The organism is Lactobacillus sp. ESL0230 (assembly GCF_003692805.1).
Lineage (GTDB): Bacteria > Bacillota > Bacilli > Lactobacillales > Lactobacillaceae > Lactobacillus > Lactobacillus bombicola.
In genome coordinates, this window is record NZ_REHI01000008.1 from 115,344 (window position 1) to 230,686 (window position 115,343).

General features: G+C 35.2%; 100 protein-coding genes, 2 tRNA genes, 4 pseudogenes and 1 riboswitch (2 of these 107 cut by a window edge). Of the genes and pseudogenes, 17 read left to right on the forward strand and 89 right to left on the reverse strand.

Features of this window, described 5'->3' with window-relative positions:
• Positions 1-493: the final stretch of a C69 family dipeptidase gene (locus F5ESL0230_RS07090; RefSeq protein WP_122022178.1), read on the forward strand. The gene continues 923 nt to the left of window position 1, outside the view; 493 of the gene's 1,416 nt are visible here — the last part of the coding sequence; its start codon lies beyond the left edge, outside the window; its stop codon occupies positions 491-493.
• 603 nt (positions 494-1,096) lie between these two features.
• Here F5ESL0230_RS07090 and F5ESL0230_RS07095 read toward each other — a convergent pair.
• The 4 genes from F5ESL0230_RS07095 to F5ESL0230_RS07110 all read right to left on the reverse strand — a co-directional run bounded on the left by F5ESL0230_RS07095 (position 1,097) and on the right by F5ESL0230_RS07110 (position 5,236).
• On the reverse strand, positions 1,097-2,371 hold the full coding sequence (locus F5ESL0230_RS07095; protein WP_122022179.1) for a UDP-N-acetylglucosamine 1-carboxyvinyltransferase: 1,275 nt from the start codon (positions 2,369-2,371) through the stop codon (positions 1,097-1,099).
• Positions 2,372-2,481: 110 nt separating this feature from the next.
• Complete coding sequence (locus F5ESL0230_RS07100; protein ID WP_122022180.1) at positions 2,482-4,101, reverse strand: CTP synthase; 1,620 nt, start codon at positions 4,099-4,101, stop codon at positions 2,482-2,484.
• Positions 4,102-4,228: 127 nt separating this feature from the next.
• Positions 4,229-4,786, reverse strand: a complete 558-nt coding sequence (rpoE, locus tag F5ESL0230_RS07105; protein ID WP_118907028.1) for a DNA-directed RNA polymerase subunit delta — start codon at positions 4,784-4,786, stop codon at positions 4,229-4,231.
• A 45-nt stretch (positions 4,787-4,831) separates the two neighbouring features.
• A complete protein-coding gene (locus tag F5ESL0230_RS07110; RefSeq protein WP_122022181.1) occupies positions 4,832-5,236 on the reverse strand; it encodes a DUF1934 domain-containing protein in 405 nt (134 codons plus the stop codon).
• A gap of 268 nt (positions 5,237-5,504) precedes the next feature.
• Between F5ESL0230_RS07110 and F5ESL0230_RS07115 the strand changes: the two genes are divergently transcribed.
• Positions 5,505-6,863: an HD domain-containing protein gene (locus F5ESL0230_RS07115; RefSeq protein WP_118897737.1), complete on the forward strand. Its 1,359-nt coding sequence runs from the start codon at positions 5,505-5,507 to the stop codon at positions 6,861-6,863.
• A 92-nt stretch (positions 6,864-6,955) separates the two neighbouring features.
• Here F5ESL0230_RS07115 and F5ESL0230_RS07120 read toward each other — a convergent pair whose 3' ends face one another.
• From F5ESL0230_RS07120 to trpS, 21 genes and pseudogenes are all read right to left on the reverse strand, one after another.
• The gene (locus tag F5ESL0230_RS07120) at positions 6,956-7,732 is read right to left on the reverse strand and encodes an ABC transporter permease (RefSeq protein WP_122022182.1); all 777 of its coding nucleotides are present in this window, start codon (positions 7,730-7,732) and stop codon (positions 6,956-6,958) included.
• Between the two features lie 2 nt (positions 7,733-7,734).
• Entirely contained in the window at positions 7,735-8,505 is a 771-nt protein-coding gene (locus F5ESL0230_RS07125) for an ABC-2 family transporter protein (RefSeq protein ID WP_122022183.1), read from the reverse strand.
• The gene (locus F5ESL0230_RS07130; protein WP_122022184.1) at positions 8,502-9,449 is read right to left on the reverse strand and encodes an ATP-binding cassette domain-containing protein; all 948 of its coding nucleotides are present in this window, start codon (positions 9,447-9,449) and stop codon (positions 8,502-8,504) included. Before F5ESL0230_RS07130 ends, F5ESL0230_RS07125 begins: the two co-directional genes overlap by 4 nt.
• A 302-nt stretch (positions 9,450-9,751) precedes the next feature.
• The gene (locus tag F5ESL0230_RS07135) at positions 9,752-10,723 is read right to left on the reverse strand and encodes a ribose-phosphate diphosphokinase (protein ID WP_090092432.1); all 972 of its coding nucleotides are present in this window, start codon (positions 10,721-10,723) and stop codon (positions 9,752-9,754) included.
• A 194-nt stretch (positions 10,724-10,917) separates the two neighbouring features.
• Positions 10,918-11,789, reverse strand: a pseudogene (gene murQ, locus F5ESL0230_RS07140) (N-acetylmuramic acid 6-phosphate etherase).
• A 256-nt stretch (positions 11,790-12,045) separates the two neighbouring features.
• Positions 12,046-12,519, reverse strand: a complete 474-nt coding sequence (locus F5ESL0230_RS07145) for a cysteine hydrolase family protein (RefSeq protein WP_122022185.1) — start codon at positions 12,517-12,519, stop codon at positions 12,046-12,048.
• 257 nt (positions 12,520-12,776) lie between these two features.
• Complete coding sequence (locus F5ESL0230_RS07150) at positions 12,777-13,877, reverse strand: DUF871 domain-containing protein (protein ID WP_122022186.1); 1,101 nt, start codon at positions 13,875-13,877, stop codon at positions 12,777-12,779.
• 15 nt (positions 13,878-13,892) lie between these two features.
• The gene (locus F5ESL0230_RS07155) at positions 13,893-15,251 is read right to left on the reverse strand and encodes a PTS sugar transporter subunit IIC (RefSeq protein ID WP_090092436.1); all 1,359 of its coding nucleotides are present in this window, start codon (positions 15,249-15,251) and stop codon (positions 13,893-13,895) included.
• Between the two features lie 303 nt (positions 15,252-15,554).
• A complete protein-coding gene (locus tag F5ESL0230_RS07160) occupies positions 15,555-17,207 on the reverse strand; it encodes an SLAP domain-containing protein (RefSeq protein WP_122022187.1) in 1,653 nt (550 codons plus the stop codon).
• 148 nt (positions 17,208-17,355) lie between these two features.
• Positions 17,356-18,698: pseudogene (locus F5ESL0230_RS07165) on the reverse strand (MFS transporter).
• A gap of 104 nt (positions 18,699-18,802) precedes the next feature.
• On the reverse strand, positions 18,803-20,188 hold the full coding sequence (glmU, locus tag F5ESL0230_RS07170; RefSeq protein WP_122022188.1) for a bifunctional UDP-N-acetylglucosamine diphosphorylase/glucosamine-1-phosphate N-acetyltransferase GlmU: 1,386 nt from the start codon (positions 20,186-20,188) through the stop codon (positions 18,803-18,805).
• A 61-nt stretch (positions 20,189-20,249) separates the two neighbouring features.
• Positions 20,250-21,080 (reverse strand): pur operon repressor, encoded by an 831-nt coding sequence (gene purR / locus F5ESL0230_RS07175; protein WP_090092441.1) that lies wholly within the window; start codon positions 21,078-21,080, stop codon positions 20,250-20,252.
• A 111-nt stretch (positions 21,081-21,191) separates the two neighbouring features.
• Positions 21,192-21,437: a Veg family protein gene (locus F5ESL0230_RS07180; protein WP_090092443.1), complete on the reverse strand. Its 246-nt coding sequence runs from the start codon at positions 21,435-21,437 to the stop codon at positions 21,192-21,194.
• Between the two features lie 82 nt (positions 21,438-21,519).
• A complete protein-coding gene (gene rsmA, locus F5ESL0230_RS07185) occupies positions 21,520-22,407 on the reverse strand; it encodes a 16S rRNA (adenine(1518)-N(6)/adenine(1519)-N(6))-dimethyltransferase RsmA (RefSeq protein WP_122022189.1) in 888 nt (295 codons plus the stop codon).
• Positions 22,400-22,966: a ribonuclease M5 gene (gene rnmV / locus F5ESL0230_RS07190; RefSeq protein WP_122022190.1), complete on the reverse strand. Its 567-nt coding sequence runs from the start codon at positions 22,964-22,966 to the stop codon at positions 22,400-22,402. The genes rsmA and rnmV overlap by 8 nt, the downstream gene beginning before the upstream one ends.
• Complete coding sequence (locus F5ESL0230_RS07195; protein ID WP_122022191.1) at positions 22,953-23,720, reverse strand: TatD family hydrolase; 768 nt, start codon at positions 23,718-23,720, stop codon at positions 22,953-22,955. The genes rnmV and F5ESL0230_RS07195 overlap by 14 nt, the downstream gene beginning before the upstream one ends.
• Positions 23,720-25,693, reverse strand: coding sequence for a methionine--tRNA ligase (metG, locus tag F5ESL0230_RS07200; RefSeq protein WP_122022192.1), 1,974 nt, complete (start codon positions 25,691-25,693; stop codon positions 23,720-23,722). The genes F5ESL0230_RS07195 and metG overlap by 1 nt, the downstream gene beginning before the upstream one ends.
• Before the next feature lie 109 nt (positions 25,694-25,802).
• Entirely contained in the window at positions 25,803-28,493 is a 2,691-nt protein-coding gene (gene mgtA, locus F5ESL0230_RS07205) for a magnesium-translocating P-type ATPase (protein WP_122022193.1), read from the reverse strand.
• 96 nt (positions 28,494-28,589) lie between these two features.
• Positions 28,590-28,754: riboswitch (M-box (ykoK) riboswitch) on the reverse strand.
• Positions 28,755-28,809: 55 nt separating this feature from the next.
• A complete protein-coding gene (locus F5ESL0230_RS07210) occupies positions 28,810-29,412 on the reverse strand; it encodes a TPM domain-containing protein (RefSeq protein WP_122022194.1) in 603 nt (200 codons plus the stop codon).
• Entirely contained in the window at positions 29,399-29,878 is a 480-nt protein-coding gene (locus F5ESL0230_RS07215) for a deaminase (RefSeq protein WP_122022195.1), read from the reverse strand. Before F5ESL0230_RS07215 ends, F5ESL0230_RS07210 begins: the two co-directional genes overlap by 14 nt.
• Before the next feature lie 3 nt (positions 29,879-29,881).
• Positions 29,882-30,901 (reverse strand): tryptophan--tRNA ligase, encoded by a 1,020-nt coding sequence (gene trpS / locus F5ESL0230_RS07220; protein WP_122022196.1) that lies wholly within the window; start codon positions 30,899-30,901, stop codon positions 29,882-29,884.
• Positions 30,902-31,008: 107 nt separating this feature from the next.
• Here trpS and F5ESL0230_RS07225 point away from each other — a divergent pair, with 107 nt between their 5' ends.
• Both F5ESL0230_RS07225 and F5ESL0230_RS07230 read left to right on the forward strand, forming a co-directional pair.
• The gene (locus tag F5ESL0230_RS07225; RefSeq protein WP_122022197.1) at positions 31,009-31,605 is read left to right on the forward strand and encodes an SOS response-associated peptidase family protein; all 597 of its coding nucleotides are present in this window, start codon (positions 31,009-31,011) and stop codon (positions 31,603-31,605) included.
• Positions 31,606-31,664: 59 nt separating this feature from the next.
• A tRNA-Gly gene (locus F5ESL0230_RS07230) sits at positions 31,665-31,735 on the forward strand.
• A gap of 130 nt (positions 31,736-31,865) precedes the next feature.
• On the opposite strand, the gene F5ESL0230_RS07235 is transcribed toward F5ESL0230_RS07230, so the two are convergent.
• Positions 31,866-32,528 carry a CPBP family intramembrane glutamic endopeptidase gene (locus F5ESL0230_RS07235; RefSeq protein WP_122022198.1) on the reverse strand — a complete coding sequence of 221 codons (663 nt, stop codon included), beginning with the start codon at positions 32,526-32,528 and terminating at the stop codon, positions 31,866-31,868.
• 236 nt (positions 32,529-32,764) lie between these two features.
• Positions 32,765-33,226: a transcription elongation factor GreA gene (greA, locus tag F5ESL0230_RS07240; RefSeq protein ID WP_122022199.1), complete on the reverse strand. Its 462-nt coding sequence runs from the start codon at positions 33,224-33,226 to the stop codon at positions 32,765-32,767.
• A gap of 199 nt (positions 33,227-33,425) precedes the next feature.
• Between greA and F5ESL0230_RS07245 the strand changes: the two genes are divergently transcribed.
• Complete coding sequence (locus F5ESL0230_RS07245) at positions 33,426-33,848, forward strand: Hsp20/alpha crystallin family protein (protein ID WP_122022200.1); 423 nt, start codon at positions 33,426-33,428, stop codon at positions 33,846-33,848.
• A gap of 130 nt (positions 33,849-33,978) precedes the next feature.
• Positions 33,979-35,295, forward strand: a complete 1,317-nt coding sequence (locus F5ESL0230_RS07250; RefSeq protein ID WP_122022201.1) for a C1 family peptidase — start codon at positions 33,979-33,981, stop codon at positions 35,293-35,295.
• A 279-nt stretch (positions 35,296-35,574) separates the two neighbouring features.
• On the opposite strand, the gene F5ESL0230_RS07255 is transcribed toward F5ESL0230_RS07250, so the two are convergent.
• The 20 genes from F5ESL0230_RS07255 to F5ESL0230_RS07345 form a co-directional block, all read right to left on the reverse strand.
• Positions 35,575-36,513 carry a nucleoside hydrolase gene (locus tag F5ESL0230_RS07255; RefSeq protein WP_122022202.1) on the reverse strand — a complete coding sequence of 313 codons (939 nt, stop codon included), beginning with the start codon at positions 36,511-36,513 and terminating at the stop codon, positions 35,575-35,577.
• A 10-nt stretch (positions 36,514-36,523) separates the two neighbouring features.
• A complete protein-coding gene (locus F5ESL0230_RS07260; protein ID WP_122022203.1) occupies positions 36,524-37,480 on the reverse strand; it encodes an ABC transporter permease in 957 nt (318 codons plus the stop codon).
• A complete protein-coding gene (locus F5ESL0230_RS07265) occupies positions 37,480-38,583 on the reverse strand; it encodes an ABC transporter permease (protein WP_122022204.1) in 1,104 nt (367 codons plus the stop codon). The genes F5ESL0230_RS07260 and F5ESL0230_RS07265 overlap by 1 nt, the downstream gene beginning before the upstream one ends.
• Positions 38,576-40,111 (reverse strand): ABC transporter ATP-binding protein, encoded by a 1,536-nt coding sequence (locus F5ESL0230_RS07270; protein WP_122022205.1) that lies wholly within the window; start codon positions 40,109-40,111, stop codon positions 38,576-38,578. The genes F5ESL0230_RS07265 and F5ESL0230_RS07270 overlap by 8 nt, the downstream gene beginning before the upstream one ends.
• A gap of 72 nt (positions 40,112-40,183) precedes the next feature.
• On the reverse strand, positions 40,184-40,306 hold the full coding sequence (locus tag F5ESL0230_RS08645) for a hypothetical protein (RefSeq protein WP_255409284.1): 123 nt from the start codon (positions 40,304-40,306) through the stop codon (positions 40,184-40,186).
• Positions 40,307-40,389: 83 nt separating this feature from the next.
• Entirely contained in the window at positions 40,390-41,190 is an 801-nt protein-coding gene (locus tag F5ESL0230_RS07275) for a BMP family protein (protein WP_158592406.1), read from the reverse strand.
• A 158-nt stretch (positions 41,191-41,348) separates the two neighbouring features.
• On the reverse strand, positions 41,349-42,434 hold the full coding sequence (locus F5ESL0230_RS07280; protein ID WP_122022207.1) for a BMP family protein: 1,086 nt from the start codon (positions 42,432-42,434) through the stop codon (positions 41,349-41,351).
• Positions 42,435-42,670: 236 nt separating this feature from the next.
• Positions 42,671-43,324, reverse strand: coding sequence for an HD domain-containing protein (locus tag F5ESL0230_RS07285; protein WP_122022208.1), 654 nt, complete (start codon positions 43,322-43,324; stop codon positions 42,671-42,673).
• Between the two features lie 22 nt (positions 43,325-43,346).
• Positions 43,347-43,420, reverse strand: a tRNA-Thr gene (locus tag F5ESL0230_RS07290).
• 56 nt (positions 43,421-43,476) lie between these two features.
• Positions 43,477-43,815 (reverse strand): heavy metal-binding domain-containing protein, encoded by a 339-nt coding sequence (locus F5ESL0230_RS07295; RefSeq protein ID WP_199688777.1) that lies wholly within the window; start codon positions 43,813-43,815, stop codon positions 43,477-43,479.
• Positions 43,816-43,915: 100 nt separating this feature from the next.
• A complete protein-coding gene (locus F5ESL0230_RS07300; RefSeq protein WP_122022209.1) occupies positions 43,916-44,311 on the reverse strand; it encodes an NUDIX domain-containing protein in 396 nt (131 codons plus the stop codon).
• A 54-nt stretch (positions 44,312-44,365) separates the two neighbouring features.
• Positions 44,366-45,631, reverse strand: a complete 1,266-nt coding sequence (gene tyrS / locus F5ESL0230_RS07305) for a tyrosine--tRNA ligase (protein WP_122022210.1) — start codon at positions 45,629-45,631, stop codon at positions 44,366-44,368.
• 269 nt (positions 45,632-45,900) lie between these two features.
• The gene (locus F5ESL0230_RS07310) at positions 45,901-48,873 is read right to left on the reverse strand and encodes an alkaline phosphatase family protein (protein ID WP_122022211.1); all 2,973 of its coding nucleotides are present in this window, start codon (positions 48,871-48,873) and stop codon (positions 45,901-45,903) included.
• 270 nt (positions 48,874-49,143) lie between these two features.
• Positions 49,144-50,253: an LCP family protein gene (locus F5ESL0230_RS07315; RefSeq protein WP_122022212.1), complete on the reverse strand. Its 1,110-nt coding sequence runs from the start codon at positions 50,251-50,253 to the stop codon at positions 49,144-49,146.
• A 104-nt stretch (positions 50,254-50,357) separates the two neighbouring features.
• Positions 50,358-50,924 carry an aldose epimerase gene (locus F5ESL0230_RS07320; RefSeq protein ID WP_122022213.1) on the reverse strand — a complete coding sequence of 189 codons (567 nt, stop codon included), beginning with the start codon at positions 50,922-50,924 and terminating at the stop codon, positions 50,358-50,360.
• Between the two features lie 486 nt (positions 50,925-51,410).
• Complete coding sequence (locus F5ESL0230_RS07325; RefSeq protein ID WP_122022214.1) at positions 51,411-52,841, reverse strand: MFS transporter; 1,431 nt, start codon at positions 52,839-52,841, stop codon at positions 51,411-51,413.
• A gap of 184 nt (positions 52,842-53,025) precedes the next feature.
• The gene (locus F5ESL0230_RS07330; protein ID WP_122022215.1) at positions 53,026-55,134 is read right to left on the reverse strand and encodes a BglG family transcription antiterminator; all 2,109 of its coding nucleotides are present in this window, start codon (positions 55,132-55,134) and stop codon (positions 53,026-53,028) included.
• A gap of 49 nt (positions 55,135-55,183) precedes the next feature.
• On the reverse strand, positions 55,184-55,474 hold the full coding sequence (locus F5ESL0230_RS07335; protein WP_122022216.1) for a PTS sugar transporter subunit IIB: 291 nt from the start codon (positions 55,472-55,474) through the stop codon (positions 55,184-55,186).
• 18 nt (positions 55,475-55,492) lie between these two features.
• On the reverse strand, positions 55,493-56,893 hold the full coding sequence (locus tag F5ESL0230_RS07340; RefSeq protein ID WP_122022217.1) for a PTS galactitol transporter subunit IIC: 1,401 nt from the start codon (positions 56,891-56,893) through the stop codon (positions 55,493-55,495).
• A 27-nt stretch (positions 56,894-56,920) separates the two neighbouring features.
• Entirely contained in the window at positions 56,921-57,373 is a 453-nt protein-coding gene (locus F5ESL0230_RS07345; RefSeq protein WP_122022218.1) for a PTS sugar transporter subunit IIA, read from the reverse strand.
• 403 nt (positions 57,374-57,776) lie between these two features.
• On the opposite strand from F5ESL0230_RS07345, the gene hflX reads away from it, so the two are divergent.
• Entirely contained in the window at positions 57,777-59,042 is a 1,266-nt protein-coding gene (gene hflX, locus F5ESL0230_RS07350; protein WP_122022219.1) for a GTPase HflX, read from the forward strand.
• Positions 59,043-59,191: 149 nt separating this feature from the next.
• On the opposite strand, the gene F5ESL0230_RS07355 is transcribed toward hflX, so the two are convergent.
• The 4 genes from F5ESL0230_RS07355 to F5ESL0230_RS07370 all read right to left on the reverse strand — a co-directional run bounded on the left by F5ESL0230_RS07355 (position 59,192) and on the right by F5ESL0230_RS07370 (position 62,357).
• Positions 59,192-60,040 carry a C40 family peptidase gene (locus F5ESL0230_RS07355; RefSeq protein ID WP_122022220.1) on the reverse strand — a complete coding sequence of 283 codons (849 nt, stop codon included), beginning with the start codon at positions 60,038-60,040 and terminating at the stop codon, positions 59,192-59,194.
• Between the two features lie 199 nt (positions 60,041-60,239).
• A complete protein-coding gene (locus tag F5ESL0230_RS07360) occupies positions 60,240-60,965 on the reverse strand; it encodes a C40 family peptidase (protein ID WP_122022221.1) in 726 nt (241 codons plus the stop codon).
• A 211-nt stretch (positions 60,966-61,176) separates the two neighbouring features.
• Positions 61,177-61,662, reverse strand: a complete 486-nt coding sequence (locus F5ESL0230_RS07365; RefSeq protein WP_122022222.1) for a C40 family peptidase — start codon at positions 61,660-61,662, stop codon at positions 61,177-61,179.
• A 149-nt stretch (positions 61,663-61,811) separates the two neighbouring features.
• Positions 61,812-62,357: a guanylate kinase gene (locus F5ESL0230_RS07370; RefSeq protein WP_122022223.1), complete on the reverse strand. Its 546-nt coding sequence runs from the start codon at positions 62,355-62,357 to the stop codon at positions 61,812-61,814.
• 94 nt (positions 62,358-62,451) lie between these two features.
• On the opposite strand from F5ESL0230_RS07370, the gene F5ESL0230_RS07375 reads away from it, so the two are divergent.
• On the forward strand, positions 62,452-62,769 hold the full coding sequence (locus tag F5ESL0230_RS07375) for a DUF2187 domain-containing protein (protein WP_122022224.1): 318 nt from the start codon (positions 62,452-62,454) through the stop codon (positions 62,767-62,769).
• 86 nt (positions 62,770-62,855) lie between these two features.
• Positions 62,856-64,355 (forward strand): O-antigen ligase family protein, encoded by a 1,500-nt coding sequence (locus F5ESL0230_RS07380; protein ID WP_122022225.1) that lies wholly within the window; start codon positions 62,856-62,858, stop codon positions 64,353-64,355.
• 43 nt (positions 64,356-64,398) lie between these two features.
• On the opposite strand, the gene F5ESL0230_RS07385 is transcribed toward F5ESL0230_RS07380, so the two are convergent.
• Both F5ESL0230_RS07385 and F5ESL0230_RS07390 read right to left on the reverse strand, forming a co-directional pair.
• A complete protein-coding gene (locus F5ESL0230_RS07385; RefSeq protein WP_122022226.1) occupies positions 64,399-65,019 on the reverse strand; it encodes an LVIS_2131 family protein in 621 nt (206 codons plus the stop codon).
• 78 nt (positions 65,020-65,097) lie between these two features.
• On the reverse strand, positions 65,098-65,634 hold the full coding sequence (locus F5ESL0230_RS07390) for a hypothetical protein (RefSeq protein ID WP_122022227.1): 537 nt from the start codon (positions 65,632-65,634) through the stop codon (positions 65,098-65,100).
• Between the two features lie 347 nt (positions 65,635-65,981).
• On the opposite strand from F5ESL0230_RS07390, the gene F5ESL0230_RS07395 reads away from it, so the two are divergent.
• Complete coding sequence (locus F5ESL0230_RS07395) at positions 65,982-67,559, forward strand: multicopper oxidase family protein (RefSeq protein WP_122022228.1); 1,578 nt, start codon at positions 65,982-65,984, stop codon at positions 67,557-67,559.
• A 147-nt stretch (positions 67,560-67,706) separates the two neighbouring features.
• Positions 67,707-68,417 (forward strand): C39 family peptidase, encoded by a 711-nt coding sequence (locus tag F5ESL0230_RS07400; protein ID WP_122022229.1) that lies wholly within the window; start codon positions 67,707-67,709, stop codon positions 68,415-68,417.
• Positions 68,418-68,612: 195 nt separating this feature from the next.
• Here the strand turns inward: F5ESL0230_RS07400 and F5ESL0230_RS07405 are convergent, their stop codons facing one another.
• The 7 genes from F5ESL0230_RS07405 to F5ESL0230_RS07435 form a co-directional block, all read right to left on the reverse strand.
• Entirely contained in the window at positions 68,613-69,065 is a 453-nt protein-coding gene (locus F5ESL0230_RS07405) for a threonine/serine exporter family protein (RefSeq protein WP_122022230.1), read from the reverse strand.
• Position 69,066: 1 nt separating this feature from the next.
• Positions 69,067-69,843 carry a threonine/serine exporter family protein gene (locus tag F5ESL0230_RS07410; RefSeq protein WP_122022231.1) on the reverse strand — a complete coding sequence of 259 codons (777 nt, stop codon included), beginning with the start codon at positions 69,841-69,843 and terminating at the stop codon, positions 69,067-69,069.
• Between the two features lie 7 nt (positions 69,844-69,850).
• Positions 69,851-71,398 (reverse strand): ABC-F family ATP-binding cassette domain-containing protein, encoded by a 1,548-nt coding sequence (locus F5ESL0230_RS07415; RefSeq protein WP_122022232.1) that lies wholly within the window; start codon positions 71,396-71,398, stop codon positions 69,851-69,853.
• Positions 71,399-71,502: 104 nt separating this feature from the next.
• Positions 71,503-72,897 (reverse strand): MDR family MFS transporter, encoded by a 1,395-nt coding sequence (locus tag F5ESL0230_RS07420; RefSeq protein WP_122022233.1) that lies wholly within the window; start codon positions 72,895-72,897, stop codon positions 71,503-71,505.
• A 42-nt stretch (positions 72,898-72,939) separates the two neighbouring features.
• A complete protein-coding gene (locus F5ESL0230_RS07425; protein WP_158592407.1) occupies positions 72,940-73,383 on the reverse strand; it encodes a MarR family winged helix-turn-helix transcriptional regulator in 444 nt (147 codons plus the stop codon).
• An 89-nt stretch (positions 73,384-73,472) separates the two neighbouring features.
• A complete protein-coding gene (locus tag F5ESL0230_RS07430) occupies positions 73,473-73,838 on the reverse strand; it encodes a hypothetical protein (RefSeq protein WP_122022235.1) in 366 nt (121 codons plus the stop codon).
• Between the two features lie 32 nt (positions 73,839-73,870).
• The gene (locus tag F5ESL0230_RS07435; protein WP_122022236.1) at positions 73,871-75,061 is read right to left on the reverse strand and encodes an LCP family protein; all 1,191 of its coding nucleotides are present in this window, start codon (positions 75,059-75,061) and stop codon (positions 73,871-73,873) included.
• A gap of 149 nt (positions 75,062-75,210) precedes the next feature.
• Between F5ESL0230_RS07435 and pepF the strand changes: the two genes are divergently transcribed.
• Positions 75,211-77,016: an oligoendopeptidase F gene (gene pepF / locus F5ESL0230_RS07440; protein WP_122022237.1), complete on the forward strand. Its 1,806-nt coding sequence runs from the start codon at positions 75,211-75,213 to the stop codon at positions 77,014-77,016.
• 58 nt (positions 77,017-77,074) lie between these two features.
• Here pepF and F5ESL0230_RS07445 read toward each other — a convergent pair whose 3' ends face one another.
• The 15 genes and pseudogenes from F5ESL0230_RS07445 to F5ESL0230_RS07515 form a co-directional block, all read right to left on the reverse strand.
• Positions 77,075-78,220, reverse strand: a complete 1,146-nt coding sequence (locus tag F5ESL0230_RS07445; RefSeq protein WP_233551664.1) for an ArgE/DapE family deacylase — start codon at positions 78,218-78,220, stop codon at positions 77,075-77,077.
• 10 nt (positions 78,221-78,230) lie between these two features.
• Positions 78,231-78,977 carry an amino acid ABC transporter ATP-binding protein gene (locus F5ESL0230_RS07450; RefSeq protein WP_122022238.1) on the reverse strand — a complete coding sequence of 249 codons (747 nt, stop codon included), beginning with the start codon at positions 78,975-78,977 and terminating at the stop codon, positions 78,231-78,233.
• On the reverse strand, positions 78,970-80,463 hold the full coding sequence (locus F5ESL0230_RS07455) for an ABC transporter substrate-binding protein/permease (protein ID WP_122022239.1): 1,494 nt from the start codon (positions 80,461-80,463) through the stop codon (positions 78,970-78,972). Before F5ESL0230_RS07455 ends, F5ESL0230_RS07450 begins: the two co-directional genes overlap by 8 nt.
• A 350-nt stretch (positions 80,464-80,813) precedes the next feature.
• Positions 80,814-82,043, reverse strand: a complete 1,230-nt coding sequence (locus F5ESL0230_RS07460) for a lactate oxidase (protein ID WP_122022240.1) — start codon at positions 82,041-82,043, stop codon at positions 80,814-80,816.
• A gap of 159 nt (positions 82,044-82,202) precedes the next feature.
• Positions 82,203-83,000: a metal ABC transporter permease gene (locus F5ESL0230_RS07465; protein ID WP_122022241.1), complete on the reverse strand. Its 798-nt coding sequence runs from the start codon at positions 82,998-83,000 to the stop codon at positions 82,203-82,205.
• On the reverse strand, positions 83,000-83,620 hold the full coding sequence (locus F5ESL0230_RS07470) for a metal ABC transporter ATP-binding protein (RefSeq protein ID WP_122022391.1): 621 nt from the start codon (positions 83,618-83,620) through the stop codon (positions 83,000-83,002). The genes F5ESL0230_RS07465 and F5ESL0230_RS07470 overlap by 1 nt, the downstream gene beginning before the upstream one ends.
• A 51-nt stretch (positions 83,621-83,671) precedes the next feature.
• The gene (locus tag F5ESL0230_RS07475; protein WP_122022242.1) at positions 83,672-84,865 is read right to left on the reverse strand and encodes an SLAP domain-containing protein; all 1,194 of its coding nucleotides are present in this window, start codon (positions 84,863-84,865) and stop codon (positions 83,672-83,674) included.
• Between the two features lie 19 nt (positions 84,866-84,884).
• Positions 84,885-85,772, reverse strand: coding sequence for a metal ABC transporter solute-binding protein, Zn/Mn family (locus tag F5ESL0230_RS07480; protein ID WP_122022243.1), 888 nt, complete (start codon positions 85,770-85,772; stop codon positions 84,885-84,887).
• 275 nt (positions 85,773-86,047) lie between these two features.
• Entirely contained in the window at positions 86,048-86,773 is a 726-nt protein-coding gene (locus tag F5ESL0230_RS07485; RefSeq protein ID WP_122022244.1) for an LrgB family protein, read from the reverse strand.
• Positions 86,773-87,207, reverse strand: coding sequence for a CidA/LrgA family protein (locus F5ESL0230_RS07490; RefSeq protein WP_122024968.1), 435 nt, complete (start codon positions 87,205-87,207; stop codon positions 86,773-86,775). Before F5ESL0230_RS07490 ends, F5ESL0230_RS07485 begins: the two co-directional genes overlap by 1 nt.
• A gap of 153 nt (positions 87,208-87,360) precedes the next feature.
• The gene (locus tag F5ESL0230_RS07495) at positions 87,361-88,089 is read right to left on the reverse strand and encodes a LytTR family transcriptional regulator DNA-binding domain-containing protein (protein ID WP_122022246.1); all 729 of its coding nucleotides are present in this window, start codon (positions 88,087-88,089) and stop codon (positions 87,361-87,363) included.
• 1 nt (position 88,090) lies between these two features.
• Positions 88,091-89,798 (reverse strand): annotated as a pseudogene (locus tag F5ESL0230_RS07500) (LytS/YhcK type 5TM receptor domain-containing protein).
• Positions 89,799-90,014: 216 nt separating this feature from the next.
• Positions 90,015-91,961 carry a fructose-specific PTS transporter subunit EIIC gene (locus F5ESL0230_RS07505; RefSeq protein ID WP_122022247.1) on the reverse strand — a complete coding sequence of 649 codons (1,947 nt, stop codon included), beginning with the start codon at positions 91,959-91,961 and terminating at the stop codon, positions 90,015-90,017.
• Between the two features lie 15 nt (positions 91,962-91,976).
• On the reverse strand, positions 91,977-92,891 hold the full coding sequence (gene pfkB / locus F5ESL0230_RS07510) for a 1-phosphofructokinase (RefSeq protein ID WP_122022248.1): 915 nt from the start codon (positions 92,889-92,891) through the stop codon (positions 91,977-91,979).
• Entirely contained in the window at positions 92,891-93,646 is a 756-nt protein-coding gene (locus F5ESL0230_RS07515; RefSeq protein ID WP_122022249.1) for a DeoR/GlpR family DNA-binding transcription regulator, read from the reverse strand. Before F5ESL0230_RS07515 ends, pfkB begins: the two co-directional genes overlap by 1 nt.
• A 158-nt stretch (positions 93,647-93,804) precedes the next feature.
• Between F5ESL0230_RS07515 and F5ESL0230_RS07520 the strand changes: the two genes are divergently transcribed.
• Positions 93,805-95,151 carry a threonine/serine exporter ThrE family protein gene (locus F5ESL0230_RS07520; protein ID WP_122022250.1) on the forward strand — a complete coding sequence of 449 codons (1,347 nt, stop codon included), beginning with the start codon at positions 93,805-93,807 and terminating at the stop codon, positions 95,149-95,151.
• Positions 95,152-95,271: 120 nt separating this feature from the next.
• Positions 95,272-96,285 (forward strand): annotated as a pseudogene (gene add / locus F5ESL0230_RS07525) (adenosine deaminase).
• Positions 96,286-96,387: 102 nt separating this feature from the next.
• Here the strand turns inward: add and bglX are convergent.
• Entirely contained in the window at positions 96,388-98,607 is a 2,220-nt protein-coding gene (gene bglX / locus F5ESL0230_RS07530) for a beta-glucosidase BglX (RefSeq protein WP_122022251.1), read from the reverse strand.
• Between the two features lie 52 nt (positions 98,608-98,659).
• Positions 98,660-99,916: a PTS sugar transporter subunit IIC gene (locus tag F5ESL0230_RS07535; RefSeq protein WP_122022252.1), complete on the reverse strand. Its 1,257-nt coding sequence runs from the start codon at positions 99,914-99,916 to the stop codon at positions 98,660-98,662.
• A 134-nt stretch (positions 99,917-100,050) separates the two neighbouring features.
• Between F5ESL0230_RS07535 and F5ESL0230_RS07540 the strand changes: the two genes are divergently transcribed.
• On the forward strand, positions 100,051-100,887 hold the full coding sequence (locus F5ESL0230_RS07540) for an AraC family transcriptional regulator (protein ID WP_158593075.1): 837 nt from the start codon (positions 100,051-100,053) through the stop codon (positions 100,885-100,887).
• Positions 100,888-100,951: 64 nt separating this feature from the next.
• On the opposite strand, the gene F5ESL0230_RS07545 is transcribed toward F5ESL0230_RS07540, so the two are convergent.
• The 12 genes from F5ESL0230_RS07545 to F5ESL0230_RS07600 form a co-directional block, all read right to left on the reverse strand.
• Positions 100,952-102,391, reverse strand: coding sequence for an FAD-dependent oxidoreductase (locus F5ESL0230_RS07545; RefSeq protein ID WP_122022254.1), 1,440 nt, complete (start codon positions 102,389-102,391; stop codon positions 100,952-100,954).
• A gap of 63 nt (positions 102,392-102,454) precedes the next feature.
• The gene (locus F5ESL0230_RS07550; RefSeq protein ID WP_122022255.1) at positions 102,455-104,320 is read right to left on the reverse strand and encodes an FAD-dependent oxidoreductase; all 1,866 of its coding nucleotides are present in this window, start codon (positions 104,318-104,320) and stop codon (positions 102,455-102,457) included.
• A gap of 30 nt (positions 104,321-104,350) precedes the next feature.
• Positions 104,351-105,571: a nitrate/nitrite transporter gene (locus F5ESL0230_RS07555; protein WP_122022256.1), complete on the reverse strand. Its 1,221-nt coding sequence runs from the start codon at positions 105,569-105,571 to the stop codon at positions 104,351-104,353.
• A 26-nt stretch (positions 105,572-105,597) separates the two neighbouring features.
• Complete coding sequence (locus tag F5ESL0230_RS07560) at positions 105,598-107,082, reverse strand: FAD-dependent oxidoreductase (protein ID WP_122022257.1); 1,485 nt, start codon at positions 107,080-107,082, stop codon at positions 105,598-105,600.
• Between the two features lie 200 nt (positions 107,083-107,282).
• Positions 107,283-108,191 carry a LysR family transcriptional regulator gene (locus tag F5ESL0230_RS07565; protein WP_122022258.1) on the reverse strand — a complete coding sequence of 303 codons (909 nt, stop codon included), beginning with the start codon at positions 108,189-108,191 and terminating at the stop codon, positions 107,283-107,285.
• A gap of 123 nt (positions 108,192-108,314) precedes the next feature.
• The gene (locus F5ESL0230_RS07570) at positions 108,315-110,117 is read right to left on the reverse strand and encodes an FAD-binding protein (protein ID WP_122022259.1); all 1,803 of its coding nucleotides are present in this window, start codon (positions 110,115-110,117) and stop codon (positions 108,315-108,317) included.
• A gap of 145 nt (positions 110,118-110,262) precedes the next feature.
• Positions 110,263-111,231 carry an asparaginase gene (locus F5ESL0230_RS07575; protein WP_090092543.1) on the reverse strand — a complete coding sequence of 323 codons (969 nt, stop codon included), beginning with the start codon at positions 111,229-111,231 and terminating at the stop codon, positions 110,263-110,265.
• Positions 111,232-111,337: 106 nt separating this feature from the next.
• Positions 111,338-111,658 (reverse strand): carboxymuconolactone decarboxylase family protein, encoded by a 321-nt coding sequence (locus tag F5ESL0230_RS07580; protein WP_090092544.1) that lies wholly within the window; start codon positions 111,656-111,658, stop codon positions 111,338-111,340.
• On the reverse strand, positions 111,658-112,071 hold the full coding sequence (locus F5ESL0230_RS07585) for a cupin domain-containing protein (protein ID WP_090092545.1): 414 nt from the start codon (positions 112,069-112,071) through the stop codon (positions 111,658-111,660). Before F5ESL0230_RS07585 ends, F5ESL0230_RS07580 begins: the two co-directional genes overlap by 1 nt.
• Positions 112,064-112,501, reverse strand: coding sequence for a MerR family transcriptional regulator (locus F5ESL0230_RS07590; RefSeq protein ID WP_122022260.1), 438 nt, complete (start codon positions 112,499-112,501; stop codon positions 112,064-112,066). Before F5ESL0230_RS07590 ends, F5ESL0230_RS07585 begins: the two co-directional genes overlap by 8 nt.
• A 245-nt stretch (positions 112,502-112,746) precedes the next feature.
• A complete protein-coding gene (locus tag F5ESL0230_RS07595) occupies positions 112,747-113,319 on the reverse strand; it encodes a MucBP domain-containing protein (protein ID WP_147440878.1) in 573 nt (190 codons plus the stop codon).
• A gap of 156 nt (positions 113,320-113,475) precedes the next feature.
• Positions 113,476-114,168, reverse strand: a complete 693-nt coding sequence (locus tag F5ESL0230_RS07600; RefSeq protein ID WP_090092548.1) for a 2,3-diphosphoglycerate-dependent phosphoglycerate mutase — start codon at positions 114,166-114,168, stop codon at positions 113,476-113,478.
• 156 nt (positions 114,169-114,324) lie between these two features.
• Here F5ESL0230_RS07600 and F5ESL0230_RS07605 point away from each other — a divergent pair, with 156 nt between their 5' ends.
• Together F5ESL0230_RS07605 and F5ESL0230_RS07610 are read left to right on the forward strand one after the other, a co-directional pair.
• Positions 114,325-115,113, forward strand: a complete 789-nt coding sequence (locus F5ESL0230_RS07605) for a hypothetical protein (RefSeq protein WP_233551665.1) — start codon at positions 114,325-114,327, stop codon at positions 115,111-115,113.
• A 138-nt stretch (positions 115,114-115,251) separates the two neighbouring features.
• Positions 115,252-115,343, forward strand: the beginning of a protein-coding gene (locus tag F5ESL0230_RS07610; protein WP_122022262.1) for a Gfo/Idh/MocA family protein. Its footprint extends 877 nt past the window's final position; only the first 92 of its 969 coding nucleotides appear in the window; its start codon is at positions 115,252-115,254; its stop codon lies beyond the right edge, outside the window.

Here is a 115,343-nt window from a genome sequence, read left to right on the forward strand (position 1 = left end):
AAAGAAAGCTTTTCGGCCAATTGCTTTGAACCGTAACTTTGAAACACATATTTTACAAGTTAGAAACGATGTACCAGAAGAAATCGCTGGTGTTCAATGGCTTTGCTTTGGTCCAAATACCTTTAACAGTTTTGTCCCATTCTACACCAACGTTAATGACACACCAGCTAGCTTCCAAACCGGTCCTAAGTTTGACTTGAACAAGATTTTCTGGCTAAACAAGCTAACTGCTCAACTTGGTGACACTAACTTTAAAGTTTACGGTGAATTAGAAAATGATTTTGAGCAAAAATCGTTAGCTGAGTGCCACTTCATTCAACATGAAACTGATAAAAAAGTCGCTGGACTTTCAGGTAAAGCAGTTGAAGATGCCCTAACAGAAGCTAATCAAAAGATGGCCGACCAAGTTTACAACAATACAATTGAGTTGCTCGGCAACATGGTTAACGAAGGACACAACTTAGCCACATTGAAGTTCGATTTATTAGATTAAGATATAAGTAAAAAGTAATTTGTGAATTACCGCTTAAACTTAAATTTTAACTATAAATCATTTATCTTAAGGCTTTATCCCGATGAAAATCGGGATAAAGCCTTTTTTATGCCACATTCTTTTTTTGCCCATTCAATCTATATTTTTTAATCATTTGATTGACTTCAATCTTTACTAAAAAAGATACAGATGAAAATAAATAAAAAAAGTTATATATTAAAAGTAAACTTTATTTTTGCTTATCAACAGCCCTCACCTTATTTGATAAAATTATATTGTATCTTGATTGATTGTAAATATTCCCGTTTCATAAATGCAAAAAAGCAAAACTTTGAAAATAAAGTTGTGCTTTTTGGGATTGCTTTTCACCATTTGTAAATAACCACAAGGCGGAACTATCGTAAAACTATTTTCTTTAAGTTTAAAATCTTAAATTCAAGCTTAACCATAAAACCGCTTAGTTAATTAAAACTAAACGGTTTTACTTACTGTATTTTCTTTTTGTGTATTTAATACTTACTGCAACAAAATTATTAACTAGCTCATACTTAAATTATATCCAAAGAATTGCCAATAAAAGTACCACTTTTTTATTGATTAAGCTCATTTATCTGCCACATCTTGAATAGTGACATCAGCACCAAGTAATCGCAATTTTTCTTGTACTCGGTCGTAACCCCGCAAAATATTACCAGCATTATTAATAACTGTCTCACCATTAGCCATTAACCCAGCTAACATTAGACAAGCACCAGCGCGAATCTCGCCTGCTGAAACTGTTGCACCATGAAGTTCATCAGTAGGGTGAACTAAAATAACATTATCTTCCGCACTAATATTGGCACCCATTTTACGTAACTGTTCAATGTGACCTATCCTTTTAGGATATATGCGATCAATAATTACGCCTTCACCAGTTTTAGCAGAAAGAAGAAGCGGCGTGATCGGCTGCTGCAAATCAGTTGCAAAACCTGGGTAGGCATCGGTTTTAATCTGGGTCATTTTCAATTCTCCTGCCGGATAAATAAACAGTGAGTCTTCATCTGCATCAATGACGAGTCCCATTTCTTCAACCTTAGCAAGGTAAGAATCTAAATGCTCTTCAATAATATTATGTATGCAAATACCATTACCAATACATCCTGCTAATGAAATATAAGTACCTGCTTCAATGCGATCAGGAATAATAGTATGGGGCGTTCTGGCTTTGAGGAGCTCAACCCCTTCAATTCTTATTGAATCAGTACCAGCCCCCCGAATAATTGCACCCATATTATTTAAAAAAGTAGCTAAATCAATTATTTCTGGTTCTTTGGCAGCATTATTAATAATAGTTTGACCATGGGCCGTAACTGAGGCCATGATAATATTCATAGTTGCTCCAACCGATGGCATTTCCAGGTGAATTGGAGCACCTTCCAAGCCACCAGACGGAGCTGTGATTATTATTTGATCATTTTCATTTTTTACACACGCACCAAGTGCTTCAAAACCCTTAATATGTTGGTCAATTGGGCGGGGACCAATATCATCCCCGCCAGGGAAGCCCACAACAGCCTTACCAAAGCGTCCAAGAAGTGCACCCATAAAATAATACGACGCACGCAAACTCTTAATTTTACCACTTGGTAATGGACTCATCTTAATGTTTTCTGGGTTAATGTGCAAAGTTGTTTGGTGAAATTCACTTTCAACATCCATTTCACTCAGCAAATCCATTAAGTTGTCAACATCTGCAATCCTTGGAACGCCTTCCAAAGTAACTGGTGTACGCGACAAAATAGATGCCGGAATTAAGGCTACCGTTGAGTTCTTAGCACCACCAATCCAGACATCACCCTGTAGGGGCTTTCCACCATGAATTATCATTTGCTTCATTGGCGAAAAAATCCTTTTCTATTTCATTTAATCATAATAATGTTAAAGGAATTTACCAGAAAAAACAAGAGAAGACCTTTGTCTTCTCCATTAAAAATAAAAAAATTTTATTAAAGTTCTTTTTCTGGCAAACCACTGGCTGCACCAATAAATGCCTTATATAATCCTTCAGGTCTTTGGGGTCTACTCAAGAATTCAGGGTGATATTGTGCTGCAACAAAAAACTTATTTTTTGATAGTTCAATTACTTCAACCAAATGATTGTCAGGTGAAACGCCAGCAAAGGTCATACCAGCAGCTTCAAATTCTGATCGATATTCATTATTAAATTCGAAACGGTGACGATGACGCTCTTGAATCACTTCTTGATTATCATAGGCCGCAGCAGTTTTAGTACCTGACTTTAATGCTGTTGGATAAAGACCTAAACGTAGAGTTCCCCCAATATTCTCTTCATCACGCTTATCAGCCATAATATCAATTACATTATGAGCAGCCTCTGGGTCTACTTCAGCCGTATTAGCATCTTGATAGCCTAAAACATTTCGAGCAAATTCTACTGTTGCCATCTGCATCCCAAGACAAACTCCCAAGAAAGGAATATCATTTTCACGAGCATATTTAATTGCAGTAATCATTCCCTCGAGCCCTCGTGTTCCAAACCCACCAGGAACAATTAACCCATCACTGCCTTCCATTAATTCGGCAATGTTAGTTGCAGTAATATCTTCTGCTTGGACTTTTTGAATTTCAATATTAGTATCATAGGCATATCCCGCATGCTTTAAGGCATCAGTCACTGAAATATATGCATCTTCTAATTCAACGTATTTACCAACTAAGGTAATTTTAGTTGTATGCTTTAAATTTTTAACCCGTTCATCAAGTCGAATCCATTCTGTCATATCAGCTTCAGGCTTAGGACTCTTGAGATTAAGAAAATCACAAACTTTTTGATCCATTCCTTGTTCTTTAAAGGCCAATGGCAAATCAAATAGTGATGGTGCATCAATTGATTCGATAATTCGGTCAACTGGAACATCAGTAAAAGTCGAAATCTTATCTTTGTGTTCTTGATTAATTGGCCTTTCTGCTCGTAAAACTAACATATTAGGTTGAATACCAATACTACGAAGTTCAGCAACTGAATGCTGGGTTGGTTTTGTTTTCATTTCTTGTGCGGCATGCAAATATGGTACTAAGGTACAATGGATATACATTACGTTCTCTTTACCAACTTCACGGCGCATCTGTCTGATTGCTTCCATAAAAGGTGTTGATTCAATATCTCCAACCGTTCCACCAATTTCAGAAATAACGACATCAGAATCAGTTGTTAGCCCTGCACGCATTATTTTTTGTTTAATCATATCAGTGATATGCGGAATAACCTGCACAGTAGCACCATGGTAATCACCACGGCGCTCTTTTTCTAGAACTTCTTTATAAATTTTCCCAGTAGTGACATTTGAATATTTACTGGTCCGCACATCAACCATGCGCTCATAGTGTCCTAAGTCCAAATCAGCTTCTGTTCCATCATCAGTTACAAAAACTTCCCCATGTTGATATGGATTCATAGTCCCTGGATCAATGTTGATGTAAGGATCAAACTTTTGCATTGTTACCTTTAAACCACGATTCTTTAACAACCGTCCTAGGCTTGAAGCAGTAATGCCCTTTCCCAACGAAGAAACCACACCGCCAGTAACGAAGATATATTTTGTCATTAGCCAAACTCCTTTTGCAAAAATAAAATTAACCCATAAAATAAAAAAAGCTCCCTAACGGGAGCATAAACGCACATAAGGTGCCCAAATAAAATACTATCTATTTTTATTGTTGAAGTCAAGAAAATTATTCGTCTTCTTCATCTTCATCCTCATCATCATTTAATTCTGATAATTGTCCCTCGATACCGTCTGGTAAATCTTCATCCTCATCATCAGCTGCATCAGTGAAATCATCGTCATCCGCAACAAAATCAGTTTCATCAGCAGGGGCAGCATCTAAATCTTCATCCTCAGGATCATCGTTATCATAATCAATGATGTCATCACTACCAGTAGCGCTAGCTAAGAAGGCATTAACCTTCTTATGATGCGTACGAGTATCTTCTTCATCCTCATCTTCAGGATGATTAACCTCTTCATCAACTGATTCATACGGAAACCACGAACGTAGTGCCCAAATATTTTCTCCCATAGAGATAAACTCACCATTAGTGTTCATGTCTGTATAAAATTGAGGCAAACGTTCTCTTATCTCTTCGTCACTCTCACCCAAAAACTTTTGCACAGCATTAACAATATCAGCAAAGGCCATTCTCTTATTGTTATCTTCCAAAATTGCGCGAGCAACTTCAATCATTGATAATTCGTTGCGATTTTTGTCTTTAAAGTCGTTTAATCCCACAATGCATTCCTCTCTTTTGTCAATCTTTTCCATTTTACTAGGCGTTTAAGTAAAAATCAATGTGACGGTATAATTACCTATTAAGTATAGACCACTAAAGAGGTTATATTCAATTCGAAGTTCTTGTGAACCATCAATTTTAGGGAAAAATTTAATTAAATTAGTCATACTTTTTAAATCCATTTGATAACCTTGCGCTACATATCGACAATTTCGTTGTTCGTTTAAAACAAAATGTAACTGTGAATAATTAGCACTGTCCTGACTGCGCTTAATAATCACATCATTAGGCTTAATTAAAAGCTTAACCGGTACTTGACCATCTTCTAAGTATGAAACTCTAGTAACCTCTCCAATTTTAATCAATTCACCCACACTAGTTTTAGTAAATGTTTCACTTTCTTTTTCTTGAACAATTGTACTGGTAAAGTTAACTTTTACTCTAGTCATTGTTTAATTTAAATTCTCCCTTGCCAAACTGTTTATAGCCTTTAAAAATAGTTTATAATTAGCTACTCTAAACCACATTTTTAAAGCTTTTATTCTGCTTTATTATAAGTTAATTTCTTTTTTTTAGCTAGAAATTCTGCTAGGCTCACTTTACAGTTAATCAACGGAGCTGGGAATAGAATTCAATTAGCCTGCATTACTAGAAATTTGTTATAATTAAGATATATACGTTTTTTAACTACTTAGTTAACCAGATCTGAGGTCCCATATGCCTAAATTTCAAAATATTAAATTAACTAAAGAAATTGTACTGCGTGATCCGGTTCACGAATACATTCATATTGAAGACCAAGTAATCCAAGACCTAGTTGCCACTAAAGAATTTCAGCGTATGCGTAGAATTAAACAGTTGGGGCCGATTGCTTATGTCTTTCCCGGTGCAACACACACTCGCTTTGAACATAACGCCGGAGTTTACGAATTAACTAGACGAATTTGTAATATCTTTGCCCAAAAATATCCCACTCAGCGTTCAGGCGACGGGCTCTGGGATGAAAATAATCGTTTATTAGTTGAATGTGCGGGGCTACTTCATGATATTGGTCATGGGCCCTATTCACACACTTTTGAACACCTTTTTGGCACTGATCATGAAAAAATTGGTCAAAAAATCATTACCGACCCGAACACTGAAGTTAATCAAGTATTACGCCAAGTTGCACCTAATTTCCCTGAACTAGTAGCCAGTGTAATTGCTAAAACTTATCCTAATCCCCAAGTAGTAAAATTGATTTCTAGTCAAGCGGATGCTGATCGAATGGATTATCTTAAACGTGACGCCTACTTTACCGGTGTCACTTATGGTGAATTTGATCTGTCTCGTATTTTACAAGAGATCAGACCATTTAGCGGTGGGATTTGTTTCAGCATGTCAGGCATGCATGCAGTAGAAGATTACATAGTCTCGCGTTACCAGATGTACCAACAAGTTTACTTTCACCGCGTCGGTCGTGCAATGGAAGTAATGCTCCAGCACTTACTAGAACGGGCAAAAATCATTTACCACAAAGGAGTTTTACCAGTAACGCCTGAACTAGCTAATTTTTTAGCAGATAGTTGGACACTAAACGACTATCTTAAACTAGATGATGGAGTGATGGAAACCAATTTTTTAATGTGGACCGATGCAAATGACCCAATTCTAGCTGATTTAGCAAATCTTTATTTATTTCGTAAACCGTTTGCCAGTATCCGGATTGACGTCGAAACCAAAAATCTCTTACCCAAGCTCAAGGACTTAATTAAACAAGCGGGCTTTGATCCCACCTATTACACGGACACCAACTCCGCTTTTGATGAGCCGTATGATGCTTACAAGCCTAGCGGTAAAAATGCTAATAGCCAAATTGAAATCATGCAAGACGATGGGCAATTGATTGAGTTATCCCAACTTAGCCCTCTTGTACGCGCTCTTAACGGAACTTTACAAGGTGATGAACGTTTCTTTTTTCCTAAAATTATGATGTCGAATAGTGATGAACCACAAATTTTCGATCCCCTTTACCAGCAATTTCAACGCTATATTAAAAATGGAACCTTACGTTATTTAAGAAAACCCCGAAAATAAAAAATAAGCTGAATTTAATTTGGACTTTAAATTACTTAATTCAGCTTATTTTAAATTTTAAGTAAACAGTTAGGCTTTCAAAATTTTAGAACTTAGCTACCCGTACTCTGGTATTTACGTAAAAATAAGCGCCAGAGCTGATAAACTAAAACAAAATAAAGTAAACAAACTGACGGAATGATAACTAACCAGCCCCATTCGTGTTTATCTGCAATGCGTTCTTGTGGAATAGAAGCTACCCAGCCAATCGGTATAATAAAAGTCATTATCACTTTTAATAATCCTGAATAAATTGTCAAAGGGTACTTACTCATTTCAAAGAAGTCGAAAGTGGTTTCTGCCAAATCAGCCAAACCATTAGAAAATAGAGCGACGGTATTGCCTAAAACTGCCAGACTTAAGAAAATTAACGACGTGAATAGCGCAATAAAAATAAACATCACTGTAATATACCAAGGATTATTTAATTGGAAATCAACAATAATTAATAATAAAAGTGCAACCAATAAATCGCCCCATGAATCTTCATCAACCCGCTCATTAATTATTTGAAAGAGGGGATTGACGGGCTTAATTAAAATTGTATCAAGACTGCCTCTATGAATATAAGTAGCAATATTAAGGGTATTAATAAAAAAACAGCGAAATATGGCCCAGGATAAAGTGGCTAAAGCATAGGTTAATAGCAATTGTTCAAAACTGTATCCCTTAATTCGTGGCACAAGGTTAAAAATAAAACGTAGCGCCACAATATTTAATCCATTTTGGATTATCATTCCTAAAATTGCAAAGTAAAAGTCTAAATCATAAATGGCAAGTGATTTAAGGTTTACCTTTAAATAAGTCAATAATAGTTTCAAATAGCGCATGGTTAACCTCCCTGAATAACAGTTTTAGTGCTGGACCACTTGAAGAGAACCTTGAATAGCAATATCAAAAATATGATATAACCAATTTGAATTACGACAATCTGTAAAAATAATTGCCAAGAAGGAGTTTGCGCTAGCATGCCGACCGCACTAAATGAATATTGAAAAGGCAAATAGGACGCTACCTGTTTTAATACTTGCGGATAAAAGTAAGCTGGAAAAACATTACCCGCCAAGATCAAAAGTAGGGCTTCCTTGAAAGTGGCAATCCCCCAGATACTATAGGTATAAAAAGTAAAAGTACCCAAAATCAATTCTAGCTCAAAATATAAAATGTAGGCTAAAACACCTGTAACTAGCACTAACAAAACTGCCAGTAAGTTGAATTGAAAATCCAGCACCCAAAAGTAAAGGGCAAGATCAACTCCCCCCACGATTACTAACTTGGTGATAGAATAACCTAAACTTTCCCAAAATAATTGGGTAACAATTGATACTGGTTTTAATAAATCAAGTGCGATATCGCCTGAACGAATTTGATCATTAAGATCATAGCTTGACTTAGGAAACAAAATACTCAAAAGTTGCATTAAAATAAGATAGCTTAGTGTTTGCTTAAATTCTGTTAGTGAACGATTAACTAAAACAGCCTGCCATAAAAAATATTGCACCACAATTGAAATTAGTGAAGAAAAAAGATAAAAAAGCAAAATATATTTCGATGAAAAGCCTTTTTTTAGCCCAAGCTTGAGCAACATCATGCGATAACTCATTGGCGTTCACCTGCTTTACCGACATGGGCGAGAAGGTACTCTAATTTCCCACTTTTGACTTCAATATTATCAATTGGAATTTTAGCCGTAATTTTACTCAAAGTAGCCATAATTTCGTTATGACTAATCCCACTAAGTTGATAGTTGCCATTTTCAAGCAATTGCAACTGTGACCAATTTTTTTGTAAATCATTGTACCGGCTCTTTTTACTAGTAAATGTGATTGTAGCTGGTACATCAAGATTAGCTAGCTCTTGACTACTCTTATCTAAAACTAGGTATCCTTGATTGAGAATAATTGTACGTGAACAAACTTTTTCTACCTCATCCAAATCATGTGACGTAAAGATAATTGTTTTATTAGTTAGCGTCTTTAAAAAATGAACAATGCTATTCTTACTTAAAACATCTAAGCCAATCGTGGGTTCATCCAAAATAATTAAATCTGGATCATGAATTAAAGCTGCAATAAATTCAACTTTCATTCGTTGCCCCAGACTAAGGCTGCGCACTGGTTGAAAGAGAAAATCTTTCGCATCAAGCATCTGAGATAACTCCCTTACTCGCTGCTCAAAACTTGTTTGTGGTACTTGATAAAGTTCTTGATTTAAACGAAAAGTATCCATCGCCGGTAAATCCCAGCGTAATTGGCTTCTTTGCCCAAAGACCACCCCGATTTTCAGAGCATTTTTTTGACGATTATCTACTGGCACGCAACCAAAGGTTTCTACTTTACCGCTAGTTGGTTGCAAAATACCAAGAATCATTTTAATCAAAGTAGATTTACCCGACCCATTTAAGCCAACCAAGCCGACATGTTCACCTGCTTTAATTTGAAAGGAAACATCATGGACAGCTAGAATTTGCTGGTATTTTTTATGAAATAGTGTGGCTGATACTACTTTTTGGTATTCTTTATAAAGGTTTTTGGTTTCAACAATCATTTATTATTCTCCATTATTAATATTTTTCTTCATAAATTAAATAAACTCTGCTTTTAGATAGCAATTGAAAAAAAATATTAGCAATCTGTCATATTTTTATTGATGTAAACCTTAATTATTTTCGCTTTAATTAATATAAACATTTTAATTATATGCAAGCATTATTAAATTATCAATGTTATTTTTATTTTTTATTTAATGAATCAAAAATAAAAAAGTATCAAACTACTTAGTAGCCCGATACTTAAAATGAGTAATATTTAAATAAACTTCACTAAATTACTAAAATGTTGCTTTTTAGTCTAGTGTTGATCTTCTTGATAACGCGTATTAAAGAGTGGACTCAATGGCTCATTCTTTTGAATACATTTAATCGCATCACCCATCAATGGACCAACCGAAACTAATAAAGTTTTATCCAATTTCTTTTCTTCAGGTTGGTTAATTGAGTCAGTCAAAACCAAATTCTTAATTGGGGAATCATTTAACCTTTTAATAGCTGGACCTGATAAAACAGCATGAGTTGCGCTTGCATAAACCTCTGTAGCACCAGCATCAATTAAAGCCTGTGCTGCCAATGTAATGGTTCCCGCAGTATCAATCATATCATCAATAATAATTGCCCGTTTACCTTTAACGTCACCGATAATATTCATTACTTCAGCAACATTAGCTCGTGGTCGCCGTTTATCTACAATCGCAATGGACGTGCCTAAAAACTCAGCTAATTTTCGTGCCCGCGTAACACCACCATGATCTGGAGAAACAACCACAGCATCTTTTTCCAAATGATTGCATAAAAAGTAATCAGCTAATAATGGTGCGCCCATTAAATTATCAACTGGAATATCGAAAAAGCCTTGAATTTGTGGTGCATGCAAATCTAATGATAAGACTCTAGTTGCACCAGCTTCTTGCAACATATCAGCAACAAGCTTAGCTGTAATTGGCTCACGTGGGCGAGTTTTACGATCTTGACGTGCATAACCATAATATGGGATTACAATATTAATTGTTTGCGCACTAGCCCGACGCACAGCATCAATCATAATTAATAATTCCATTAAGTTATCATTTACTGGAACGCTCAATGACTGAATCAAATAAACGTCTTTCCCACGAACTGATTCATCAATATTAATTTGAATTTCACCATCACTAAAGCGCTGAACACTTGACTTACTTAACGGTATTCCAACTCGCTCGGCAATCTTTTGGGCAAGCGGTACATTTGAATTCAGGGCAAACAACATCATGTTGTCTTTATAAGACATAATTTCCTCCGTCTAATCTTTGGTTAACAACTTATTATTTTAGCAAAAGTTGTCTGAAAAAGTTATTCCTGTATTTATTATTCAACTTTACACTGCTATATTCAAGTCTTTAAGACAAGATAAATTAGCAATTTTATTTTAAATGTCTAAAACTTTCTTATATTGAACTAAAATTTATAAGATTACGAATTAAGTTAGTCTTCTCTTAATACTTGACTAATATTACCATGACAAGTATCTAAGAGTTCAGCGGCTGCTTTTTTATCTTTATCCGTCTTAATCATTACAATTGCTAAAGCAACATTATTATCGGCTTATGCTAGAATTGTTGCTGCATCCTTAGTTGTGCTCCCAGTAACGGTATTAATAATTCGACATGCACGGTCAATCAATTTTTGATTAGTTGGTTGCACACATTAATCATGACATTTTGATAAACCTTATCTTGCTTAATCATCATTCCAGTTGAGATCATATTCAAAATCATTTTTTGTGCCGTATCAGCTTTCATTCTTGTTGAGCCAGTAATCACTTCAGGACCAACTACTGCTTCAATTCCAATTTCAGCATGCGTACTAATATTAGAATTCGAAACACAGGCAATAGAAACGGTTAATGCACCAACTTGATTGGCATAATCTAGACACCCTATCACATATGGAGTTCTACCACTAGCAGCGAGCCCTAATACAGTGTTACACTTATTTAAGTTTATTTTGCGTAGATTAATAATATCCCAGTTTCGGAGAATCTTCTGCTCCTTCAACTGCTTGAAACAATGCTTGTTTACCTCCAGCAATTATGCCAACTGCACGTTCAGGATTAATACAATATGTAGGTACTAATTCTGCAGCATCTGGAACTCCCAACCGTCCACTTGTACCTGCACCCACATAGATTAACCTACCACCTTGTGAATAGTATTTGGCAACTTCATCGATAGCATAAGCTATTTTGTGCTCCTGAGTACTGACAGCAAGAGCAACTTTTTGATCTTCTTGGTTAATTATTTTAACCATTTCGATAGTTGACATCGTATCAATATGAGTGTTGCCTTATTCTGCATTTCGGTTATTAAATTTTGGATTTCCTTAATTTTACACTATTATTTCTTAGTCTGAATTCTTGCTCTTATCCGATAAATTTACATAGCGAACCCAAACATAGATTTCCTCTCTCTTTCTAATTTTTATGTACCCACTTAGTTATTTTTTATTACCAAATCACCGTGAACTTGAATTACTCAATAATATAAAAAACAGACTGTTTTAAAAGACATAATATACTTTTAAACAATCTGTTTTGAACGAAAAGTCACATTATTATTCTACTTGTAAAAATTCTTCCGTTGACAAACGATGGGCACCTAGCTTCGTTAACACTTGATTATAATGATGACGCATCGGCTTAATTAATGAATCATGAGCATCGCCAATTAAAATTACTGAATAATTACGGTCTAATGCGCCTTTAACTGTAGCTTGAATACAAGCATGACTCATTAATCCAATTACAACCAAATTTTGCGGATGAAGTTGCTGAACCTTTTCAGCTAAACTAGGTTGGGTGAATGCATCCTGATATTTTTTGGTAAACACTGGTGAAGTCTGTTTAACCTCTAATTGTGAACAAAGAGAGCCACAATTTTCTTGCTTAATATAAAAAACAGGTTCATTTTTTTCTTCAAATAGCTTAATAATTCGATTGATTCGCTTCATAAGTTTGATCTTACAACTCAAAAATCGCATTGGCTTTTCTTGAACGTCTATTACTAACAGTAAATTATCACCTGACACTGTTTTCCTCTCAATTATCAAAATTATATATTTTAAAAAATTTGTCAATTAAAATAACTAACTTAACACAATAGATAAATAAGTTGTTATTACATCTCATTTAATCCTTGCTGTTATTACATTCATAGATTTGCTTTTATTATAACTCTCTTAAATAAAGTTTCAACATAATTTTTTGATTTATTAAAAAATATTATTTTGATTTATAATCATAGTAACGAAAGAGTCGCAAGATTAATCTTGTGATTCCTAAATCGTTAATTTTCATCACGTAAAATGAATGTGCTCCACGGTTCAATTGCATCCAATAAGTCAAGATCGTCTTCTCTTAAATGACCAACTAAGTTACGCCGACCATCATTTTCAAATGGAGTCAAAACCAGTTGCAACTCACCTTTATAACGTGGATATTTGTCATTCACAATTACCACATCACCATAATCAAAAACTTCTTTAATTTCAGTTTGTGCTGGAATCGCTTCGTTTGCATAAACTACTCGTGGTTTAGTATCCCGCAACAAATATGCTGAAGCATCACCACGATACAGATGAACATCTTTTAAGCAAATTGTTTGTTCAATTGGCAAAACATTATCTGTAAATTCTATACTCAAAGTAGGAAAAGGACTATTAAAAGCAGCAGCCGCTTGAGCCAACTCCTCTTCAGTGGCAAAGGCATTGCCAATAATAATATCATCAATCATTTTACTTAATCTTAAGTGAGTTACTTGACTAAAAATATTTCTGTCGCGATCATTTTCCATCGTTGGCAAACCTTCGTGGACTGGCCAAGGACCAAATTCAGCATGCTTAGATGAAATAAAAGCAGCAGTATGCAACCCATAGTCACGGTATTTTTGTGAATATTCGTAAAAAATCTCTTCACTTAGACCAGTATATTCTTGCGGATAGAAGTTATGACAACCAATTAAATTATCTTCTTCCGGGTCATAAGACATAATACTGTCTAAATAATTAGTACCCCGACTCATATTTAATTCAATTTTTAAGCCATAAGGATTATGCGTCATCGCCGCTTCTTCAATACCACTAAATCCCTCATCTAGCCGTAATCCCCAAACACCTAAATCTTGGAAAAAGCTAAGATCATTATAGTCAATTCTTAATTCTTTAAATAGTGCGGGATTTATATCAACAACTGTTTTGAAGCCTAATTGATTAGCATAATCAACGTCTTCTTTAAGACGGGCCAACAAATCCTCTCCACTATCACTTTTTAATTGTAAAAGTGATGTAAAAATACGCTGGTAGCCATATTTTTTGGCTAAATCAATATATTCCTTATCTTGTATAAAAGTACTTTGTTCAGGATAAAGTGAAATTCCTAATTGTTTCATTAAATATAACTCCTATTAAGCCTCAGCTTGTGTATTAACGTTGTTAGCAGCTTTAACAAATGGCACATAGATTAAGAAACCAATTACCATATTAACTAGTTGCAAAACGACTGCGCGCCAATCCAATGTACCTAAAAATGTATTCAAAAATGGTGGCATAGCCCACGGCATATTAGCTTTAACAGGTAATACCCACCCCATACTTAAAGCTGCATAAGATGTTGATACCATAACTATAGGTGCAATTACAAACGGGATAAAGTAAATCGGGTCTAGCACAATTGGCATTCCAAACATGACCGGTTCATTAATATTAAAGATTCCAGGAACAAGTGATACCTTTGCTACTGCTCGTTGATCTTCACGCGTTGAAAAGGCTAAAATTGCTAAAATCAGTAATAAGGTGGAGCCAGCGCCACCAATCCAAACATAAAAGTCAAAATCTGATCTAGTCCACATATAAGGTAGAGCTTGTCCTTTATTTGCAGCATTAATATTCGCAAATTGAGCAGTCATCCAAATACTTTCTGTGATTGGCATAAGTACGTTAGTACCGTGAATACCAAAGAACCACAAAACTTGTACAAGAATAGTTACAAGTAAAACACTTCCATATCCTTGACCTATATTTAATAGTGGATCTTGAATAGTTTGAGAAATAAAGTCAATTACTGTTGTATGGCTAAGACTAAAGAGATAATCAATTACGCCAACTACATACAATCCTGCTGTCGCTGGAATAATGCCAGTAAAGGCTTTTGCCACTGCTGGTGGCACACTATCCGGCATCTTAATAGTAATATTTTTTTTCATAAGCCAAATATAAATAGTTACCGAAATGGCCCCCATAATCATTACCGTAAAGAAACCAGCTGAACCAAAATACTTATTAAAATTAAAATAACCCCAAGCAGTTATGTTTTTACCGTCAACAGCGGCACCGGCACCTGTCAAAGTCTTAGCATCTCCATGGGTTAGGGTATTACTCAAAATTAAAGAAAAGTTTTGCGGTAAGCCCATGACAAATGTCCCTAAACTGACAAGACCACCAGCTATTGGTTCAACTTTGTACTGAACACACATTTGGTAGCCAAATGTAAATGCAAACAGTAAACCTAAAATAGCCATGGTACCAGTCCACACAAGAGAATCAATACTAATCAACCATTGCATTGAATTGACAAAACCAGTCCAACCAAAGCTAGTAGGCAAATCTCTAACAAGGGCATTGATTACAGTTGCTAAAGATCCAGCTAAGGTTAACGGCATTACTGCAATGAAGGCATCACGCAAGGCAATTAGCCAGCGTATTGAACCAATCTTAGCAGCGACTGGAACAACATGCTTATTTAACCAATTAATTAAAGCATTCATAATTTCCCTCCTACTATTTTTACTCCACGTATATTATAGCATAGTATTTGTATCCGCTTTACATTATATAAAAAAACAGATATTAATATTTATTATAAGGTATCTATTATATAGCAGGCAATGTTTCCTTAACTACATTTAATTAATCATTTAAGGCTTTATTAGCTTACACAATCTAAAGTAATAAATCTAGCTATTTGTTAATTCCAGTATATTAGTTTTAACTTTAACCATTAAAAAAAGCAGGTAAAAGTCATATTTGCCTTTTACCTGCTTTTTGAGCTATATCTTTGATTATCTTAATTACTTAACAATAGTTGCATAATCTTCAATATTTAATGTTTGTTCAAACCCATTAGCACTAGTAATCGTTAAAACAGTATTGTTATTACTAAATTTAACAGTATTTTTGTCAACACCGTTAGCAGTAGCTACTAATTGTACTATTTGATTTGCTTCATCCATGGTTAAGTTTTTCAAATCATTAACTACAATTTTCTTACCATTAAGCGCAGCCTTAGCCTTGCTAATTTTATTTACTTCATCTTTAACACTAGCAACAGTTGCATTAGCACTGTTCACTTGGTTACCGGAAGCAATGGCTGCATCGTAAGCATCTCGTAAAGCCTTACTTGATAATTTGTAGCTATCACTTGTTTTAATAGTCGTGGCTTCAGTTAACGCAGCTTGTAAAGTTTTCTTATCTGCATCAGTCGCCATAACAGTTTCTTCTTTTGCGGCTTCCGCTGTATTAACAGGGATTAATTTATCACCTGCAATGGTACTAATATCACTTGCTTTAAGGTAGCCATTCTTATCACTTTGTAACTTATAGAATAATTCAGCCTTATTTTCACTTTCAATCCAAATATAACGTAATTCATTTACACGGGCTGTATGACCTTTAGCAAAAGTCTTAGTTGATTGCATAACCCCTTTGCTATTATAAACGTTAGCATCCTGACCTAATGTGGCAATTGTCCCGTTTTGTTTATCATCAGGTTTAGCATTAGAAGGCGTTAATTGCTTACCAGTAATGATGCCAACATTATTTTTCTTAATCCAATTATCATCACCAGGATAATTTTTATCATTTACATGATAAAAGAGATTTTTACCAATGTACTGCAACTTATCAACTTGAATCTTTTGACCGCTCTTAACTACTTTGCTTTTTGAGCTACCTTTACCATCATAAAGATATGAATTATGATTTAAGGTAATTACCGTTGGGTCATTTTGATTGTCTGACGGTGTTTTGTCATCATCTTTTTCTGGCTTCTTGTTAATTGGTTTTAATGCAGTACCAGTAGTTGACCCTACATTATTAGCCTTAATGAATTGATTCTTTTGACCACTAATCCGATAATAAAGTTTACCACCAATATAAACTAATTGATCAACTGCAATTACTTGACCCTTGTTGATTTTTTTCTTATTAGTTTTGCCTTTTTCATCATAAATATAGGCATTACTCTTTAATTTAGCTGTGGTAGATGACTGGTCTGTTTTTTCACTTTTTTTAGGATTAACTTTCTTGCCGTCAACATAACCTACATTAGCAGCTTTGACATAAGCATTACCACCAAGGTCATAAAAATCAACATCATTAATTGTCTTTTTAGTATTGTAGTTTAAAGTAACACCCTTAGCTATTACAGTATACTTAGCACTGCCCATGTAGCTCTTAAGCCGTTTACCATTTTTATCATAAACATAAGCATTCCGACTTAATTTAATTGTGCCTCGCTTTGAAGTACTATTCTTTTTTGAACTAGTTTTCTTTGCAGTATCTTTTTTAGAAACAGACTTATTAGTTTTGGTATCAGTTTTATTTGTCTTAGTAGCTGATTTGTTAGCAGCTTGTACTAATGATGCTTGGCTTGCACTCAAGATTGGACTAACGCCAAGAAGCGCAGCAGTTGATACCATCAATAACTTATGACTTAATTTCATTTATCTATTTACCTCACTAAAATTTAATTTACTAATTCTTATTATATACTAAAATGTAATTCTAATAAATCGACTTTAAAATAGCTTACTTTTTCTTAATACTCTACTTACTCTAGGAAATTCAAATTAATTATTTCCAATTTATAAATTAATTTGTGATTTTTTTTTGCATTTTTGTTTCACTAACTGCCGTATAAAGTAAAAAAACAAGTGCTAGAATTGATGCACCATATAAGACAGTATTACTTGCTAACCAACCAAATTTTGCAACTAAAATACCAATCAGTGCTGTAGCTAAAGATTCACCAAAAATATATTGGAAAAAGCCCATAAAGCCAGTAGATGCTCCCACAGCAAATTTAGGGACAACTTCATTGATCATTAATCCGACCAAAGTCAATGGTGCATAAATCAAATTACCCATGATTATTAAAGCGGCTATAATTAAAGTATGATTATTATTAAAAAAATAAATCGTTAAACAAATTAATGTACCAAGCACACAAAAAATTGAAACTAATGCTCGTCGACCCTTTAAAGCATCTGAAATAGCACCCATAATGATTACACCTGGAACAGATGCTAATTCAAAAATACCAATTAACCATTTTGCATTTGCAGGATCAAAACCCTTATTTTGAACTAAATAAGCGGGAATCCAGCTTTGAATACCATACCTAACTAAATAAAGTGACATCGAAGTTAATGTTACTGCCCAGACTAGTTTATTTTTTAAAATATACTTAATAAAAATTTGGCCAACATTCAAGTCAGTTTGATCAGAAGTTGAAATTTGCCCATCATTTAGAATAACTCGATCACCCATATAAGTTGCAATATCTGGGAGCCCAACAACCTTTGGTCGATCTGCTCCTAAAGCTAGGATTAATATACAAAGCGCAAATGAAACAGCTGATGCCGTATAAAAGACAGCTGCAATTGAACCAGAAAACAAAAAAACAACCAGTTGAACAATTGCTACACAAATAAAGGAGCCGGCATTATGGGCTGACGACCAAATCGAATACATTGTGCCACGCATTCGTGGCCCCCACAAAGTTGAATCATTTTTTGGCATGCAGCAGCTCCCATTCCCTGCGTCATTGCCATTATAAACATCAATGCCATCATGATGTATAAGTTGCGGGTCGACCCTAAAAAGATATTTATAAATGCTGATAATAATAAGCCAACCATTAGGTAGCGATTGGCATCACATTTATCAGCTAATACCCCCATAAATAGCTTAGCTACACCATAACCAATTCCAAAACAAGACAAAATCAACCCAACATTAGCAGTTGTAAAGTGATATGCTTTCATAATGTCATTTTGTTCAGCTGTAAAAACTAAGCGAATAATATAGTAACCAATATAACCTATGCAAGTAGCTAACAAGACACCTAATTGATGCCATCTGTAGGTCTTGGCAATTTTTTCTGGTGGTATTTGCTCCTCCTTATCTGGTTGTTTTAAAAGCCAACTAATCATTATCATTCCCCCTTTCATCACTTATGATAGCACTTTCTTATTAAGGACAACATTTATTTTTTAGTAATTAAAAAAGCTCTAGTTTAAACTAGAGCTTTTAGCGTTTATTGCCAATTGGGATCATTAGCTAAAGGAAGCCTGTGCCAATAATTAGGTTTATTTACTTGTTTACCGCGAGCGATTGCCATATCGTATTGACTAACATCTTTAGTTATAGTTGAATCAGCGGCTATAAAAGCATGATCAGCCACATTTACTGGAGCAACCAATGTCGAGCCTGAGCCAATAAAAGATCGGTTACCAACCGTTGTATGATCCTTTTGCACACCATCATAGTTAGCAAAAATTGTCCCGCAACCTACATTGACATCTTTACCCAAAGTAGCATCACCCACATAAGTCAAATGACCAACTTTAGAATTTTGTCCAATTTCAGCATTTTTAACCTCAACAAAATTACCGATATGAACGCCCGCTTCGATAATAGAATTGGTGCGTAGATGTGAGTTAGGACCTATATCACTATGATCGGCCATTTTTGCTCCTTCAATAGTTGACGAAGTAATAGTCACCTTATTACTAATTTGAGAATCAATAATACGCGAACCAGCAGTAATTAAACAATTATTACCGATTACTGTCTTACCTTTAATTACGACATTCCCCTCAATTACGGTGTCACTGCCGATTTTTACATCTGCATCAATATAGGCAGTATCTGGATCAACAAAAGTGACCCCTTCTCGCATATGCTGCTCATTAATTCTTTTTTGCATAATTTTAGTAGCTTGTGCTAAAGCTATGCGGTCATTTACCCCTATGCTTTCACTAAAGTCATGCATTTTATAAGCACCAATACGCTGATTATTATTACGCAAAATTTCTAATACATCAGTTAAGTAGTATTCACCTTGTGCATTATCGTTAGTTACCTGCTTAAGGGCAGTAAAAAGCTGCTTATTATCAAAGCAAAAGACACCTGTATTGATTTCTTTAATTTTCAATTCTTCAGGACTGCCATCTTTTTGTTCTACAATCCGTAAAACATTATCTTGTTCATCCCGAATAATTCGACCATAACCATATGGATTAGGCGCTTGTGCTGTTAAAACAGTAGCAGCATTACCTTTATTTTGATGGTAGTCAAACAACTTTTGTAAAGTCTTACTTGTAAAAAGTGGAGTATCTCCTGTAATTACTAAGGTAGCGCCGTCCTCTTGAGCTAACTGCTTTTCTGCTGTTAAAACTGCATCGCCCGTGCCTAACTGTTTTTTTTGTAAAACAAACTCAGATTTCCCAGCTAAAACAGTTTTTACTTTTTCTGCTCCATTACCAACTACTGTAACTATTTTATCTGGTTTTATTGCTTGAGCTGCTTCAACTACATGTTCGACCATTGATTTTCCACAAACTTGATGCAAAACTTTATATAGCTTTGACTTCATTCGTGTACCCTTACCGGCTGCAAGTACAACTACAAATTTTTTCATTAAATTCAGCCTCTTTTATATTCTTAAGTTATTACCATATTTTAACATATCATTTTATATGCTAAAAGCGGTTAAAGTTAGTATGTCCAAGTAGTGTACCGGGTTCAGCTACAATTATCTTTTGCTTATCATTTACATCTTTTATCCTAATTAAAGATAAGTGTCCCTCAATTACTTTTTCATCATCAAAGTCCGCTTCACATAAAACACAAATTCCAGCAATATTACTATTAAACTCTTTTACTAACTGTCTCATCCCCGTCAAGGTACCACCAGCCATCATAAAATCATCTACTAGTAAAACATTTGAATTTTCTTTTAAAGCTCTAGTGGGAAGTTCCATTTTGGAAACACGATCAAGCGAAGAAGAAATATAATTAACAGAGACAGTAGCTCCTTCAGTTACCTTCGACCGCTTGCGGGCTGTAATAAATGGTACATTCAAATACCGTGCAACTGCTTGAGCTAATGATATTCCCTTAGTCTCGATTGTCATTACCACATCAATATTTGAATAAGCATAACGAGTAGCAATTATTTTCCCAATTTTATCTAAGTCTTGTGGATTACCCAAAATATCTGAAAGATAAACAAAACCACCTGCTAAAATTCGTTCTGAACTTTCAATTCTTTTAGCCAAGTCTTGTAAATATTGGGTAACATTTTTTTTACCCCAAAACGGAATGTACCTTACTCCTCCAGCAGCTCCAGCAACTGTTTCTAAAATACCATCTTGATTATCAGCCAAAGTATGCTTTAAAATAGTTAAATCCTCAGAAATTGATGATTTAGCGGCTCCATAGCGCGTTGCAAAAAAAGGTAATGAAATCAGATTGTGTGGTCGCTCCATTAAATATTTCGTCATATCAACTAGTCTTTCTGAACGTTTCATAAATTATCCTCTCTAATGTTTACTTTTTCTACTATACTCTGAACCACAAAAAAAGGCACTAACATTTTAAAATGTTACTACCAAAAAAATTATTTTTACTTTTTACTGTAACTATTCCGTCACATCATCGAACTTTAAAGTGATGTTTTTGGTTAACAAATCGGTATAACTATATGAGACATGCTCAAAATTATTCTGATCTTGATCTAAGTCAACCACAAAAACTGCTGGAAATGTTTCCCGCAAAATTCCCCGTCTCTTAGTAACCTTCTTCCGACCTGCTCTTGCAACCACAGTTAATGAATCACCCAAATGTGAATCCAATTTTTGCTTAATGGTAATAATTGATGTTGGCACTGATAACAACTCCTTTGGGGGAATTCTACCATGTTATTATTATTTTTTCAATCATTTTTAAAGCTAAACCCGAATATTTTGGTTAATTTTTAATTTGTATGGCTCGGGCTAGGTCGACAAACTGGTCAATTGTCAATTGTTCTGGCCTAGTATGTAGGTCAACACCCAAGTTACTAATCAGTGCTTCCCGTTGGAAGGTATTAGGAATTAAAGTTTTTAAATTATTATTTAATGTTTTGCGTCTTTGGGCAAAACAACATTTGACTACCCAATTAAAATGTTTAATATTACCAACATCTGTTTTTTTAAGCAAAGGCTGCAAAACAACTACACTAGAATCAACCTTAGGTCTTGGAATGAAGGACTTGCTTTTTACCTGTAAGGCAAGGTTTACTTTCATTTGCGTTTGGACAGAGATTGTAAGTGGACCATATTCTTTAGTAGCTGGATGCGCACTAAGCCGCTCGGCTACTTCTTTTTGCATCATTAAAGTTAAACTGGAAAAATTTAACTTTGTATCATTTAAAAAGAAAATAATTGGCGTCGTAATATAATATGGCAAATTTGCCACTACTTTAACTGGTTGAGTTAAATCAAAAAAATCCGCCAAATCAGTAGCAAAATCCGCCTTTAAGATATCCTTAATCATAAGCTTAAAACGCTCTTTTATCGGGACACCATTGATTTTTGCAGGTAATTCATTTTGTAAAATTTCAGGCAAAGTTTCGTCGACTTCATAGGCAAAGACTTTTGCTCCTGCCAATAACAATTGTTCAGTTAATGAACCTATTCCTGGACCAATTTCAATTACTTGATCATTGTACTTAATCTCTGCGGCTTGAACAATTCCTTCGAGAGCATCTAAGTCAACCAAAAAATTTTGGCCTAGATTTTTCTTAGCTCGTAAAAAATAACGATTAATAATGGCTTGGGTTCTTACACTTGAACCAATTGGCATATCACTATTCATTATTAACCTCCTCTACCACTTTCTCAAGTTGAGCACTAGTTACCCCAAAAGTTTGTAACCGTTTATAAAATTGTTGTGCATTCCCGTAACCTATTCGCAATTTAATTCCTACTTTTTCCCGTAATTTACGCGAATTTAAGTCACTAGCTAAACCTAATTTTCGATATATCGCTCTAGTCAAATCACTGCTTTGCATTTTACTTTCATGTAAATCACTCAAAGCTTTAATCAGCGTAGCCTTTGAGGCATGCTCAACTCCTAATGAATTTCCTTTTTTACGTGGTCGCCCTTCTTGACGAGTGATAAATGCTTGCTTCGCGTTTGGCACTACTTCAGTAACCAACCGTCTAATCCGTTCTCCGTTTAAATCAGGATCAGTTAAAACAATTATATCGCGCTTTTTAGCTAATTCTTTTAATTCTACTAAAACGGCATCTGGCACATCGGAACCGTTTGTTTCGATTGTTTCAATTCCCGGGAAAAATTGTTTTAACCTAATTGTGTCATCTTTTCCTTCAACAACAACTACTGCATTAAAATGTTTTTTAGTTAAGCCCATAAATCCTCATTGTATTAGCATAAGTTGCTTGAGCAACTTCTTGTATTGGTATATCTTTCAATTCAGCAATAGCTTGCGCAACATAATAAACGTTACCCGGCTCATTTTGCTTGCCTCTATATGGCTTAGGTGTTAAAAATGGTGCATCCGTTTCAATCAGTAACCGATCTAGTGGGGTATTTTTGACAGATTCATGCACCTGCGTCGCTTTAGTAAAAGATGCCACACCTGAATAGGAGAAGTTAACATTTAAAGCTAAAAACTTTGCTAACCATTTAACGCTACCATTAAAACTATGTAAGACTGCACCATATTCTAGATTACTATGCCGGAGAATTTCGTAACAATCCGCAAAAGCGTCACGCGTATGGATATCAACTGGCATTTTTAATTCATGTGCAACCTCAATTTGTCGAGCAAATACCTCTTTTTGCTTTTCTCGCGGCGTTTCGTCCCAATAATAGTCGAGCCCAATCTCTCCCATCGCTACTACACCAGGAGTTTGCAACTGCTCAATTAATAAGTCTTCAGCCTTTTGATTATAAGTTTTAGCAATATCAGGACAATAGCCAACCATTGCGTAAACTTGATCAAAACGCTGGCTTAAGGCAATTGCTTGTTGGTTAAAAGTAGGGTCTTGCCCAGCACAAATTACTTTGGTTACCCCTAATTTATGTGCACGTTCAAGGTAAAACTCTTCTTTTCCTTGAAAAGGTTTGTCTTGTAAATGGGTGTGATTATCAATTAATTCCATTAACCTAATTCTGCCCCAATTTCATGCTCATCACCAACAATAGCTAATTTTACTTGTCCTGCTTTTTCACTAGATAAAAGCATGCCTTGACTAAGTTTTCCTAGCATCTTACGTGGCTTTAAATTAGTTACTGCCAGTACTTTTTTACCTACTAATTCACTTGCTTCTGGATAATATTTCCTAATTCCACTTAAAATTTGACGTTTGTTTCCTGCACCAAAATCTAATTGGAATTGTAATAACTTATTAGAGCCCTTAACTGGCTCAACTGCTAAAATTTGCCCAACTTGAATTTTAATTTTAGCAAAATCATCAATTGTAATTTCTTTGCTTTGCTCTTTTTCACTGCGGGATTGCTTCTTGGGCTTAGCTTTTGCCATTTCATCTTTAATATATTTAATTTCTTCTTCTGGCTTTAAACGTGGATAAATTGGCTGTGCTTTTGCAGCAACTTTGATATTCCAATCGTAGCCACCAAATGCGAGTTGCTTTTGCGCAGGAATATTCCAATCAAGTCCTAATTGCTTGTATATTTTGCCTGCAGTCCGCGTCATAATCGGCGCGATTAATAATGCAATAATACGTAAACTTTCTGCTAAATTAGCCATTACCCGCGCTAAATCATTCTTTTTGTCTTCTTTATTTAAGATCCAAGGCGCTGTCTCATCAATGTATTTATTAGCACGACTGACTAATTGCCATATGTCATCAATTGCTTGCGTAAAGTGAAGCGTGTCCATTTCCTGTTGATAACTATTAATCACTTTATGCGCAGTTTCAGCTAAATTTTTGCCTAATTCATCTTGTTCACTAACTGGCTTAACAAGACCCATTTGATACTGATTAATCATCGAAACGGTCCGATTTAGCAAGTTACCTAAATCATTGGCTAAATCATAGTTAACTCGTTCAACAAAGTCTTCCGGTGTAAAAATACCGTCAGAACCAAATGGTAATGCTCGCATTAAGTAGTAACGTAAAGCATCTACACCATAACGGCTGGTAATTGACTCCGGATAAACGGCATTACCCTTTGATTTAGACATCTTACCATCCTTCATTAATACCCAACCATGACCAATAATATGTTTAGGTAGCGGTAAATCAAGAGCCATTAACATAATTGGCCAATAAATTGTATGAAAACGAACAATTTCCTTACCAACCAAGTGAACATCAGCTGGCCAATATTTTTTAAACAAAGAGTCGTCGGCGGAGCCATAACCCAAGGCGGTAATATAGTTTGATAAAGCATCAATCCAGACATAAACAACATGCTTAGGATCACTTGGTACCGGAATTCCCCAAGAAACTGTGGTTCTAGTAACCGACAAATCCTCTAGCCCCGGCTTAATAAAATTATTGACCATTTCCTTTTCGCGCGAATTAGGCAGAATAAATTCAGGATGATCTTGATAGTAGCGGTAAAGTCGATCAGCATACTTGCTCATTTTGAAAAAATAGGATGGTTCCTTAACCAGTTGAACTTCATGACCGGATGGCGCCTTGCCACCAATTACCTTGCCCGCAGCATCACGATAAACTTCAGCTAATTGTGACTCAGTAAAATATTCTTCATCTTCAACTGAATACCAGCCAGTATATTCACCAAGATAAATATCACCTTGTTTTAACAAACGTTCAAATATTTTTTGAACGCCTTTAACATGTTGCTCATCAGTGGTGCGAATAAACTTATCATAAGAAATATCCAGGCTTTTCCATAATTTTTTGTAATCTGCTGCCATACTATCAACAAACTCTTGTGGCTTGATTCCTTGCTTTTCAGCTTTTTGCTCAATCTTTAGCCCGTGCTCATCAGTTCCAGTTAAAAAGAAAGTATCATAACCCTGACTACGCTTGTATCGGGCCATAACATCAGCAGCAATAGTAGTGTAAGCATTACCAATGGTCAGGCGGCCAGATGGATAATAGATTGGGGTCGTAATGTAAAAAGTTTTTTTATCAGCCATTTTCATTTTTCTCCTTAAGATTCGTATAATTCATTATATTATATAATACTACACCAACAAAAAAGAGAATTCCTCCTGGAATTCCCTTTTTAACCTTTAGCCATATTTTCTAAATTAGAAATTTTTCATCTTTTAAGTAAAAATGCTTTACCAAAGTCGTCAGTAAGATATAAAGGATTAAAATTCCTAAAATAATCCACATAAAGCTTAATGGCATCTTACCAAAACCAAGCTTATTTGCAAAAGAGGAAAATGGAATTAACGTTCCGATAATCCCAGCACCGAAAGTAGACAAGACAACAGTGGTTGTAGCATGTTGCTTAATAAACGGCAAGCGCCGGTCACGCAAGGCATGAATAACCATTTCTTGCGTCCACAGTGATTCAATAAACCACCCCGTATGGAATAAGGCTATAAAAGCTATTTTTTGACTAGGGCTAATTGCATTAAAGCTACCACCAACTAAATACGGACAAATTATAAAGTATAATAAGCCAAAAGTTAGAATATCAAAAACTGAAGAAGTTGGACCAAAGTAAAACATAAATTTTGGTAATTTCTTAGTCGACCAAATTCGTGGCTCTTTGAGATAATCATCAGACATTTCATCAAATGGTAATGATAAACAGCTAGTTCCATATAATAAATCTAAAACCAATAATTGCAAGGGCAGCATTGGTAAAAATGGTAAAAATGAGGATGCAACTAGAATCGATAAAATATTACCAAAGTTTGAAGATAGGGTAATCTTAATGTATTTAGTCGTATTACCAAAGACTTTACGTCCAATTCTAACACCTGTTTCTAAGACGTTCATATCCTTATGTAGCAAAATAATATCGGCTGATTCTTTCGCAATATCTACAGCTGTATCTACTGAAATCGAAACATCTGCCGCTTTCATTGCTGGTGCATCATTAATACCGTCACCCATGTAGCCTACTGTATGACCATTTTGTTTCAACAAGTTGATAATCTTAGTTTTGTCTTCTGGTGATAACTTCACAAAAATATTACATTCTTCTACCATCTTTGCCAATTCATCCGGTTTTTTCCCTTCTAAATCAGCCCCAGAGTAAACCGTATCTACATTTAAACCTACTTGTAGACCAATTGTTCGCGTAACTGCTTCATTATCGCCAGTTAAAATTTTAACTGTAATGCCGTCTTCTTTAAGCTTTGCCAAAGCCGCTTTGGCACTTTCCTTTGGGGGATCAAGAAAGGCTAAGAAGCCACATAATATCAGGTCTTCTTCATCTTTAACAGAAAATTCTCCCACAGGAGCTGGATTACGCTTATAACCCAACATGATGACCCGCAATCCATCGCTATTCATTTCGTTAACTTTTTCCATTACTTTTTGTTTACGTTCTGGCGTTAACGGTAAAATTTGCCCATCGACTTCAATTTTAGTGGCAACAGCCATCATCTCTTCAGAAGCGCCTTTAGTTACTAGCAAGTGTTCGCCATGTTCAAGATCAGCATTTTCAACGACTACACTCATTCTTCTTCTAGAAAAATCAAACGGAATTTCATCAATCTTATTATAATCACGTTGAATTTCATTAATATCTAATTCATCACCAGCTGCCTCAATGATTGCTTTATCAATCAAATTTTTCATTCCAGTCTGGTAATATGAGTTAAGATACCCTAATTCTAAAATATGGGGATTTTCATGTAAATTTAGATCATAGTGCCGTTCTAAAACCACTTTATCTTGAGTCAAAGTTCCTGTTTTATCAGTACACAAAATATCGGCTGAGCCAAAATTTTGAATCGAATTCATCTTTTTAACAATTGTGCCCTTTTTTGACATTTCAATTGAACCTTTGACTAAATTAGTTGTCACAATTACAGGCAGCATTTCTGGCGTCAACCCAACTGCAGTTGCAATTGAAAAAATTAAGGCATTAACCCAATCTCCCTTAGTTAAACCATTAATAATAAAAACCAATGGGGCAATAATAACCGTCATAATTATTAATAGCTTAGACACATTTTTAATTCCCACATCAAATGCAGTGTTTTTTACATCTTGATTTGAAATATCATGTGCCAGCTTGCCGAACATTGTCCGCTCACCTGTAGCAAATACAACACCAAGTCCAGATCCAGAAACAATCGTTGTCCCTTCATAAAGAATATTTGGGTAATCTAAATAATCACGATCTACACCAATTTTAGGTTTCTTGGTTGCAATCTTTTCAACTGGATTCGATTCTCCGTTTAATGAACTCGATGAGCAAAATAAATCTTTACTCGTTAAAAGACGCATATCAGCTGGAACCATATCACCAGCTGCAAGCCGAATTATATCGCCAACTACCACTTCACTAGTATCAATTTCTTGATCCTTACCGTCTCTAATAATGTCAGTTGTAATTGAAACCATCTTTAAGAGTGAATCAACAGCATTTGATGATCTGATATTCTGAATGAAATTAGTTATCCCTGAAATAAAGACCATCGTTAACATAATTATTACCGTTGTTAAATCTTTTTCACCGGCTGGAACAAAAATATAATCGGTACATAATGATAAAAATGCTAAAACAATTAATACTAAACTAAAAGGAGTAATAAAAGCTTCTGTCAAAAAATGCAATTTAGAATTATGTTTGTTAGACGTAATTGTATTTGCACCATATTCTTCTCTATTGCGAACAGCTTGTTCACTTGTTAACCCATCACTGCTAGTATGTAGTCGTGCTAGTGTCTCAGTTCTACTTTCCTTAGCAATACTTTTAACCAGCTCTAAATCTTGGTTAGTAGCTGATTCATTGGCTTTTTTTAACATTATTCTCACTCCTTCTTTTCCAAAATTCAAACAAACTAAAAGGGAGCCCTAATCTGCTTTATCCGCTAGGCGCTCCCTCCTTTTAAACAAGGTATTATCAAGTACTCGTCGTTCAGTTTTAACACTACGTGACGTAAGCCTTAAGCTAGCTATCTGGTTAGCGCCTTAAATCGACGATAACTATTTGACTCATTGGCATCTCTGGATGTTTCTGAGCGATAGCATATGTTCACGTAGGAGTCTCACCTAACAGTTTATTTGTTTTATTTAATTAGCAAGTCGATAGTAACACACACGCTTAAGGTGGTCAATCCTTTTACTTATTTTTTATATGTAAATTACTTTTGAAAAAATACGCTAGACCAGCAATTACAATAACTAAAGCCATAGCAATCGGCAAAGCCAATCGATGCGGATGAATGACTTGCGCCCGTTCCTTACTAGTTAAATCATATTTATCAAGGGCATATTGGTAGCGTTGATCAATGGTCGTTGCACAAGCGCGAAAAACAAATCTCAAGCCCTTGTTAAATTCTTTTTTGTCCTTGCTAAGTAATGCGGTAGACTGTGATCGAATAATATTTCCCCGCACATCTGCTGTAAAAGCACCATGCAAATCCTTACTAGAATAAATTTGGACATTCCGCTTTTCTTTTTTGACCCCTACAACGATAAAGACAGTTTTTTTAGCCTTAGCTAAACGATGTGGCGTCAAATCATTTATTCGTTGAACCGTTTGCACCACAATCTGAGGTTGCTCACTAGTTTGTAAATACCGCCCATTTTTAGCAACAATTAAATGGCTAGTTTCTTTATCTAACAGGTGACATTCATCCTTAATATTAGGATTAGAAAATGCGGTCATCGTTAAAAATAGACTAACTAATACAACTATAGAACTTAATTTAGTTTTCAACATCTTCAAGCTTATGTGCCAGCTGTTCAACATAGTTGCGATTAATTTTAATTTGCTCATAAGGAACCTCACAATCTTTAAAAAGCGCTATTGCCAAGGGATTATCATGATAATCAAAGTAATAATTTATCTTTTTAATACCCGCTTGAACTAAAGCCTTAGCACAATTATAACAAGGAAAATGTGTAACATAAATTTCCGTATGATCTGTTGAAACACCGTTGCGCGCACACTGAATCAATGAATTCATTTCTGAATGAATTGTTCGCACACAATGATTAGCAACAATTTGATGCCCAATATCATCGCAATGTGGCTCATTGGTAACTGACCCATTATAACCAGTTCCAATAATTCTATTATCTTTTACCAAAACACTGCCTACTAAGGCACGATCACAAGTAGAACGCTGCGCAATTACTAAAGCTTGCATCATAAAGTATTGTTTCCAAGGAATCCGATCACGCATTTTTTACCTCTTAAAGTAGTTTAAGCCAATTGCATCACGTACTTCAGACAATGTTTGATTTGCGACAATATTAGCTTGTTTAGAGCCTGCTTCGAGCATCTCATAAACCTCATCAATCTTTTCTTCATATTGGAGCCGACGTTCACGGATTGGTGCTAATTCCTGCTCTAATACTTTGTTTAAATATCGTTTTATTTTGACATCGCCTAATCCACCCTTTTGATAATCTTCCTTCAATTCTGCCACTTTGGCTGTATCAGAATCAAAAATATCAAGATAAGTAAAGACGATATTACCCTCAATCTTACCAGGGTCTTGTACATGAACATGCCCAGGATCAGTATACATCGACATAACTTTCTTTTGGACAGTTGCTGCATCATCTGAAAGATAAATTGCATTGCCCAAAGATTTTGACATCTTAGCATTTCCATCAAGCCCAGGCAATCTTCCCTGTCCTTTAATCGAAAAGTAACCCTTTGGTTCCACCAAAATATCACAATTATATATACGGTTAAAAGTTCGAACAATTTCTCTTGTCTGTTCCAACATTGGTTTTTGGTCGTCACCTACTGGTATAGTTGTGGCCTTAAAAGCCGTAATATCAGCAGCTTGTGAAACAGGATAATTCAAAAAACCTACTGGAATTGAATCATTAAACCCTTTTTGCTTAATTTCTGCCTTAACAGTAGGGTTTCGTTCCAAGCGACTAACTGTAACCAAGTCCATGTAATAGGCTGTTAATTCAAATAAGGCGGGAATTTGTGATTGAACAAAAATGGTTGATTTATCTGGGTTTATACCGACAGCCAAATAATCAAGCGCAACTTGAATTAAACTATTACGAACCTTTTCTGGATTACGTGCATTATCCGTAAGTGCTTGAGTATCGGCAATCATAATATATGGCTGATATTCACCAGAATCTTGTAATTTAACTCGATTTCTTAATGAACCAATATAATGTCCAACGTGTAATTTACCAGTTGGACGATCACCCGTAAGTAGTATTTTATTTTTCATTAGTATCCTCCTTGCCTAAAGTTGAAAAAAATTTTAAAATCTTTTTAATGCAGTAATTACAACTAATTCTACCAAAAATCAAGCCATGATAAAATACAGAGGATCAAATGTGTCATCAATTCCAAATACCAAGCTTAGCTGAAATCAAAAAATACTTAATTACCGATTTAAAATTACCATTAATAGAACCAGATTCGAATCTACCGCAAAATTCTAATATTTTTCCCAAAAACAAGGCCCCTGTACTCTTATATCAAAATAATCAGTTACTTTTAATTCCTAAAACTTGGGGCTATCCCAAGCCAATGAAACAAAATCAAGTTATTTTCAATGCTCGGATAGAGCGTTTCTTCAATCAACGTCCATCTATGTGGGATTCATCTTTTGCACGTAGACGATGCATCATTGTTACAAACTGCTTTTTTGAAACAGCACAGGAAACTTATATTACTAAATACGGTAAACAAGCACATGAACAATATAGTTTTCATAATTCTAACGAGCCCCTGACTTTAATTGCTGGTATTTACCAAAACGATTATTTTTCAATGGTTACTACCACCGCTAATCAAATAATGCAACCAATCCATGATCGGATGCCATTAGTTATTGAGCCAGATGAACTACGCCAGTGGTTATTTCAAAATTTTTCCGCACTAATTACGCGTGACGTAAATCTAGTTGCCACCAAAATGGTCCATTAACCATAAATTTTACCGAAAGTTGGTTTTTCTAAAAAACTATGGTAAAATATAGAAGAAATGCGGGTATAGTTTAATGGTAGAATGTTAGCTTCCCAAGCTGAAGATGCGGGTTCGATTCACGCTATCCGCTTAATACTATATAAAAAACGTAGGTCAATCCTAAGGGTTTAACCTACGTTTTTTATGTAATTTAATTCTTATAATTGGCCCCAAAACAGACCAAGCAATTTAGTTATCTTAAAATACATTGGTTCATAAATTTACGTCATAATTAAAAGTAAAACACCATTTAAAACAGATAAATAAATCGGCATCCATAAAGTTTGTGTATACAAATAAGACCAAGCAAAAATAGCGCCAAAAAAGAAATTAACTAATAATAATGTTGCTGAATTTTGCCAATTAAGCAAACTAAATAAAATTCCAGATGTAATAATCCCCCAAATAGCGGTAGGTACATTATCACGCCTAAAAGCATAGTTAAACAAAAAGCCAGTAATTAAAAACTCTTGTAATATCGGTAAAACTATTCCTAACGCAATCACAAAGAACCAATAATTTGCCACCCCTTCATGGTGCAAATATGTTGTTTGCAGACCGTACAACTGCAAGTGATTATACGATTGCAGCCAAGAAATACTGATTCTGAATACAGTAATTAGCAGGGTCATGCCAATAATAAGCGCAAAATTACTAATCCATGAACCGGCTAATCCCGGAGCAAAAAAGCGTTGCTCGCGATTAAAGCGATAAATAAAAAATAACAGAACCATTAAGGAAATTGTTGCAAATAAGATAAAATTCCAAACATGAATTGGCAGATTTTCAATAACTAGCTTGATTACGCCAGCTGTCATTAAATAGCCAATAAAATAAACAATATAGCGTATTAGGTTACCTTCTCTTGATGCTGGTGTATTCACAAAACTACCTCTATCTAACTAATTGTATACTCTCCAAAATCCATATTATAGCAAAAAAAAGTAATTTTATGAAATGACCATTAACTTTTCTTAAATAGCCAGCTTTTTCGACCATCCATTTCGATAAGATTTCTAATCCCTTCCTAGAAACTTAATATCTAAATTCAGATATGACACAACTAATTCCTAATAGGACACTATATTACTAACATTAAGTACGACTAAATAGGGTGTCTTTAATCGATTGCTTTAATTGTTACTTGATAGTTTCCCGCAGGAGCTATTACCTCTACAGTCGTATTTACAGTTTTTTTCATAATTGCTTGTCCCAATGGTGAATCAAAGGCAAGCTTACCCTTAGTGACATCGGCTTCCATCCGACCAACAATTTGGTATGTCTCAGTTTCTTTTTCTTGACCAATCTCAAGTGTGACTATTTTGCCTAAATCAACTTTACCATCAGTAGTTTTTTTAATAATTTCAGCATAATTCAACTGCTTATTTAAATAACGTAATCTACTTTGCAAATGTCCTAACTCGCGCTTAGCTTCAGTATATTCGGTATTTTCTGATAAATCACCTAATGCTCGAGCTGCCTGCAAAATTTTAATTCGTCTTGGACGCTCTTTTTTTAAACGAGCAATTTCCATCTCAATTTTTCGATAGCCTTCTGGGGTCATCTTCTGATAATAAGTCAAAACTTCTTCTCCTCATTTTTAATAATCCACAAGCTATAATCCTTATAATAAAAGGATAGCTATCACATAATTAGCACTAAAAAAATAAGAGTGCTAATTATTTTTATTTTTAAGAGCTGAATACTATAATAATAATTGTACAGAGGAATTGAAAGTCTTCTGTAATAAATTAATTTAATTTTGAAAGGAAGTTTTTACTATGACAAATGAAATGATAAATCGTCACAATGACTTTTTCGATGCAATGAATGATTGGTTTGATCTTCCGAGAAAATTTTTTGATGAGACTGAAATAACAAAATTAATGCAGTCTGATGTAGCTGAAAATGATCATGATTATGTAATTAATATTGATATGCCAGGTATGAATAAAGATGATATTAGCTTAAACTACAATAATGGTATTTTAAGTGTTGCTGGGTCGAGGAAAGCATTTAAGGATGTTTCCCACAATAGTAGTATTATTCACCGTGAAAGAAGTATTGGTCACATTTCTAGAAGCTTTAGATTGCCAAATGTCGCTGCTAATGAAATTAGTGCCAAATATGAAAATGGTGTTTTAACCGTCGTCTTACCAAAGCAAAGTACAGATAAAAATGATAATTCAATAAAAATTGACTAACTTAAATAACACAATTCTGACAAAACTATCAACCCTATAATTCCTAAAAACGAGTTCACTTATTGAACTCGTTTTTCTTTTAGATTAAAATATGAAGTGATTTAAAATTAAATTAAAAGGAGATTCACCTATGGGATACAAACTTACCTTACAAGAATTAGAAAAATTTTCAGCTGATTTTAATAAAAGCCCGCAAAATCAGGTTGTTGCTAGAGCTGCACAAAAAAGTGGTGTCTTGGCTGCTGCTTATAATGATCGGGTGCAAAATGAACTAACCCGCGTTTTTTCAACAGAATTAGCTACTGATAATGTAACCAATCAACGTCAATCTGGTCGCTGCTGGGAATTTGCGACGCTAAATATTTTACGTCATAATTTTGGGCAAAAGTATCATTGTAAAAACTTTACTTTTTCCCAAAGTTATAACTTTTTCTGGGACAAAATTGAACGAACTAATAATTTCTATAACTATATTATTGCAACAGCTAGTGAGCCACTCAATTCTCGTATTGTTAAAACCCATCTAAATAATGCTGGTGAAGATGGCGGGCATTTTCAAATGGCAACAGCCTTAATTGAAAAGTATGGTGTTGTACCTTCATATGCGATGCCAGAAAGCTTTAATGCAAATAATACAGCGGGCTTTGGCAAAGTCTTAGGCGATAAGCTTAAAAAAGACGCACTGGTTCTCCGCAAATTAAAACAAGCAGGAGAAGATGAAAAAATCAAACTCGTTCGTGAACAATTCCTAAGTGAGGTTTATCGAATGACAGCTATTGCTGTAGGAGAGCCACCTAAGAAGTTTGATTTAGAATATCGTGATGATGACAAAAATTATCACTTAGACAAAGAATTAACCCCACTAGAATTTCTACATAAATATATGGGCGATGTTGACTTTAACGATTATGTACTTCTAGCTAACGCTCCCGACCATGAATACAATAAACTTTATAGTTTGCCTGATGCCAATAACATTGATGGCACTTGTCACATTCAATGGCTCAATGTTCCCATTGAATACTTAGAACGTGCTAGTGTTAACCAGTTAAAAGATGGCGAAGCTGTTTGGTTTGGCAATGATGTTGGTGAGCAAAGTGATCGGCAAAAAGGCTATTTAGACAGCAACTTATATCAATTAAGTGACCTATTTGGGGTTGATTTAAAAATGTCAAAAGCTGATCGCTTGCGAACTGGTGCCGGCTACTTTAGTCATGCCATGGCTCTTGTTGGCGTCGACGAAGATCAGGGTCACATTCGCCAGTGGAAAGTAGAAAATTCCTGGGGTGAAAAAAATGGTGACAAGGGCTTTTTTGTAATGAACAATGAATGGTTTAAAGAATACGTTTATGAAGTTGCTGTTCATAAGAAGTATCTAACTTCTGAACAAATCACCTTAGCCGAAGGCTCTGCAACTGAATTACCAGCTTGGGATTCATTGGCTTAAGCCGGCGAGGATTCTAGTACAGATTGCTTCTAAAAAATTAGCCAGTTTTATAAATAAAAAGACTAACTCAGTATTTTATTGAGTTAGTCTTTTTGGTTGACTCCTAACTACTTGCTTACATTTTGCTTTTTCATCCTTGTATCTAGGTAGACTACTCTTCTAATTAACTATCTTCTCATTTTTGTACTAAATGATATAAATCGCTATAAGTAAGTATATATACTCACTTTATTTATAATAAGCAAAAAAACAGCTCTAAACTGGAACTGTTTTATAGTTTTACTTAGTCTGCATCATTAATTCATCAAACTTTTTAAAGAAGAAGTCCTTATCAGCTTTGGTTACTAAAGTAATCTCCCGCCCGTTTTCATCATCTTCCAAGCGACCCGCGGCATCACCCACGGTACGTACTTTAACTGTTCGCTTTTCCGAAGCTATAACCACTTCTGGATATAAAGCATTAATTGTCGTCAATACATCCCAAAAATAAAGTTGGGCACTTTGAATTGGAGGATTTACTAATAAGCTATATGCTTGACCTACTAAATCAACTACCGGATATTTTCTCAAACTTGCCCAGTGCATCTTAAGTCGATTGGTTAGTGGTAGTTCTTCACTACTCTCTAGTCCGATGACTTGCATTGGAATCTCAGATTGAAAGACTCGATCAACCGCAAATGGATCCCAAAAAGCATTCCATTCTTGTGTTCCATCAGCATTTACTTGTACCACATTTCCATGACCATCAAGTGAACCACCCATCCAAAATAAACGATCAATTTTTGTTTCAATTTTGGGATCAACTTCTAAAGCACGAGCTAAGTCAGTTAAAGGACCTGTCATAACTAAAGTAACTGGCTTAGCTGCCTTTCTTAGTTTATCAATCATATCTAAATGCGCTGGCTCAGCCGCTTCACCAGTTGTTATTTTTCCAGACTCATTTAGTAATGGTAGTGAATTAAAGGAATAAGATGCCGTACGCCACGCTTCTGGAAACTGGTTAACTGCCCGCGAATTCGACTTAGCAATCGCTAGCTTATCACCACGCAAATTAAATTGATCCGTCATTTTTCGACAAACTTCTACTGATGGCTCAAGATAACCATCGGCGTCAATTGCACTAACACCAAGTAGCTTAATCTCTGGTGCTTGTAATAGCAACAAATATGACACTAAGTCGTCAATATTGCCATCATGATTAAAATAAATTTCTTTCATTTTTATCTTCCTATTTTGACTTAATATAATTTTGGCCATCAGCTGCTGGAGCAACTGACTTACCAAAGAATAACACTAAAATTACAATTGTAATTACATAAGGAGCAATTTGCATATAAACAGACGGAATATGATTAAAAAATGGTAACTGATTGCCTATAATACTAATACTTTGGGCGAAACCAAAAAATAGCGAAGCAAGCATTGCTCCTAAAGGATTCCACTTACCAAAAATCATAGCTGCCAAAGCCATAAAACCTTGACCGACAATCGTCGAAATTGAAAAATTACCCGAAATTGCTTGGGCAAATACTGCACCGCCAATACCACCAAGAAAGCCTGAAATTAATACACCAGCATAGCGCATACCATAAACATTAACTCCCAGCGTATCAGCTGCTTGGGGATTTTCACCGCAAGAGCGTAATCGTAAACCAAAACGAGTTTTATATAAAATCCACCACAAAAAAACCGCTACAAAAATTGCAACCCAAGCTGGAGCAAATGTATTTTCAAAAAGAATTGGTCCAATAAGCGGTATTTTAGCTAATCCAGGAAAGCTAAAATACCCAAAGCTTTGTGTAATATTTTCTGTTTGCCCTTTATCATAAATTGCTTTAATCAAGAACACGGCTAATGGTGGTGCCATCAGATTGAGTACAGTACCACTAATGACATGGTCGGCATGAAAATTAATCGTTGCAACAGCATGCAAAAGTGAGAACAGCAAACCGACTACTCCTCCTACAATTAACCCCAACCATGGGGTCAATTTGCCGAAAGAAGTAGCAAAAGTTAAATTAAAAACCACTGCCGAAAAAGCTCCCATGGTCATGATTCCCTCAAGTCCAATGTTAGTGATTCCTGAATTTTCACTATACACTCCACCAAGAGCAGTAAAAATTAAGGGAGTTGAATATACAATGGTTGATGACACTAGCAAAGATAAAATTGCAACTAAATTCATTATTGCTCTCCTTCAGTAATATGTGAGACTTTTTCTATATCTGGGGTTGAGCCTTTATCCTTAAATAACAAGCCAATTACATATTGAATGGCAACAAAGAAGATAATTGCAGCAATCACAATTGAAACTATTTCATAGGGGATACCGGCAATTGTCTGCATACCTAGACCACCAATTTTTAAAATAGAAAACAATAACGCAGCAAGCAATATACCAACTGCAGTACCACCACCAAGTAAGGCAACTGACAAGCCATCCCAGCCAATATCTAGGCTAGTTGTTTGCGTGAAGTAATTCTGATAAGTCCCCAGTCCCTGTACTACACCACCTAAGCCAGCAAAACCTCCGGATAACAACATCGAAAGGATAATATTCTTTTTAGTCGACATTCCAGCATAGCGACTGGCAAAAGGATTAGTTCCAACTGACCGAATTTCAAAACCAATCGTTGTCTTCTTCATCAAATACCAATAAAGAAAAACAGCAATTATTGCTAGAAAAATGCCAGCATTAATTCTGGAATCACCAAACATTGAACTTAACCAATTAATTTTCAAACTACCATTAGCTGAAATTGTTTTTGTTGTGTCAGTATCAATCCGCAAACGACTTGGCATAATTTGTTGCATCAAATACTGCGAAGAATAAAGCACAATGTAGTTAAACATGATGGTGGTAATAACTTCATTAGTTCCAAATTGTGCCCGTAACCAACCGGCAATACCAGCCACAATTGCTCCAGCTATTACACCCGCAACGATTGCTAGTGGAAGTAGCACAAACTTAGGCATATTAGGATTAGCTAACACAAGCCAAATCGAGGTTAGCCACCCTGCCTGTGCCTGACCTGGTAAACCGATATTAAAAAAACCAGCATTTGAAGCAATTGCGAAGCCAATCGCTGTGAAAATTAATGGTGTTGCTTCACGAATTGTTTCACCAAGCCCATTCATATTCCCCAGTGCACTCATAAACATTGATGAATATGCTTGTAGCGGGTTATAACTCCAAACGAGCATAATAACTGCCCCAACTAAAAAGCCCGCCAAAATTGAAATAATTAGTACTAAATTCTGTTTAGTCTTGGAAGTTACTTTAAGCAAAAGTTGTACCTTCTTTCTTAACTCCAGTCATTAATAAACCTAATTCCTTATCACTAGTATCATCTGGTTTAACTTCACCAGAAATATTACCATCATGTAAAACAATTATCCGATCCGATAGTTGCATAATTTCATCTAGTTCATACGAAATTAATAAAATTGCTTTTCCTTTAGCTCGTTGAGCTAGCAGTTGGTGATGAATATATTCAATTGCACCAACATCCAGCCCTCTTGTCGGTTGAAAAGCAATAATCAAATTACTATCTCGGCTCAATTCTCTAGCAATAATCACTTTTTGTTGATTTCCACCAGATAGATCACTCACTGGTGACTCAACTCCTGTAGTCCGAATGTCAAACTGGCTAACTAATTTTTGAGCATGCTGCTTTATCAAATCATGATTAAGTACATGATGGTGAGAATAAGGTTTTTTATAATATGACTGGATAGCTAAATTATCAGCAATTGAAAAGGGTAAGATTAAGCCAAACTTTTGACGATCAGCAGGAATACATGAAACACCTTTTTCGGTAATTTTACGGACTTCTTGATTAGTTGTTTCTTGGTCATCGATTAGAACATGACCCGAATCAATATGTGTTAAGCCGGTTAAAGCTTGTACTAACTCATCTTGACCATTACCATCAATACCTGCAACACCTAAAATTTCTCCCGCTCGTAAATTAAAAGATAATCCTTTTAAAGCAGGAATATTTTGCTTATTTTTAACATTTAAATTAGCAACTTTTAAAATTGTTTTACCAATTATGGCAGGAGCTTTATCTAATTGCATATTAACATGTCGTCCCACCATTAATTCAGCTAAGCGATTATTACTTACATCAGCAACTTTAAAATTACCAACACTTTTACCCGCACGAATAACACTTACTCGATCGGCTACTTGCTTAATTTCTTCCAACTTATGAGTAATTAAAATTATTGATTTACCTTCGTTAGCTAACCCATGTAATATTTGAATAAATTCAGTAATTTCTTGGGGTGTCAATACAGCTGTCGGCTCATCAAAAATCATAATATCTGCACCGCGATATAAAATTTTAAGAATTTCAACACGTTGCTGTTGGGCCACTGTAATTTCACTAACTTTTTTTAAAGGATCAACATTTAGATTATAACGTTGCGACAACTCTTTAATTTCCTGTTGTGCCTTCTTAAAATCTAACCTTAGCCCTTTAGTAACTTCATGCCCTAAAATAATATTTTCCAATACAGTAAAAGAATCCATTAACATAAAGTGCTGATGTACCATACCAATTCCTAATTTTTTAGCAATTGTCGGATTTTTAATGGTGACTTTTTCCCCACGAACAACTATTTCACCAGCAGATGGCGTAAGAAGCCCCGATAAAATACTCATCAAAGTAGACTTCCCAGCACCATTCTCCCCAAGGAGTGCTAAAATTTCACCTTTTTGCAAAGTAAGATTGATATCGTTATTAGCTTTAAAGCCATTAAAGTCTTTGACAATGTGGCGCATTTCAATTACGTTAGTCGTGTTTTTCATTTAGCCCTATTTCCTTTTATAAAAAACTCTTTGTATCCACAAAGAGTTTTTATTTTACCTAATTACTTTTTATTATTTCACCTTAACTCGACCAGATACAATTTGTGCCTTGGCTTTTTGCACGGCAGCCCAAGCCTTAGGTGACATACTTCCCTTAGTCACGGATACACCATTATCCTTTAAAGAATATACCAAATGTTTACCACCGGGGAACTTATCTTTTGCCGCTTGATTTGCAATTGACTTAGTTGCAACATCTAATCTTTTTAAAACAGAAGTTAGAGTAAAGTTACCTTTTGCCCATCCTTTGACTTGTAATTTCCTAGTTTTGCTTGATCAACATCAACGCCAACAACCCAGACTCTATGGCTAGCCAATCTCATTTGATTGTATGCTTTGGTCTCCTGAAAAACGCCATTTCCAGCTGAGCCAGCGGCATGAAAAATCACATCATATTTATTAGCATATAGCGATTGCGCCATTGATTTTGCCTTATCAGTTGCAGTGAAGTTACCGATGTATTGCTCGGTAACTTCAATTTTTTTATTTAGCGCCTTAGCTGTATCAGTAACACCTTGTTTAAAACCACTTGCAAAAGATTCAATTGTTACAGCCTTAGCTCCACCAATAAAAGCAACTTTATTCGTTTTAGTTGTATAGGCCGCCGCCACTCCAGCCAGATAAGCCACTTCATTACTTTTAAAAGTTACGGATGTAACATTTTTTTGCTTGGTAATTATGTCATCAATGATAACAAAATTTTTCTTAGCAGCTGCCTTAACAGCATCTTTCAACATATAACCAATAAATTGTATCATAACCTGACTTAGCTGCTTGATCAAAATTTGGAGTAAAGTCAGTGGCACTATTAGATTCGAAATATTGATATCCGGACCCTTTTTGTAAATTATGCTCTTTACCGTAAGCTTTGAAGCCTGCCATGCGGCTTCATTAAAGGATTGATCGCTAATTCCGTTACTATCTGTAATCAGAGCAATACTATCTTTTTTACTCTGCCCAGTTGAACCTTGTTTTTTGCCTGTACAAGCAGTAAAAAGTAAGATAGCAAAAGTTGCCACAACCCCTAGTGATAATAATTTCGTAATTTTTTCCCCATGTTTATTATATCCTCCAAAAACACGAACTTTATAACTTTTATTTTATTATAAAATACGTTTAAGTTCAATATTTATCGTTTTTCAGCAGATATAAAAACAATTATCAATCAAAATACGAACTATTTATTTGGATGAATTGGTACCTTGATTTTATTTTTAATAATTTGTTCCCTTGCTGTACGTGAATATTCCCAAGCTTTACTATTGATTTGCCCACGTTCAATCGATACACCATTAGTATTTAAGCCATAAACTAGCTGCTTGCCGCTAGGGAACTTACCGTTATATGCGCGATTAGCAATATCATGAGTTGCAACATTTACTCCTGTAATTACAGAAGTTAAAACACAATTACTTTTCTTTCCGTCTTTATCTTTATAATTGCCAAGGTATGACTGGTCAACATCTACACCAATCGTCCAAACTTTTTTATTGGCAGGACGATTTTGGTTGATTGATTTAGCTTCTTGAAAAAGACCATTACCGGCCATCCCAGAAGCATGAAAAATAATATCAGCCTTTTTGGCATACATTGATTGTGCAATAGCTTTTTCTTTGTCAGCACTAGTAAAGTCACCAACATATTGATTTAATAATGTGATTTTTTTATTTAATTTTTTAGCTTGATCATGAACACCCTTGGTGAATCCGGCATCAAATAGATCAATAATATCGCCATGTGTGCCACCAATAAAACCAATCGTATTAGTTTTAGTTTGCGTTGCTGCAACTACTCCTGCTAAATATGCTGCCTGTTCACTTCTAAAATTAGCCGAGGCCACATTTTTTTGTCCCTTAATTACTTCATCAATGATAACAAAATTCTTTTTAGGATACTTTTTAGCTGCTGCACTAACCGCATCTTTCAAACTATAGCCAATGCCAAAGATTGTTTGGTAGCCCGACTTAGCTGCTTGATCTAGATTTGGTTCAAAATCAGCTGAACCGCTTGATTGAAAATATTGATAACCATTGCGACCTTGCTTTAAGCCATGCTCTTTGCCATAAGCTTTAAATCCGCGCCAAGCAGACTGGCTAAAAGAATTATCATTAACACCCGTTTGATCAGTAATTAATGCAATTGAATTTTTTGCACTTCCACTAGAATTACCATTCCCACCCTGTTTTTTACCTGAACAAGCAGTCAATGCAAGTCCAGTAAATAATGCGATGGTAGTAAAAGAAATAATTTTTTTGATTTTCATTTTATGACCTCCTTGATATTCCAATTAATAAAATATCAACATTTAGTGGCTATGTCAAAGTTACTATACAATATAAAGTGTTGATGTAGCAATGTTCTTGCTTTGGCATAAAACGTGTCATAGGTTGCCGATTAGGGTTTTTGTATGCAACAACTAAATTTTTTTATTTTTATTTTACGGTAAACAAAAACTGAGATTCTTATTTAAAATCTCAGTTTACTTACTAAAAATATTTATTAAACATTCCATTCAGCCATAAATTGATCGACAAACTTATGCATAAATTCAGTGCGTTTATGCGCTTCTTTTTTGCCACCAAGAGTATTCATTGTCTCTTCAAGCTGAAATAATTTTTCGTAAAAATGATTAATTGTTGTCTCAGTATGCTTACGATATTGGTCATGACTAATTAGCTTTTCTGGCTTGATATTAGGATTATAAATATCAATGCCATGCAATCCACCATAGGTAAAAGCACGTGCAATTCCCATAGCACCCAGACTTTCGAGTCGATCTGCATCTTGAACATATCTACCAGACAATGGTAACTGATAATGATGTTCAATATTTTTAGAAAATGACATATGTTGCATTGTAAACAAAATATCTTGAATTTCTAATTCCGTAAACTTAACCTGCTTCAACACAACCTTTATTTGCTGGAGTACAGTTGCTGGATTACTACAAATTTTTTCATCAATTGTATCATGTAAATAGCCTGTTGCTTGAATAATAGCTATTTTTCGGCTAGCCAGGTCAGCAGTCGGGTTATCTTGCAAATAAAGTTGCCGTGCCAAATGAGCTACACGTTGACCATGATAAAAATCATGACCTGTTTTTTCATTTTTCAATTTTTCTTTAACAAAACAGATTACTTTAGTTATATCCATAAAATCAACTCCTTTATCACTAAGCCGCTTCCCAGATTTGAACTGTGGGACCTCCTCCTTACCACGGTGGTGCTCTACCTGCTGAGCTAAAGCGGCATATTTATTGTAACAAAAAAGTATTCACATAGAACGAGAATACTTTTTTATCTTAATTATTCATTATGTGCTATATATTTTACTGCTGTGCCATAGGCGACAACTGATTGCATGTCATTACCGATTGATCCTGAATCATAGCGCATCATTACCACCGCATCTGCTCCCAATTCTTGTGCTGATTCACGTAATCTGACCATTGCCTGTTCACGTGACTCTTCCAGCATTTTGGTATAACTACGAATTTCTCCACCAACCATTGACTTTAGTCCTGCACCAAAATCTTTCAAAAAATTTTTGGATTGAGTTGTTACTCCAAAAACTTCACCAATGATTTCATATTCTTTACCAGGTATCTTCTCTGTTGTTGTAACTAGAATTGCTTGGTTATTCATACTTATCTCCTAAGATTATATTTAATAATATAAAGCTATATCACTAAATATGATTATGAATAAATAACTATAATTTGTCAATTACAGAGCTATTATAATTTTAATCATCGCCTGTTGCTAGTCTTGCTGCTATTTGTGGTGGCATTAAATTAATCTTAGCTATATCTTTAAGCTTAACCCATTCTGGATGATAGATGTTAGTACTACTTGACCGCTTTCTTTCTTCACCTTGGATTAATGGGGCCCTAATTAATTTGGTTGTCGCTTTAAAAAAAATTTGTTTTTCGTCTTGGTCTAATTGATATAGCAGAGTTAAATCTCGAGCCGCTAACTTAATCCCTAGCTCTTCTTTAAACTCCCGAAGGGCCGTTTCACTGGCAGTTTCTCCCTTGTGTGCTCGACCACCTGGTACTACCCAATAATCACGCTTATTAATGCGGTGAATTAATAAAACAGCTTTTATCGTTGGACAATAAAGGATAACCCGTGCTCGCATTTTTTTCCTTTCTATAAATAAAATGCCTGCTAATAACAGCCATTTCACTTAATTTTAACCCTTAATTTTGACTAACGTATACTTTTTCTTTCCTTTACGAACGATTACATATTTACCGCTAAATGCTTGACTTGGATCTACGTTGAAATCAAGTGACTGCTTTTTTTCACCATTAATATAAATTGCTCCATTTTGAACATCTTCGCGGGCTTGACGCTTAGAAGATTCAATTTGAGTCTCAACTAAAAATTCAATAATATTTTTGCTTTCAGAAGTTGCTGTAGCCATCGGAGCATGCTTAAGCCCTTGCTCAATTTGCTTAACCGTTAAGTTTTTAATCTCACCAGAAAAGAGGGCAGTAGTAATCGTTTCTGCTTCCGTTAATCCTGCTTCACCATGAACAAATTCTGTTACTTCTTTAGCTAATACTTTTTGGGCTGTTCTCTTCCAAGGCGCCTTTGCTACTTGTACCTCTAGTTCTTCAATTTCTTCATGGCTTAAAAATGTAAAGTATTTCAAATATTTAACTACATCACGGTCATCTTGATTAAGCCAAAATTGATAAAATTCATACGGACTGGTCTTTTCTGGATCAAGCCAAACAGCACCACCTGCTGATTTACCAAATTTAGTCCCATCGGCTTTCAGCATTAACGGTATAGTCAAGCCAAATGCAGGTTGCTCTGAACCGGACAATTTATGAATTAAATCGATGCCCGCTGTGATGTTACCCCACTGATCACTTCCGCCAATTTGCATCTGCACATTATGATCTTTATTCAGGCGATAAAAGTCAATTGCTTGAAGTATTTGGTATGAAAACTCCGTAAAGGAAATACCATTTTCCAAACGGCTAGCGACTACATCTTTACTCAGCATATTATTCACCTGAAAATGTTTTCCATAATCACGTAAGAAATCGATTAAACTTATTTGATCTAACCATTCTGAATTATTTACAATTTCAAAATTAGCAGTACCAAACAATTTTTCCATCTGCTTAGTTAAAGCTACTTCATTTTGATGAAGCTTCGCTGGGCTTAATAGTACCCGTTCTGATTTACGTCCAGACGGATCACCAATTGAACCTGTTCCTCCTCCAATTACAATTACTGGATGGTAACCAGCCAGTTGAAACCTCTTAAGAATCATGAACGGAATTAAATGTCCAATGTGGAGCGAATCACCTGTTGGATCTGTACCACAATATAATGCAAAATCATCGTGATCTTGCAAATATTTAGTTAAGCCGGATTCATCTGTTTGTTGATTAATTGCCCCGCGCCATCTTAAATCTTCTAAAATGTCAAAGTTTGCCATCTTTTTCCTCCAAAAAAAATCCCTAGATTCTAAAATAGAATCTAGGGACGACTAAATTACTTTTCTTAGCCGTGGTACCACCCACGTTTACGCTCAATATAGCGCCTTAACTGAAGTCGATATTGGAACTACCCAAATCTGTATTTTGCAACCTTCAACCTGCCTAGCTCACACCAAATGCTAGTTCTCTGAACCCTGAATCAAAGTGCTACTTAAATATTATAACGTGATCATACTAATTTTTTTTTAATATGTCAACAAAATTATTTTTACTTGTAAAAGCCCTTGATCTTTAATCCATAAGCTTTTCCAGCTGTCATATCATACTGAATTGTCTCATAATCAGCAAGTAATTCTTGTTGTTTTTTAGTCAAATACTTGGGATCAATTACTTGTCCCTTTCGACCAATTAATTCAAATCCTTTGTCCCCTTTAAAATTAATGGTAATTGCTGGCAATTTTTTATGAACTTCTGTTAACAACGCTTGATAAGGAGTAACTTTTGAATCGGTCTGCTCTAGCATCATAGCAATAAAGTCACTCGAGCTAACAAAATTATTGGCCTTACGCGGTAATCTTAGCTTTGCACCATGAGCACGCGCATATTTGTTTGAGTAAATGAAGTAACGCGTTGAATGCATCTCTACTGGATATTTAGCAGTGTAACTTTGTGAAATAATACTTGGATAATGATCTCCATAAAAGACTAGTGTAATTGGTTTTTTGATTTTATCAATTTCACCAATAAACTGTTTTACAGCCTTATCCGTATATTGCGTTCCTTTAACATATGTTGCCATTTGCTCACGAACAGCCGGTGTATTAAATAGTTCGCCAGAAATTTTGCCAATGTATTCATTATTAGGATACCAATTATTATACGGCATATGGTTTTGAATCGATATCAAATTGATAAATTGTCCACCACTACGTGAATTAATCTGGTGTAAGCCATTGGCATAGGTAGTAAAGTCTGAATTATAACCACTCTTACCTAATTTCTTTTGACCAATAACTTTATATTTAGACCCAGTATAGACGAATTTATCAAACTTAAACCGGTGGTAATCCTCTCTTCTTGAATAATACGTACCGATAAATGGGTGGACCGCAGATTTATAATCAAAATTCATACCGATGGTTGGATAAAAATCAAAATTAGGTACGATTTGGACATATGGGGTCAAAGTTGATTTAAACATTCCCATGTTTAAACCGGTTAACGTTTCCCATTCCATATTCGCTGTACCACCACCATAGCCAGCACTAAGCATCGTACCATATGAAGAACGAGACTTCATTGATTCAATAAACTTAACTGGATTTGAAACAGAGTGGTCAAATCTAATAGTTGGGAAAGTATTAGGATCCACAAAACTTTCACTTAAGTTAAAAACAATTGTCTGCTTATGTAAATCATTCTTACGCGTTTTATTAATTCTATCTGCAACCTTAGCATATTTATTACTTAAAGTCTTAATTGATGAGGCTGAATAATTATCCGGTTGATCCATAATTTGTAAATCAATATAATTTAGAAAATTTAATACCGGACCATTGACTTGAATATCACGTTCAGGGTTACGGAATGTTTGCTTATTATCAAAACCTCGATTAACGTGGTAGATTGCACCACCATCATGATTAAAACGAAGTGGGGTCATAAACAGTAATAAACTAACTAAGGCCCAAATACCGCGGCGTTTCCAGGAGCCTCTTTTCTTAATCGGAAACTTAATTTCTAAAAATACATCAAGTAAGATCACAAGTAAAATTGCAAGTAAAATTACAATTACAGTTGTTTTACCAACCATTGGAAGCAAAGTTTTCCAATTTACAATTTCACTTATTTCAGTTGGGTAGATTGGTTCACCACGCAATAATAATTTAATCTTATTCGCTACTGCCCAGCCAATTGCAATTAAACTAACTAATGTATTTGAGGTCCAATACCGTGTAGTTACAAAATAAAATACTGAAAATAGGGCATCAAGTAAAATAGTAGTTAAAACAATAGCGAAGAATCTCGTCCCCAATAAGTAAACAATGGCATTAATTGTCTTAGCGGTACTGATTTGAATTCTGAGATTATCTGATTCAATTAAAAATGAGCCAAAACTCAGAAGATAAAACCAAGCCCAGGTCAATAAGTTAACTCGATTAGAGATAATAAACTTAATAAAAACAGACCACAGTTTTTCACAAATTTTTGCTAAATTAGATTCATGATCAAGATAAGTAATTACTCGCTTAAAGGGGTTAAACTGAAACAAATAGTGCTCAAGAATTAGATCCCATATACCAATAATTACTAAGATGGCAATAATCACCAATAACTTATTAATAGTTGAAGAACCAGTAAACCGAAAAGAACCCATAAATTTTGCCGAAATTGGTGCATCCATGAGTATAATTAATGGGACAAATAAACGCATTTGCTTAGTATTAAAGGTCAGAATAACTTTCTTAAATAGTAAGAAAATCGCCACTACCATTAAAAACATAAATGGTGATGAGGGATTGTTCAGGAATTCACGATTCCAATCACCGCCGCCATTACCAGCGACAATTTGTGACCAATAGACTGCATCAAAGCCAGGTACACCTATCAAAACAACAACCAGTGATATTAACCCACCAGTAACTATTAAACTTAATGCTTTACCATTAATTGGCACCTGGGCTAAAAACATACCCCAAGCAAAAAAGAGAATTAAGTATAAACCATAAATTGAATATTGAAATGTAAGATTACCTGCACTAAGAGCAAAGCCAAAAATAGTAAGCAAGCTTAAGATGAGCCAGTTCTGCTTGCTTGTTAATTTATGTAACAAATCGTACAAATGTGACTGAACTAATAAACTGAAAAACAATCCCGCAAACAAAACTGAAGTACTTGCAATAATCGGAAATAACATGCCCCATATGCGCCACATATTAAAATGACCAGGTAACTTGCAGAAAAAGAGGACATAATAAATGATAAGCGTTGCACTAGCCATTAGCCAATACTTAAAACTTTCACTTACACTCAATTTTTTTCTACTATATACTGCTCCAAAAATCATTGGCACTATTATCAGAGTCATATTATGTAACATATCAGGCATAAAACGGATGAATGAATAGTGTGTTCTAGTAGCAATTCCCTTCAAGTTGAACATTTGGATCAACATGAAAAGAGCTGCAACCAGTAAGCAAATAATCTGTGCAACTGTTAAAGACTTTTTATTTTTATTCATATTTCTAGTATATATCCCTCACTAAAAATGATGTTATTAACCAGTATCTATACTTTTTACAACTATTTATAATCGTTTATGTATAAACATGGCCTTTGTAACTTGCAAATCAACTAGCAAAGCAGTACTTGCTAAACTTAGCTGTAGCTACTGCTGCTCGATTATAATAAACTCAGGTACTTATCCCCAACACTCGGAGTTTATGCCTTAAAATTACTAATATTAAACCTATACATACGCAAGAAAGTGTTAATGATGCTATAAATATCATTAATTATCACCTTCTTCCTGTATTTGATCCTGATAATCTTGAAATATAGTATAAACTTGATTTTCAGGATCATTAAAGTCAAAGCCGCGCTCTTTATTACGTTTGTTCTGATAAGTCTCATTATTATCAATCAATTTAGCCTTTAAACCCAATTCCTGGCGCAAACAATCCGAAACTCGCTGTAATTCCTCAGTTGATTGGACTTGATAAGAAGCATCGTGAATTGTGGCATTATGACCATGAAGATAATCATTTTGCGCCTTCTTAGTCGAACTGCGATAGTTAAGTGCAATTTGCTGCAGAGCATCAAAAGGAAGATTTGTTTTAACATTACCTGAAACTGAAGTTAACACTGAATCAAGCTTTGTCAAAGTACTAGGTGAAACTGTTTTTTCTATAAGTGTCGTAATTACTTGTCGTTGGCGTTTCTGGCGACCATAATCTCCTTCTGGGTCATCATACCTCATTCGCGAATATGCTAAAGCACCACCGCCACCCATATGGGTTAACTGTCCCTTCTTAAAAACATATCCACCATACTCAAAGCTAAGCAGTGGCTTCAATTTGATGCCACCAACATAACGTATTAAGCGCATGATTCCTTTCATATTAACTAAAGCATAATATTTAATTGGCACATTAATTAGCTTAGAAACACTAGCCATTGCCATTTTGGCGCCACCAATCGAATAGGCAGCATTAATTTTTTCTACCTGAAAGTTTGGTGTACCAATCATCTGTGCCATTGTATCTCGTGGTACAGACATTAAAGTATATTGCTTCTTTTTTGGATTAACTACTGCAACAATAATAGTATCAGTATTACCCACCTCATCAGTTCGATCCAAAGCTCCGGTATCCGTACCCATCAATAAAATTGCAAATCGATTCTTCCCATTAAATTCTCCATGCTTAATTTGCACATGGGCACTATTATCATAAGTACTATCAACAGCCTTTTTAGTTCGAAAATAGAGATAGGCCGAATACGCTACAATTACAAAAACAATGATACTAAGGAGTAAAATTAAGGCATATCGCCTTTTTTTGTAATCCTTTGCATGTCTTTCAACCCGACTTTTGCGTGGATGATTATGATTGTGATTCATATTTCTTTACTTACCCAATTTAATTATATAATGGATATATTATAGCAAAAAAAACAAGCCGTTGTCGGCTTGACTCTGATATCTTATTAAAAACATTAAATTGTTTACGTTAATAACAATGATAGACCAAATTCTTCACCATGATCTTTTTCTAATTCTGCTTGTTTCATGGCAGCAACAATTTGATTGTTTTTTACTGCTAAGGCAAGACTAGACGAGATACACTGTAATTTAACAGCATTCTTGCTTAAAATAACTTCATTTACCTTTTCTACTTTTGCCCAACCAGCAGGTATATCAACTGCTAAAGACAAAGAAAATGGCATAGTTTTATGGGAATTGTTTTTCAAGTAATATTTAATATCAACCCGATTGCCTTCAACAGTATAAGTTAAAATTACCTCAAAATGATAAGGAAATTTCTTATAACTTGAATTGTCATCAATCAAAGCCAGACTTATCCTTGAATCACCTTTATCAACAATTGTCCAAGGTAGAAGTTCTGCTAAATTTTCATTTTGATTTTCGCCAGTAAAATCAACTATCAGGTTCCTTTGCAGATCATCATCTTTAAAATAATCGATTTGATCATTTTGAGATATAAGATTAACTAACCTTGCCCTTTTTTCATCGATTGCAATACGCAAAATCGAACTTTCAATTATTTGCATAGCTTACTCCAAACTTTCTTCTCATACAAAAAAATATCACTTAACTAGGCTTGATGTCAATCATGGAAAACGAGTACCCTAGCTTTACTATGGCAAAATAATAATGATACAATAATAAAAAATTATTAGCAAAGAAAATATTTTATATAAATAGTATAAAATATTAGCAAAATCAGTTCTGATATATTATAATAACATTGTTCCCGAGAATTATAAAAATCAGTTTTTGGAACAAGTTAATAAAAAGAGCACCCCTATAATAGGGGTGTTTTTTTGCTTATAATTTCCCAAACAATCACTAATTTTTTTATCACTAATAAGTTTACCATTTTATAGTTACTATTGCTGTTTGAAAAATACAAATAATTAATCAAAACACAAGATAATATTTCAAATAAAAACACCACAATTAATCTCTATTATCTCAAAACATGAGATAAATTAACATCAAATTGTAGTGCTTTAAATAAATATAATATTTTTAATTTAATCTTTTCTAAACAAACGCCAACCGCTTAAAATTACAGTTACTAAACAGATAATCATCGAAATAATGAAAACAACATGCATGCCATAAATAAAAATTTCGGGTTGTTTCGGTAAATAGGCCGTTACTCGTGCGCCCTTAGCATGACTCATTGCTGCAAAAAGAACAGTAGTTGCACTCGATATTCCAATTACCATCCCCAAATTTCGTGAAAGTGAATTAATACTGCCGGCAATTCCTAAATCTTTTTGCTCAACTGAACTCATTACTAATGAATTATTAGGTGAAGTAAAAATACCACTTCCTAGTCCCATAATTGCAATGCTACCAACAAATAACCAAATCGAGGAATTAAGATTACATAGTGAGTAACAAATTTGACTAACTAATAAAAGAACTAGACCAATGAAAGTTAACAATTTTGGATTCATTTTATCAGAAAGTGCACCAGCAACTGGAGCCGCAAAAAATTGAACTATTGGTAAAATCATCAAAATATAGCCTGTTTGACTTGGCGCTAAATGACGCGCATTCTCCAAATAAAATGGAGTAACTACATTAAAAAAGAAGTTAGTAATAAAAACTAAAAGTGCACATAATAAACTTACTGAAAAATCAGGATTTTTAAACAACTTAAATTGTAATAATGGATTTTCAGCGTGGTTTTCAATTGAAACAAACCATATAAAGCTAATAACACCAACTAATAGCATTGCTAAAACTGGTAAAGACGTAAAGCCAAATTGTTGTCCTAAGAAAATGCCCCCAAACAACGTAATCATTCCCAAGGCAAAGCTAAATGACCCCATTTTATCAAGGCTTGAAGTAGTGAAGGTAATATCCTTAGGAAGGTAAATTGCACCTATTAGTGCAGCAACAACCCCAACCGGAACATTCAGCCAAAAAATATATGACCATGATAGCTTACTTAAAATAAGTCCGCCTAAGCCTGGACCCGCAATTGATCCTAGAGCAACAAAAGATCCTATTGTTCCTAGTGCTTTGCCGCGTTCCGTTGCAGGAAAGATCTCCGTAATAATACCATTATTAGTGGCCATAGTCATTGCAGCCCCGATTGCTTGGAGAGCTCTTGCTACAAGTAAGAATAATAGACTTACTTTAATTCCTGACAGCAAAGATCCAGCAATAAAAAAAATTGCTCCAAAACGAAAAATTTTAATTTTTCCGTGAAGATCACTTAACTTACCGAAAAACAAAATAAAACTACAAACAACGATTAAATAAAGTGAAGCAACCCATTCTGATTGACTCATTGGTATATGTAAGTCGTTGCTAATTACTGGCAAAGCGATATTGACAATTGTTCCGTCAAGCGTAGACATAAAAGTAAAAAGACCTACAGCTACTAATATCCACCAGCGATTTTTTTGTACTTTTTGATCATTTTGGTAACTTAAAGTTTCCGTCATTTCTACCAGTCTCCTTAGTTTTTAATTTTGGTTAGGTACCTTATAAGATTAAATTATACACTTTATTTTCACTAATGCAAACTAATCAAAAGCGACCACCTTATTTCCGTGGTCGCATTCTTTTTAATATTTGTTAGTCCAATTAACAGTAAGCTAAATTAATACTTTTTAACTACTATTTTATTTAAAAGCATAATAAAATTTGTCGTACTTCTCGAATAGATTTAGCTTTAAGCAAGCGCAAAACATTTTCCTTATCCCTAACTATATCGACTAATTGTTCCAAAGCCTTCTCATGTTCACGTTTCATTCCTGGTGATAGGACAAACATACAGGTCACGATTTCTTTTTGTTGACAAGCTTCTATTACTAAAGGATGATCTAGTAAAATTAACACTATACCTGCTTTTTTACTACTAGTATCAGGTGCAGCATGTGCTAAAAAGATATTATTAGCTATCAGCATATACGGTCCATATTGCTGAATTAAATGTATAATCTTTTCGCAATAATATTCATCGATAATTCCGTCTTGCTCTAAGATCTCACATCCAAAATGCAGCACGTCCTGCCAATTCCAATCATCATTATTATGTAAAAACTTGATATGATTTGCAGATAACAGATTACTTAAAGTTGGTAAATTATAATGAACAGATTTTTGATTTTTTGGAAAAATAAAGCGATCTAAGCTCATTCTTAAGCCATTTTCATCTTTAACATCTGCATACTCATTGATGATAGAGACTAAACTATTAACAGCACTTTCATTATGCTCAATTTTACGTGGAATTTTTTGGCGTAATAATTTTTCAATCGCACTTTGATCATGCTTGGTCAAAACAGCCCTAACATTTACAACTGGAATAGGATATACGGTATCAGTTAAATTAGCTGTACTAATAATTAATTTTGCTTGATAAGACCGCTTAAAAATTTGCGGTAAATCACGAATTTCTAGTGGTAAAGAAAATTTTATCAATGGATACATTTTACTGAGTTCTTGATAAAGCATAGCAGATGTACCTATTCCACTAGAGCAAACAACTAAAACATCTGCTAGTGCTGCTCGTTGCAACTTGTCCATATCTGAAAAATCTTGATAATTTTTATGGCTAACTGATCCAAAATACAAGTATATTAAAGCAACTTCATTGCTTGGTAATTTTTTATGTAAGAATTGTTCAAGTGGTGCACATGCAACTGCCGTAAATTTAACCAATTCTGGATACTGCCGTTTGATTTCATCTACTTCATTTGAAGAAAATGGTAAATCAAACTTCACTCGGAAAAAGGTGGCATACAAATGGTTACATAAAACTTGAGTAAATAATTTATAAGAAATTTTTTGCTCTGTTAATTGCTCATAACGAAAAATAATTTCTTGGGCAATACTATCTAAATTATGGTATAAATCAGCCTTAACACAATTAACTTTAGTAGCTTGTGAACACAAAATAAATTTACTAAGAAAAACTATTTCACCTCTAGGCACCTTTTTTCCAATTAATGATTGCAATATTTTTTCACAGGTAAATAAAACATTGGTTGTATTAATTTTTATCCACTCTAAGTCTGCTGTGCTAGAAACACATAATCCATGCTCAATCCGCCATCTTGTAAAAGTTAACAAATATGCTAACTGTTCAATAGAATTTTCCGAAAAAGTCATTTCTAACTGCTTTTGCGCAGTACTAATTATTGTCTTAGCTTCAGTAATTGAAAAATCCAAATGTTTGATAAACTTAAAAACCAGCTTATTTTGATAAAGCAGTAATTCGTATATTACTCTTCGTATTGTCGACTCATCACTAATAATTCGATGCCCGAATCTAGAACTAGCGATTTCGAGTTGCGGAAAACGCTCATTAAGTGCTTTAAAATCCTTAATGATTGTATTACGTGAGCAGGAAAATTTTCTTGCCAATACATTAATTGAGCAATATTTGTTTTCCCCGATTAGCATCAAAACAATCATTATTTGTCGATCAGCGGCGTTGACACTTTTAATTTGACTATACCTAGATATGGTCTCTATTATCTCCGTATCAGCCAACAATTTCTTTTTTGTCTGATTAGTAATTTTATAACCATATTTAGGAACGTTAATGATTTCGTCTAAATTATTTTGACGCAAAGTTTGATTAATTAATTTTAACCAATTAAAAGCTGTTCGCCGCGAAATACTAAAAGTTTCTAAAATTTCTTTTAAACTTACAAAACCAGGGGATTTAACCAAATAATTTAATAGCCTTTTTGCCTTAACGGAACTGGCAGAATTGCTTGTCATCATGTTAATCACCCTTCAAATTTTAGTATCTTAGCAATTTGACAAAATAAAACTAAAGACCCAATTTGTTAACTACTTCATCGATGACATTTTCAACACCAATATTTGTTAACAATGGTAAGCCATTAATTACTGGTGTATGGATAGCCTCATTATCATATTGAGTTGTGGTAATCACTAGGTCGTAGTCATTAGCCAATGATTCGACTTGAGCCACAGAAGACTGACCTAAAGTATATTCAGCTGCAGAAATTCCTCGATTAGCTAATTCTTCTTGTAACTTATTCATTGCCGACGTACTTGTAACTACCCCAGCTCCACAGGCAACTAAAATTTTTTTCATAATATATTCTCCTTAATTTTACTTTTTATCTTGAATAGCAACTTCTCTACGCTTTTCTTCTGCAATAATCTTTGTTCTATTCCACCAACAAAGGCCAATAATCAAAAGCAACCCAACTGCATATGCAATTAACTTATATGGAGCTACTTGCACAATTAGCCACGGATATGGATTAGAGCCATAATCAATACTTGAAATTAAGGATGATCCTTTAGGAATAGTAAAATGAGCTGCCCTTGCGCTGCTAGTAACCAATGGTGCTAAATCCGTACCTATCCATAATCCTAAAACCACATTAACTGCACCAATAATAAATGACCTAAAGAAATCACCATGAGTGATTGAAACAATTAATGGAAACATAAAGACAAAGCCGACTAAACCAATTGTGGGTAAGAATTTATTACCTGGTAAAATAAAAGCAAATAATAATGCTACCGGAATCATCAAAGTAGCACAAGCTAACACAACAGGACTACCAATTCCCACAGCAGTATCCATTCCGATATAAATTTTTCTTTTGCCAGAAAACTTTTTTTGAATAAAAGATTGAATTGCATCGGAAACTGGAACTACTCCCTGCAAAAGTAAAGCAGCCATTTTGGGCGTAATGATCATTACTGCAGACAAAGTAACTCCCATCAGCATTATCTTCCCTAGCTTCGTAGCCACAGTGATGCCTGGAATAAACCCATATGCCAAAATTCCAATAATAATCCCAATAGCAAATCCTAGGAGCGTCGGCTCACCCCACGAGCCAAACTTTTTATTAAAATCTTTAGCATCCATATGAATCTTATTAACACCAGGAATCTTATCCATCACCCAGTTAAGAATAACCGCAATAGGTACAAATGAACCTGCATAAGCATGTGGAATTGAAATTCCTGGTAATCCTAAATATTTCTCTGAAAGCGGCGCAGTTCTATCCGCAGTAACCATAATGACAATCATATTTACACTGGCTAAAAATAAACTGAGCACAATATCTTTAGTTAAGGCATAAACTAATGAGCCACTAAAGGCAAAATGCCAAAAGTCCCAAATATCAACATCAATCGTTGATGTGGTCTTAGTTACTAACATTAAAACGTTAATTGCAATTCCTAGCGGAATCATACTTACACCTACTGCCGTACCATAGGCAATCGCTGATGCTGATGGCCAACCAACATCAATTACTTGTAAATTCAAATGCATAACTTGAATCATATTCTTAATTGCTGGATTCATAACATCAGTTAAAATTGAAACAGTTGCGTTTAATCCAATAAAACCGATTCCGACCATTAATCCACCTCGGAGTGCTTTAGTAAATGGTACACGGACACATAGGCCAAAAATCAGCATAATAATTGGAATTAAAACAGTTGGACCTAAGCCAACAATATACATAATGAAATCAATTATCGGTTTCACAATAATTCCTCCCAAAATAAATTTTATCTAAATATGTTCAGAAATGACCTGATACAGTTTTTGATTACTAGTGATGCCCTTAAGTTGTTTTAATAGTTTTTGATCTTGAAACAAGGCCATTAATTTTTGTAACATTTCTACTTGACTATGTGGATTTTTTAATGCCAACATTACTACAATTTGAACCCTTAAAATCTCATCTGTTATTGCCATATTATGAAATTCTATCGGTTGAGCCAAAGTAGCAAATGTAATAGCTGCTTCATTAACATAATCAACATCTGTATGGGGGATTGCTACTGCGATTTCACCGCTAGGCAGGCCAGTAGGGTGAAGTAGCTCTCGCTCTTTAACTGCTTGTTCAAAAGAAATCTTAACTTTACCCTTATTTTCTAGTTTCTGTGCTAAATAATGAATAATTTCATCACTACTAGTTGCTTTTACATGGGCAAAAACCAAGTCTGGTTCTAAAATTTTCATTTATTCACTCCTTTCTTTATTTTATAATTTAAGCACTTACATAGTTATTATATAAGTAACTGTTACCATTAAATTCCAGTGCAATTACTGCACCAATTAAATTATGCTTATGTGCACGTTAAAGGTTAAAATCACGCTAAAGAGAGTTACTAACTAGTTTTAAATAAATAAAACACATCACTAAAGATGTGCTTTATTTATCATGATTTTTAGCGATTACAAAAGAGACTTTATTAATCAAAATTAATAATAACAACCAAATATTTCATTTTGGTAAACCTAGCCTTTTGTATTACAATTAAAATAATTTATAGAAAGAAGATGTAATCATGTGGCTAATTTAAGTTGAACAATAGCGATGCAATTACCAATTAAATTTTTAAAGAAAGAATAAGAGGCTTAAATGATTAATAATATCCCTCAACCAATCAAAACATTTCTCGCTGGCGTCAATTTAAATGATCCCAATTTTGATTATTATATGACTGAGCTCGCTAATTTAGCCACAGCTGCCAATTTAGATGTGGTTGGTCAAGCACGCCAAAATGCTACTCAAGTAGTCACAAGTACTTATTTAGGTATTGGAAAAATTAATGAAATTAAAAACATAGCCCATGGTTTGAAAGCACAAGTGTTAATACTAAATGATGAACTGTCACCTATGCAAATCCGTAATTTAGAAAAATTAACAAAATTGCGGGTCATTGACCGGACAGAACTGATACTTGAAATTTTTGCGAGTAGGGCGCGGACTAAACAAGCTCAATTGCAAGTTAAACTGGCTCAGCTACAATACGAATTGCCCCGATTGCATCCATCAGAAAACAATTTAGATCAACAACGTGGTGGTAGTTTGGCCAATCGTGGTGCAGGTGAATCCAAATTAGAATTAAATAGAAGAACTATTGGTAAACAGATTGCGGCTATTAAGCGCGAACTAGAGCATGTTACAAAGCAAGAAGCGATAAAAGCTAAACGCCGTAATCAAAACCAAATTCCTAAAGTGGCATTAGTCGGCTACACTAATGCAGGTAAATCTACTACAATGAACGGTTTACTTACAAAATTTTCCCAAGAAAATGAAGCTAAGCAAGTTTTTGTTAAAAATATGCTTTTTGCAACTTTAGACACTAGCGTACGCCGAATTCAATTAAATAATAATTTTAGTTTTATTCTTTCAGATACAGTGGGATTTATCTCAAAATTACCACATAATTTAATTGAGTCCTTTAAGGCAACATTGCAGGAAGTAAAGGATGCTGATCTCTTAATCAACGTTGTCGATGCCACTGATCCCAACATGCTACAAACGATTCATACTACACAAGCGGTCTTAGCCGAGATTGGTATAAAAGATACACCTATGATTACTGCTTATAATAAAGCAGATAAAACTGAACGTGACTATCCACAAATTGAAGGGGATAATCTTTTATATGCCGCCACTAGTCAAGCTTCTATTACTGTCTTAGCTCAATTAATTACTCAACATCTCTTTGCAGCATACCAAAAAGTAGAATTACTTATCCCCTTAACTGCTGGTAAAATATTGGCCCAGCTTCACGAGCAAACACAAATAATTGACGAAGAGTACCAATCTGATGGGGTCCACTTACATGCTCGTTTAACACCAGATAAAAGTTTACAATTTAAAAAATATATAATTTAAAATTTTACACAGAAGAACCAATTCCTATTTAAGCAATAATTGGTTCTTCTTTACTCGCTAGAGATTTAGAAAACAGTCTAAATTAAGACAGACATTCTATTTAAACGATAAATTTTTTAAGATAACTAAATTTAGTAATTTTTAGGCAATTAAAAAATTACCCGCTTAGCCACACATGGATAAAAATATGAACTAAGCACTTGTTGAACTACTCCTTGCTCAGGGGTTGCGGCATGAATAAATTGATTATTACCTATATATATACCTATATGATATGGGGCATTGACCGCACCCCAATAAAGTAAATCTCCTGGCTTAAGCTTATCCATTGAAACTGTACTGCCAACTTTTACTTGATCTGTTGTAACACGGGGTAACTTAACTCCACCAACTTGATTATAAATATACTGGACTAACCCAGAACAATCAAAATTATTCGGACCGTTACCACCCCACACATAACCTTTGCCGACTTTAGCTTTAGCCATATCAACTACTGCTTGTATTCGTTGCGCTGCATTGACCATGTTCTGTGTATTTAGCCCACGATTATTTTTTGGCTTGTTGGTAGGTACCACTAACTGCTGCTCAACTTTTTGTCCTTTTGTTTTTTTATGGTTTTTGATTCCTTTACTTACTTTATCTGTCAGTAGATGTAATTGTTTTTTATTATTTGGCTTTTCTTTTTCAAGATCTATCGTATAACGTGCTTCAATCCACTCATTTTCGCCAATTTTATACCACAGACGATCTTTACGATCGATTGCTATTTCTGCAACATTCCATTTACTATTATTTTTGGCACGAAAAGTAATTAATTGTCCACCTTCATAATTAGTCCAAATTTTTACGCCCTTACCAGGTAAATAATTAATTTGAACACGTTTAATTGGGGCTTTCATAGTTGTAGCATTGACCGACTTAAGTGGTGCAACTACAGTTACTCCAGCCATAGTTAGTGTAGTTGCCAGTCCCATTTTCCAAAAATTACGCTTCATTCAAGTCAATTCTCCTTTAATAGCATGAAAATGATTAAAAAAATAACATTAGACTTTATTCTAATTGCTTCAGCTATTTAATCAAGTCTACTTACTTAAATGATAACAAAAATTTTAGAGATCATGTTATCTAATTTTTGAATTAGCACTAAAAAAACACTTAAAAAATTATTTTAAGTGTTTTTTTATTATTTTATTTTTAGTCAAGCACGCGCTTAGCAACTGAAGGATAGAAGTAAGAACTTAAATTTTCTTTAACAACGCCTTGTGCAGGAGTTGCCGCATGAACAAACTGATTATTACCAACATAAATTGCCACATGATATGGAGCACTTGCTGAACCCCAAAATAAAAGATCACCTGGCTTTAGATTTTGCATTGAAACTTGCTTACCTTGTTTAACTTGAGAATAGGTTGTACGACTAATTTCCTTGCCAGCCTTACTATAAACATATTGCGCTAAACCAGAGCAATCAAACGCGTCAGGGCCATTACTTCCCCACACGTATGCCTTACCAACTGCAGCTTTAGCTAAATCAGCCACCCTTTCCCCTTGCGAAGAAGCCTGTACATAAGCTGTTGCAATTCCTTTACCAACTTTTTTCTTTAATTTTTTAGTATAGCATGCCTGAATCCACTGGTTTTCCCCAATTTGGTACCAGGTTTGTCCAGCCGCATCGACTGCATCACTGATGACATTTACAGTCTTCCCGTGCTTAAGTCTCTTGCCGGTAAAATCAGGGTTCTCATAGTTATCCCAAACATTTACACTATAACCAGGAATATAGTTAATCTTGACTTTTTTGGTTGCAGCTTCAACCTGAGTCGCAGTTGTTTTAACATTAGTAGCATTAGTAATACTAATTCCTGTAATAGTCAAAACTGCAGCAGTAGTAAATTTTATTAAATTACTCTTAACCTTCAAAATCAGATTCCCCCTATACTTTAAGTAAAGTCGATAAACAAAATAATTTTAGCTCTACCTCGTCTTATTGATGGTAATTTTACTCGCAAAATATTACAAAACAATTACAAACATGATACCAGTAAGTAAAAAAGCCCTCAGAAGCTAAATTTTCCCTGAGAGTTTTTGCTTTATTTATTTTTTAGAAATATCGTTGAACTAAGAACTTTAATTATTCCAGTACTCGTTTTGCAGCGGAAGGATAAAAGTAAGTACTGAGTGGTTGTTGTCTGACACCTTGGTCAGGAGTGGCCGCATGAACAAACTGATTGTCACCTACATAAATAGCTACATGGTATGGAGCAACTGTTGAACCCCAGAAAAGTAAGTCTCCCTTTTTTAGTTTCTTCATTGAAACTTTTCTGCCTAAACTTACCTGTGAATATGTTGTTCTAGGTAAAACAGTATTGCCCGCCTTTTTGTAGACATATTGAACTAGCCCCGAGCAATCAAAGGCAGACGGACCAGTAGCGCCAAATACATAACTCTTACCCACTTGTTTTTTAGCAAGCTTCGCTATTTTATTGCGACTCTTGGTTATTGTGCTGGCACTAACATCATCAGTAGTCGCATTTACTGCTGTCGCAGTGGTCAAGCCTGTAAAAAATAATACTATTAATGCAATTAATTTAATTAAGTACTTACGTCCGTATTTCAAAATTAGTTCCTTTTCTCAAACAAATATTTCATAACTTCTAAATCAACTTTCTCTATCTTAACCATTAAATATTACATATACATGTCAAATGAGCTACAAAACTATAAGATTTAGTTGTTAAAAAAACTCCTTTTGAAACATTTACTCATTTAGCCTTGTAAATGACGGATGATTGCTGTCAATTTTCTTTCTGTTTCAATCCAATTATCATTAACTAAAATATGAGCATCTTTTTGCAAATTTTGTGGTAAGGGGTTTAATTCACTACCACTAAGTCTTTCTTTAATTCTAGCTAAATTGTCGCCCCGTCTTAATAGTCGCTGCTGTAATTCTTTCTTAGTACTTGCAGTTACATACAAAAAATATACCTGCCCTCTGATTGCATTAATATACGCTTCGACTCCGCTTATATCCACAATCAGAGATACTATCTCACTTTTTTCCCAAGCTTTATCAAGAGCTTCTCTACTTGAGCCATATTGGTAAGATCCATATCTAGTATGCTCAAAAAAATGTAATTTTTCAAAACTAGTATTAGTTTCAAAATGATAAGATTGATTTACAATTTCTTCTGGACGTTTGGGCCTAGTTGTGTGCGTAACCACCCGTGGAATGCAGAATTTTTCTAGCAGATATTCTGAAATCGTTGTTTTTCCTGCACCACTCGGGCCAGCTATTAAAATTAATTTTCGCATAATCCAGGCTCCCTCTACTTGAAAACAGTTTATTTTTATATTAGTATCTTTCTATTATAATTAAACATGGGTAAGAGAGGAAGTAAAACTCATCATGAAAAAGACAGATATAAAATTAGATGATATTTTAAGTGCAAAATCTGAAGAAGAACTTACTAAACCCTTTTTGGGTAAGGTTGAAAAAATTTATGAAAATTCTGCCCTGTTATCAATTATCGACTACGATAAAGCTGATAAAACGGCAGTTAGTGACCTCAACAAAAAAATTGTTGTTAATTTTAAAAATCTCAAGAGTGCACCCAAGCGTAAAATTAAAGAAATTCAAGCTTTAGCTAAAAGTGACGTTAAGATTGAAAAAATTGCTAAAAGTGACCTCAATAACATCGAAAATCCCATTGACAAAAATAAATAGATATACTTTATAAAAGTAGTGCTTACCCCACTACTCTTTTTTTAACTATTTTACTTTAAGCAAAATAATAATTATGGAGAAAAAAAGTGAAAGAAAAAACAAGAACTATTTTATTTTGGTTTATCTTAAGCCAACCTTTTTTAGATCTTTATTGGTTTTATCATGGACAATTAGCTAATATTTTCCCCTTTACCTTACCAACCATTATTCGCATTTTGGTAGTCTGTACATTAATCGCCCTTTTTTTTAGCCAAAAAAGGTCTTGGCAAAAATTGACAAAAGAAAAACTGCTATTAGTTTATTTGCTACTATTAATGATTTATTCTGCGTTGCACTTATATCACGTCCGTGATTTCATTAGCATAAGTTTAAGTGATTATGGCTATTCGACTAGTAGCGAAATTTTTTATTTAATTAGAATGGTTTTACCTTTAATTGTTTTATATTTAACCAAAGAAGTAAAATTTACACAAAAGCAATTGCAACAAGTAATTGAAGGTATTTCCGGTCTTTTTTCTGGTACAATCGTAATCTCTAATCTATTTGTGATTTCCTTGAAATCTTACGAAACAGGCACAATCAGTGCTAATATCCTTTCCTGGTTTACTAACCAAAATATTGGTTATTCACATATTGCATCAAAAGGCTTCTTTAATTTTACCAATATGATTTCGGCAGTACTGTTCATGTTATTACCTTTAATGCTCTACTATATGTTTACCTCTTGCAGTTGGCACACTGTTTTTCTGACTAGCATTCATGCCTTAGCTATGGTTGAAATTGGTACTAAGGTAGCTGCCATTGGTCTAATTGGTGGACTTAGCATTTGTTTACTTTTATTCTTATTTCATAAATATGTGATTAAAGATGTCAAAAACGGTAATTGGGCCTTATTAATTGCTATTTTTATTGGTTTAAGTTCACTGGGGCTAACAGCTATTGGTCCAGCTGTACAACGTTACAATTATGAAATTTATTTAGCAAAACAATCTGACCATGATTTAACAAATGAAAATCACAAATTAAATCAAGGATTAAAAAAATATCCCACTGGCAAAAAGCGAGCAGAATTTTTATGTGAATTTATCCAACACAATTATCAAGCATATGCTCTTAATCCCAAATTTGTTTTTAAAAGTTATCCGTATCAATCTGACCCTGAATTTTGGTTAGCAATTATGCACGAACCAGGTCAAAATCGCATGGGAAATCGCCATATTGAGCAAGCCATGCTTAAACAAGTTGTTAAAACTAATAATAACCATTGGGATAAGTTCCTTGGCATTTCTTATGTGCGTGAGAACAATATTTTTAATCTGGAGCGCGACTTTGTAGCTCAAATCTATTCTTTAGGTTGGATTGGAATGCTCTTGTTTGTCGGCCCTTATTTATTAATTTTATTTTATGCAGCTTATAGATGGTGCCTAAATAAGTCAACTCGTACTTACTTAATCAGTTCACTGCTTGTTGCTAGTGCTTTCGTCCTTTTGGCTGCATTTTCCTCTGGCAATGTACTTGACTTTTTAACTGCCAGTTTTATTTTAGCCTTTATTGAGGGTAACTTATTAGTCTGTCTAAAAAAGTAACAATACAAAAATGATGGTCTAATTAACCATCATTTTGTTAAAATTATTTTTGCTTAATAAACGAAGCATCGGGAATTCTGATTAAATAATATCTAGTTGCTACATGACCCGCATGCAAGCCAATTCCATTTTGCCAATCTTTCTTATATTTTGCTGTATAAATAGCAACATAAGCATGCTGAAATTTTTGATCCATTTTGCGCAATTCCTGTTCACTATAAGGAATTTTAGCTGCGTTAATGTCTAACGGACTTTTACCGTAAACTACAGTTGCAAAATCACTTGAAACTTTAGCTTGCTTGCCATTACGATAATAAGTATAAGTCTGTGTACCAATTCTTTTCTTTTTAGAGTCAATCACAACATAACTAGAATTACCTGAGCCAGTATTCATGATTAATGGCTCATAAATAACGGTTGCAGCAATTTTACTAGTATCTTCTAAATCAGGATTGTCTAACACAGTCCTTCCGAAAAGCCATAACGCACCTACCAACAAAATGGCTACTTCTAAAAAATCAATAGCTAAATTTAACCAGCTGAATTGCTGGTGTTTTTTTATAATCGTCGTAATATGGCGCTTACGAATATTTTGAACCACAAAAAATAAATACAGAATAATGATTACCCATAGTAAAACACCAAGTAAATTCCAGCTAAACATGATCGACCTCCCGTAATATCTTAATTATATTGTAAAAAATTGCTTTTGGATAGTCATCTCAATCAAACTTGCAACTGCTCAATCAATCTTCTTAGCTTTATTTTCTGCCTTACTTTTACTTGTCTTAATCGTTTTCTTAACGGCCGTAGCCGGTTTTTTATATTCTCTAACTTGTTTAATCTTTTCGACCATCAAGTCTGTTAATCGCTCAATTAGCTCAGGTTCAGTTTCCTGCATTTCTTTTTCAGTGGCTAATTGGTCAATCCTAAAACCCGATACGTTTAAAAATTCCGACTTAGTTTCAAAATAAACAAAAACTGGATAAGACTTATCCTCTTCAAAAAAGTTAGCAATTTTTTTGTAATTACTATATGGCAAATTGATAATATTAATTTCTAAAGCAAATGTCACTGGTCGCTGTCCAGTTACTTCAACTGCAATACGACTCAATGAATCGTGCTTAATAGCAGCTACCGTTTCTTTAATCATTTTAGAAGCAATAATTTTTATTTTACTCTTGGATTTACTAATATCGGCATATTTAACCGTCTCTAAATCCTGTAAATAGTCCTCTTGCTCAATTTTTTCAGTTAAATCTGTTAAGTTAATTTTCAAATTACAAATTCCTTTATTTCTATATTAGTCCTATATACGATACTCAAATTTTAGTTCAAAAACAATTTTTTTTGATTGCTTTTAAGATTATTTTTAAAAAACATTTTTTTAAAAAATATAATTTTTTTCAATCTTTTCTAAATTCATATTATGCTATTTGTAGTATTGACACAGGGCTATCAGGCTAAAAAAATAACACTTTTCCGTTTACTATTACTTAAAAGTTGCATATAATAAAACAGCTGAAAAAATATAAAGCCCCATGCTTTACAAGCGTTTTCACAAAGAGTAAATTTAGTATATATCAAAAAATTTAGCTAAATTTTTTAATTGAAAGGTAGACAAACATGTCAGATAAAGTTTACACAGATTATTTTTATAATTCAAAAGATTTTGATAAAAATCATGGTATGGGCTACAAAGAACTTCATATTCCAGAAGGTGTTGAAGCACAACCATTAATTGTTCCACCAGTTTTGGAACCAGACAAACAAGAGTACAATGATGTTTGGTATACCATTGAATCTCAAGAAGGTGATTTCCAATTTTTACCTGGTAAAAAAACCCATACTTGGGGCTATAACTTCCCAGTTCTTGGTAAAACAATGGTATTGACTAAGGGGCAACATGTTCACGTAACATTGAAAAATAGTCTCCCAGAGTTAACTACCTACCACTGGCATGGTATGGAAGTATCTGGTCCTGGTAACGATGGTGCTTGTCACTCCCCTGTATATCCAGGTGAAGAAAAACATATTGACTTTGTCGTTAACCAACCTGCAGCACTCACTTGGCTACATGCTCATCCATGTCCATCAACTGCTTCACAAGTTTGGATGGGACTAGCTATGGGTGTGGTCGTTACTGATGCTAACGAAGCTCAGTTGCCAATTCCTAAAACCTACGGCAAAGATGAATTTCCAATTATCTTGCAGGATCGTATCTTCCATGAAGATAATCAATTTGACTATAAAGCTGATTATAATGCAATGGGTATCTTCGGAGATACACCTGTTATTAATGGTGTGGTCCGCCCTTATATTGATGTCACTACTCAGAAAGTTCGTTTAATTTTCTTAGGTGGGTCTAACCGTCGTGAATGGCGCTTACACTTTAGTGATGACTTAGTAATGACCCAAATTGGTGGTGATGACTCATTCTTAGAGCATCCAGTTAAAATGACTAAAGTTTTAATCGGGCCAGGCGAGCGCCAACAAGTAGTTGTTGATTTTAGCGACTATAAAGAAGGCGATGTGGTTAACCTTTACACTGATGACTTTAAGTTAGTTGAGTTTAGAATTCACAGCTATGAAAAAGATGATAGCGTAATTCCTGACACCTTGTTCAAGCCATATGATCCAGTTGTTAATCCTAACTCACCCGTTCCCCATGTTACAATGGACAACCATAACATGATCAATGGTAAGTTATTCTCAATGCAAAGAATTGATTTAAAGCAGGAATTAATGAATGCTGAGTACTGGGATGTAACTAATACTAATGATACCACTCATGGGATGCTACACCCCTTCCATATTCATGGAGCGCACTTCTTAGTTGTCTCACGTAATGGCGAAGCACCTTATCCAAACGAACAAGGTGTATACAAGGATACTGTTGAAGTTGCGCCACAAGAAACGGTTCGGCTGAAAGTTTACTTCCAAAATACTGGTGTCTTCATGTACCATTGCCATATCATTGAACACGAAGATGCTGGTATGATGGCCCAAATTCAAATTGTTGATCCAAAAGATCCTGATAAAAAATATCACTTAATGGATATGGAAACCTTAACCAAGGCTTTTGCCGAAGAAAAGGGTATTCCAATGGATGAAGTCTATTGCCCAGGTATGGATACTGAAGGTATGGCTGTTAAAGGTGAAGATCATACTATGGATGCATTTTCAGGTGCAAGTCACCACTAATTAATTTTAATTAATACAAAAACGTCAGGAATTTATCCTGACGTTTTTATATTATCTCTAACTAGAGCAAAATAATATTTTCTAATATTTATTAAATTAATTCTTCTAATTTTGCGCTTCTGCTACTTTCATGCTATAAATAGCTTCATGAATAGAAAAAAACAGCTTACTAAATATTTAACATACCTCGCACTTACCCTTATTAGCCTAGGGATAGTTTTTATTGGACACAATTTTAATCAAATCAAAGACAAATATGATTGGTTAACAATTAAATCAGAACAAAAATTAATGGTTCCGCTCGAAAATCAATATCCCGATTTACCCAACGGGTGTGAAGTCACGTCATTAGCGATGCTTTTACGCTATTATGACATTAAAGTCTCCAAATTAGATTTATCCGAAAAAATCAAACATGTATCTTCCTTCTCCCAAGATGGACGCTACCGCGGCAACCCACATGTTGGCTTTGTCGGCTACATGAGTCAAGCCAATGCTGGCTGGTGCGTTTATAATGAACCCTTAGAACAAGTTGGTCAGATATATACAAATCGCATAGTCAATTTTACCGGTCATGATTTCATTCAAGTTCTGCGGTTAGTTTCACAAGGACATCCTGTATTAATTATCACGACTACTAATTTTAACCATGTTACTGACATGCAAACTTGGGTAACGGCCCAGGGGGCTGTCCATGTAACACCTTCCTCTCATGCCTGTGTAATTACAGGCTATAACAAGGATAAACAAATCGTCTATGTTAACGATCCATTTGGCTATCAAAATAAGCCTGTGTCTTGGCCTAGTTTAGAAAGAAGCTTTAATCAACAAGGCAAACAAGCTTTATATATCAACTAAAAAAGAGCAGATTCACTTAAGAAACTGCTCTTTTTACTTAAGGCCTATTGTTAAAATAGGTGACCACTTCTGTTCACATCAGGTTAGTCAATCACCAACACTTCCCGTGTCTGCCATTAAAGGCGGGTGTCCTCTTATCTAAAAGGCGCAATTGCGCTTTGTCGACTCGCAAAGATTATTATAGGCAACATTTACTTATTTGTAAATCTTTTTTATTCTAAAAAAGATTTCGACACACATATTAGATAACAACATTCCTAAGGCTATCGCCCCTGTCACAATAATTACCCGCAAAATTGCATCACTGGCACCATTAAGATTGCCAGCTGTCAATTCACGCACTGCCTGATAGGCTGGCACTCCTGGAACTAGTGGCACAATTGCTGGAATATAAAAAACAGTTGCTGGACATTTTTTCTTCCGCGCAAAAATAATTCCTAAAATACCCACGGCAAACGAGCCGAATAAATTTGCCAGCAAGCGGCCCATGTTAGCTTGCATCGCTAGCCAATAAATTAACCAACAAATAATCCCACTAATTCCTGCTAGATTGAGCACTCTTCTAGGCACATTGTTAATAATTGCAAAGCCAAGAGAAGTAAGGTAAGCAAAAATAATATTAATAACTATTTCTAACCAGAAAGGCATTTTACGCTCCCAAAAATTTCAAAACAATGCCGACGCCACCACCCAAAGCAAAAGCGGTTATCCCTGCCTCACATATCTTAACCATTCCCGAAAGTAAATCTCCTTTAAAAAGATCACGCAAAGCATTAGTCAGTGCAAGTCCAGGTACTAATGGCATTATCGCCCCTGTTAAAATATTATCTATTATCATCTGTGGAAACAAATGGACTAACCCTACAGCAACAGCTGTCATAACAATAGCTGCCACTAATTCTGATAAAAATTTAATTTTAGTATAGTGCTTAAAATAATAAAAAGAAATAAAACCAAGTGCACCAACAACTGCAGCTGCTGGGAAATCAATCCAATCATAATTATCCATAAACATTACCATTAATGTAGCACTTGCAATTGCAGCACTAAGTACTTGCAACCATAAAGGAAAAGTGGGATAGCCACCTTGGGCAATTTTATTAACTTCCTGTCGTACCTGCTTTAAAGTAAGCTCTTGATTTGCAAAGGAACGGGATAATGAATTAATCCGATCGACTAGTTCAAGATTAATATTACGTTCATGAATTTGGATTGTTTGACAATAATTACCACGATCTAAACTCATAAAAATTCCAGTTGGAACAATAAAAACGCGGGGATCAGTTTCACCTGCACTTTTGGCAATCCTAATCATTGTATCCTCGACACGATACATTTCACTGCCGCCTTCAATCATCAGTTCGCCTACTTTTAAGCAAGTATCCAATAAATCCTGATAAAAAAGTTTTTCATTTTCGTTGCCCATTTTCCCCTCAAAGTTTATTCATCGTTTCAATATCAATTGTCTTATCAATCCAGTCGCCTTGGAAAAAGTCACGTTCATGGCTGACAATAATTACAGCACCAGAAAACCTAATAATAGCTTGTCTCAAGGCATCTTTTGCATCACGATCTAAATGATTTGTTGGCTCATCTAAGAAAAGTAAATTAGCCGGTTCAAACTGCATCTTAGCTAATTTGACTTTTTCTTGTTCCCCACCAGATAATTTTTTCAATGGGCTCATTGCCTGCTGAGCAGTTACGCCTAGCCTAGCTAAAGCACCACGTAATTCTTTAGGTTTTTGCTGTTCAAATTCTTCTTGTAAATATTGTAGTGGCGTCATATTATTGTTTGGCCAAGTTAAATCTTGCTTAAAATAAGCTATTTTAGTAGCTACTGAAATTTCAAAATGCCCTGAAATCGCAGGTAACTTCCCTAACAAAGTTTTTAGCAAAGTTGATTTACCAATGCCATTAAAGCCAGTAATTGCTACTTTTTCATTGCCACCAAGCGAAAAGTTAAAAGCCTGTTTTACAAGCGGTCGATCATAACCAATTACTAAATCTTGTGTTTGTAAAAGCAAATTAGCCGCGGTGGCCACATAAGGAAATTCAAATTGGACGTGCCGATTACCCTTAGGTGGATTAAGAACTTCTAGCTTAGCTAATTGCCTTTCTCGTGACTTAGCACTTTTAGCTCTTGTTCCAGCCTTATTTTTGCGAATATAAGCCGCAGTCTTAGCAATCTTGCGTTGCTGATTAGTGTAAGCTTTCAGATAAGTTTCTCGATTCGCCGCCTTTTGCTTCATAGCTTGCTTTAGCGTTCCCGTATAGCGAGTAATAGTACCTAAATCAATATCAATAATGCAGTTAGCAATGCGTCCCAAAAAATCATAATCATGACTGACTACAATAAAAGCACCTGCAAATTCATTCAAGTAATTCACCAACCAGTCAATATGTGAAACATCTAAATAATTAGTTGGTTCATCTAAGACTAAAACATCCGGGGCTTGTAATAGTAATTTAGCCAAAATGATCTTCGAACGTTGTCCACCCGATAATTCAGATACATCATGGTCATAACCTAATTCAGCTAAGCCTAGACCCGAGGCAACGCGTTCTATTTCAGTGTCAATGCCATAAAAATTATGTTCTTCTAGATAAGTTTGTACTTTACCTGCTCTTTCTAGCAGGTTATTATCACCGCTTTCTCCATGCTGAACATATAAATCATTTAATTCGTTTTCTTTTTGATAAAGTGCCGTAAAAGCTGTCTGCAAAAAAGCCCGAATTGTGACCCCAGGCGTCAATTTAGCATATTGATCAAGATAACCTACACTCACCCGATTCTGCCATTTAACCTGCCCTTCATCTGGTAAAATTTCGCCGGTTAAAATTTTAATTAAGGTTGATTTACCAACCCCGTTTTGACCAGTAACGCCCAAATGATCTTCTTTGTTTAACACAAAATTGGCATTTTCATATAGTGTCTTATCTACAAAGTGCTGGCCTAAATTACTAACTGTCAACAAGCTCATCGTCCATCTCCCTCAATTAAAAACACACTTGCTTTAGTATATAATAAAGTCGATTTTTTAGCTTGTTTTTGATAAAAGATTAGACAATTTCTAGGAAACTTTTATTAGTACTTCTTTTTTTGCGGTAAAAAAAGCGAACACGCCATTCCTACAAAAGCTAGGCAAGTTAGCAAAATAAATGCTGCATGAAATCCATTAGCAAGTGCCACTGTCTTATTAGTTGAGCTATTAGCAGTAAGTGATACTATTAGCATAGCAATTGCTGTCCCAAATGAACCCCCAATTTGACGTAAGGTAGAAGCAGCAGCATTAGCATGTGCTGTCAAATTTGGTTTCACTAGATTAATTCCAGCAGTAAAAGTATTCATCATCGTAAATGAAATTCCTATCATCCTGATTGCATAACATATGCTAATATTTAATAGATTAGTTTGCGCATTGAAAAAAAGCATTGGTAGGGTTCCTAAAATAAGCATTGTGAAACCAAATAATGAAATTTTTTTAACTCCTAATTTATCATATAAACTACCAGCAATAGGATTGCAAATCATCATTATAATTGCTCCTGGCATAAGAACCAATCCAGAAGTTAAGGCACTTTCAGCTCGTATGGTTTGCAAATATAGTGGCAATAAGAGTTCCACGGCTACCATTGCAATATTGCTACATGTACTTAACAAGGTACATAAATCGAATTGCCAATTTTTAAACACTCGAACATCTAATAATGGTTGTACTAAATTTAATTGACGATGGACAAATAAAGCAAGTATAACTATGCCTAAGCCGAATAATACTAATAATATTGGTGTAACCTTACCAGTATTACCAACCTCTGAGAGAGTATACAGTGTCAACCCAAATCCAATTATTGATTCAACAAAAGAAACAAAATCCGTTGCTCTACTTTTTGGAATGGTAATATTTTTCACTACCGAAATTGCCGCAACCATGACTAGTAGGCTAGCAATACTTAATGTCAAAAACAACATACGCCAACTAAAATATTTTAGAATCAAACCAGAAATGGTTGGACCAATTGCTGGACCAAACCCAATTACTAAACCCGTAATTCCCATTGCCATTCCGCGTTGCTCTTTAGGAAACAAAAGTAAAATTACATTTTGCGTAAATGGCATTAAACTACCAGCGGCTACCGCCTCAATCAAACGTCCCAACAATAAACATTCAAAGTTTGGAGCTATTAAACAAATTAACGAACCAATTAAAAAAATTGACATCATTGTTAAATAATTACTTTTCAATTGAAATGATTCAAAAATCCAAGCAGAAATAGGTATCATTAGACCAACAACTAACAAATATGCAGTAGTTAACCACTGAGCTGTTGTTTGACTAACATTTAATGAATTCATGATTGTAGGTATTGCATTATTAAGGAAAGTTTCAGCTAATAATGCTACAAATGAACCAAATAAAAGCACAATCATCATTGAATTACGACTACTTTTTGATATTTTTTTAAAATTTTGTTTCATAATTCCCTCTTTAGTGTAGCAAACTACACTTTTGATAAATAATTATTTTAAATTATTTATGATAACATCTAATATATTAACCAACTTATTGCTCTCACTTTCAGTTAGATGCGTGCTGATTTTATGATTAACTTCATTCATTACAGCATATATTTTATCAATTTTTGCCTGCATCAGCTCCCTTCCCTTGAGGGTTAAATTCAAAGTCACCTGCCGATGATCACTGGCTAAAAAACCGGTTTGAACCAATCCAGCATTTTCTAAGCGTCTAACAACACTACGAATAGTTGGATGACTTAACACAAACTTGTCAGCTAATTCTTTTTGAATTATAGGTTCATTATCTGCCTCATAAAGAACAACTAAAATCATACTTTGGACACCAGTAAGACGATAATTACCAAATATACTACTCATTTGATTATTAAGCTCGCGTTCAATTAAGGTATTTGCAACTTTAATCTTTGACCCAATTTCTTTTTTCATTTTTACCTCACAAATGTGTAGTTTACTATACATTTTATAAAAAGCAATAGTAGCAAGTGAATTTTTTAATAACCTTACTACGATTTAGCTTAAAGTGATTTTCTTTCCCGTTCATACTTTTGTAGCGCATCTAAAACCCTAGGCCAATAATGTTTAGGTAAAATCAACTGTAACTTATTATTATAGATGGGGAAATCCGTTTTTTTCATTCCAGTAATTTGAGCTAAATCTTCATCTGATAAGTTAAATTCACTAGCTATGCGCTTAATTTCAACTGAGGCATGTCCACGAAACCATGACAAAATGAAAAAAATAATTGAAAAAAAACTAGCTCCTAAAATTGAAAGAGATACTCCCCAGTTAAAAGAATGCTGAGCAATAAAAAAAACAGCAATAAAGGCAATTAAAGCAGAAATCAAGCCATAAATTATGGGGAAAATTGACTGTTTTTTCATTTTGATCCTTTCTACTTTTTACTCAAAAAATTCTATTTATCGATTGCATTAACATTTACACTTGTATCAGCGCTACTTTGAGATTTATTATCTTCTTCACTCGAAATAACTGAATGATAAATTTGATAATTAGTAAATGGATTGGGATCTTTCCATTTAATATTATTATTTTGTTCATTCATGGTGTTCAATCGCGTTTCATCATTATCCAAGACTTCTTTTGTCAGATTTAAGTTAGTACGTAGTTTATTGGAAGCTTTTTGCAGTTCACTGGTTGGTGCCACTTGAATTGATGAACCATTTATCCAAGCATCATGGCCTTGAATATAATTACTATCAAGATTTTGGGAACAATTGCGATAATTTAAAGCCAACGCTAGCATGTCATTAAAGGTCAGATTAGTTTTCACATATTTGGTAAAAATTTTGACTAGTTTGCGATAATTGGCTACAGAGTCTACTGAGATTGCTTTATTAACGACTGCCGTAATTACTTGCCGTTGCCGCATTTGCCGGCCATAATCACCCCGCGGATCATCATGACGCATCCGCACATAGGCTACTGCATGACGGCCATTTAAATGCTGCTTACCTTTATGGAAATCACACCAATCATAAGAAAACTTAAATGGTACGTTAACATCTACCCCACCAACTGCATTCACCAGATTTTTAAGCGCCTGCATATTAACTTCCACATAATAATAAATAGGGACATTCAGAAGTGCTGATACCGTGCGCATTGAAGCGGAGCTCCCCCCAACACCATAAGCAGAATTTACCCGAAAAATATTATATTTATCACCAGGATCGCCTAAAATATTCGCTAATGTATCACGCGGAATTGAGGTCATCGTTGCCTTACTCTTATCTGGATTAGCTGTTGCCAAGATTAAAGTATCTGAATTTCCTCGATCATGACGGCCTTCAATACCTTGATCGACTCCTAGAATTAAAATTGAAATTGGTTGCTTATTGGCAATCCGCGCTGAAGTAGCAAAATTACCACTTTCACCATCAATTGCACTATGCAAGGTAAAGTACATATGCGCAGCCCATGCTAGACTGCAACAAATCCCAAAAACCGCAATAATACCACAAATTCTAGCAAATATATTACCTTTGTTGGTCACTTTGGGTTTAGCAAAAACTTGATTACGATAAAGATTCGTAGACGCTCTCCTTCTACGATAGTCTTCTCTACGTTTTGAATTTGGATTCATTACTTTTATTTAATCCCTTCATGATTTGTCCATGTTTATTTGTATCACTTTCAAAGTTGAATTAGAATATTAACAAATATAATTAATAATATCTTATTTTTTGCTTTTTGGCATAATTATTATCAAACATATATAAAGGAGAAACTTTAATGACCATTCCGAAAAGAAAAGATGTACCTGTCAATCTTACTTGGGACTTAACCCGCGTTTATCAATCCGATAATGCTTGGGAGGATGCATATAATCAGATAAAAAAAGAAATATCTACTTTAAACGATGTACAAGTTAATTTTACTAATTCCGGTCATAATCTTTATGCTGGTTTAACTAAAATATTACTAGTTCAGCGCCAACTAGAAAAAATCTATGTTTACGCTACAATGTCAAGTGATGTTGATACAACTAACGCACATTACTTAAATTACGTTGCTCGTGCTCAAGCGATTGCCAGTGACTTTGCAGCCGCAACTGCCTTCATTAATCCCGCAATTTTAAATCTTTCTCAAGAAAAGCTGACTGCGTTCAAACAAGAAGAACCACGCCTTAGCGAATACGACCACTTATTAGAACAAATCGTCCAACTTAAGCCCCATACACTAACTTTTGAAGAAGAAAAGCTTATTGCCGCTGCCGGTGATGCCCTAGAAACTTCTGAAAACACCTATAATGTATTAACTAATTCTGATCTGGAATATGGTTATGTCGAAAATGATCAGCAAGAAATGGTACAACTATCTGATGGGTTATACTCTGTTTTAATTCAATCCCAAAACCGTACTGTTCGCCAAGGTGCCTTTGAATCAATGTACACTACTTATGAGCAATTTCAAAATTCACTGGCCTCAACCCTTGCCGGAGTTGTTAAAAAGCATAACTATATTGCCAAGGTTCATCATTATGATTCCGCCCAAAAAAGTGCGTTAGCTGAGAATAATATACCTTCAGTTGTTTATGACACTCTAATTAAAGCCGTGGACAAGCATCTAAATTTATTGCACCGCTACGTTAACTTACGTAAAAAAATCCTTAACCTTGATGATTTACAAATGTGGGACATGTATGTACCTTTAACGGGTAAACCTTCCCTGACATATACTTTTGAGCAAGCTAAAGCTGAGGCTAAAAAGGCATTAATTCCTCTGGGCAATGATTACTTACGTCAAGTAGACTATCTATTTAATAATCGCGTTATTGATGTGGTTGAATCGCAACATAAGACTACGGGAGCTTATTCAGGTGGGTCTTATGATACTGACGCGTATGAGCTTTTAAATTGGGCCGATAATGTCGACTCTCTTTATACATTAGTTCATGAAACCGGACATTCAGTTCACAGTATGTTTACAAGACAAAATCAACCCTACGTCTATGGTGATTATCCCATTTTTGTCGCAGAAATTGCTTCAACCACTAATGAAAATATTTTGACTGAGTACTTTCTTCAAAATATTACCGATCCTTTGACGCGAGCCTTCGTACTTAATTACTATCTTGATTCATTCAAAGGGACACTGTATCGGCAGACGCAATTTGCTGAATTTGAGCAATACATTCATCAAATGGATGCCCAAGGTGAACCATTAACTGCTGATTTTCTTAATAGCGCCTATGGTAAACTTAACCAGCGCTACTATGGCGATGCAGTTGAAGCTGGTAGCGCTATTGATAAAGAATGGGCTCGTATACCACACTTCTACTATAATTTTTACGTCTATCAATATGCAACCGGATTTGCAGCAGCCACTGCTTTGGCCAATAAGATTGTTTATGGCACAGTGCAACAAAAAGAAGCTTATATCAACTTTTTAAAATCGGGTTCTAGTAATTACCCCGTAGCAATTATGCAAGCTGCAGGTGTTGATATGACTAAGCCTGATTATTTAGAAGAAGCCTTTGCTACCTTTGCTAAGCGACTTGAAGAATTTGAAACTATTGTGAATAATAATTTCAAATAATATTTATATAAAAAGCACTTTCTAACGAAAGTGCTTTTTAGTTATCGCATTCTTATAATTAAATATATTCTTGCCAAAAGCGCCAAGCTAATACCTGATACAATTTACATCCTAATAAGTAGTCCTTTATTTTAATAAATTCGTTGGGTTGATGATCAGTTTTACCTTCCGCTGGCCCTAAAATAATTACAGGAAAATTGCCAGCTTGAATATATTCAGAGGCATCAGTCGCACCTGTTCCTGCTGTAAATTCGCAGTCTTTACCAAATTCTTGCTGAACGACTTCTTGTGCTAATCTGGCTAATTGACTATTAGATTGATCTGGTAGGGGTACTTCAGGATAACTGTAACGAATTGAAAGCTTTGCTCCTTGAGAATTTAATTTTGCAATTATCTGTTCTAACTCACCACAAATTTGATCATTCGGATATTTCGGAGTTGTCCGAATATTACCAGAAAGCCAAGCCTGATCTGGCACAGAATTAATTTGATTACCACCCTGAATCTGACTAATCACATGTGTCAAAGAACCTAAAATAGAATCTTTTTCTTGGTGACTATCCATTAAAGATTGCGCTTGTTGTGTAAACTGAATTAGTGGCATAATAGCATTTTTACCTTCTTGTGGGATAGAGGAATGTACGCATTTTCCACTTGAAAACACATAATAATCGATTATCCCTTTATGCGTTACTCGAATATTAAAATTGGATGGCTCACCAATAATAAGTCCGTCCAAGTCTTGAACATAACCTTTCTTGGTTAGTTGCGCAGCCCCATATTCACCAGTTTCCTCACCAACTGAAGCCAAAAGACGAATTCGACCAGGTAACTTTTTACCACTCTCAAGCAAGTCAAGCATTGATACAATCATTGCAGCTAACCCTGATTTCATATCACTGGCTCCACGACCATAAATTTTTCCATTATAAAGCGTTGGTGTGAACGGTGGAAATTGCCAATTGGTTTGATTCCCAGCATCTACAACATCTTCATGACCAGAAAAGCCTAATAACGGTCCCTTATTGCCTAGTGTAACAACTAAATTATCCCGACCAGGTTTATAAGTAATACGCTCAATTTGGACTGGGTAATTAGCAAATAAAGCTGCTATATAGTCTGCCACTAAGCTTTCATGATCGTTTGCCGAATCAATTGCTAATAAATCAGTCAAAATCTTTATTGCACGCTTCTCATCCACCATTTTCCCTCTCTTACGTTTCTAATACCTTCGCCAAAAAGTCTTGAGCCCTTTGTGTTTTTGGTTGTGAGAAAAATTCTTCTGGTTTCGCTTTTTCTTGGATATAACCATCTGCCATAAACCAAATTTCATCAGCCACATTTTTGGCAAAACCCATCTCATGCGTTACAACAACCATTGTCATCCCTTTTTTAGCTAAATCCTGCATTACTTTAAGAACTTCACCAACCATCTCAGGATCAAGTGCAGATGTAGGTTCATCAAATAACATTACTTCTGGTCCCATTGCTAAGGCCCGCGCAATAGCAACTCGCTGTTGTTGCCCTCCAGAAAGACTGGCCGGAAAAGTATCAGCCTTATCTTCCAGTCCCACTTGTTTTAAGAGCTCAATTCCCTTTGCTGTAGCCTCTTTATCACTAACATGCTTAACTTTCATCGGAGCTAACTTAATATTTTCAATAATATTCATATGGGGAAATAAATTAAACTGTTGAAAAACCATACCCATTTTTTCACGTAAAGTGTCAAGTTGATTTTCACTTAAAGCTGTTAATTCTTTGTTTTTAAATAAAACTTTCCCCGCAGTTGGCTGATCCAACAAGTTAATACAACGTAAAAAGGTACTTTTACCAGCACCAGATGGTCCAACTAAACAAATAACCTGACCATCGCGAACCTCAGCATTAATATCCTTTAAAATGTCATTTTGACCAAACGATTTTTTTAAATGTTCAACTTTAATCACTGTCTCATTAGTCATGTTTCATTTTCCTTTCAAATACTTTCATTAAACTGGATAAACTAAAAGTAATAATAAAGTATAAAATCATCGTGATGACTAAGGGCATAACACCTCGATAAGTATCCGCCTGAACAATTCTTGATTGATAAATTAAGTCTTTAACTCCAATGACCGATACAATTGAACTTTCTTTAATAAGGGAAACAAATTCATTACCAAGTGCTGGCCAAATATTTTTCATTGCTTGAGGCATAATCACATAGCGCATTGTTGCTGAGCGAGAAAGCCCTAATGAACGTGAAGCCTCTGTTTGTCCTTTGGCAATTGAACTAACCCCCGAACGAATTACTTCAGCCACATAAGCAGCTGAATTAAGAGCAACAGCAATAATTCCTGATAATAGTGCTGGAATATTAATAATTAGCCCTAACCCAAAATAAATAAAAAGCAACTGTACCATTAATGGCGTTCCTCGGACAAATTCAATATAAGCCGTAGCAATTGTATGAGCAAATTGATTATGGCTTAACCGCATTAGCGCTAAGATTGCGCCAAGTAAGAAGCCGAAGAAAACCGAAATTGCTGAAATAAATAAAGTATACCTCACACCAGCTATAAAGAAATCCTTATATGCCCACATTGAATTAGAGGCCTTAGCAGCCTTTTGGTTTTTACCATTGGTCAAATATCTACCAGCTTTGGGTAAATAAACCTGATTAATCAGGTCTTTTTGTTTAATTTCTGCTATCGACTTATTAGCTGCATTTACTAAGCTCTTTGCCCCTTTATGAAAAGCAATTGCTGAGCCAGCCGAATCAACCTTAAATCCTGATGGAATAGCAGTAATACCAGAAGTATTCTTCGCAAAAGCACCGGCAGTAGCCGTATCAACAGCAACCGCATCAAACTTTTTAGTTTGCAAACCTAAAATCAAATCACTATCTTTATCCATTGTTTTTAATGTAACTTTTTTAGCCTGCTCTTTAATAAGCGTGGCCTGTAAACTACCGGTTTGTGCACCAATTGCCTTGTCGGCAAATGAGTGATAATCATGATATTTATTCTTGTCGGAAGTTCTGATTAAAAGATCCTGGCCACTTTTGTAATATGCATGACTGAAGTCTACACTTTGTGCCCGTTTTGGCGTTGCATCCATACCGGAAATAACCATATCAATTTTGCCGGTTTCTAATGCTACCAGTAATGAATCAAAGTCCATTGTTCGGACAACTAGCTTAACACCTAAATCGCGCGCCACCTTTTTTCCGATTTCAACATCGATTCCCTCAACTTTCGACTTGCCATTAATATTTTTAACAAATTCATATGGAGGAAAATCAGGACTAGTCCCCATTATCAGTTCGCCTTTTTGTTTGACTTTTTGTAAATAATTATCTGTCACCTTGGGTCCTGTTTTACTAGCAGCACCAACATTTTGCGGGATTATGGCTAGTAGTATCATTAACAATAGAATACTTTCAAGCCATTTCCATGCTTTTTTCATTGTTTTCCCTCCGTGTATGTAATAAAAATAATTATAATAATCAAAAAATAAAAGCACAACGACTAATTCAAAATTCGACATAGATAGCAGTCATCCAAAGAACCTGCCACAAAAATATAATAATTTAATTAGATTATTTTAGTTAATTGATAACAAAAATAAATAAACATAATTATAATTTAATTTATTTTATAGAATTACAATTTAAATTTCAATATTTTAGTAAGTCTCCTAAATTTGATTATAATAAAAACTCCGAAGTTAAGACAACTTCGGGGTTTTTATCAATTTTTACAATAGTAATCTTTTTCAAAATTAAACAAAGCCCATCAACAGGCAAAAACAATTAATTATGAATGAGATGCACCTGAAACAGTATCCATGCCGCCAGCTTTAAGTTGGTTTGCCTTAGTTACAGGATAAGGCTTGATTCTTTCAGGGTCTGTATTTGAGCTTAAATTATCAGCCGTATAATTAATATTAGTGATTTTAGCATGCTGAATATCAGCAACAGTTTTACAACCCGTCAATTGCATATCAATCAAAAGTTCCTTATTTAATTGCTCAATTACTGATTGCACTCCTTTAGCTCCACCTAAAGCCAAACCATAAAGATATGGTCGCCCAATTCCGACTAAATCTGCTCCTAGTGCTAATGCTTTAAAAACATGTGAACCGCGGCGAACACCCGAGTCAAAAACAATTGGTACACGATGGTCAACCGCCTTAGCAATTTCAGGTAGCATATCAATTGTTGCTGGTCCACCATCAATTTCACGACCGCCATGGTTGGTAACAACAATTCCATCAGCACCAGCTCCCATTGCTAAATAGGCATCTTCAGCACAGACAACTCCCTTAATGAAGACTGGCAACCCGGACATTTCCTTAATCCGCTTAACATCTTCAGGACCTATCTTTTGAGCAGAAGAGGCATACATTTGAGCAACAGTTTGCCCCTCTCCTTTTGTACCTTGATAGCGAGTGAAAAAGTCTAGGGGAACTGGAAAGGCGAATTGTGTGCGTAGATTAGCTTCACGAAAGCCAGAAACTAGCGCATCTACAGTTAAAAAGATACCTTGATAGCCTGCTTTTTTAATTGCATCAAAGACCATTTGATTAAAATTCCAATCTTTACTTAAATAAAGCTGAAAAAAGCGTGGTGCCTCAGGAGCAGCTGCAGCAATGTCTTCTACACTCTTATTAGCATAGGTACTCGAACTAAACAATGCTCCTGCTGCGGCTGCTCCTTTTTGAGTAGCCACTTCCGCATCTTGATGTGCAATTCCATGACATGCAATCGGTGAAATCATTATTGGTGTCTTCAACTTCATTCCCATAAAATCGGTATCAAGCTGCGGATCTGCCATATTAGTCAAAGCGCGCGGAACAATCTGAAAATGATTAAAAGCAACGGTATTATTTCGCCATGTCCATTCATTTTCTGAACCTGATGCAATGTAGTAGTACGCCCCTTCTGGCATTACTTTTTTGGCCCGTTCCTCAAGTTCGTCAAGGTTAATCATCTTTATATATTCATCACGGTCACTTTGGGGAAAATCATTATAATAAGCTGTCATAAAAAAAACTCCTTTACATGTATAACTATCTAAATACTATTATACATGAAAGAGCTTTCTAGAGTTAGTGAAATAAAATAAAATTAGCTTTAATAATGGTCTTATCATTGCTTATTTTTTCACAATATAGGTAATTAATAATAACATCGCTACTTTAAATCACAAATTATGTCTAAACATATTAATAAAGTAAATTACTAAGTAAATAGCTACTTCAATTACAGCAATAAAAAAGGTTACTGGTAAATTAGTAATAAAACCCAGATATAATCCTAGCCAGACTCCAATTAGGGCAAAGAAGACTGACCAAGCAATCATACTGGGAACAGTTTTACCAAGATAATTGGCTGTGGCTGGTGGTAAAGTCAATAAAATAAACACCAAAAGCGAACCAACTATTTGCGCACCAATAGAAACAGACATGGCTAAAGCTACTAAAAATACTAAGCTAACTATTCCAGTTTTTATGCCGTGTGCAACTGCACCAATATGGTCAAAGGAATCAAAATTTAACGATTTTTGCATTCCAAAGATTAACATTAGAACAATTACTGATAATATAATCAGTTGTAAAACTCCTTGCTTATCAACACCAATAATACTACCAAATAAAATGTTAGTCGCATAATTGCTGTTACTACCAGAAATCGCTAAAAATAAAACACCTAAGCCAATAAACAAAGCAGAAATTGCACTAATTGATGATTCTTTTTGCTCACTTCGCAGTGATAATTCACCCACGCTAATTGATCCAAGCAAGGTAAACAATAACATCCCCCAAAGTGGACTTATTCCCAGCCAAACTGCAAAAGCTGCTCCAGCAAAGCCAATTTCCGATAGCGTATGTGCCAGAAAACTAAAATTACGTGAAACAACATAGACGCCTACCGTACCACAAGTTATTGCAATAAAAGTACTCGCTAAAAAAGCATTACGCATAAAGTCAAATGCAAACATTATTCATACGCCTCCTCAAATTGGCTTATTTTACCTTGCTCGATTTGGCGATTATTTAAGTAAAGGTAATCTTGCATATATTTACGGGCCAACGGCACATCATGCGTCACAAATAAAACAGTTATCTTATGCTTTTCATTAAGATGCTTAATTAGTTGCATTAATTCATCTTTAGCTAAAGGATCCAGACTAGCTGTTGCTTCATCTAAAATAATCATATTAGGGTTATCTAGAAGCGCTTGAGCTAAATAAGCCCGTTGCTTTTGCCCTCCAGATGCCTCGCCCATTCTTGTATGGCGAATTTTGTATAAATTCGTCTCTTCTAGTTGCTTTTTAATAGCAGACTTAGTTTTCTTGGTTTTAAAAATGGCAGAATTTAAACCAACAAAGGCTTCAATTGACAGCGGATACTCTGCATCAATATTACGAAATTGCGGTACATACCCTAAACTAACCGTCTTCGCAAACGCAAAACTACCAGATGTAGGCACTAACATATTCATTAAAATATTGATTAAAGTTGTTTTTCCTGTCCCATTTGGACCTAAGAGTGCAGTCATAGAACCCTGTTTCAGTTTAAAATTTAAATCCGAAAAAATCGTCTTTTTATCAAATTTCATAGATAAATGACTTACTTCCAAAATATCAGCCAATTTGCACTCCTTACTTAATTATTTAAAATTACCAACTTTAACAAATTGATTTAAACCAATTGGATAATATTTACTACTTTGGATTTTTACTGCACCACCATACGTGCGCAAATCAATGCCACGAAGTAATTTTCCAACCTTAACGCGATAACCATTACCATCATAAACAAAAGCATTATGGGTTAAATGTCTTAAACTCCCCTCAACATTGCTAGCAACAACATACTTGTTAAGGTCAATTTGTAAAAATTTCCGCCCTTTAATAATCTTATCACCATAAATTGTCAACTTAGCACCAGCTTTTTTCAAGGGCTCAGTTGTTGCCCGACCATTACCATCATAAATTAGGGCATCATGCAACAAAATCTTGGTACCAACTGGTTTAGGTAATACTTTATCAGTTGAATTATTATCTGTACCATTATTATCATTAGGGGTCTGTCCAGTGTTATTATTGCCATTGTCGCTAGGAGCATTGCCAGCCCCACTATTGCTACTACCAGTTCCAGTATTGGCACCTGTATTGTCTAATTGATCATAATAATATTTAATTAAATCAAAGAAACTATCCATTGAATAGCCCCATTTAGCAAAATAGCCATCAGGATCACCATGATCTGTTCCCCCCAAGAACTTAGAGACGGCACTATGTGACCATACTGTTCCATTGCCATCATGGACTGCATTAGTTGGCGTAATATTATACCTATGCATTATTTGTGCCACATAAATTGCATCATTATTTATGCTTTTCGCAAAATCATTAATATTATTTTCTTGACATAATTCTACTTGAAAGAAGCGATTATTAGCATTAGGACCTGCTCCCCAAACGCCATAATTAGGGGTCATCATCTGAATTACCCCATTATGATCAACAAAAGCATGAACATATGAGTACATATTCATCCATTCACGATTGAAATAAATTGCTTCATCATGAGCACTTGCATTAGGCGTCGCAGTTTCATGAATTACCACCCCTTCTGGCTTACCCTTACGATAATAGAGGGGATTATCAGCATAAAAGCAGTTATACGGTATACCTTCTTGCTGCAACATTTTATAAAGATAAGTCAAACCACTATATGTATTCTGCTTAGCCAGATCATTGATTTTATCAGCTTTAACAGTAATTGGCTTAGCCATAGTTTCTGTGCTACCAACAATTAACCCTGTTGCTAACGCTAAAACTGCAATAATTTTTTTCATTTTCTTTTCCCTCGTATAACTATTGCTTAGCAATTTTAGCTAAGCTTTGATAATTATCCGTCATCCAATCAAGATAAGTAGTTTTAACTGGAATGGTTTCTCGTACTTTTAAAACGGGAATTTTTTCCTTTTGTGCTAGGCGCACAAAGTTACTTACTGTTGTACTAGACGTTTGTGAGTTAACTACAAAAAAAGCAATTTTGTGTTTCTTAATACCAGCAGTCATTTGTTGAATAGTTGCTGGACTAGGATCAGTATTATTTTGAATTGCTTTTTCAAAATCTTGATTTGCTATTTTAAAATTACCAGCTTGGAGTGCATAATCAAATACTGGTTCACTGACATAGACAGGCTTCGAATGATGTTGCTCAAGTTGATTAACATTTTGTTGAATATCTTTGATTTTAGCCAAGTATGCTTGCCCATTTTTACGATAATAACTTGCATGCGTAGGATCTTTCTTACTTAATCGCTGAACTAAATCATCGACATATTTTTTGGGCATTGCCAAATCAAACCAAATATGCGGATTAGCTCCTTTCTTTAATCCTAATAATTCTTCACCGACTAGAACCGGCTTTTTATCAACTGAAGAAGCTAGCTTATTCATCCAACTATCATATCCTAAACCGTTTGCGACTATTATATCTGCACTTGCCAATTTCTTAGCATCATTTGTTGTTGGTTCAAAGTCATGCGGATCGGAATTCGGATTTTTAATAATCGCTTCTGCCGTACCGTATTTGCCAACTACATTTTTGGCAATATCTGCATAAACATTAGTTGTTGTCACAATTGTCATTTTGGTATTTTTCTTTGGCGTTTGCGTACAAGCAGTCAAAGTTAATACTATAAGCCCTAGCAAAGTGGTTAAAGTAAATAATTTTTTAAATTTAAATAAATTCATTATTATTGTCGTTCCTTTTTATAATATTTTTAAATAACGCGACCAGCAAATCTAACAAAATTTAATAGCCACTTACTATTAATAACTATTATACACTAAAAATGCGCCACTATTTAAGTGACGCATTTTAAACATTGCTAACAAGCCAATTAATATTGTATTTCAGTAATTTTTTCTTTATCATGATAAATTAAATTTAATTTTATAAAATAAAAAACGTACTTGATAGCCAGTACGTTTTCAGTGTAAGTAAACATAATACAAATTTTTAACAACTATAATCCAATCATATGACTAAAGACTGGAACTAACAAATTATCAACTAAAGCAGTTGCAACAACAGCAACGGATGCCATCGCTCCTTGAACAGATCCCAGTTCTAAGGCAAAAGCCGAACCAACTGTGTGACCAGATGTTCCTAATCCTAAGCCTGCACCTAAAGGATCTTCATTGAGATTAAACCATCTCACTAGTTGCTTACCAAGGGCATAAATAACAACTGCATTGATAATGCAAGCCATTGCAGTTACTGAAGTATTACCACCAATTGCCTTAGTTAACGGCATTGCTACTGCAGTGGTAGCTGATTGGCTAAGCATTGACTTAATGCCTACATTATCAAGACCAACTGCTTTAGAAACAAGCGTAATTAATATCATCGAAATAAATGTACCAACAACTAAGCCAAGTAAAATTACTAGCCAGTTTTTCTTAACAACATCGTTACGTTTGTACAAAGGGACAGCGAAAGCAATTGTTGCTGGGGTAATAAACCAAAAAATGATATCTCCACCGGGTTTATAGGCTTGAGTATAAACTATTGCTGTAGTTGTATTGAAGAATTTTGCTAGAACTACTAAAACAGCAATTCCTAAAATCATCCCCACAAATAGAGGCTGGAAAAGAAAGAAGCCGTTAGACTTTTTGAATAGCCATTGACCAATCAAGAAAACAATCAATGATAGGAAAACTCCAAATAACGGATTAGTTATAAATTTCATTACTTAACATCTCCTATTTTCTTTTTATGCTGTATATTTACCTGGCTCTCGGTTATTTTATTAATAAGCCAACTAAAAAATCTGGTTGTATATGCAATAACCACTAACAAAATAATTGTAGCTGCTACAATTACAATTATTAACTGTATTCCTTGTGCTTTCATAATTTTTAAGTTAGCCGCTAATGAAATTCCTGATGGAACAAACATAAAACCAATTAAAGAAATTAGGACACTGCCAAAAGAGTCAACCCATTCTATCTTAATCACTTTAGTAGTTAATAACACATAAAGTAGAATCAATCCAATCACTGGTGTTGGTACCGGAAATGACCTCGGCATCAAATCTGAAATCATTTGTGACACAAATAAGATTGCGGCATAAATAAACATCTGAACCAAAATTGGTGCTGACTTCACTTTCTTTTCTTCCATAAAAACCATTCCCTTTCTCTCACAACTTGCTTTCAAGTAATACCATAAGCTAAATAGAGAAAATTGTATCTGGTTATTGGATGAACTGCAAAAAATAAACCACGAATTACCTAAAAGCGATTTCACAAGGTGCTTAAGGTGAATTTTATGTCCTTACATGTCTAACCTTCTTTTTAATTCTTTTCGATAAGATCGACCTACTTGAATTTTGACACCATTATTCATCAAAAGTAATAAGGTATGATTAAACCACGGCTGAATTTCTTTAATATCTCCGATATTTACGATAGCGTTACGATGAACTTGGACAAATGTTACATCAGTTAAATGCTGCTTTAGCCAGGCCAAAGTTTTCCTTGTTTCAAACTTTTGTTTGACAGTGGTAATCGTTAATACTCCGTTATTAACCGTAGCAGCAACTATATTTGCTTTTTTAATTACCACATTTCGATCATCAAGTTCAACAATCAGAACTTCACTTTCAGTACTTGATGTCTTCTGAAATTTAGCTGTTAAATTTGCAGTAGCTTTTTTTAAAGCACGGTCAATTCTCTTTTGCTCAAATGGCTTGAGTATGTAGTCAAACGCCCCTATATCAAAAGCCTTAACCGCATAGTCATCATATGCAGTGGCAAAAATAATTAGTGGTGCGTGAGCTAACTGCTTCAATTCTTCTGCAAGTTCAAAGCCATTTTCATCATTTAATGAAATATCTAAAAACAATAAATCAATTGGATACTTTAGCAAAATTCCTTGAGCTTCTTTAATATCTTCTGCTTGATAAAGTGTTACTGGGTGATTTTTTAAACTCGGACTCTGTTTAATTAAATATAATAATTCCGTTCGTGCTAACGGTTCATCATCTACAACTAAAATTTTCAACTTAATCTCCTGCTATCTTCTCAATATTTTTACTTTGTTTCATTGGTATTTTCATGCTGAAAGTTGAACCAGCAGAACTAGTTACAATTTTAAGTTTGCTACTCGTTCCGTATAACCCTTGCAGTCGTCGATTTAAATTATAAAGTGCGGTCCCACTTCCACGTGATTCATCAATTACTTCTTGTCCTAAACGAGCAAGAACTTTTGAATCGATTCCATTTCCATTATCACTAACCTTGATTTCCAAAGATTGTCCCCTTTTTGTCAAACCAACCATAATTTTATTTCCGGTCTTTCTCCCCTTAAAAGCATGCCTAATGGCATTTTCAATAAAAATTTGTAAACAAAATGGTGGTAGCAAGGTATCAGCCGGTACTTTGATTTGATAATTAATTGAAAACTTATTAGGGAAGCGGAGTGTCTCAATTCCTGTATATGCTTCAACATATTTTTTTTCTTGTTCTAATGAAATTTCTTTTTTTTGACCATTTTTAAGACTGAGTCGAAAATAGGTACTTAATTGCATTAATGCTTCATGCGCTTTATCAACATTTACCCGCATCAATGCCCCAATGGTATTAATCGCATTAAATAAAAAGTGTGGGTTAATTTGGAGCTGAAGTGCTCTTATTTCAGCCTCCTTAACTAGGCTGGTCTGTTGTTCAGCAATTCCAATTGCCAATTGTCCAGAAAAAATCATCGCTAACCCACGAACCAAATTTTCCTCAACAACCGTCATTTCCCGTCCTTCACGTAAGTAGAGCTTTAATGCTCCAATTGTTGCATCATTAACTCTTAATGGACAAACAATTGCTGAAGTCAGGGGGCAATTGTTGTGAGGGCAGCCAATGTCTTTTTTGGAATACGCCACCTTCTCCTTTCCAGTTGAAATTACATATTTAGACATATCAGTAAGCACTGGCTCTCCCGAAATATGGTGATCTTCTCCCATGCCAATATGAGCTAAAACATTTCTTTGATCGGTCAAGCCGACTGCATCAAAATGAGTATATTCTTTAATTATTTGACAAACGTGTTTAGCCGAATCAAGATCGAGTCCATTGCGAAAATAAGGTAGTGTCTTGTTAGTTAATTCCAAAACATCTTTAGTTTGAACCGCTCGTAATTGTCTTTCATTAGATAAATAAGTCTGCAAAATCTCAATAAACAAGTAAGAGCCAATTGAGTTAAGCAATATCATCGGAACAAAAATCAATTTAACCAATCCAAAACCACGAAATACGAAAATAAAGACCATCTGAATTAATTCAGCTAGCAATGCTAAAACTACTGTCCAGAGTGTAGACGGGTACAAATTGTTTTTTTTTAACACGATCTCCCAAGAATCCAATTAAGAATCCAATTAAGATTGAACTAACAATATAAAAATAATCAGAAAAGCCACCAAAAACTACCCTATGTAAGCCACCCACTAATCCAACCAACATTCCAACATAAGGTCCACCGGTCAAACTAGCTGTAGTAATTACTAACATTCTTGTATTAGCAATCGAATCAGATTGAGACATTTTAGTAATAATAAGTGGTGTTACAATTTCTTTCGAATTCGAAATCTCTACCCCCGTCAAATTTGAAATAATTACAAAGATTGAAAAAATTATAAATAACCATATTTGCGATTTAAGCGTTCTTTTTTCAATTAGATTCCTAAAAAAACGCATATTTACAAGCATGAATGCCAGAACCATAATAAGACCTAATCGCTCTGACAATAAAATAAATAGATTAAACAAATTATGCTCACTTCTTTAACTTATGTTCGACGACTCCAATTTTAACTCTATTATGCCATAATACTAATTTTACAATATACAAAACATTTTTAATTGCTCATTTTAGGTTATAAACAGCAAATAAAAAATCTCAATCCAAATGATTGAGATTTTTTATTAAATATTATGTTGTTAATTATTATGATTGATATTCTTCTTCCACAATCCTAAAATCACACCAGCTACAATTGAACCTACAATAGTCGCTACAAAGTAAAGTAAAATATGGTTAGCTAGCGGCGATACCCATAAACCACCATGAGGTGCTGGCACACCAATCCGCCAAAAACCAACTAAAGCTCCACCTACTGCTGACCCAACAATACATGAAGGAATAACATGCTTAGCATCAGCTGCAGCAAACGGAATTGCTCCTTCAGTAATAAATGAGAAACCTAAAATCCAGTTAGTAATACCTGCACGACGTTCATCTTCAGTAAACTTATCCTTAAAGAAAGTAGTCCCGATAGCTGTCGCAAAAGCGGGTACCATTCCACCAACCATTACAGCAGCCATCATCACTGCTGCAACTGTTGAATGAGGATCATTAGCAAAAGCACCAGACGCAAATACATAAGCTGCTTTATTGAAAGGTCCACCCATATCGATTGACATCATCGCTGCTAAAATAGTTGTTAGTACTACTAAATTACCTGTCCCCATTTGATTTAGGAAATTAGTAATTGCAAAGTTAATTGAACTAAAAATTGGATTAACAATGTAGTACATGATAAGCGCAATCAATAACAAACCTAAAATTGGGTAAATTAGCATTGGCTTCATACCTTCTAGAGATTTAGGTAGCTTGGCAAATAGTTTCTTTAAGCCAACTACTAAATATCCAGCAATAAATCCGGAGGCAAGTCCACCCAAAAATCCAGCTGGTGATTTTGCATTAGTTACCACATTAGCCACATATGCTCCACCATATGCACCACTATAAACTGTTGCCATAAATCCACCAACAAATCCCGGCATTAAAGCAGGTAAGTCACCGATTGATTCAGCAATATAACCCGATAAAATAGGTACCATAAAGGCAAAGGCCATATTACCAGCATTATTCAAAAAGATGAAGGCTGGCGATTTTGGTCCACCAGCATAGTTTTCGATAATGAATGAAATAGCCATCAATATACCACCGCCAATGACAAATGGTAGCATATGAGAAACGCCGTTCATCAAGTTCTTATATACTGAACCCCAGAAGCTTTGCTTGGTGTTATCTTCTTCAGCTGATACTTGACCATCAGAATGATAAACGCTGGCTTTATCATTTAAAATATTATCAATCATTTCATCTGGTTTATTGATACCATCAACAACAGGACGATTAACTAAAGGCTTACCATCAAAGCGGGGCATATCAACTTTTTTATCAGAAGCAATCACTACACCCTTGGCACGACTGATTTCAGCTGCAGTTAACTTATCTTTAACTCCTTCAGAACCATTAGTCTCAATCCGTACCTCAACACCATGCTTTTTACCAGCTTTAATTAAAGCTTCTTGAGCCATGTATGTGTGCGCGATACCATTGATACATGCCGTAACACCAACGATTAAAGGCTGATCAGTATCACTAGCTGGTTTTTCATTTTCAGCTTTCTTAGCCGCATCGGTTTTTTCTTCCGCTTCTTCGAATAAAGCAATAACTTCTTCAGGTGTCTCGGCCTTCTTCAAAGCACTTACTAAATCTGGATTAATTAGTAAACTTGATAATTTGGCTAAAGCTTCAAGATGGGTATTGTCAGCGCCAGCAGGGGCAGCAATCATAAAGAAGAGGTAAACTGGTTGACCATCAAGCGAATTGTAGTCAATTCCTTGCTCACTTTTAGCAAAAAGTACGCGTGCCTTATTAATTGACTCATTACGAGCATGTGGCATTGCAATTCCGTCACCAATTCCAGTAGTTGATTCATTTTCTCGTGCCCAAATTGACGCAATAAAATCAGCTTCATTATTAACAATTCCAGTTTCAACTTCCAAATCAGCCATTTCTTGAATAGCATCTTCTTTGTTAGTCGCCTTCAGTGACATAATCACTGATTCTGGAGCTAAAATATCTCTTATTTTCATTTCAATCTTTCCTCATTACGAAATCTGTTCTACTTTAATTTGTGGTAAAACAGCATCAATTTGACTTTTAACTGCAATATCTTTAGTAAATGCTGTTGCTGCACCACAGGCCATTCCAATTCGAAAGCTTTCTGCTGGATCCCCTGTTTGTACATAGGTTCCAACAAAGCCAGCAATCATTGAATCGCCGGCACCAACAGAATTAATAGCGGCACCAACTGCTCCTTTAGCATGATAAAAATGATCATGAGTAATCAAATAGCCACCTTTACCAGCCATTGACACCATTACATTTTGTGCACCCATCTCAAGTAATTTATGAGCGCAAGTCAACATCTCTTCATCAGAATTAAAACTAGTGTTAAACAAATCGGCTAATTCATGATGATTAGGTTTAATGACCAATGGCTTATATTCTAAAGTATCTAAAAGAGCTGCTCCAGTTGTATCAACAACAAATTCTGCTCCGGCTGCTTTAATTGTTGGCAGTAACTGTTTATAAAAATCTACAGGTAAGCCTGGTGCTAATGATCCACTTAAAACTACAATATCACCTTGTTTTAAATCGCTTAAGCGATCTTTAAAAGCCGTAATTTCTTGTGCAGTAATCTTAGGACCAGCAGCATTAATTTCAGTTTCTTGTTCAGCATGAATTTTTACATTAACGCGAGTAACATCAGAAATTGTCACAAAGTCATTAACAATACGGCGTTGATTTAATTGTTGCACTAGTTCTTTACCAGTAAAGCCACCGACAAAACCCCAAGCTGTATTATCAATTTTCAGTTGATTTAGGATTTGGGAAACATTAATCCCTTTACCTCCCGCTAAAAATGAACAGTTATTGCTTCGATTGACCTCACCACCGTTTACCTTTTCTAATTGAATCACATAATCAAGTGCTGGATTAACAGTGACTGTATAAATCATTAATTGGCCTCCCTTAAATTAATCTTAGTAGGTAATAAACCTTTTTGTTGTGCTTGAAGCACATTTGTAATCACAATAACATCCTTTACATTACCAAAAATTGCAAAACTACGCTCACCAATTTTAGACGAATCAGCTAGAACATAAGTACAATCTGAACGTAATTGCGCTCTTTTTTTGATATTCGCTTCATCAGGATCTGGTGTAGTTAAACCACCAGCATGGTCTATACCGTTGGTACCGATAAAACTTGCTGCAAAATTCATATTTTCTAGCTGTTCAAGTGCCGCTTGTCCAACCACAGCATGGGTATCATCTTTAATTCTGCCTCCCAAAAGTATGGTCTTAATATTATGAGTAAGAGCACTTAAGGCCGTTTCTAAACCATTAGTAATCAGCGTAATTTGACCAACTTCAGCCAAGAAAGGAACCATTTCATAGGCAGTTGTCCCCGCATCTAGAAAAATATAGTCTCCTTCATGCACATAATGGGTAACTGCGTAATGAGCAATGCTAATCTTTTGTTCGTGATTCATTGTGAAGCGAATATGTTGCGAAACGTCATGAGCAAAATTATTAATGGATTGCGCCCCACCATGAACGCGCTTAATTCGCCCTTCATGCTCCATTTGAATTAGATCACGGCGAATTGTAGATTCTGATGTTGCAGTCATTTTACACAAATCACTGACATGACACAGTTCATATTGATTAACGTAGTTTTCAATTAATTTTTGTCGCTCCTGCGTTAGCATCCGCTTCACCTCTCTGGTTATTTTAAGCGGTTCAACCATTAAAAGCAATCATTTTCGCTCAAAATAATTCATTTTTATGCAAAATGAGTCTAAAATCCTCTTTTGGTAGTTGTGGTAGAATAAATATAACTTTTTAAGAAAGGTAAGTCCCAGTTATTATGGCAGTCAATGATATGCAACATCATTTATCAGCAAAGCATCATATGAAAATCCATTGGAAAGATTTTTATAAAAGCGCTGATGATACACTAATCAAAGATATTACTCTAGTTGAAAAAAGTTCGTTAGTTGGCAGAATTGGGGGGATGCTTTTAGAATGTGGTACAGGAGCCTGGCGCGTTCGTGACTCAATGAATTCAATTGCACGCGCATTAGACATTACCTGCTCGGCTGATATTGGATTAGTGACAATTGAATATACTTGTTTTGATACTGATAACCTATCTTATTCACAAACATTGGCACTAGCTTCAACCAATGTCAATATGAACAAACTAAACGCACTTGAAGATTTTGTTAGACGGTTCGAGCGGGACAATGATTACTTAACTATTGGTGAAGTTGATTATAATCTTAAAAAAATTGAGCAGCATACACGTAGCTACCCCCTGTATATTGCAGCTTTAAGTGCTGGCATAGCCTGTGCTAGCTTCATTTTCTTACTTGGTGGTGGACTACCAGAAATGAGCTGTACTTTTCTAGGGGCACTAATTGGTAACTATATTCGAGGCTTAATGGGTGAACATCATATCACCTTAGTAGCCAAAATTGCTACCGGGGTAGCCATTTCTTGTGCAGTTTATTTTATTTGCTTTAAGTTAGGACAGAAAATTTGGCTTTGGGATGCCAGTCACTCCTATGGCTATATTGGATCCATGTTATATGTTATTCCGGGCTTTCCCTTTATTACTTCTGGATTAGACCTCTCAAAACTTGATATGCGCTCAGGATTAGAAAGGATGGCTTATGCTATCTTGGTCATTATGATTGCTACAATGGCTGGTTGGGGAATGGCAACGCTACTCAATTTAGCACCAGGTACAATGCCTAAACTTAATTTAACACCATTTTTATTAACTATTTTCCGTCTACTTGCCAGTTTTTGTGGCGTATTTGGCTTCTCAGTAATGTTTAATTCTAAACCTTCGATGGCGCTAGTTGCCGCTTTAATCGGGGCAATCGCTAACACATTAAGGTTAAGCTTAGTTGAATTTAACCATATACCAGCCGCAATGGCTGCTTTTATTGGTTCCCTTTTAGCCGGCTTACTTGCCAGTTTTGTACGTGACAAGGTTGGTTTTCCTAGAATTGCAATTACTGTACCTGCAATTGTAATTATGGTTCCAGGCCTATACATGTATCAAGCAGTCTTTAATTTTGGGATAACTAATATTAATATCGGGGCTTATTGGATTATGAATGCTTTAATGATTATCATTGCCCTACCAATTGGTCTATTAATTGCTCGAATTTTGACTGATGCCAAGTGGCGCCATGCAGATTAGTATTTAAAACAAAAATTTTGTAAAACCAGCTGATAAGAACTGGTTTTTTGTTTTGCTTTCCGATTTAAAAACGTACTTTATAATAATAAAATAGTTCGGATAAATTATATTTGTAAGTTTATTTTTGTGTTAAAATTTACTCGCGGTTTGCCTAAGGCGGAATTACACTTGCATATTGAAGGTACATTAGAGCCAGAACTAAAGTTAAAGCTGACTAAATGCAACAACGTTGATATTGGACAAAAAACTATTGAGGATGTTTAAAAAACATATGATTACCATGATTTAGCATCGTTTTTAGGTGTTTATTATCCAGCTATGAATGTTTTACAAACCGAAGAAGATTTTTATGACTTAGCTTGGGCATATTTGACTAAGGCTGCAGCTAGCAACGTTCGCCATGTTGAAATATTTTTTGATCCTCAAGCTCATACCAGCCGCGGTATTCCTTTTGAGACGGTTATCAATGGCTTATATCAAGCAATGATTGACGCCCGTGCTTTAAACATTGATGCTCACTTGATCATGTGCTTTTTACGTGATTTCTCTAAAGAATCTGCACGCCTTACTTTGCAAGAAGGTTTGAAATATCGCGATAAGATTATCGGGGTTGGACTTGACTCAGATTAACATAATAATCCACCATTAAAATTTGCACGTCAATTTGAAGATGCTGCTGCAGCAGGACTTCATTTAACTAATCATTGTGATATTGACCAAAAAGATTCCATTGAGCACATCCGTCAAGCATTAGAAATTATGGAAGTCGAACGTCTTAAGCATGGAACAAACATTGTTGAGGATCCTGATTTAGTTGAATTAGTAGCTAAAATGCAAATTGGTTTGGCCTCATGCCCACTATCAAACGATTTTGTTTCACCAGAAATGAAAGGTGAAGAAATAATTTCTCTTTTAAAAGCAGGAGTTAAAGTATCAATTAATTCAGACGATCCTGTCTATTTCAAAGGTTATATCAGTGATAATTACTATGCACTTGCGCAAAAGTATCAATTATCGCAAGAACAAATTGTTCAATTAGCCAAAAACTCTTTTGAATCCTCCTGGATTAGCCAAAAGCAAAAAGAACTCTACTTAGCAGAAATTAATTCCTATGTTGCTAAGTTTAGTAAATAACTTATTACATACTCTAATAAAAAGGGAGTGGCCGTGGGTCACTCCCTTTTTAGTTATTCGAGTTTATTTGAGAAGTTAGATAGTTTCAACATATCCCTTAATTTAATCAGTTAAAGTAAAATCCTTTGCTAGACAATCACGAGAATTGCTACCAATAAACAGAGTAAATGTTCCATTCTCTAAAATTTCTTCGCCATAATTATCAAAAAAAGTTAACTGCGTTAGACTGATACTAAAGCTAACAGTTTTTTGAGTGTGAGCTTTTATAGCAACTTTCTTAAAATCAATCAATTTTTTGACAGGCTGAACAATAGTAGCTACTTTATCATGCAAGTAAAGTTGAACTGTCTCTTGGCAATCCCAGTCACTATCATTCTTTAAATCAACTTTGACTTCGATATTCCCAGCATGTGTCATCACATTTTTGTCTAGAGACATGCTCTCATAAGTAACCTTACCATAAGATAAGCCATAACCAAATGGATATAGTGGAGCATCAGGAGCATCCAAGTACTTCGAAACAAAACGTCCAACATGTTGAGAGTCATCGACTGGTCGCCCTGTTGATAAATGATTATAATAAATCGGCTCCTGTCCCGAACTATATGGAAATGACATTGTCAATCTTCCAGAAGGATTGGCTTTCCCAAATAAAATGTCCGCAATTGCTGCACCGCCTTCAGTTCCAGGGAACCAACATTCGAGGATGCTATCAACTTTATCAATAACATTAGTTAGAACAAGCGGACGGCCACTAATAACCAAAAGGACCACTTTCTTTCTCAATTTGGATATTTCATTAATTAAGTTTAATTGATTCTCCGGTAAAGTTAACTTTGTCTTTGCTCCTGCTTCACCTGCCTCAAAAGTGCTTTCTCCAAGTGCTAATACAACAACATCTGCCTTTTTAGCTAATTGAAGTGCTTTTTCATTATTTTCATGCTCGACCTCTTGATCAGAAATAACTTTAGAAATTTCTTCATCATTTGGAAAGCCCATTTTTTTTAGCATTTCTCTGCTTCGATTAATATCTGTTCCTTTAGCAGCCGTAACATTAGAAGTGTAACGCTCTATACCCTCAAGAATTGAAACACTATTTTTAGGTTCACCGTGAACTGCCCACATCCCAAGCAAAGAATGATCCGTACTGTACGGTCCAATTAATGCAACTTTTTCGTTTTTATTAAGTGGCAGTACATCATTCTTGTTTTGCAACATTACAATAGCTTCGCTTGCTAGCTTTCTTGCTAGTTCTCGCTTATCTGATGACAAAACGCTCTTATTTTCACGTGCAATTGAGGTACCGCGATAAGGATCGTCAAACAACCCAAGTTCATTTTTAAGTGACAGCACTCGCCAAACAGACTCATCTATTTTTTCCTCGTTAAGTTTACCATCAGCCACCAACTTCTTTAGACTATTGGCATAACAAGGTGATTTCATGTCAATATCTACTGTGGCATTGATAGCCTTATGTGCTGCATCAAATTCATCCGAAGCAAAACCGTGTTTTACTAGCTCATAAATTGAAGCATAATCAGAAATAATTATTCCATTGAATCCCCATGTTTTTCTAAGTAGCTCATTTAACAATTTTTCATCTGCAGTTGATGGGACTCCATTCAATGAAGTTAGAGAGGTCATAGCCATTTTGGCCCCGGCCTTTACAGCGCTCTTATAAGCTGGCAAATAGTTTTGATAAAGATTGCTGATTGACATGTCAATACTATTATATTCTCTACCAGATTCAACGGCACCATAGCCAGCAAAGTGCTTAAAACAAGCGGCTACGCCATTATTATTTTCAAAATTTTCCTGGAATCCCTCTACCATTGCTTTTGCATATACTGAATTTAGATATGAATCTTCACCTGGAGACTCTAAAACTCTTCCCCACCTTGCATCATGAACAGTATCAAGCATCGGCGCATAGGCCACATGAATTCCTGCAGCTGAAGCCTCATCCGCTGCTGTATTAAAGGCCTCCTTAACCAATTTAGGATCCCAAGATGCTCCCAAACCAATCGGAATAGGATAAACTGTTTTGTAGCCATAAATGACATCCGACATAAACATAACCGGGATATGATGAGGCTGCACCTTCATCTGATGGCTTTGAACTCTTCGTGTTTCTTCAGCACCAGCAACGTTTAAAACTGATCCTGCTAAGTCCACTACTTTTTGTGATATTCCCAGCTTGGTTATGGGTCCGTATGAAATATCATTTGCTTTAAAAAATTCTCCTGATAACTGGATCAATTGTCCAATTTTTTCATCCAAACTCATATCTTTAAGCAATTGTTTCAATTCGATTGTTTTCATTTGTTTATACCTCCAACGAAAAAGAGGTTAATTAAAACCTCTCATTGACAGTTTATTTAGCAGCGTTTTGTTCTTCTGCTACAGCTTTTTTATCTGCTCTTCTAAACCATGGATACCATAGTAAAGGTGACATTACTAATTGAATAATTAAAACTAAAATAACTATTGAAATATGCCCTCCTAGTAGAGCATGAACACCAAGTGGTAATCCAAATACTGCCTGAGCTCCTGTACACCTAGCAACTATTCCTAGCTTAGTTAACAAACCAGCTATTATAACAACAATAGCATTGTTTGTTGCAAATGGTACAAAGAAATCAAAATTTAAAACCAACGGCGTACCAAAAATTACAGGTTCAGTAATACCAAATAAAGCTGGAATAATAGAAATTTTTCCTAATGTCTTAAATCTTTCACTTTTTGCAATAAATAGCATTAACAAAACTAGTCCTAATGCTGTTCCACCCCAAGTATAAAAATTAAAGAAAGCATAGCCATAAATATTTGGAACTGGATGTCCTGCTTTATATGCAGCTAAGTTTTGCATATCAAGAGCCATCCAAATAGGAACAACAATTGGTGTAATCACATTAGTTCCATGAATACCAAAAAACCACATTATCTGTTCAATCAAGCAGACTAGAACCATTGCCCAGAATGATCCACCTATGTGCTGTAATGGTATTTGAATTATCGAAAAAATCAGTTGATGGAAACTACCAAATGAGGTTACACTAAAACCAAGTGCTACAATAGTGAAAAATACACCTAATAAGAGAGTTGGTATTAAGGCTGCAAAAGTATCTGATACCATTGGGGGAACACCAGCTGGCATCTTAATAGTCCATTTATGTTGTTTCATGTAAACATATGACCTACCAACTACAATTCCCACAATTATTGCTGAAAACAAGCCATCAGCACCAAGCCAAGTTGTTGGAACGGCAGTTACATCTTTAATATTTCCAAGTGGTGTAATTATTAAAAACGACATTAATGCGATGATGCCTGCACTTGTTCCATCATCATCATTAAGGAACATTTTCGCGATATATTTTCCCATTAAAAAGACAACATATAACGCAATTGCCCCAATTGTTGCTGAGTTAACAAAACCCATAATTTTTGCCAATTGAGCAAACTTCCATCTACCTGCATATACTGCAACTAACGTCGCAAATGAACCAATAATCATGGGGCCTAGAGTAGCCATCATTGCACCCATAACTGCTTGTAAGTATTTATTATTTCCTATTTTGTCGACCCATGGCTGCAACTTTTGAAAGAGTTTAGTCATCTTTTCCTTCATAAAAATTCTTCCTCACTGTTTTTTATTTTTCTAAAACAATAGTAAAGCGTTTCCAATGAAGTTAAAATACATTTTTTAAATAGGAAACATGTAAAATAATGACCTTCCAACATATTTTGATAGGGGAAATGCCTATGTCATATATCCAACATGAAAAAATAAGTAATTCAAAAAAATTGCCTTTTAAAGTGTTCAATTTTCATGCTCATAATCTAAATAGAGTTATTCCGATGCATTGGCATCAAAGCACAGAACTACTTTATTGCGCACATGGTAAACTTGAAGTTAAGTTAAAAAATCACAATTTTTTATTATGCAAAAATGATTTTATAGCAATTAATCCGTATCAAATACACTCGACTAAAAGCTTACAAAAAAATTCGGTACTATGTATCCAATTACCATTGTCATTTTTGAATGAACTTACTAATAATACTTTTTTGTATAAATATATTTTTGCAGCAAATTCATGTATAGAATCCAATACAATTAATCAGGAACTTATCTCAACTTTTAAAGACATTATAAACTTACAAAATTCAAATAGTTCGTTAGTTACAAACCTTAAGATCACCACTAACGTTATTAACGTTGTTCGAATATTAACTGAATATTACGCTAAAGAGAGCAATATCGATCAACAGGAAAGTAACATTTACTTTGCTAAAGAACTCACCAGCTTTATTTCACAAAATTTTGATAAAGATATTCAGATTCATGACGTTTCCCAACACTTTGCATATTCTGAGGGATATACCTCAAGACTCATAAAGAAAAGTCTAGGGACATCATTTTCTGAACTTTTAAGACTTGTTCGAATAAATAAAGCCATTGATTTAATGAACTCTTCTCCAAAATCTTGGATAGAAATCGCTGAATTAACTGGTTTCAAAACCTATCGGAATTTGTACAATGCATTTTATAATGTCTACCAAATGTCACCTAATGAATTTAAAAACCAGAACCAATAAAAACCAACTTCCATTTTTTGGAAGTTGGTTTTTGAGAGAATATAGAATTAAAACTAACTTATGTTTACGCCTTATTTACAATTGCTTTGACTGCATTTCGCCCAGAGAAAACACAGTATCCAGCATGGGTTCCCGGCACGTTAACACCGTATGTATCGCCATAGAGAACTGCGGAACCATCACCACCAATTGCATATAAGCCTCTAATTAATCGTCCTTCAGTGTCTAAAACCTGATTATTGACATTAACCCGCAAACCATCACCTGTAGTATAGGCTCCAACACCTAATTCAATTGCATAAAATGGACCATTGCCATCAACAGGTAATAGATATTTAGCAGGTTTATGGAAATCCGTATCTTCGCCGTTTGCTGCCATTTCATTGTAATGTTTTACGTATGAAACCAGATTTGGTGTATCGATTTCTTCTGCTAATTCCTCAAGGGTATTAGCTTTGTGTAAGTACTCACGACCATCTTTTTCAGCCTGCTCTATATCATCACGCAAGGTTGGATAACGATCTTCCGGTACAAAAGGCTTCATTGATCTTGGATATGATTTGTCTGTAAAGTCATCTAAGATCTTTTGACTAAAAATACAAAAAATTCGATCTTGGCGATTCATAGCATTGCCTTCATTAGCCCAATTAACAACCGCTGCGCTTTCATCAACAAAGCGTTCGCCCATTTCATTAACCCAACATTGCGGTTGATCACATACAGAACTCCAAATCGCTGTCCCCCACAACTTATAAGCAGGAATGGTCGGGTCTTTTAATTGTCCCCCGAACATCATTGCCATTCCAGTAAAGAATTTCTTGGCACCCAAATTCCATGCTAAGCGCAGACCATCACCGGTATTTTTGCCAGAATTAACAGGAATAATATTTTGCGGATTTTGATGAGCAGTGCTGGCTAGTAATTCTTGATCGTTCAAATAACCCCCAGTTGCCAAAACTATATTCTTAGCTTTAGCAACTCGCTCTTTTTCATCGATCATTTGAAGTAAAGTTACTTCATAAGAATTATCAGTTTCTTGCTTTAAATCGATTACCCGCGTTTGCGTAACCAGCTTCACACCTTTTTCTTTGGCATATGGCTCCAAGCCATTATGAATTGCGTCATGGCCTTTACCTTCAAACAAATGCCATGTTTTAGCACCATCACCAAGTCCGGCAACCATCGTAATTTTAGCGCCTCGCTCTTCAAGCCAAGAAACATTCGTACCCGCTTGATCAATGTACTTTTGCCACATTCTGCCATCGGCACGATAATGAGAATAATTTAATTCTTCTTGTAAAAGCTCTTTTTTGTCAATAACCGCATCTTCTTGCTTTTGTATTACTGAATCAGCAGCAAACACCCCTTCAACATAATTACCTGTACCACCTGTCGTTTTTCCTTTTTCAACAAGTAAAGTTTTTAAGCCTTGATCACCAGCTTCGGCTGCTGCGGCAAACCCAGCAAGACCAGCACCAACAATTACTACATCATAATCTTCCATTCTTTAGACCTCATTGCTTTAGTAAAGAACATGGTCAATTCAGTTAATCCATGCTCTTTAAATTTAATTACTTTCTTTAGCAGTTTCTGCTGCATCAATTCCTGCTAAACGACCAGAAATGTAAGCAAAACCTAGAGTACCACCTTCAAAATCAACATAAGCTTTGCCATACATCCCGGATGCATCAGCACCAGCAATATATAAATTGCCAACTGGTTCGCCGTCAGGCTTCAATGCACGCATCTTTTCATCAATTGTGGCACCGCCTAGAGTCCCAAGATTACGGGCAATAAACTTAACAGCATAAAATGGGCCCTGTTCAACTGGAATCATGCGCTTAGTGTCAGAGAAGAATAACTCATCTTCCCCCTTCTTCTTAGCTTCATTGTACTGGTCAACTGATTTTTGCAAATTGATTGCGTCAACTCCCATCTGCTCAGCCAATTCAGGAATGGTCTGACCAATAAAGACAACATTCGTTGATGATAATTGTTTCAAAAGAGTCGTAAAATCAGTCTTTTCATGCTCACGCTTAATACTTTCATCAGTATCCGTTGGGAAGTTAAATTCCATGTAAAATTCGCGCTTGTTCTTCCATTTGCCATAGTGATCTTCAATTGCGACCGTGCCGCCTTCCTTAATCTTATCAAGCATGGCCTGATCTAAAATAACAAATTCGGTTTGCTGCGGTTGTTCAGATAATTCCGCTCCGTGGACTGCAAAGTCTAAAGCATGGGTTTCACTAGCATAACGTTGACCGCGCTTATTGACCCGCAAATTAGGAAAATCGGCTAAAGCATTTAATGGCATCCAACTAGGACCAACTAGCTTAGCCATTGCTCCAATTTCCTTATTACTAAAAGTTTGCCAAAAATAATGAGTTGAACCATTGATATGACGGGCAGTGCCAGCTGACCAAGCCATATTTAAACCATCACCGGTATTTTGCAAAACCTGCCCTTGGGTACTAACATCACCTAGATATTCTTTACGCATTTCGGCATTACCACCAAAGCCACCAGTTGCAATAATGACCTTTTTAGCGTTGACTTGTAATTCCTGCTCATCACTTTGTGCAATTAAACCAATAACTTGTCCTTGATCATCCTGCAATAACTTCTGCCCGGCAAAGCCAAAGTACATTTGTCCACCGAGAGATTTAAACTTTTCAATCAGTTTGGTAACGGCTTTTGTACCACCTTCTTGATAACCATGCAAAGTTGCCGGCATCCCAATATGATCGAAACTGCCACCTGTTCCGGCATCAACCAACTTCATAATTGCGCCATTTTCATTGAGCCAGTCAACCGTTTTTCCAGATTCATCAATAATCCGGCGTACTAAAATTGAATTCATATAGCCTTGAGAAGCATCCATATACTCATCATAAAGCCACTTTTTAGAAACGACTTGGTCTTGATCTTTTTGTTGCTGACTATCACCGGCAAACATTCCACCAGCAAAAGTACTAGCACCAAGGGGAGAAATGGTTTTTTCTAATAATGCAACACTTGCGCCATGCTGTATGGCAGCAAGTGCTGCAGCTACACCGGCTCCACCTGCACCCACAACTGCAATATCAACCGTAATTTCCCTTTTAGTAGTTGTACTAGTTTGAGCACTATTTTCTTTTAAAGCAGCAAAATCAACTTCAGCTTTAGTCAAAGCACTTTTGACACCTTCAATAATCCCGCGCGAAGTTTCAGATGCCCCTGAGACTACATCCACATCAATTGACTGCTGATCAACAATCTTTTGCGCCATCTTCTGAAAAGCATTATCTGCTAAACTATCTGGAGCATATCGATCAAGTGAGTTTACCCTAATAATTTGGTCACTACCCACCTCAACTTCAAGGTTGATTTGACTCTCTTTTCCTTGTCCTGAACCGGTATATTTACCTGGCTTATCTGTAATTTTTTTGGCCATTTTAAAAATCCTCTTAATTTAAATTAATTACTATTTACGCCGCCGTGCATCATTGGCATCTGGTAGTATTGCCATAAATATGATTGTTAAAGCAAAAACAATTCCTTGAATAATGAAAGTTAAGGCGTAATTTCTACCAGCAATTGCAGAAACAATAACTGGAATACAATATGATAAAAGTAAGGAGACAGTTCCAACTAATCCGCCTGCAGAACCCGCATACTTCGGTCCAATCTCAGGGAAAGTAATTGGCATTGATTGCATTACTGGACCAGTCACCGCACCAAACAATCCCCCAAGGATTAAGGCAATGGTTAATGGTAGCCCCATTGGCACGTACCAAGTAACTGCTATTAATAAACCACCCAAAATAGTTACAGCTATCATTACTGGTTTAGCCTTCTTAGCCTTATTAATTAAAGCCGGGCCAAATAATGAACCACACAGACTACCAATTGTTCCAACAGCCGCAATCATTCCAGCAGTACGTGGCGATAATCCCCTAGCAACAAAAGCTTGCGGTAAAATGCCAGAGAAAGCTTCACTAGCTCCCATGCCACAACCAACAGATAAGGCTACTAGCCATGTTTTCTTACTATGAGCAGCTGCTTTAAAGAAATCAATAGAAGATGCTGCTCGTTCTTGCTTAAGTGCTTCAGGCGGTAGTTCTTCTCCCTTAGGCGTATCTCTAACCAAGAGAATCCAACCAATCGTTAAAACCAATAAAACACTTGATGAAAACATATAAGCTGCTTCGACACTTGGAAACATTGGACTAGTTACTTGTGACAGCATGATTCCGATACTAGCTGAAGCGAAAAAGACTCCCATTGCTAAGTTGGTATCTTGCTTAAACCAAGTACCAAATAACTTTAAAGTATTAGCATTTAACAGGGCCATATAAACGCCAAAAAGTAATAACATAATCATCATTGAAGCAAAGTTATGTGCCACTAAGCGTCCATAAGCGCCCAAGACAGAAATAATACAGCCAACAGCTACAATTCGTTTCGCACCAAAACGATCAGCTAAAGAACCTGCCGGAATACTTAAGAATACAGCTACTAACATTGGAGCCATTAGTAAACTGCTAAATTGAGCTGGCGAAATATGTAACTCCGGCATAATTTGTGTTGCTAAAGCCGAAATTTGAAATTGAATATAACTACTAATTGCATCAAGTAAAGCCGCAATTGCTAAAATAACCCAGCGATAATTCGAAAGCTTAGGCATTGGTCTTTCATTCATCATAATCAAAACTCCTTTATTAAATTACCTTAGTTATTGGCCGCATTTTGACCGGCTAAACGCCCAAAAGTTTGTGCATGGCTGCAAGTTAGGCCCGGAACACGGTCTGGATATGAGCCCCAGAAGAAACCACCACTAGCATTACCTGCTGCATATAAGTGCGGAATTGGGTTACCATCTTTATCAATCACTTCCATCTTAGAATTGATTCGTAAGCCATCAAGCGTCGCTAAAAGTCGTCCCCCCATTATGACGCCATAATATGGACCATGTTCAACTGGGTATAATCTGAATTTTTCTTTGCCAAAATCAGTATCTTTACCTTGCTTACACATCTGGTTATACCGTTTAACTGTTTCAACCAACTTATCTTTTGGTAAAGCTAATTTTTCAGCCAGTTCTTCAATCGTGTCAGCCTTTTGTACCATTCCATCATCAAGGCGGCGTTGAATTTCGGCCTTATTTTCTTCAGTATTATAAATTCCTGGCCAACCTAAGCGAGAACAGCCTTGCGTATCAAACTGTGCTAAATGATCCATAGTTTCTTCAGACCAAATTTGTGCTTCAAGATAACCAGGTTGTTTTGACATGGCATTAATATCAAATTGATAAGGAACACTTTCATTACCGAAGCGTTCACCATTTAAATTAACCTTTAGTAAGGGATAGGCACCTAACCAAAAGTACCCCGGACCTTTAAAGTCAATTTTATAAAAATCTTCAGCCTTAGTTCCTACCGGCACCGCCCCGCGATCAAAAATAATTTCAGCGGGTTCTTCATCTCGCGCTGCGCCTACTTTTAGACCAGCAAGAATACCTGAGCCATCGTCACGTGGTCCATCAGAATAAACATTCTTCTTGTATCCAAGTGGATTCCATTTCTTCATTAAATCAACATTGCCACCATAACCGCCAGTACAAATAATAACGCCCTTAGTGGCTTGATATTGTGTTTTTTTACCACTAGCACGGTCACTAGTAATAACGCCAGTTACTTTTCCTTGATCATTGGTTAAAATTTCTTCCATCTTGGTATTGTACTTAAGCATCACACCTAATTGCTGCGCTTTATTGAGTACCCACTCACCATAGTGCGCCCAACCATTATCTGGCGTAGCAATTGCTAGTTCAGTATTAAAAGCGGTATTAACGATAGTTTCATAGTGAGCATCTTTTTGTGGTCTTAAAACACCACCATTTGGTTTCAAAATCTGATCTTCAAGCCAATTAGCTGTTTCATCAGCATGGTTAGCCCAAGTCCAAAGTAATCGTTCATCAACATTGTCTTGGAAAAAAAGTGTTAAAAAATTTAATAATTTAGCTTTATCAACCTTAATTCCTGCTCTTTTTTGCGCATTGCTATTAAGTGCTGCAAAAAAAGAACGAAAGAGAAATTGTGAACTTCCTTGCTTATCAATTAATAAAACCTTGGCCCCCTTTTCAGCCGCTGCACACGCTGCCATTGCTCCTGAATTACTTGCCCCAGCAACGATTACATCATAAGTATTCTCCATTTTTATCCCTCACTTTTAAAGTAATCTTTTAAGCACTTTTATCATACTATCAATTTAGTGAATCTTTGCACTAAATTAAGAATTTAAGATTACTAAATGGAATAATTACCAAAATGATAAAAAATAAGTAACAAAAAATGCTTGTATGCCGCCCTTTTTTCTAGACTACAAGCATTTATTTAATATTTTTAATTTGTGCATTATTTATTTTTTTGCTTTAAATATTCTGTGATTGCTTTATTTAAAGTCGTAATCACTTCTTTTAAAACCGACTCATTAGTAAAAGATTTCATATAGGCAATGCCATATGGAGAAATATCATGATAATCGATTGGGACATAGCTGATATCAGTAGCTTGATAATCAGCAATAAAATTAGGCAAAATACCATACCCCCAACCGCCACGAACATAAATATTCATTGCCAAAAAATCTTGAACAAATTTAATATGATCCATTCCCATATGGTTAATCAATTCATTTTGAAAATTGACCTGTACATTAAGTGAACTATTTGGATCGAGCAAAAACAAATCCTGTTTAATCAAATCTGATAAAGAAATTACTTTTTTTTGCGCCAAAGGTGAATCAGGGGGACAAGCTGCTACTACCTGACCCTGAATTAAAGGTTCAAACTGAACGTCATCTACCACATTGACATCGTCACGTGCAATAGCGCATAAATCAACATGATGATTAAGCAACTCGCCAATTGAGTTATTTAGAACAAAAACAAACTGGATATTCAAATTACTTCCAGCCTCGCGTAACTTACGCAAAAAAAGGGGCAAAACACTTTGCTCTAATGGCGTATCACATACACCGATTCGCAAGAGGGTCTCTGGGTCATTTCTTTTACTTTGTAAATAGGCAACAGTATAATCCATATCATCTACCACATTACGTGCCACACGATAAAAATATTTACCCGCATCCGTAAGTGAAATGCGATGATGTCCTCGGTTAATCAAGGTTACGCCGATGGTATTTTCTAAGTCTTTAATATTCTTTGAAACTGCTGATTGAGAAAAGTTCATTCTCTCTGCTGCAATTGTAAAACTTGAATTATCTACAGCCTTGATAAAGCAACGTAACTGAGTAAAATTCATTTTTATTCTCCGCCATCAATAAATTCTTTATTCAAAATATAATTACTCTATTTTACTCATTATAACTAAAGTTTTTTGACTACACAAAAAGATCATTACTAATAATGACCTTTTTAACTATCTTTATTTAATCTTGCTTAAAGCATCATTAACGGCATCCCGTAGTCCCCTACTGGTACTGGAAGCACCGGTAATTGCATCAACATCAGTACGATTTTGCTTGACCATTTCCTTAGGTAAAATCTCAATTGCTTTTTGTCCATAATCAGCTGATTCTGCCTGCTTCAACACTTCAATTTCTTGCAAATTCTTATTTTCATCAACAGTAACTCGGACTACAATTTCGTCACCCATACCGCGACTTGAACGACCAATGTATTGATTTTTAGCTGTGGGGTAAGTTTCCCGCCTTAAATCAGAATTTAAATGTTTCTCACTTACCGAAGCACCACTTGCCACGTCAGCTTCATTAGCCAATTTTGGTATTGCAGCATTTTCCCCAGCAATCTTACCCCAAATCAAACATTCGGCTAAGTTGCCACCACCTTGGTATTGATTGGCACTAATCCCACCTAATTCTCCTGCTGAATATAAGTGTGGAATTACTTGACCCTTAGTATCGATAATCTCAGCTTTCACATTTCTTCTGGGACCGCCTTGAGTATTAAGCATCGTTTGTTCCAGCTTAACTGCAAAAATTTCAGCTCCAGTAAAAGCTTGTAGAGTAGTTGACGCACGATGAAATTCGGAATCGTTATGTTCTTCACATGCATGATTAAACCTAGCTACCGTCTGATTCAAGACCGCTGGTTCAATTTCAATTTTTTCTGCTAATTCTGCTGGTGAACTAGCACTAATTATCTGATTATAATATGGTGCATAGCTACCAATTATTGGATCGTGATCAAGCTCCTCTTTCTTCTTGCTGTCAAAAATTAGATAGGGGTGGACTTGATTCATTGGCACTTTCCATTGACCATGATTCTTAATATGGCCATGTCGATTTTCTTCTGCTTCATTAAAATATCTTGTACCATCATCACCAATCACAAATGCGCTGCCATGAGCAACTTTTTCATTTTGTTCACCTAACATTAAACGACCGCGCTCACCTTGAGGTACAGCAAAAGCCATTCCGTGTAAGAGACCCAATGACTCAAAATTATGCATATGCCAAAGATCAGCACCAACTTCTTGTGCCAGCCGAACACCATCACCTTTATTGTAAAGTGTACCTAAAGGAGCTAATTTTTTTGCTCCTAAATAATCTTCAACCATGCGCTGATTATTTTCAAAACCGCCAGTAGCCAGTACTACACCATTTTTAGCTTGAACGTTTAGCCTCTTATTATCACGTTCAATTACAACGCCCTCAATTACTCTAGTTTGACCATTTTGAATTAATTCAATGGCTGGTGTATTATACAAAACATCAATCTTGCTTTGTCTTTTGCTTACTTGATTTTTTAAAATTTGCCATAAAGATGCATCAAACCATGATTTGGCGACCGTTGTAAAATCATGCGTTTCTGAACCTTCATATTCAGGAAATTCTTCAAATGCCCAACGTGATTGAGGTGCATAGTCTTTAGCACTGCATGGTTCTACTTCTAAATACTTAGAAACATATTCAGGCATTGCCACCATACCTTTAACATAAGTGTCAATCATCTCTTCATCTAATGACATCGGTGCTGTTAATTGTTGGTAATATTTTTTCATTTTGTTAAAATCTTCACCAGTTCCCAATAGCTGAGCAGAATAACGTGTATTCCCACCCTCATGGCCTTCTGGAGCAGCATCGACCAACAAAACCCGCGCATCTTGGTCCGCAGCAAAACGGGCAGCTGTTGCCCCCGCGCCACCAAATCCTAGTACTACAACATCATAATTGGCATCCCATTCAATATCTGCTTGGTAAATCATAAGCTTTCTCCTATATGCAATCGCTTTCATATATTTTATGAGAATAATAGCACATATTACAACCTCAAACAACCAATAATTTATAGTTATTCATTATCTGTAAGTTAGAAATAAAAATCGTTCATCAGTGATGAACGATTTAAACTTAATTATTAATATATTTTTTTAATTCTAAGCCTGATAAGCCTGCACTCAAGCCAACCAATAATTTAATTCTCGCCTTTTGCCCATTTAAGCCCCGACAATAAATAATTCCCATCTTATTTAAGTTAACTCCGCCGCCTTGATAATCATAAACCGGCTCAGCAATTCCATTAAAGCAACGTGAAACTAAAACTATTGGAATCTTATGCTCAACAAGTGCTTGAAGCTCTGGTAAGGTTTCAGGTGGCATATTACCAGCTCCTAAAGCCTCAATTACAATACCATTAGTTGCGGTCTGGTTCAAAGCCCGAAACAATTCCGTTCCCATCCCTGCGTAAGCTTTAACTAAAAATACTTGATCAACTACATAATTAATTGGTAGATGTTGTTGCGGTTTAATTGTCTGTACATAATTGACATGACCTTCTGAAACAATACCGATTGGTCCAAAGGTTGGCGTGCGAAAAGTGGCAACATTTGTAGTATGGGTCTTAGTTACATAACGTGCTGAATGAATTTCATCATTCATAACTACGACCACGCCTTTACCCACTGATTCTTTGGAACTAGCTACCATGATTGCCGTCCGAAAATTATATAGACCATCACTTCCAATTTCATTAGAAGAGCGCATTGCCCCTGTGACTACTACTGGCATGTTACTAGAAATAGTTAAATCTAAAAAAATTGCGGTTTCTTCTAAGGTATCCGTCCCGTGAGTTACCACCGCACCATAAAATCCCTCTGCTTCAGCCTGACGAATTCTGAGTGATAACTGTAACATTCGTTCTGGATTCATATGCGGCGAAGGTACATTAAAAATTTCTTCAGTTACTAGTTCAAGTTCACTTTTATTTTTTAGAGAAATATTAGCGAGTGGATTGCGTTCATTGGGTTTAATCTTACCTGATTCATCTTCTGACATTGAAATTGTACCGCCAGTATGTAAAATAAGGATTTTTTTAGTCATAATTGGTAACCCCTTCATCAATATAAAAATGTTGTTTTTACTTAAACACATTATAGCCGATTTGACTGGCTCTATTGCTGAAGTAGGACAATTTTAAAACAATTACTTATTCTCCATAAACCTCTTTTACCAAATCAAAAGTCGACCAAGCTTTAGGCCAGCCACAATAAAAGGCTAAATGAGTAATAATTTCAACCATTTCTTCTTTAGTTACCCCGTTATTTTGAGCAATTTTCAGATGCGCTTTTAATTGCGGAAAAGCACCTTGAGTCATTAAAGATGCGCAAGTAATTAAACTACGTTCCCGGGCAGATAATTGCTTTTCACGTGACCAAACTTGACCAAATAAAACATCATCATTCAATTCAGCAAACTTCGGGGCCAGCTTACCTAAATTATCACGTCCAGCTGTTTGTTTTTTCATCATTAATCCTCCAATTGTTGATATACTTCATCTGGTACTGGTTCAAGCCATTCTGGTGTACCACTTGTAATAGCCACATGCGCAAACCAACTATCCTTAGTCGCTCCATGCCAATGCTTGACTCCATCATGGACTACCACAACATCACCTGGATAAAGTTTTCGAGCCGGTTGACCCTCTGCTTGATACCAACCTTCACCAGCAGTTACCAATAAAATTTGAAACCCACCATTATGTTTATGCCAGTTATTACGACATCCAGGCTCAAAACTAACATTAGCTACATTAACATTGAGCTTGGGATCAGCTACTAAATTTTGCAAATAGCTTTGTCCAATAAAATATTTTTGGTAGGCCGTATTTTTTTCACCTAATGCAAATAGGGCTTGCTTAACTTCATTTTCATGTTTAATCATTTTGTTTCCTCTCCCTAATTCGATTTAAATAAGCTACAAAAGTTTCATCATCGGCAATGGTTGCATTTTTCTTACCTTCGTACCAAGCAATTTTTTGTTTAACAATGGTTAAACTATTTTTTAAATTAAATAATTGCGCTTCAGCCTGAACTTGGACTTGCTTGAGTAAAGCTAGGCGCTGACTAATTGTCTCATCTCCTTGAGCGCGTAAATCAACATATTTTTTCAGGTCAGTAATGGTCATCCCCGTGTCTTTTAAATGTAGGATAAAATTTAACCAAGCTAAATCTGCATCAGTATAAAATCGTTGACCCAAACTATCACGTTTTGGCGCCAACAAACCTTCTTGCTCATAATAACGCAAAGTTGCTGCTGGCAAATAAGTTACCTGACTAAATTGACCGATACGATACTTATTCGCCCTTCTCATTAATTACTCCTAATTTTAATTTAGACAAGAATACTGTCTGTTTTTACTAAATTATAGGATAACCATACCCCTTAAAGTTAACTTTAAGTCAAGTATTTTGGATGTAAAATATTTGGTTAGTAAATTTAGTAATTATAAAAACCGCTAGTTACAAGCGACTAGCGGTTTGATTTCTTTTTTTATAGCTCAATTAATATCAATTATTAATTCTGGTAAACTGGCCTAATTAACCCAAAAATGTTCCACTATTTTGTGTTCTGGGTTGGAGCTTGATAAGCACTATCCTTAATATAAATATACTTGACTACTTGTGCTTCCGCTTTAAAGCGTCCTTTAGCATTATCTGTCCGCTTTTTTAGTAAATAACCTTTAACCGACTTGAAGATCGAAGCATAACTAACTCCTTCTTTCCCCCTTAAAATTTCACTTTGGGCAATCAAATTATTATCCTCATCCACATAGTTAACTAGAACCTGGCAATTACTAGTAGTTCCAGCTGTTGAATGCGGGGCTGAAACTTCAGGTTCAGTCACAGTCTCACTAGCAGCTGTAGTAACTGGTAAAATTTCTAATGCCGATGCTTGCTTATTAGACAATTTGTTTTTGTCAAAATTACACAATTTTTGTACAGCATTACCCATTACTTGCAATTGTTGCTTAGCTCTTTTTTTAAAGTTAGTTCTGTCAGCTAACAAGTCAGACCAAGAGATGTGCTTGTCTTTCAGTGATCGCTGTTGAAAATAAAAAAAGCTAACTGCCGCTGAAAGTACAATGCCACTCAACATTAATTTGGTGTGATGCTGATCGCTTCTTTTCATTTTATTCACCAATTACCCCTTCAATAATACAAAAAAATAAACTTTGCTTATAGTATAGCAAGTTAATTCAATACATGCACCGTTTAATAACTATAAAAAAATTTTATAACAAAAAAGACCATTCAGATTCCTCTAAAATAGTCTTTTACTGATTAATTAATCATCTAGCTTTTCTTTGTTAACAACCTTTAATTTGTCATCAAAAGTGTAGACAACTGGTTCACCAGTCTTCATTTCCAAATCCATAATATCTTCATCAGAAATGTTTTCAATGTACTTAGTCAAGGCACGAAGTGAATTACCATGAGCAGCAATAATAACGTTCTTACCAGCTAGTAAGTCAGGAGCAATATGATCTTCCCAGAATGGCATTACTCGCTCTAAGCAAACCTTTAAATTCTCTGTCCGTGGAATGATGTTCGGATCAAGATCAGCATAACGACGATCGTGCACTTGACTAAATTCTGAATCATCTTCCAATTTTGGTGGCAAAACATCATATGAACGACGCCAAATGTGAACTTGATCATCTCCATATTTGTCAGCAGTTGCTTGTTTATTCAAACCTTGCAAACCACCATAGTGACGTTCATTTAAACGCCATGATTTAGTTTCTGGTACCCATAGTTGGTCACTTTCAGCTAAAGCATAGTGCAAAGTCTTAATTGCACGTGTTAAAACTGAAGTATAAGCTTGGTCAAACTTAAGACCATGCGCTTTAATTAAACGACCAGCATTTTTGGCTTCTGCAACACCTTGTTCTGAAAGGTTAACATCAACCCAACCAGTAAACTTGTTTTCAAGATTCCATTCACTTTGTCCATGACGGATCAAAACTAATTTTGACATGAAATATCTCCTTTGCAAATTAAAAGCTTCACTTATTATTTTACACATTTAAATTTTGTTTTCATAGGGTTTAGAACTAAAAATCGTTTTTTAATTTAACATTTTACGATACAATAGAGATATTAATGATTATAAGAAAAGAGATTTTTTAACAAAATGAGATTAAAAAAAGTATTACTTGGTATGGGGCTCATTGTAGCACTGATTAGCAGTGGTTGTGCAGCACCAAAAAAGCCAGCTGAACCGGTTCTGAACAAATCAACCGTAATCAAAAAGTCACAACAAACTTTTAAAAGTGGCCAAGCCAAGCAGCTAATTAATTTAAAAACTGATACAGAAAGTCAAGTTATCACTTCTACATATACCTTTGGTGGTAATCCAACTATTTTTCATTTGAATTATCAAACTCAAGCTAAAGGCAAAAGCAGTAATTTAGAGGAATGGATCAGTAATACTAATAAGGCTTATATTAATGGGCAAAGTACGTGGTATGTTACTCCCCTTGATAAACTAACTGGACATTCATATAACGATATTGTCGACGCTGTTATGAATAACAAAATGCTACTAGATCCACCTAATAAACTCATTAATGCCTATCAAATGAAGCGGTCAAGTAATAAATATACTTTAACTGCAACACTTACTGATAAAAAAATAATGCAAGCTGCCGTTCAGCCAATCTTTAGGACAAATAACCAAAGCAAAAAACAATTACCAGCTTATAAACAACTCGCTCAAAAAGGGACCTATCAAAAAATGGACGTTAAACTTGTTGTTAAAAAGCAAAAATTGGCATCTTTTAGTTATAAAGTATATATGAAAATAGGAAAAATTATGCAACTTGAAGTTGGTCAAAGCTATGCCAATATTGGCACCCATGATTTTTTAAAGATGCCAAACAATGTTTTAGATGCGAAGCCTTTACCGCAAAAGAAAAAATAAAACTAATAAAAACACACTATAACCTTAGTTATAATGTGTTTTTTATTTTAGAGAGACAAGCACGCCTATTGCCCATCTATATCGAATCATCTAAGATTGAAGTAGTAATAGATATAATTTTTAAAAGGAGGATTATTCATGAAATTAGGAATCATTGGTAGTGGTATGATTGTACACGATTTTTTACAAACAGCAGATAAAATTGCCAATATGAAAATAACCGCTATTTC

Coding starts and splice junctions, on each gene's coding strand:
- F5ESL0230_RS07285 (WP_122022208.1), bottom strand. CDS start 43,324: ATGGATATAACTAAAGTAATCTGTTTTGTTAAAGAAAAATTGAAAAAT.
- F5ESL0230_RS07320 (WP_122022213.1), bottom strand. CDS start 50,924: ATGCAAATAATTGAAAGTTCGATTTTGCGTATTGCAATCGATGAAAAA.
- F5ESL0230_RS07310 (WP_122022211.1), bottom strand. CDS start 48,873: ATGAATAAAAATAAAAAGTCTTTAACAGTTGCACAGATTATTTGCTTA.
- F5ESL0230_RS07255 (WP_122022202.1), bottom strand. CDS start 36,513: ATGAAAGAAATTTATTTTAATCATGATGGCAATATTGACGACTTAGTG.
- F5ESL0230_RS07445 (WP_233551664.1), bottom strand. CDS start 78,220: ATGGTGGATGAGAAGCGTGCAATAAAGATTTTGACTGATTTATTAGCA.
- F5ESL0230_RS07245 (WP_122022200.1), top strand. CDS start 33,426: ATGACAAATGAAATGATAAATCGTCACAATGACTTTTTCGATGCAATG.
- F5ESL0230_RS07570 (WP_122022259.1), bottom strand. CDS start 110,117: ATGATTTACCAAGCAGATATTGAATGGGATGCCAATTATGATGTTGTA.
- F5ESL0230_RS07300 (WP_122022209.1), bottom strand. CDS start 44,311: ATGCGAGCACGGGTTATCCTTTATTGTCCAACGATAAAAGCTGTTTTA.
- F5ESL0230_RS07330 (WP_122022215.1), bottom strand. CDS start 55,134: ATGATGACAAGCAATTCTGCCAGTTCCGTTAAGGCAAAAAGGCTATTA.
- F5ESL0230_RS07595 (WP_147440878.1), bottom strand. CDS start 113,319: ATGAAAAGAAGCGATCAGCATCACACCAAATTAATGTTGAGTGGCATT.
- F5ESL0230_RS07375 (WP_122022224.1), top strand. CDS start 62,452: ATGAAAAAGACAGATATAAAATTAGATGATATTTTAAGTGCAAAATCT.
- F5ESL0230_RS07565 (WP_122022258.1), bottom strand. CDS start 108,191: ATGAATTTTACTCAGTTACGTTGCTTTATCAAGGCTGTAGATAATTCA.
- rsmA (WP_122022189.1), bottom strand. CDS start 22,407: ATGAATAGTGATATGCCAATTGGTTCAAGTGTAAGAACCCAAGCCATT.
- F5ESL0230_RS07150 (WP_122022186.1), bottom strand. CDS start 13,877: ATGAAACAATTAGGAATTTCACTTTATCCTGAACAAAGTACTTTTATA.
- F5ESL0230_RS07250 (WP_122022201.1), top strand. CDS start 33,979: ATGGGATACAAACTTACCTTACAAGAATTAGAAAAATTTTCAGCTGAT.
- F5ESL0230_RS07325 (WP_122022214.1), bottom strand. CDS start 52,841: ATGACGGAAACTTTAAGTTACCAAAATGATCAAAAAGTACAAAAAAAT.
- F5ESL0230_RS07485 (WP_122022244.1), bottom strand. CDS start 86,773: ATGAAATTTATAACTAATCCGTTATTTGGAGTTTTCCTATCATTGATT.
- F5ESL0230_RS07095 (WP_122022179.1), bottom strand. CDS start 2,371: ATGAAGCAAATGATAATTCATGGTGGAAAGCCCCTACAGGGTGATGTC.
- mgtA (WP_122022193.1), bottom strand. CDS start 28,493: ATGTTAAAAAAAGCCAATGAATCAGCTACTAACCAAGATTTAGAGCTG.
- F5ESL0230_RS07415 (WP_122022232.1), bottom strand. CDS start 71,398: ATGAGCTTGTTGACAGTTAGTAATTTAGGCCAGCACTTTGTAGATAAG.
- F5ESL0230_RS07605 (WP_233551665.1), top strand. CDS start 114,325: ATGAGATTAAAAAAAGTATTACTTGGTATGGGGCTCATTGTAGCACTG.
- F5ESL0230_RS07425 (WP_158592407.1), bottom strand. CDS start 73,383: ATGAAAAAAGAAATTGGGTCAAAGATTAAAGTTGCAAATACCTTAATT.
- F5ESL0230_RS07335 (WP_122022216.1), bottom strand. CDS start 55,474: ATGAAAAAAATTTTAGTTGCCTGTGGAGCTGGGGTAGTTACAAGTACG.
- hflX (WP_122022219.1), top strand. CDS start 57,777: ATGATTAATAATATCCCTCAACCAATCAAAACATTTCTCGCTGGCGTC.
- pfkB (WP_122022248.1), bottom strand. CDS start 92,891: ATGATTTATACAGTCACTGTTAATCCAGCACTTGATTATGTGATTCAA.
- F5ESL0230_RS07405 (WP_122022230.1), bottom strand. CDS start 69,065: ATGCCTTTCTGGTTAGAAATAGTTATTAATATTATTTTTGCTTACCTT.
- F5ESL0230_RS07470 (WP_122022391.1), bottom strand. CDS start 83,620: ATGAAATTTGATAAAAAGACGATTTTTTCGGATTTAAATTTTAAACTG.
- F5ESL0230_RS07345 (WP_122022218.1), bottom strand. CDS start 57,373: ATGAAAATTTTAGAACCAGACTTGGTTTTTGCCCATGTAAAAGCAACT.
- F5ESL0230_RS07210 (WP_122022194.1), bottom strand. CDS start 29,412: ATGTTGAAAACTAAATTAAGTTCTATAGTTGTATTAGTTAGTCTATTT.
- F5ESL0230_RS07560 (WP_122022257.1), bottom strand. CDS start 107,082: ATGGAGAATACTTATGATGTAATCGTTGCTGGGGCAAGTAATTCAGGA.
- F5ESL0230_RS07270 (WP_122022205.1), bottom strand. CDS start 40,111: ATGAAAAACACGACTAACGTAATTGAAATGCGCCACATTGTCAAAGAC.
- F5ESL0230_RS07110 (WP_122022181.1), bottom strand. CDS start 5,236: ATGACTAGAGTAAAAGTTAACTTTACCAGTACAATTGTTCAAGAAAAA.
- F5ESL0230_RS07505 (WP_122022247.1), bottom strand. CDS start 91,961: ATGAAAATAAGAGATATTTTAGCTCCAGAATCAGTGATTATGTCACTG.
- F5ESL0230_RS07225 (WP_122022197.1), top strand. CDS start 31,009: ATGTGTCATCAATTCCAAATACCAAGCTTAGCTGAAATCAAAAAATAC.
- tyrS (WP_122022210.1), bottom strand. CDS start 45,631: ATGGCAAACTTTGACATTTTAGAAGATTTAAGATGGCGCGGGGCAATT.
- F5ESL0230_RS07195 (WP_122022191.1), bottom strand. CDS start 23,720: ATGGAATTAATTGATAATCACACCCATTTACAAGACAAACCTTTTCAA.
- F5ESL0230_RS07580 (WP_090092544.1), bottom strand. CDS start 111,658: ATGATGAAAAAACAAACAGCTGGACGTGATAATTTAGGTAAGCTGGCC.
- F5ESL0230_RS07400 (WP_122022229.1), top strand. CDS start 67,707: ATGAATAGAAAAAAACAGCTTACTAAATATTTAACATACCTCGCACTT.
- purR (WP_090092441.1), bottom strand. CDS start 21,080: ATGAAACGTTCAGAAAGACTAGTTGATATGACGAAATATTTAATGGAG.
- F5ESL0230_RS07455 (WP_122022239.1), bottom strand. CDS start 80,463: ATGAAAAAAGCATGGAAATGGCTTGAAAGTATTCTATTGTTAATGATA.
- F5ESL0230_RS07575 (WP_090092543.1), bottom strand. CDS start 111,231: ATGACTAAAAAAATCCTTATTTTACATACTGGCGGTACAATTTCAATG.
- F5ESL0230_RS07315 (WP_122022212.1), bottom strand. CDS start 50,253: ATGAATCACAATCATAATCATCCACGCAAAAGTCGGGTTGAAAGACAT.
- F5ESL0230_RS07215 (WP_122022195.1), bottom strand. CDS start 29,878: ATGCGTGATCGGATTCCTTGGAAACAATACTTTATGATGCAAGCTTTA.
- F5ESL0230_RS07280 (WP_122022207.1), bottom strand. CDS start 42,434: ATGAAAATCAAAAAAATTATTTCTTTTACTACCATCGCATTATTTACT.
- F5ESL0230_RS07410 (WP_122022231.1), bottom strand. CDS start 69,843: ATGGGCAACGAAAATGAAAAACTTTTTTATCAGGATTTATTGGATACT.
- F5ESL0230_RS07535 (WP_122022252.1), bottom strand. CDS start 99,916: ATGAAGGAAAAGATGACTAAACTCTTTCAAAAGTTGCAGCCATGGGTC.
- F5ESL0230_RS07545 (WP_122022254.1), bottom strand. CDS start 102,391: ATGGAAGATTATGATGTAGTAATTGTTGGTGCTGGTCTTGCTGGGTTT.
- F5ESL0230_RS07125 (WP_122022183.1), bottom strand. CDS start 8,505: ATGAGTTATCGCATGATGTTGCTCAAGCTTGGGCTAAAAAAAGGCTTT.
- F5ESL0230_RS07475 (WP_122022242.1), bottom strand. CDS start 84,865: ATGAAAAAAATTATTGCAGTTTTAGCGTTAGCAACAGGGTTAATTGTT.
- trpS (WP_122022196.1), bottom strand. CDS start 30,901: ATGAAAAATAAAATACTACTTACGGGTGATCGTCCAACTGGTAAATTA.
- F5ESL0230_RS07155 (WP_090092436.1), bottom strand. CDS start 15,251: ATGAATGCTTTAATTAATTGGTTAAATAAGCATGTTGTTCCAGTCGCT.
- F5ESL0230_RS07260 (WP_122022203.1), bottom strand. CDS start 37,480: ATGAATTTAGTTGCAATTTTATCTTTGCTAGTGTCATCAACCATTGTA.
- rnmV (WP_122022190.1), bottom strand. CDS start 22,966: ATGGGCTTAACTAAAAAACATTTTAATGCAGTAGTTGTTGTTGAAGGA.
- F5ESL0230_RS07355 (WP_122022220.1), bottom strand. CDS start 60,040: ATGAAGCGTAATTTTTGGAAAATGGGACTGGCAACTACACTAACTATG.
- F5ESL0230_RS07450 (WP_122022238.1), bottom strand. CDS start 78,977: ATGACTAATGAGACAGTGATTAAAGTTGAACATTTAAAAAAATCGTTT.
- F5ESL0230_RS07550 (WP_122022255.1), bottom strand. CDS start 104,320: ATGGCCAAAAAAATTACAGATAAGCCAGGTAAATATACCGGTTCAGGA.
- F5ESL0230_RS07520 (WP_122022250.1), top strand. CDS start 93,805: ATGGCAGTCAATGATATGCAACATCATTTATCAGCAAAGCATCATATG.
- F5ESL0230_RS07600 (WP_090092548.1), bottom strand. CDS start 114,168: ATGTCAAAATTAGTTTTGATCCGTCATGGACAAAGTGAATGGAATCTT.
- glmU (WP_122022188.1), bottom strand. CDS start 20,188: ATGAAAAAATTTGTAGTTGTACTTGCAGCCGGTAAGGGTACACGAATG.
- F5ESL0230_RS07540 (WP_158593075.1), top strand. CDS start 100,051: ATGTCATATATCCAACATGAAAAAATAAGTAATTCAAAAAAATTGCCT.
- F5ESL0230_RS07430 (WP_122022235.1), bottom strand. CDS start 73,838: ATGAAAAAACAGTCAATTTTCCCCATAATTTATGGCTTGATTTCTGCT.
- F5ESL0230_RS07120 (WP_122022182.1), bottom strand. CDS start 7,732: ATGCGCTATTTGAAACTATTATTGACTTATTTAAAGGTAAACCTTAAA.
- F5ESL0230_RS07395 (WP_122022228.1), top strand. CDS start 65,982: ATGTCAGATAAAGTTTACACAGATTATTTTTATAATTCAAAAGATTTT.
- F5ESL0230_RS07295 (WP_199688777.1), bottom strand. CDS start 43,815: ATGAATAACCAAGCAATTCTAGTTACAACAACAGAGAAGATACCTGGT.
- F5ESL0230_RS07100 (WP_122022180.1), bottom strand. CDS start 4,101: ATGACAAAATATATCTTCGTTACTGGCGGTGTGGTTTCTTCGTTGGGA.
- F5ESL0230_RS07115 (WP_118897737.1), top strand. CDS start 5,505: ATGCCTAAATTTCAAAATATTAAATTAACTAAAGAAATTGTACTGCGT.
- pepF (WP_122022237.1), top strand. CDS start 75,211: ATGACCATTCCGAAAAGAAAAGATGTACCTGTCAATCTTACTTGGGAC.
- F5ESL0230_RS07465 (WP_122022241.1), bottom strand. CDS start 83,000: ATGTTTGCATTTGACTTTATGCGTAATGCTTTTTTAGCGAGTACTTTT.
- F5ESL0230_RS07490 (WP_122024968.1), bottom strand. CDS start 87,207: ATGGAAGAAAAGAAAGTGAAGTCAGCACCAATTTTGGTTCAGATGTTT.
- F5ESL0230_RS07515 (WP_122022249.1), bottom strand. CDS start 93,646: ATGCTAACGCAGGAGCGACAAAAATTAATTGAAAACTACGTTAATCAA.
- F5ESL0230_RS07370 (WP_122022223.1), bottom strand. CDS start 62,357: ATGCGAAAATTAATTTTAATAGCTGGCCCGAGTGGTGCAGGAAAAACA.
- F5ESL0230_RS07385 (WP_122022226.1), bottom strand. CDS start 65,019: ATGTTTAGCTGGAATTTACTTGGTGTTTTACTATGGGTAATCATTATT.
- metG (WP_122022192.1), bottom strand. CDS start 25,693: ATGGCTGATAAAAAAACTTTTTACATTACGACCCCAATCTATTATCCA.
- F5ESL0230_RS07420 (WP_122022233.1), bottom strand. CDS start 72,897: ATGAAACAAAATTTTAAAAAAATATCAAAAAGTAGTCGTAATTCAATG.
- F5ESL0230_RS07130 (WP_122022184.1), bottom strand. CDS start 9,449: ATGATTGTTGAAACCAAAAACCTTTATAAAGAATACCAAAAAGTAGTA.
- F5ESL0230_RS07590 (WP_122022260.1), bottom strand. CDS start 112,501: ATGAGAAGGGCGAATAAGTATCGTATCGGTCAATTTAGTCAGGTAACT.
- F5ESL0230_RS07480 (WP_122022243.1), bottom strand. CDS start 85,772: ATGAATTTATTTAAATTTAAAAAATTATTTACTTTAACCACTTTGCTA.
- F5ESL0230_RS07460 (WP_122022240.1), bottom strand. CDS start 82,043: ATGACAGCTTATTATAATGATTTTCCCCAAAGTGACCGTGATGAATAT.
- F5ESL0230_RS07585 (WP_090092545.1), bottom strand. CDS start 112,071: ATGATTAAACATGAAAATGAAGTTAAGCAAGCCCTATTTGCATTAGGT.
- F5ESL0230_RS07160 (WP_122022187.1), bottom strand. CDS start 17,207: ATGAAATTAAGTCATAAGTTATTGATGGTATCAACTGCTGCGCTTCTT.
- bglX (WP_122022251.1), bottom strand. CDS start 98,607: ATGAAAACAATCGAATTGAAACAATTGCTTAAAGATATGAGTTTGGAT.
- F5ESL0230_RS07435 (WP_122022236.1), bottom strand. CDS start 75,061: ATGAATCCAAATTCAAAACGTAGAGAAGACTATCGTAGAAGGAGAGCG.
- F5ESL0230_RS07555 (WP_122022256.1), bottom strand. CDS start 105,571: ATGATGAATGAAAGACCAATGCCTAAGCTTTCGAATTATCGCTGGGTT.
- F5ESL0230_RS07135 (WP_090092432.1), bottom strand. CDS start 10,723: ATGTCTTATAAAGACAACATGATGTTGTTTGCCCTGAATTCAAATGTA.